This is a genomic window from Pseudomonas syringae group sp. J248-6 (assembly GCF_032586995.1).
Lineage (GTDB): Bacteria > Pseudomonadota > Gammaproteobacteria > Pseudomonadales > Pseudomonadaceae > Aquipseudomonas > Aquipseudomonas amygdali.
This window is the reverse complement of record NZ_JAWHOP010000019.1, coordinates 1-98070: the sequence shown is the minus strand read 5'-3', so window position 1 is coordinate 98070 and position 98070 is coordinate 1. Positions and strand designations below refer to the sequence as shown.

At 56.3% G+C, this 98070-nt stretch carries 78 protein-coding genes, 1 rRNA gene and 9 pseudogenes; 62 read left to right on the top strand and 26 right to left on the bottom strand.

The features are described 5' to 3' along the window. Positions 1-42: 42 nt before the first annotated feature. The gene (locus RYC17_RS21315; protein ID WP_316904397.1) at positions 43-780 is read left to right on the top strand and encodes a hypothetical protein; all 738 of its coding nucleotides are present in this window, start codon (positions 43-45) and stop codon (positions 778-780) included. Positions 781-790: 10 nt separating this feature from the next. Here RYC17_RS21315 and RYC17_RS21310 read toward each other — a convergent pair. The 7 genes and pseudogenes from RYC17_RS21310 to RYC17_RS21280 form a co-directional block, all read right to left on the bottom strand. Beyond that, a pseudogene (locus RYC17_RS21310) lies at positions 791-922 on the bottom strand (GNAT family N-acetyltransferase); the annotation flags it as partial. A gap of 74 nt (positions 923-996) precedes the next feature. Next, positions 997-1287 (bottom strand): type II toxin-antitoxin system RelE family toxin, encoded by a 291-nt coding sequence (locus tag RYC17_RS21305; RefSeq protein WP_010434526.1) that lies wholly within the window; start codon positions 1285-1287, stop codon positions 997-999. After that, positions 1277-1516 (bottom strand): type II toxin-antitoxin system RelB/DinJ family antitoxin, encoded by a 240-nt coding sequence (locus RYC17_RS21300; protein WP_058400041.1) that lies wholly within the window; start codon positions 1514-1516, stop codon positions 1277-1279. The genes RYC17_RS21305 and RYC17_RS21300 overlap by 11 nt, the downstream gene beginning before the upstream one ends. Positions 1517-1679: 163 nt before the next feature. Beyond that, positions 1680-2153, bottom strand: coding sequence for a GNAT family N-acetyltransferase (locus RYC17_RS21295; protein WP_058400040.1), 474 nt, complete (start codon positions 2151-2153; stop codon positions 1680-1682). 98 nt (positions 2154-2251) lie between these two features. Then, a complete protein-coding gene (locus tag RYC17_RS21290; RefSeq protein WP_316904394.1) occupies positions 2252-3691 on the bottom strand; it encodes an RNA-binding domain-containing protein in 1440 nt (479 codons plus the stop codon). Next, positions 3684-4316, bottom strand: a complete 633-nt coding sequence (locus RYC17_RS21285) for a DUF4062 domain-containing protein (RefSeq protein ID WP_316904396.1) — start codon at positions 4314-4316, stop codon at positions 3684-3686. The genes RYC17_RS21290 and RYC17_RS21285 overlap by 8 nt, the downstream gene beginning before the upstream one ends. 156 nt (positions 4317-4472) lie before the next feature. Continuing rightward, on the bottom strand, positions 4473-5021 hold the full coding sequence (locus tag RYC17_RS21280; protein WP_122259193.1) for a GNAT family N-acetyltransferase: 549 nt from the start codon (positions 5019-5021) through the stop codon (positions 4473-4475). A 159-nt stretch (positions 5022-5180) separates the two neighbouring features. Between RYC17_RS21280 and RYC17_RS21275 the strand changes: the two genes are divergently transcribed. Next, a complete protein-coding gene (locus RYC17_RS21275; protein ID WP_058400036.1) occupies positions 5181-5675 on the top strand; it encodes a hypothetical protein in 495 nt (164 codons plus the stop codon). A gap of 37 nt (positions 5676-5712) precedes the next feature. On the opposite strand, the gene RYC17_RS21270 is transcribed toward RYC17_RS21275, so the two are convergent. From RYC17_RS21270 to RYC17_RS21250, 5 genes are all read right to left on the bottom strand, one after another. Then, positions 5713-6987, bottom strand: coding sequence for an OprD family porin (locus RYC17_RS21270; protein ID WP_004667253.1), 1275 nt, complete (start codon positions 6985-6987; stop codon positions 5713-5715). Between the two features lie 214 nt (positions 6988-7201). Next, complete coding sequence (locus tag RYC17_RS21265) at positions 7202-7435, bottom strand: hypothetical protein (RefSeq protein WP_080394820.1); 234 nt, start codon at positions 7433-7435, stop codon at positions 7202-7204. 222 nt (positions 7436-7657) lie between these two features. Continuing rightward, positions 7658-8764 (bottom strand): agmatine deiminase, encoded by a 1107-nt coding sequence (gene aguA, locus RYC17_RS21260; protein ID WP_316904391.1) that lies wholly within the window; start codon positions 8762-8764, stop codon positions 7658-7660. A 5-nt stretch (positions 8765-8769) separates the two neighbouring features. Next, positions 8770-9648 carry an N-carbamoylputrescine amidase gene (aguB, locus tag RYC17_RS21255; RefSeq protein WP_057455964.1) on the bottom strand — a complete coding sequence of 293 codons (879 nt, stop codon included), beginning with the start codon at positions 9646-9648 and terminating at the stop codon, positions 8770-8772. Between the two features lie 425 nt (positions 9649-10073). Beyond that, a complete protein-coding gene (locus tag RYC17_RS21250; protein ID WP_316904388.1) occupies positions 10074-12986 on the bottom strand; it encodes an aminotransferase in 2913 nt (970 codons plus the stop codon). Positions 12987-13213: 227 nt separating this feature from the next. On the opposite strand from RYC17_RS21250, the gene rfbB reads away from it, so the two are divergent. The 5 genes from rfbB (at position 13214) to RYC17_RS21225 (ending at position 18752) form a co-directional block, all read left to right on the top strand. Next, positions 13214-14296 (top strand): dTDP-glucose 4,6-dehydratase, encoded by a 1083-nt coding sequence (gene rfbB / locus RYC17_RS21245; RefSeq protein WP_122259189.1) that lies wholly within the window; start codon positions 13214-13216, stop codon positions 14294-14296. An 80-nt stretch (positions 14297-14376) separates the two neighbouring features. After that, on the top strand, positions 14377-14922 hold the full coding sequence (gene rfbC, locus RYC17_RS21240; RefSeq protein WP_122259188.1) for a dTDP-4-dehydrorhamnose 3,5-epimerase: 546 nt from the start codon (positions 14377-14379) through the stop codon (positions 14920-14922). Positions 14923-15086: 164 nt separating this feature from the next. Next, a complete protein-coding gene (locus RYC17_RS21235; protein ID WP_122259187.1) occupies positions 15087-16904 on the top strand; it encodes an ATP-binding protein in 1818 nt (605 codons plus the stop codon). Next, the gene (locus RYC17_RS21230; RefSeq protein ID WP_316904386.1) at positions 16901-18286 is read left to right on the top strand and encodes a sigma-54 dependent transcriptional regulator; all 1386 of its coding nucleotides are present in this window, start codon (positions 16901-16903) and stop codon (positions 18284-18286) included. Before RYC17_RS21235 ends, RYC17_RS21230 begins: the two co-directional genes overlap by 4 nt. Further along, complete coding sequence (locus tag RYC17_RS21225; RefSeq protein WP_316904383.1) at positions 18273-18752, top strand: YiiD C-terminal domain-containing protein; 480 nt, start codon at positions 18273-18275, stop codon at positions 18750-18752. Before RYC17_RS21230 ends, RYC17_RS21225 begins: the two co-directional genes overlap by 14 nt. Before the next feature lie 741 nt (positions 18753-19493). Here RYC17_RS21225 and cysQ read toward each other — a convergent pair. Both cysQ and nudE read right to left on the bottom strand, forming a co-directional pair. Further along, positions 19494-20336, bottom strand: coding sequence for a 3'(2'),5'-bisphosphate nucleotidase CysQ (cysQ, locus tag RYC17_RS21220; RefSeq protein WP_316904381.1), 843 nt, complete (start codon positions 20334-20336; stop codon positions 19494-19496). Continuing rightward, entirely contained in the window at positions 20333-20899 is a 567-nt protein-coding gene (gene nudE, locus RYC17_RS21215) for an ADP compounds hydrolase NudE (RefSeq protein ID WP_058400028.1), read from the bottom strand. The genes cysQ and nudE overlap by 4 nt, the downstream gene beginning before the upstream one ends. A 96-nt stretch (positions 20900-20995) precedes the next feature. On the opposite strand from nudE, the gene yrfG reads away from it, so the two are divergent. The 5 genes from yrfG (at position 20996) to RYC17_RS21190 (ending at position 26540) form a co-directional block, all read left to right on the top strand. Further along, positions 20996-21673 carry a GMP/IMP nucleotidase gene (yrfG, locus tag RYC17_RS21210; protein ID WP_316889377.1) on the top strand — a complete coding sequence of 226 codons (678 nt, stop codon included), beginning with the start codon at positions 20996-20998 and terminating at the stop codon, positions 21671-21673. A 41-nt stretch (positions 21674-21714) separates the two neighbouring features. Then, positions 21715-22596 carry a LysR family transcriptional regulator gene (locus tag RYC17_RS21205; protein WP_002551430.1) on the top strand — a complete coding sequence of 294 codons (882 nt, stop codon included), beginning with the start codon at positions 21715-21717 and terminating at the stop codon, positions 22594-22596. A 103-nt stretch (positions 22597-22699) separates the two neighbouring features. Then, positions 22700-23536 carry a formate dehydrogenase accessory sulfurtransferase FdhD gene (gene fdhD / locus RYC17_RS21200; protein WP_316904380.1) on the top strand — a complete coding sequence of 279 codons (837 nt, stop codon included), beginning with the start codon at positions 22700-22702 and terminating at the stop codon, positions 23534-23536. Further along, entirely contained in the window at positions 23533-25869 is a 2337-nt protein-coding gene (locus tag RYC17_RS21195; RefSeq protein ID WP_005734100.1) for an FdhF/YdeP family oxidoreductase, read from the top strand. The genes fdhD and RYC17_RS21195 overlap by 4 nt, the downstream gene beginning before the upstream one ends. A 209-nt stretch (positions 25870-26078) precedes the next feature. Continuing rightward, positions 26079-26540 (top strand): glycine zipper domain-containing protein, encoded by a 462-nt coding sequence (locus RYC17_RS21190; RefSeq protein WP_002551428.1) that lies wholly within the window; start codon positions 26079-26081, stop codon positions 26538-26540. Positions 26541-26606: 66 nt separating this feature from the next. Here the strand turns inward: RYC17_RS21190 and RYC17_RS21185 are convergent, their stop codons facing one another. Next, complete coding sequence (locus tag RYC17_RS21185) at positions 26607-28535, bottom strand: ATP-dependent DNA helicase RecQ (RefSeq protein ID WP_058400026.1); 1929 nt, start codon at positions 28533-28535, stop codon at positions 26607-26609. 175 nt (positions 28536-28710) lie between these two features. On the opposite strand from RYC17_RS21185, the gene RYC17_RS21180 reads away from it, so the two are divergent. From RYC17_RS21180 to RYC17_RS21095, 18 genes are all read left to right on the top strand, one after another. Continuing rightward, positions 28711-29532: a hypothetical protein gene (locus tag RYC17_RS21180; protein ID WP_058400025.1), complete on the top strand. Its 822-nt coding sequence runs from the start codon at positions 28711-28713 to the stop codon at positions 29530-29532. Positions 29533-30032: 500 nt separating this feature from the next. Next, positions 30033-30272 carry a hypothetical protein gene (locus RYC17_RS21175; RefSeq protein WP_147468582.1) on the top strand — a complete coding sequence of 80 codons (240 nt, stop codon included), beginning with the start codon at positions 30033-30035 and terminating at the stop codon, positions 30270-30272. 423 nt (positions 30273-30695) lie between these two features. Beyond that, complete coding sequence (locus tag RYC17_RS21170; RefSeq protein ID WP_002551426.1) at positions 30696-31445, top strand: hypothetical protein; 750 nt, start codon at positions 30696-30698, stop codon at positions 31443-31445. Positions 31446-31513: 68 nt separating this feature from the next. Beyond that, the gene (tssB, locus tag RYC17_RS21165; protein WP_005734097.1) at positions 31514-32047 is read left to right on the top strand and encodes a type VI secretion system contractile sheath small subunit; all 534 of its coding nucleotides are present in this window, start codon (positions 31514-31516) and stop codon (positions 32045-32047) included. A 14-nt stretch (positions 32048-32061) separates the two neighbouring features. After that, on the top strand, positions 32062-33564 hold the full coding sequence (tssC, locus tag RYC17_RS21160; RefSeq protein WP_046720167.1) for a type VI secretion system contractile sheath large subunit: 1503 nt from the start codon (positions 32062-32064) through the stop codon (positions 33562-33564). A gap of 25 nt (positions 33565-33589) precedes the next feature. Further along, entirely contained in the window at positions 33590-34072 is a 483-nt protein-coding gene (tssE, locus tag RYC17_RS21155; RefSeq protein WP_058400024.1) for a type VI secretion system baseplate subunit TssE, read from the top strand. After that, on the top strand, positions 34072-35904 hold the full coding sequence (gene tssF, locus RYC17_RS21150) for a type VI secretion system baseplate subunit TssF (RefSeq protein ID WP_316904377.1): 1833 nt from the start codon (positions 34072-34074) through the stop codon (positions 35902-35904). Before tssE ends, tssF begins: the two co-directional genes overlap by 1 nt. Continuing rightward, a complete protein-coding gene (gene tssG, locus RYC17_RS21145; protein WP_058400023.1) occupies positions 35868-36938 on the top strand; it encodes a type VI secretion system baseplate subunit TssG in 1071 nt (356 codons plus the stop codon). The genes tssF and tssG overlap by 37 nt, the downstream gene beginning before the upstream one ends. Beyond that, positions 36935-39538: a type VI secretion system ATPase TssH gene (gene tssH, locus RYC17_RS21140; protein WP_057454584.1), complete on the top strand. Its 2604-nt coding sequence runs from the start codon at positions 36935-36937 to the stop codon at positions 39536-39538. The genes tssG and tssH overlap by 4 nt, the downstream gene beginning before the upstream one ends. A 25-nt stretch (positions 39539-39563) precedes the next feature. Beyond that, a complete protein-coding gene (tssJ, locus tag RYC17_RS21135; protein WP_080396181.1) occupies positions 39564-40319 on the top strand; it encodes a type VI secretion system lipoprotein TssJ in 756 nt (251 codons plus the stop codon). Continuing rightward, positions 40316-41659: a type VI secretion system baseplate subunit TssK gene (tssK, locus tag RYC17_RS21130; protein WP_057401781.1), complete on the top strand. Its 1344-nt coding sequence runs from the start codon at positions 40316-40318 to the stop codon at positions 41657-41659. The genes tssJ and tssK overlap by 4 nt, the downstream gene beginning before the upstream one ends. After that, complete coding sequence (icmH, locus tag RYC17_RS21125) at positions 41656-42369, top strand: type IVB secretion system protein IcmH/DotU (RefSeq protein WP_044321978.1); 714 nt, start codon at positions 41656-41658, stop codon at positions 42367-42369. Before tssK ends, icmH begins: the two co-directional genes overlap by 4 nt. 30 nt (positions 42370-42399) lie before the next feature. Continuing rightward, a complete protein-coding gene (locus RYC17_RS21120) occupies positions 42400-46320 on the top strand; it encodes a type VI secretion protein IcmF/TssM N-terminal domain-containing protein (protein ID WP_057401782.1) in 3921 nt (1306 codons plus the stop codon). Between the two features lie 31 nt (positions 46321-46351). Then, positions 46352-47275, top strand: coding sequence for a type VI secretion system-associated protein TagF (gene tagF, locus RYC17_RS21115; protein WP_057401783.1), 924 nt, complete (start codon positions 46352-46354; stop codon positions 47273-47275). Continuing rightward, positions 47272-49764, top strand: a complete 2493-nt coding sequence (tssM, locus tag RYC17_RS21110; protein ID WP_316904372.1) for a type VI secretion system membrane subunit TssM — start codon at positions 47272-47274, stop codon at positions 49762-49764. Before tagF ends, tssM begins: the two co-directional genes overlap by 4 nt. Before the next feature lie 155 nt (positions 49765-49919). Then, positions 49920-50438, top strand: a complete 519-nt coding sequence (locus RYC17_RS21105; protein WP_058400018.1) for an Hcp family type VI secretion system effector — start codon at positions 49920-49922, stop codon at positions 50436-50438. A 92-nt stretch (positions 50439-50530) separates the two neighbouring features. Continuing rightward, entirely contained in the window at positions 50531-51628 is a 1098-nt protein-coding gene (gene tssA, locus RYC17_RS21100) for a type VI secretion system protein TssA (protein WP_002551413.1), read from the top strand. 177 nt (positions 51629-51805) lie between these two features. Then, on the top strand, positions 51806-52231 hold the full coding sequence (locus tag RYC17_RS21095; RefSeq protein ID WP_058407938.1) for a DUF2628 domain-containing protein: 426 nt from the start codon (positions 51806-51808) through the stop codon (positions 52229-52231). A gap of 43 nt (positions 52232-52274) precedes the next feature. Here RYC17_RS21095 and RYC17_RS21090 read toward each other — a convergent pair whose 3' ends face one another. The 6 genes and pseudogenes from RYC17_RS21090 to RYC17_RS21065 form a co-directional block, all read right to left on the bottom strand. After that, positions 52275-52622 (bottom strand): hypothetical protein, encoded by a 348-nt coding sequence (locus tag RYC17_RS21090; protein WP_058407939.1) that lies wholly within the window; start codon positions 52620-52622, stop codon positions 52275-52277. Positions 52623-52625: 3 nt separating this feature from the next. Next, positions 52626-53180, bottom strand: coding sequence for an HD domain-containing protein (locus RYC17_RS21085; protein ID WP_316904368.1), 555 nt, complete (start codon positions 53178-53180; stop codon positions 52626-52628). A 78-nt stretch (positions 53181-53258) separates the two neighbouring features. Next, positions 53259-53588: pseudogene (locus tag RYC17_RS21080) on the bottom strand (ADP-ribosylglycohydrolase family protein); the annotation flags it as partial. 166 nt (positions 53589-53754) lie between these two features. Beyond that, on the bottom strand, positions 53755-54870 hold the full coding sequence (gene tri1 / locus RYC17_RS21075; RefSeq protein WP_316904366.1) for an ADP-ribosylarginine hydrolase Tri1: 1116 nt from the start codon (positions 54868-54870) through the stop codon (positions 53755-53757). A gap of 84 nt (positions 54871-54954) precedes the next feature. Beyond that, entirely contained in the window at positions 54955-55218 is a 264-nt protein-coding gene (locus RYC17_RS21070; protein ID WP_316904364.1) for a hypothetical protein, read from the bottom strand. Positions 55219-55273: 55 nt separating this feature from the next. Further along, positions 55274-55588: an immunity protein Tsi6 family protein gene (locus RYC17_RS21065; RefSeq protein WP_316904362.1), complete on the bottom strand. Its 315-nt coding sequence runs from the start codon at positions 55586-55588 to the stop codon at positions 55274-55276. A gap of 950 nt (positions 55589-56538) precedes the next feature. Between RYC17_RS21065 and RYC17_RS21060 the strand changes: the two genes are divergently transcribed. From RYC17_RS21060 to RYC17_RS20960, 21 genes and pseudogenes are all read left to right on the top strand, one after another. After that, positions 56539-57579: a hypothetical protein gene (locus RYC17_RS21060; protein ID WP_316904361.1), complete on the top strand. Its 1041-nt coding sequence runs from the start codon at positions 56539-56541 to the stop codon at positions 57577-57579. Then, on the top strand, positions 57579-58307 hold the full coding sequence (locus tag RYC17_RS21055) for a hypothetical protein (protein ID WP_316904359.1): 729 nt from the start codon (positions 57579-57581) through the stop codon (positions 58305-58307). Before RYC17_RS21060 ends, RYC17_RS21055 begins: the two co-directional genes overlap by 1 nt. Before the next feature lie 71 nt (positions 58308-58378). Then, on the top strand, positions 58379-60232 hold the full coding sequence (gene tssI / locus RYC17_RS21050; protein WP_316904357.1) for a type VI secretion system tip protein TssI/VgrG: 1854 nt from the start codon (positions 58379-58381) through the stop codon (positions 60230-60232). Between the two features lies 1 nt (position 60233). Then, on the top strand, positions 60234-60815 hold the full coding sequence (locus RYC17_RS21045) for a hypothetical protein (protein WP_316904355.1): 582 nt from the start codon (positions 60234-60236) through the stop codon (positions 60813-60815). A gap of 30 nt (positions 60816-60845) precedes the next feature. Then, a complete protein-coding gene (locus RYC17_RS21040; protein WP_002551405.1) occupies positions 60846-61310 on the top strand; it encodes a DcrB-related protein in 465 nt (154 codons plus the stop codon). A 4-nt stretch (positions 61311-61314) separates the two neighbouring features. Further along, positions 61315-65493: an RHS repeat-associated core domain-containing protein gene (locus RYC17_RS21035; protein ID WP_316904353.1), complete on the top strand. Its 4179-nt coding sequence runs from the start codon at positions 61315-61317 to the stop codon at positions 65491-65493. Next, on the top strand, positions 65481-65951 hold the full coding sequence (locus RYC17_RS21030; RefSeq protein ID WP_230017153.1) for a hypothetical protein: 471 nt from the start codon (positions 65481-65483) through the stop codon (positions 65949-65951). The genes RYC17_RS21035 and RYC17_RS21030 overlap by 13 nt, the downstream gene beginning before the upstream one ends. A gap of 240 nt (positions 65952-66191) precedes the next feature. Then, positions 66192-67625: pseudogene (locus RYC17_RS21025) on the top strand (RHS repeat domain-containing protein); the annotation flags it as partial. 11 nt (positions 67626-67636) lie between these two features. Beyond that, positions 67637-67981, top strand: coding sequence for a hypothetical protein (locus RYC17_RS21020; protein ID WP_230017157.1), 345 nt, complete (start codon positions 67637-67639; stop codon positions 67979-67981). 232 nt (positions 67982-68213) lie between these two features. Then, positions 68214-68918 (top strand): annotated as a pseudogene (locus tag RYC17_RS21015) (RHS repeat domain-containing protein); the annotation flags it as partial. 9 nt (positions 68919-68927) lie between these two features. After that, positions 68928-69254 (top strand): hypothetical protein, encoded by a 327-nt coding sequence (locus RYC17_RS21010; RefSeq protein ID WP_316904349.1) that lies wholly within the window; start codon positions 68928-68930, stop codon positions 69252-69254. A 388-nt stretch (positions 69255-69642) separates the two neighbouring features. Then, a pseudogene (locus RYC17_RS21005) lies at positions 69643-70372 on the top strand (RHS repeat domain-containing protein); the annotation flags it as partial. A gap of 35 nt (positions 70373-70407) precedes the next feature. After that, positions 70408-70713 (top strand): hypothetical protein, encoded by a 306-nt coding sequence (locus RYC17_RS21000; RefSeq protein WP_316904347.1) that lies wholly within the window; start codon positions 70408-70410, stop codon positions 70711-70713. Further along, positions 70713-71039, top strand: coding sequence for a hypothetical protein (locus tag RYC17_RS20995; protein WP_003434911.1), 327 nt, complete (start codon positions 70713-70715; stop codon positions 71037-71039). Before RYC17_RS21000 ends, RYC17_RS20995 begins: the two co-directional genes overlap by 1 nt. Before the next feature lie 115 nt (positions 71040-71154). Continuing rightward, a pseudogene (locus RYC17_RS20990) lies at positions 71155-73692 on the top strand (RHS repeat-associated core domain-containing protein); the annotation flags it as partial. A 344-nt stretch (positions 73693-74036) separates the two neighbouring features. After that, positions 74037-74882, top strand: coding sequence for a toxin (locus tag RYC17_RS20985; RefSeq protein ID WP_122281616.1), 846 nt, complete (start codon positions 74037-74039; stop codon positions 74880-74882). A gap of 76 nt (positions 74883-74958) precedes the next feature. Further along, positions 74959-75397, top strand: a pseudogene (locus RYC17_RS20980) (RHS repeat domain-containing protein); the annotation flags it as partial. 1011 nt (positions 75398-76408) lie between these two features. Beyond that, positions 76409-76957: a hypothetical protein gene (locus RYC17_RS20975; RefSeq protein WP_122281618.1), complete on the top strand. Its 549-nt coding sequence runs from the start codon at positions 76409-76411 to the stop codon at positions 76955-76957. 198 nt (positions 76958-77155) lie between these two features. Further along, entirely contained in the window at positions 77156-78211 is a 1056-nt protein-coding gene (locus RYC17_RS20970) for a hypothetical protein (RefSeq protein WP_316904341.1), read from the top strand. An 82-nt stretch (positions 78212-78293) separates the two neighbouring features. After that, complete coding sequence (locus RYC17_RS20965) at positions 78294-79004, top strand: hypothetical protein (protein ID WP_316904339.1); 711 nt, start codon at positions 78294-78296, stop codon at positions 79002-79004. Between the two features lie 63 nt (positions 79005-79067). Further along, complete coding sequence (locus RYC17_RS20960) at positions 79068-79619, top strand: hypothetical protein (protein ID WP_122281620.1); 552 nt, start codon at positions 79068-79070, stop codon at positions 79617-79619. A gap of 292 nt (positions 79620-79911) precedes the next feature. Here RYC17_RS20960 and RYC17_RS20955 read toward each other — a convergent pair whose 3' ends face one another. The 3 genes from RYC17_RS20955 to RYC17_RS20945 form a co-directional block, all read right to left on the bottom strand. Continuing rightward, positions 79912-82356 (bottom strand): PEP-utilizing enzyme, encoded by a 2445-nt coding sequence (locus tag RYC17_RS20955; RefSeq protein ID WP_316904336.1) that lies wholly within the window; start codon positions 82354-82356, stop codon positions 79912-79914. Then, positions 82349-82831, bottom strand: coding sequence for a hypothetical protein (locus RYC17_RS20950; protein ID WP_057401981.1), 483 nt, complete (start codon positions 82829-82831; stop codon positions 82349-82351). Before RYC17_RS20950 ends, RYC17_RS20955 begins: the two co-directional genes overlap by 8 nt. A gap of 182 nt (positions 82832-83013) precedes the next feature. After that, the gene (locus RYC17_RS20945) at positions 83014-83346 is read right to left on the bottom strand and encodes a hypothetical protein (protein WP_058400007.1); all 333 of its coding nucleotides are present in this window, start codon (positions 83344-83346) and stop codon (positions 83014-83016) included. 152 nt (positions 83347-83498) lie between these two features. Here RYC17_RS20945 and RYC17_RS20940 point away from each other — a divergent pair, with 152 nt between their 5' ends. From RYC17_RS20940 to RYC17_RS27085, 4 genes and pseudogenes are all read left to right on the top strand, one after another. Continuing rightward, on the top strand, positions 83499-83735 hold the full coding sequence (locus RYC17_RS20940; RefSeq protein WP_058400006.1) for an acyl carrier protein: 237 nt from the start codon (positions 83499-83501) through the stop codon (positions 83733-83735). A 172-nt stretch (positions 83736-83907) separates the two neighbouring features. Further along, entirely contained in the window at positions 83908-84708 is an 801-nt protein-coding gene (locus RYC17_RS20935) for a mechanosensitive ion channel family protein (protein WP_219170633.1), read from the top strand. Positions 84709-84823: 115 nt separating this feature from the next. Continuing rightward, a pseudogene (locus RYC17_RS27090) lies at positions 84824-85930 on the top strand (FIST signal transduction protein); the annotation flags it as partial. Positions 85931-86485: 555 nt separating this feature from the next. Beyond that, a pseudogene (locus RYC17_RS27085) lies at positions 86486-86842 on the top strand (methyl-accepting chemotaxis protein); the annotation flags it as partial. A gap of 63 nt (positions 86843-86905) precedes the next feature. Here the strand turns inward: RYC17_RS27085 and RYC17_RS20925 are convergent. Next, positions 86906-88387, bottom strand: coding sequence for a YdgA family protein (locus RYC17_RS20925; protein ID WP_058400003.1), 1482 nt, complete (start codon positions 88385-88387; stop codon positions 86906-86908). 153 nt (positions 88388-88540) lie between these two features. On the opposite strand from RYC17_RS20925, the gene RYC17_RS20920 reads away from it, so the two are divergent. The 7 genes from RYC17_RS20920 to RYC17_RS20890 all read left to right on the top strand — a co-directional run bounded on the left by RYC17_RS20920 (position 88541) and on the right by RYC17_RS20890 (position 97835). Then, positions 88541-89230 (top strand): HAD-IA family hydrolase, encoded by a 690-nt coding sequence (locus tag RYC17_RS20920; RefSeq protein WP_316904331.1) that lies wholly within the window; start codon positions 88541-88543, stop codon positions 89228-89230. 20 nt (positions 89231-89250) lie between these two features. Continuing rightward, positions 89251-90258, top strand: coding sequence for an aldo/keto reductase (locus tag RYC17_RS20915; RefSeq protein ID WP_316904329.1), 1008 nt, complete (start codon positions 89251-89253; stop codon positions 90256-90258). A gap of 318 nt (positions 90259-90576) precedes the next feature. After that, positions 90577-91314: a GntR family transcriptional regulator gene (locus RYC17_RS20910; RefSeq protein WP_005734793.1), complete on the top strand. Its 738-nt coding sequence runs from the start codon at positions 90577-90579 to the stop codon at positions 91312-91314. Between the two features lie 813 nt (positions 91315-92127). After that, positions 92128-92904: a DUF3050 domain-containing protein gene (locus tag RYC17_RS20905; RefSeq protein ID WP_316904327.1), complete on the top strand. Its 777-nt coding sequence runs from the start codon at positions 92128-92130 to the stop codon at positions 92902-92904. Between the two features lie 42 nt (positions 92905-92946). Further along, a complete protein-coding gene (locus tag RYC17_RS20900) occupies positions 92947-93894 on the top strand; it encodes a diiron oxygenase (protein ID WP_316904325.1) in 948 nt (315 codons plus the stop codon). Beyond that, positions 93891-97325, top strand: a complete 3435-nt coding sequence (locus RYC17_RS20895) for a non-ribosomal peptide synthetase (protein WP_316904323.1) — start codon at positions 93891-93893, stop codon at positions 97323-97325. Before RYC17_RS20900 ends, RYC17_RS20895 begins: the two co-directional genes overlap by 4 nt. A 33-nt stretch (positions 97326-97358) precedes the next feature. Continuing rightward, on the top strand, positions 97359-97835 hold the full coding sequence (locus RYC17_RS20890) for an SRPBCC family protein (protein WP_058400000.1): 477 nt from the start codon (positions 97359-97361) through the stop codon (positions 97833-97835). A 113-nt stretch (positions 97836-97948) separates the two neighbouring features. Here RYC17_RS20890 and rrf read toward each other — a convergent pair. Then, positions 97949-98064: ribosomal RNA gene (rrf, locus tag RYC17_RS20885) — 5S ribosomal RNA — on the bottom strand. Positions 98065-98070: the final 6 nt, after the last annotated feature.

Below are 98070 nucleotides of genomic sequence, written 5' to 3'. Positions count from 1 at the left end.
GTCGATACCCCCCATACAACCCCGCAATCATGGATCGATGAAATGGTTATCTCACTAACCCCCGGCAACAACACCTCTCCCACCATCACCCTGCCCAATTCCGGCATCACGCTCACGCCGCAGCCGCTCACCGATGCGCAGAAAGAAGCGCTGAAGAACGCTGCCGCCAACACGCCTGCCGTTGTTTACCACCCGAGTACCGAAGTGCCTGCAACCACTGAGCCGATGCAAGCAGTCGATACCTGGATAGGCCGTTCGCAGTCACCTGACTTCCCGCAGAAGGCGGCGCAACATACTAACTCTACGGAGGCGTTGAAGACTTCGTATGAAGCGTTCAAGTCGACGCTGGCGTCTGTCTATCCGGATCTGGCCAGCAAGAAGTTTGGCTTCACGATTGAGGCAAACGGCAATCTGAAGGCGACCAACAGTTCCGGTGAGTTGAGCGATGCGGACACACAGCAATTGAACACGCTGCTGAATGCGTCCAGTGGGCTGAAAGCTGCAGCCGCCACTTACCGGGAGACGGCTATTGATCTGGTCGATGCCGATTCACCGTGGAGCGGCAGTTATCTGGGACGGTACAACCTGACCAAGGAGAACTTCGCCAGCTCGCTGGATCTGGGCGCGTTGTTTATTCCCAAGACATCGACGCCATCGAAAGATCAGATCGACGGCATGTTCTTCAATCAACTGGCGTACAAAGGTGAGCTGCACACTCAGGAAACGGAAGCGGCGATGCTCGCTGCACGTGCGGCGGAGAAAGCTGCCTCGGCGGGTTGATCCCAACCCGTCAGCACATCGGCAGACGTTGCGGGCGGAGGTAGTAGTTGTCGAACTCGCCGCTCTCAACGAGCTGAAAACCGTGGCGGAGGTAGAAGCGGTTGGAGTCGCTTTCTTTCAGGGCGCTCAACCGTACTGTCGATGGTTTGGTACCAGAGCTGATGGCGGGCTAGGCAACTTATGTTTTCATTCAGTACGCAGTGGCCCGTTCCTCATTTACCCGCCCAACCGATCAGCAGCCTTACGGTAAACCTCCTCTCGCTCACGCTTGTCCACAGCAACCACGAAGACCACAACCTCTTGGTCAATAACCTGATAAACCAGCCGATAGCCGCTACTGCGCAGTTTGATTTTGTAGCAGTCAGGCAATGCATGCAGACGATTGGCTTCAACACGCGGAGCAACCAGAATCGTAGCCAGCTTTTTCTTGAGCTGCTGACGCACGGTATCCCCTAATTTGTGCCATTCCTTTAGAGCCCGCGCATCGAATTCGAGGTTATAGGTCATCCAGTGAAACCTTGACCCGCTGCGGAGCTGCAAGGCGCTCGCGCACAGTTGCCAACAGCGCTTCGTCTTCCTCTGTCAGCAGAACCGTCTTGAAGGGCAGCTGACCACGCTCAGCTACGTACTGCAGGGTTTGGCGCAGCAACTCCGAGGGGGTGACGCCAAGCTTTTCCAGCTCGAGGTAAGCACGCGCTTTGAGATCGTCGTCGATACGAACGTTGATAGACGCCATGTGGGCATCCTCCAGTGTAATGACATTTGTATTTACAGTGAGGCAAAGTGGCCATTTTTGCAAGCAGCTGTAAAGATCATTTAGGTCTCTACGCTCTCGCTGGTCAGCTCGAGCTGCGCGTACAGCCAAAAACGTGACAACTGCGGATTAATATCCCAACCCGTCAGCACATCGGCAGACGTTGCGGGCGGAGGTAGTAGTTGTCGAACTCGCCGCTCTCAACGAGCTGAAACCCGTGGCGGAGGTAGAAGCGGTTGGAGTCGCTTTCCTTCAGGGCGCCCACTCTTACTGTGGATGCGCTTGCGTCCGCTTGCGCGAACACCTGCCGAAGCACGGCAGAACCAATGCCCTGCCCTTGAACAGCCGGCTTGATATACAGGTGATCCAGCAGCAGGCCGTCGCTGCTCGGTTTGACGACCACGAAGCCGACCTTACTGCCGGCGAACTGAATGTAATGTGTGCATGACGCAGAAAACCCTTCACGAAAACGCTCTCGGGCGCGCACCGGGTCGAACCGACCAACGCGCTCGAGGCTTTCGCGCATGGCTTCGATACGTATGGCCACCAAGGTTTCGAAGTCTTCGGGCTGGACCGTTACCAGGGTGATGTCGGGGTCATTTTCTAGAATCTGTTTCAGTGTGTTTGCTCCCGTACCAAAAGCTCGCCGTCAGGTTCCCTATCCAGGAACCGCGACCACTTTAGCTTTTTTGTTGGCGGGCCTGATCGTCAAGGCACTCATTGCCCGTCGAGTCGCTTACGAACGATTTTCCCCAGGCTCGTCAGACGATATCGCTGATTGCTGCTGGTCGGTTTTTCCGGAATCGTCATGGCAAGAACGCCCTGCTCAAGCGCGGGCGAAAGGTAATGTTTACGGAAGTGTTCCGCGTCAGCCAGCTTCAACTGGTGCTGAAGCTCTATGCGTTTGATATCTCCATTTACGAGCACAATCAGCTTTTCGACTTCCGGGGTGACTTCCGGGGTGACTTCCGGGGTGACCTCCGGGGCGACTTCCGGGGTAAAGAACGTGAGGGTGACTCCAGAGTTTCCTTCGCTATACCAAACAGGAGGCGCAAGGCCGTTCTCTTCGCAGGCCTGACGAATAAGTACGCTGCCGCGACCCAGCTTTTCCATATAGCCCTGTAAATAAAGTGCGTGGGCAATATCAGGATTGCGCAGCACTGAAATATGGCCCTGTTGGAGCTTGTCCGCATCGACGCCGTCAGGAAGGCTGCCGGAGTTCCAGATCTGCAGTCGGACCGGACTGATTTCTACTTTGATGCCGCCGGAAAAGCTGCTGTAGTCTCGATGAGCGAAAGCGTTGACGATACCTTCACGTATAGCCATCTCCGGATACAACGGTAAGTCTTCACGCTGATTGCGGCCTTGGCTAAAGCGCGCCTTGACCGGGGTGTTACGCATGATGAATGCGGATAACTGTTCGATCACTTCTGTCATCGGGCCTGCAAAATGTTGCAGATCCTGATACTCATTGGCGGTTTTGCTGCTGTAACAAACTGCTCGCACTCGCGCCTGAGGATGACGACGCACAGGATCCTGAGCGAGTAAAACATCGGCCGCGTTGGTAAGGCGACCGTATTTTGCGAGTGAAAGTAGCTGCAACTGATGCAGTAATCCCTGCTCGGACTGCCTGACTTCCAATGGGATACGAGGTGCAGAAAGTAGTTTCTGACAGGCTGTGCGAGATAGCTGTTGCTCGTCCAGCTCAGAGGAAAACAGTCGCTCCCATCGCTCTGGCTCAATCTGCTTGCGCAGTACCATATCGCGAATGACATCGACGCTGGCCTTTACGGTACTTTCGCCCTGACGGATGTAGATATCATTTCGAAAGGCATAGGGGACATCTTTGCCTGAGGGCACTTCGATTACCAGCACTTGGCGATCATCGATCTCCTGCACTTCAACCGAAAATAATACTGGGGGCTGGATCTGGGCTTTGAGCTGGCTCTCCATTTTCTGCGCCACACGCTGAGCGTCATCCACACCGAGAACCTGGCCATCATCGTCGACGCCGCATAGCAGGTAGCCGCCTTGGGAGTTGAGAAAGGCGCAAACATGCGGCCCACATATCTGAGTGCTTGCGCGTGCCTTGAGCTCAAGGTTCTGGCTCTCGCCCAGCAGCAGCAGTTTCTTGAGTTGGGATGGGCTTCTACTCATGGTCTTCCTTCAAACGCTGGGCGACCATTTCACTGTCACCCAAATGATCTATGAGGCGCTGCTCAAGATCCTGGTAGCGCGAGAATTGAGCCACAACGAACAGACCGGCATCATCATCACGATCAAATTTCTGAACCCAGTTGCCTTGGCGATCGCTCAAGGGCAACTGCTCCATAGTGGCGTCTTCGTACATGTCGATGACTTTCAGATCAGTGATCGAAGTGGCCTTGGGCTTCAAAGTGAGGGTTTGCCTTAGCGCCTGATTTTTGTAACCCAGCTCCCTGAGCAAGGTCCGCGCAAATACAACGCGATCATGAGCCAGAAACCACCGAGGTTTCTTCAGTTCGATAGCGAGTTTCATTTCCTGATGGGTGATGGAAATGCCAGTGGTGTCCACACCGCTACCGTATTGAGGCGTGATGATACCCAGAAACAAATCACACTGTTGCACCGCTGCCAGGCAGTTTTCAAATGCGGTCTGTCCTGATGACACGGGAATGGTGCCCTTGTGAGACATCAACACTTCATAATCAAAGCTGGTCAGCAACGTGTAGACACGGTCCAGCAACTCTTCCACGCCGTAGACAGTCGAGGACACCATAATTTTGAGCTTCTTGCCTTCCATGCTTTGCAGAGCCACTCCGGTTTTCAGCTCGCGGCTCTCGCAGATGCGGCAGGCTCACAGCGCTGTATTGTCTTAAGCGAAGAAAGGTACAGGCCTGCGCCATGACTGCCTAGAGGGTTGAGGGACACATCACCAGGAAGGAAACAGAGGTAACTATTATTCGTGTAGGCGCAACCACTCCTCCCGCGTCATCTCCCAAACTTCCACTTCGAACCGCCCGCTGACGAACTCACCCTCGTGTGTGCTCACTATGCGCATGCCTTCGTTGATCGAAATACGCCGCGAGGCTTCATTCGGGGCGGCTTTGGGTACTTGCATCACGGGCATGCCCAGTGCTTCGAACCACTGTCGATTGACCACACGGCAGGCCTCTTTCATGTAGCCATTGCCTTGCCAGTCCGGGTGTAGCCAGAAGCCGCGGTTGTTGCCGTGGTGGGTCATGAGGGTAATGCTGCCGATGATCTCTTGGGGCGCGCTTTGCAGGCGGATCATCCAGTGCCATTCGGTACCGCTTGCGATGGCTGGCAGCGCAACATCCTGAATGTAGCGCAGCGCACCGTCCTCAGGGTAAGGCCAAGGGACGCGGTTGTTCAGGTATTGCACGATGTCCCATAGCGGGAAACGCTGCTGGATAGCTGGCGCATCCTCTAGCTGCAAGGGCGTCAGCAGCAGACGATCGGTATGTAGGGTGGGGGTGATGGTCATGACTATGTCCCTGATCGTCGAAACGTGCTCACAGGATGAACGGTCCCGTATGCGGGGATTTAAGCCGAACTGCTCGATGCACAAGGGAGTCTATCCAGCATCTTTTACAAATCGGTAACGCCAGTGCCCAGAATCATTACGGATCAGACACCCCAAAGCGTGGTGGATGAGCAGCAGGTCAAATTGTTTGGCTCGCCCAAGGAACGGCTGGATTTCTATCGACGCGAAATTCATTACGAAACCACCAACTTGTCCAACCGCACCAACGCCTATTTATCGGCGCAGTCGTTTCTGGTGATTGCTTACGCGTCGTCCATGGCGAACATGAACACTGAATGGGGCGCGATGTTCACGCTGGTGGTGCCGCCGATGCTGGCCTTGCTGGGGCTGCTCAGTACGCTGTTCGCCTGGCCGGGCATTCGGGCAGCGTGCGACATCATTCAGCACTGGCATCACAAACAGGCTCAGTTGCTGCTCAGCGAGCCGGTCATCGGGCTGACCTATGACGACTCGCCGCTGTTCAGCGATTGGGAATCCAGCGAAACCGGGCCGAAAAAGTCCTTGCTGTTCTCCAAGCGCAGTCCTTGGCTGTTCAGCTTTTTCTGGATATTCCTCGGCAGCTTCGCGGTGTTTGTTCAGTTGGTCGCGGACTGAGTCAGGCGACGGCCTTTACCAGGCCGCCGCCCTCGGATCAAAAAACGTTGATCGGGTAGTCGACGAAGATACGCGTCTCGTTGCCTTCGCTGTTGTACGCCAACGCATCATCCGAGACGCGCAGGAACGAGTTGCGCAGGCGGATCGAGAGGTCCTTGGCCGGACCGCTCTGAACCACGTAGGTCAGCTGGCTGAAGATCTCGCGTTCGGTGCCATCGCCGCTTCCAGGCGTGCCGTCGTCAATGTTGTCGCCGCGTACATAAGCAGCTTTGTAGCTCAGACCGGGCAGGACCAGACCGGACAGGTCGACGCCGTAGGCAGCCTGCCACGAGCGCTCGTCCTTGCCGTTGAAGTCGGACCAGTAGGAGTTGGCGAGGTAGATGGTGTTGCCGCCATCACCAAAGCCGCCATCGTTGCGGTAGCCGCCGTAGGCGTAGCCCATGTCGCCGGTGCTGCGCTGGTGTGCGAGGGTGAAGGAGTGGATGCCCACAGCCCAGGTCGCGGCCAGGCTCCAGATTTTGTTGTCACGCGCATCGCTGGTGGTGAAGTCCTTGTCCAGCTTGGTCTTGTAGCCGTTGAAGTCGAAGGTCAGCGACTGATCTTGCGGCAGCGCAAAGACGTAGTTCAGGTTGACGTACTGCTTCTTGAGCACGTCTTCGTTGTCGGAGGCGTAGAAAGCGGCACTGAATGCATCGGTGAACTTGTAGCTGGCACCGTAGACGTTGATGCTTTTCAGATCACCACTGTCGCGACCCTCAGCACTTTTACGCGCCTCCTGGGTGAAACGTCCGGCAACCACTTCAAGCCCGTCGATCTCTTTGGAGGTGATCATGGTGCCGGTGTAGCTTTCCGGCAGCAGACGGGAATTGTCGTAACTGAGCACCGGCAACTGAGGCATCTGGTCGCCATACTTGATGACGGTATTGGAGATACGGGCCTTTACCGCCGCGCCTGCACGGGACAGGTCATCGGCAGCAGCGCCGCTGTCACCCTGTTTGAAAAAGTCGATGCCGCCATTGCCGCTGCGACCCTTGCCACCATCCAGACGGATGCCGTACAGGGCAAAGGCATCAACGCCGACGCCCACAGTGCCCTGAGTGAAACCGGACGCGAAGTTGCCCATGAAAGCCTGGCCCCATTCGGACTTGTCTTCACGGTCGTTCTTGTAGTCGCGATTGATGTAGGCGTTACGCAGGTTGACGATCAGCCTGCTGTCTTCGACGAAACCCTTCGAGTCTGCCTGCCCTTCGGCCATGGCCTGACTGGCGCTGATGATGCCCAAAGCGAGCATGCCCATACGTTTGTTAAGCATCTTGTCTTCCTTTTCTGCGAATTGACACGCGCTGCAGCGACAGCCAATGGCTATCGGGGCCTCCAGCCTCTGAACAAGCAGTATAGAAGGCGACACGAATTCATCGCAGTGGACTGCTGATGCACGTACAGGATTGAGCCGCAGACGGTGGGACGCGAATCCTAGTCCCGACGCACGGGGGTGTCAAACACGCAGATGGCCGGCCTAGAGCGGCTCAGCCAAGGTTGCCGGAGCAATCAACACGCTCGGTCAACACGCGGAGCAACGCTTCGAGCTCGGCATCGTTGAACAGGCCTGCCGGGTAACGCTGTAACAACATTGCGCGAACATCCGGTCTGGATTTCGCGGGCTTGGTCGTCCTTAACCAATCCGCCACTAGCTGGCGGGCCTCGTTACTGAGAGAAGCAGAAAAACCACGAGCACGCTGCTGGTTCATACCTGCGTTCATAACGAAAACCTCTTGATTTCATGAGGGGCTAAATCTACTCACGCCATATGACAGTCAAGCTAAAAAAACGAAGGTTTACCAACCTGCTTCAGGAATAGCGCCCTGCGCATCTGTTACAGGATGTTACTCGACAGGTAAAAACAAAAAGCCCATCGGGTGATGGGCTTGGTACAGCAAGAACGGGACCAGTTGCGCCCATCCGATGTTACTAGTTATTTCTAACTAGGCGTTGTGAGGTGCCGGTTGCTGTTGCGTCAGGCAGTGGATATTGCCGCCACCCAGCAGTAATTCACGGCCAGGTGCCATCACCACTTCGTGCTCTGGAAACAGCGTTTGCAGTATTTCACGGGCCTTTTCGTCCATCGGATCGTCGAAGCTCGGCGCAATGATGCCGCCATTGACGATAAGGAAGTTCACATAGGACCCGGCCAAACGCACCGAAGGGTTGCGTTCCTGGCTGCCGTGCACCTGATCGACGCCTGCACATTCTTCTTCTGTGGCGAACAATGGGCCAGGAATCGGCATTTTATGAACGATAAACGCGCGCCCCTTTGCATCCAGTGTGTTTTCCAAAATACCCAGCGCCGCATGGCAACGTGAATAGTTGGGGTCTTCGGGATCATCGGTCCAGGCCAGTAACACCTCGCCCGGACGAATGTAGCAACAGAAGTTATCCACATGCCCGTCGGTTTCGTCGTTGAACAGACCATCCGGCAGCCAGACGACTTTATCCACAGCCAGATAATCACCGAGGATTGCTTCGATCTGTTCGCGGGTCAGGTGCGGGTTGCGGTTGCGATTGAGCAGGCACTCTTCGGTGGTAATCAGTGTGCCTTCGCCGTCAACGTGAATCGAGCCGCCTTCCAGCACGAAGCCTTCGGTGACGTAACGCGGGCAGCGCTCGATTTCCAGTACCTTGCTGCCCAGTTGAGAGTCCAGGTTCCACGGCGCATACAACCCGCCGTCGAAACCACCCCAGGCATTGAATTCCCAGTTCACACCGCGTACTTCGCCACGCTCGTTAATGACGAACGTCGGGCCGCTGTCGCGCACCCAGGCGTCGTTGCTGCTCATTTCCACGACCCGGATGTTCGGCATGTCCAACCGTGCGCGGGCGTTGTCGTACTGCGCGGCAGACACACCCACGGTAACCGGCTCAAAGCGGGCGATGGCCTTGGCGATGGCAACGTGGGCGGCCTGGGCGGGCTTGCCGCCCAGGCGCCAGTTGTCCGGGCGCTCGGGCCAGACCATCCAGATCTGGGTTTGCGGTGCCCATTCGGCAGGCATGTGGAAACCGTCGGCGCGTGGCGTGCTATTGAGCGTGGTCATGGCGATCAGGACTCCAGCGAACCGTCGAGGGTCTTCACCGCGCCGTACAGGTTCGGACGGCGATCACGGAACGTGCCCCACGCGCTGCGAATGTGCTCCAGCTCGTCAAGGTCGAAGCTGTGGACCAGTACGCCTTCTTCGGTTTCGTTGAGCTCGGCGACTTTTTCACCGAACTGGTTGGCAATGAACGACGAGCCATAGAAGGTGATGTCGTAGCCATCCTGCTCTTCGTTACCGATGCGGTTGCTGGCGATCAGTGGCATCAGGTTCGCGCCGGCATGGCCTTGTTGCACGCGCTGCCAGTGGTCGCGAGAGCTGATGGTTTTGTCGTGTGGCTCGCTGCCGATGGCGGTCGGGTAGAACAGAATTTCTGCGCCCTGCAACGCCATGCTGCGTGCGCACTCCGGGAACCACTGGTCCCAGCAGATGCCGACGCCGATTTTCGCGTAGCGGGTCTCCCAGACCTTGAAGCCGGTGTCGCCCGGGTTGAAGTAGTACTTTTCGTGGTAGCCGGGGCCGTCCGGGATGTGGCTCTTGCGGTAGATGCCCAGGTTGGTGCCGTCTGCGTCGATGATCGCAATGGTATTGAAACGTGCACGGCCGGCCAGCTCGAAGAAGCTGATCGGCAGAACAACCTGCAGCTCTTTGGCGAGCTTCTGGAAATGCTTGATTGCGACGTTGGATTCGATAGTAGTCGCCAACTGCAGATAGTCCGGGTTCGGCTTCTGGCAGAAGTACGGGGTTTCGAACAGTTCCTGAATCAGGATGATCTGTGCACCCTTGGCGGCAGCTTCACGCACCAGCTTTTCAGCGGTCTCGATGTTGGCTTCCAGATCCCAGGAACAGGCCATCTGGGTAGCAGCGACAGAAACGATACGGCTCATGAAAATATCTCCAGGGGCGGATGCAAAGGACTTATCACCATAGCAGACGAGCGATGACGATTATGAATGCCTTTATAGCGGATAAAAATCGGTATTAAAAGCTAAAATTTTGTTCAGAAAACGATATTTTGTTATTTTTGCCGATATTAATCGGCTTAAAATTCATGGCAGCGCCCATTACCGCAAGCTGGGTGTGACGCGGAGCGTCACGAACGGCATTCCCACGCTGGAGCGTGCGGAACGATGGCCCCCCGGGCACCACCTATCGTGCCCATTCCCTCGCTGGTGCATGCAGAACGGTGGTGCACGAGCGCCACCTATCGTACCCATTCCCTCGCTGGGGCGTGCGGAACGATGGGTGTCCAAGCGCCACCTATCGTGCCCATGCTCCGCGTGGGTATGCAGTTCTGGACGCTCTGCGTCCTCTATTCCAGCTCGAGGAGCACTTTCGATACGTTGTCGACGAAAAAATCCACGCTTTGCCGGGTGGTGCACATCGGGGGTTTGATTTTGAGGATGTTCAAGTGGTCGCCGGTCGGCTGCATGAAGATGCCCAGTTCACGCAGGCGTTCGCAAAGCTGCGCGGTTTCTTCTGTGGCGGGTTCCAGGGTCTGACGGTCGCGGACCAGCTCCATGCCCAGATAAAACCCCATGCCATGCACCGCGCCTACCAGCGGATGTTTATCGGCCAGTGCCTGCAGGCGCGCCTTGAAGTGATCGCCCACGAGCCGGGCGTTGTCCCAGAGTTTTTCTTCCTCCATGACGTCCAGCACCGCCATGCCGATACGGCAACTGACCGGGCTGCCACCGGATGAGGAGAAGAAATAGCCCTCGGCCTCCAGCGCCTCGGCGATCTCACGACGGGTGATGACCGCGCCCAACGGATGGCCGTTGCCCATACCCTTGGCCATGCTGATGATGTCCGGCACCACGCCCTGCTCTTCGAAGCCCCAGAAGTAATGCCCCAGACGGCCGTAACCCACCTGCACCTCATCGGCAATGCATACACCACCCGCAGCGCGAATCTTCCGATACACCTGTTGCAGATAACCGGCAGGCAAGGAAATCCCGCCCGCATTGCCGTACACCGGCTCGCAGATAAAGCCCGCCACCTGCCGTTGCTGCTCTGCCAGCGTGGCGAGTACCTGATCGACGCTGCGCACATACTCCGGCGCACTGTCGGCGCCACGAAACGGCCCGCGATAGGTGTTGGGTGCGGTGACCGGATGCACCCAGTCCGGGCGGGTGCTGAGTGCCTGCGGGTTGTCGGCAATCGAGGTGGAAATGGCGTCGGTCGCCACCGACCAGCCGTGATACGCCTCCAGCACACTCAGCATGTCGCGTCCGCCGCTGTAGGCCCAGGCCAGCCTGATTGCCAGATCGTTGGCCTCGGTGCCGCTGTTGACCAGAAACACGCGGTCCATGCCCTCGGGTGCCAGCTTGAGCAAACGCTCGGAGAACTCGGCAATTGCCGCGTAATGAAAGCGCGAGTTGGTGTTGAGCAGCGACCATTGACGAGCCGCCTCGTGGGCCATGCGCGGGTGGCCGTGGCCGAGGACCGCGACGTTATTGAGCATGTCCAGATAGGAACGGCCCTGCATGTCGATCAGGTGATTGCGCCAGCCACGCTCGATCTGCGGCGGAGCCTGGTAGTAGTGTTTTTGCGAGCGGGCGAAGCTGGCATCACGCCGCGCCAGCAATTGCGCGGCGTCTGCGAGCGCTGGTGCGTCACAATCAAAACCGAGCAAGGCCGATGGCGACGGGCACACGGTGCGCCAGGCTGCCGCCCAGGCAGGTGTGGTGAACAGCGGCGGGCTGAGGTCTGCCGCAGTGCACAGTTGCAGCAACAGCGAACCACCGCCCTGCCCGATCAGCGCGCCTGCTGATACTTGATCAGCCAGTGAAGCATCCGGTAGCACGCCCCACAGCTTCAAACTTATGCCTTCCCCGACCAGCAACAATGCAGCATCAGCGGTCAACCGCAGAGTGCCGTTGAACGGTGCATGCAGCGCCGTTTCCGCGGGCACATGCAATTCAACGTGCAGGGCGAAGGTTTCGGGCTCCTTCGCGCTGTCAGGCAAGGTGCGCGACAACCGGTATTCCCCAAAGCGGCTGGCAGACAGGCCATCGTCACCCGCAGCCTGGGAGAGCAGGTACTCATCAATGCCACTTTGTTCCCAGTTGCCTGCTACAAAGTGCTCACTGAGCACACCCAGATCCACCACTGTCGGCTTGAGCCCCTTTAGAGTGGGCAGCATAGGCTGGTAAGCGGGCTGACCGGCAGACGGAAATCCCACACCCACGGCCTGCAGAATCGCCGCTTCCATCAGCGCCATCGGCACCGAAGTGGCGACGTCGAAGATGTTCCATTCCCCGGCAAGGTTGGCCTGGATGTACGCGTTGTCCGGCTCGATGCTGGCCTGCTGTTCGCTGCTGAGTACCAGCACTGCGGATCGAGCGACGATCAGCGGCCAGAGCGCCTGCAATTCTTCGATCTTCAGCGGATTGAGCGCGTGGTAGGCGCGAATGGCTGGCAGGATGTACAGCGGGTCGCCGTCGGCATGGTGCAGCAGCGCCGCGCAGGTGACCGACAGGTCGGCCACTCGCCAGGTGCTGACCAGATCGCCGAAGTCGATCAACCCCTGCAATTGCCATTGGCGCTGTGCATCACGCAGCCAGACCACGTTGTGCTCGGTGATGTCCAGATGCACCGCCTGTATCGGCAGCGCTGCTATCAATGGCAACAAACGACGATGAGCCTGTTCAGCAGCCTCGATGACACAGGCGCGAGCGTCGGCGTCCTTGATTACCGGCAGCAGGTGCTTGATCAGCGCATGAGCGTGGCGCGGATCCCATTGCAGAATGCGCTCCAGGCCAGGATGCTCGAAGCCTGCCAGTGCCAGGTCTACACGGGCACACAGTTCGCCCAACCCGACCACCACTTCATGCCCCAGATGCCCGGCGTGCCCCAGTGACTGCCCATCAATGAATTCAAGCAAGCGCACGTGAACCACCTGCCCGTCGATCCTGATGGATAGCAGTTGCTCGCCGTCATTGGCGCCAATCACGCCGGGCACGCCAACGGCGCTGTGGCTGCTCAGGTGTTGCAGCGCCGCGTGCTGGGCGTTCAGTTCAGTGGTTGAATAGGCCCCGTGGCAGATTTTCAGCACATAACGCCGCGTGTCGGTTTCAAGTAGAAAGTTGCGATCCTGCTGGCTGCCCAGCGTTTTCAGCGTGCCGCTCAAGCCGTAATACTGCGCAAGCAATTGCAGCGCCTGATCCACGCTCACCTCGGGGCAAGGCAGACTGGACCGGCGGATGAGCGTGGCAAGCGGCATGGAGAACCTCGATCTTGTTGGAAGGCCCGGGCTCGTCGAGCAAGGCGTCATGGGCAGTCGCGCAACTATAAGGGCATTGCCGGGGGATTGCTCTGCACACCCCATCAGCTATCGGAAACCCGCCAGAGTTTTATTCAACCGCCTGCTCGGGTTTAATGGCCTTATCTCGCCATATGCGCTCAAGCGCTATGCTGCTATTACGTCAAAACACACAAGAAGGTCAGTTAATGCGAATACTCGTTACCGGGGGCGCAGGCTTCATTGGTTCTGCACTGATCCGCCACCTGATAAACAACACCGAACACGAAGTGCTGAACTTCGACAAACTGACCTACGCGGGCAATCTTGAATCGCTGCAGTCAATTGCGACCGACACGCGCTACGAGTTTGTTCAGGCCGATATCTGCGATCAGGCCAGCGTCAGCGCGGTGCTGGAACGGTTTGCACCACAGGCGATCATGCACCTGGCGGCCGAGTCCCACGTCGACCGTTCCATTGATGGCCCGGCCGAGTTCATCCAGACCAACATCGTCGGTACCTACAGCCTGCTGGAAGCCACGCGCGCTTACTGGCTGAAACTGCCGGAAGCTGAACGTCAGGCGTTCCGTTTTCACCATATCTCTACCGATGAGGTGTATGGCGACCTGCACGGCGTCGATGATCTGTTTACCGAAACCACGCCCTATGCGCCCAGCTCGCCCTACTCGGCGAGCAAGGCGGCGTCGGATCATCTGGTGCGCGCCTGGCATCGCACCTACGGCCTGCCTGTCGTGGTAACCAACTGTTCCAACAACTACGGGCCGTTCCACTTTCCCGAAAAGCTCATCCCGCTGGTGATTCTCAACGCCCTGGCGGACAAGCCGCTGCCGGTGTACGGCAATGGCCTGCAAGTGCGCGACTGGCTGTATGTCGAGGATCACGCACGAGCACTGCTCAAGGTCGTGACCGAAGGCAAAGTCGGCGAGACCTACAACATCGGCGGTCATAACGAGCAGAAAAACATCGACGTCGTCCGCGGTATCTGTGCGCTGCTCGATGAGCTGGCCCCGCAGCACCCGACGGGCGTCACGCAATACAGCGACCTGATCACCTACGTGGTTGACCGTCCGGGCCACGACCAGCGCTATGCCATCGATGCCAGCAAAATCGACAACGACCTGGGCTGGACGCCCGAAGAGACCTTCGAGTCCGGGCTGCGCAAGACGGTGCAGTGGTATCTGGACAACCTGGACTGGTGCCGCAGGGTTCAGGACGGCAGTTATCAGGGCGAACGACTGGGTTTCACCGACCCAAAGGACCTGATTGCCTGATCACCCTACTTTTCGGCAGACGCGCGTGAGTGCAGACTGTCGAGCTGCCACCATTTATTGAAGATTGCAGGGGAAGCCACGTGAACGTAGTAGCGACAAAATTACCGGAAGTCCTGATTCTGGAACCCAAGGTATTCGGTGATGAACGAGGCTTCTTCTATGAAAGCTTCAACGCCAGGGCTTTTCAGGCTGCTACTGGCCTGACCCGTGAGTTCGTGCAGGACAACCACTCGCGTTCGCAGCAAGGCGTGCTGCGCGGCCTGCATTACCAGATCGAAAACGCCCAGGGCAAACTGGTGCGCGTCACAGTCGGCAAGGTGCTGGATGTGGCCGTGGACATTCGTCGCAGTTCGCCGAACTTCGGCCAGTGGGTCGGCGTCGAGCTGTCTGCCGAGAACGCCCGTCAGTTGTGGGTTCCGGAAGGCTTTGCCCATGGCTTCGTGGTACTCAGCGAACACGCCGAGTTCCTGTACAAGACCACCGACTACTACACACCTTCGGCCGAACGCTGCATCGCCTGGAACGATGCGGATCTGGCCATCGACTGGCAGTTCGACGGCCAACCCAGCCTGTCGGCCAAGGATCAGCAAGGCAAGCGTCTGAAAGAAGCCGATCTGTTTGCCTGAGCCCGCGCCCCAAGGCCACCCGGCGCAATGTCCGGGTGCCTGACGAGTCGGCGGCGGGCATAATACGCGCCTGATGCCCACGTCAGGATCGACCGGGTGTTTCTGTTGCCTGTACCGGCCTTGTCGTCGGCAGGCATCGCCAACCCTTCGGCGACGGCCAATCCATGACCATGACTTCTGCTGCTCTGCCGCCTCGCCCTCGCTGGCGCAGCCTTGCCCTTCTGGCACTGTGCCTGGCGCCGCTGCTGTGGCCGCTGGAGCATCTGGCCGAACGTTATTACCGCAACGTGCTGGCCAACCAGAACCGCCAGACCCTGGACCTGTACGTCGCCAACCTGCTCGGCACTCTGCACCGTTACGAAACCCTGCCGCAGATTCTCGGCGACCTGCCCGCCTTGCGCGGCGCACTGGCCGCACCGAGCGATGTCACCACGCTGAAAAACGCCAATCGTCTGCTCAGCGAGATAACGCGCCAGACCGGTGCCGACGTCATGTACCTGATGGACGCCAACGGCTTGACCCTGGCCGCCTCGAACTCGGAACAGAAAGACAGCTTCATCGGCCGAAACTTTTCCTTCAGGCCCTATTTCATCGATGCTCTGGCGGGCAGAACCGGGCGCTTCTTCGGCCTTGGCACCACGTCGGCCAAGCGTGGTTACTTCTTCGCAGGCCCGGTGCGCGATGGTGATCGGGTGATCGGCGTGCTGGTGATCAAGGTCGACCTGGACCACACCGAAACCCTGTGGGGCAAGACGCCCGAGCAACTGCTGCTGACCGATCAGAACGGCGTGGTAATCCTGACCTCCAACCCTGAGTGGCGCTTTCGGGCGACCCGCGACCTGACCGATGACGAGAAAAAGGCCATCGTCGCGATTCAGTCCTACCCGACCCGCGATCCACGGCCGCTGAGGATTGATGAACATGCCTGGCTGACCCAGACCCAGGCCATCGAAGAAACCGGCTGGAACGTCAACATTCTCGCGCCTCGCGCCCTTGTTGACCGTCAGGTACGCACGGTGGTGGCGATTGGCGGCGCAGCGCTTCTGGTGCTGATGTTGTTGCTGGGCCTGATGATGCAGCGTCGCCGCCATTATCTGGACCGCATCGCCTTCGAGGCCAAGGCACGTCGCGAGCTGGAAATGCGAGTTATAGAACGCACCAGCGATCTGGAAGGGCTCAATAGTCGTCTGCGTCAGGAAGTGCTGGAGCGCGAACAGGCGCAGCAGGAACTGGTGCAGGCTCAGGACGAACTGGTGCAGACCAGCAAGCTGACCGCGCTGGGCACCATGTCAGCGAGCATCAGCCACGAATTGAATCAGCCCCTGGCCGCCATTCGCAGTTACGCCGAAAACGCCGAAGTGCTGCTCGATCATCAGCGCACCGAAGACGCACGCGGCAACCTCAAGCTGATCAGCGAGCTGACCGGGCGCATGGCCTCGATCATTGCTCACTTGCGCGCCTTCGCCCGCCGTGACCGGCACGCCCCTGAAAGCGTTGCACTGCAACCGGCGCTGGACGATGCGCTGGCGTTGCTGGCCAAGCGGCGGCGTGCCATGGAGGTCGAACTGATCCGGGACCTGCCGGACGCAACGCTGTGGGTGCAGGCCGGTGAAACCCGTCTGCGTCAGGTGCTCGGTAATCTGATCGCCAACGCGCTGGACGCCCTCACCGAAAAAGGCCCGCCGCGCAGGCTGTGGATAAGTGCCGAGCAAACTGCCGAGGGCGTCAATCTGTACATTCGTGACAACGGCCCCGGATTTTCTCAGGAAGCGATGGCAAGGGCCCGCGAGCCGTTCTTCACGACCAAGACCCGCACTCAGGGCCTTGGCCTGGGTCTGGCCATCTGCGATACGCTGATGCGCGCGCTGGGCGGCGAATTGCTGCTCGCCAACCATCCGAGCGGCGGCGCAGTGCTTACCCTGCGCCTGCGTGCCGGCGCTTCCGGGGCCAATCTTCAACCGCCAGAGGACCTTTCCGCATGAGTTCGGACACAGCCATCGACAGCCAGATTCAGGTGGTGCTGATCGACGACGACTCGCACCTGCGTCAGGCGCTTCGCCAGACCCTGGACCTGGCTGGACTGAACGTTCTGTCGCTGCCCGAGGCAACCGGGCTGGCCGAACGCATTGGCCGCGACTGGCCAGGCGTGGTGGTCAGCGATATCCGTATGCAGGGCATGGATGGCCTGGAACTGCTCGACCAGCTTCACGCGCAGGACCCCGACCTGCCGGTACTGCTGATCACCGGTCACGGCGATGTGCCGCTGGCGGTCAAAGCCATGCGCGCCGGAGCCTACGATTTTCTGGAAAAGCCCTTCGCCAGCGACGCCATGCTCGACAGCGTGCGCCGGGCTCTGGCGCTGCGCCGTCTGGTGCTGGATAACCGCAGCCTGCGCCTGGCCCTGAGCGATCGCCAGCAATTGAGCACTCGGCTGATCGGTCAGTCACCGCCAATCCTGCGTCTGCGCGAGCAGATCGGGGCGTTGGCCGGGACTCGCGCTGACGTGTTGATCCTCGGCGAAACCGGTGCGGGTAAAGAAGTGGTGGCGCGCGCACTGCACGACCTGTCCAACCGCCGCAGCGGCCCGTTCGTGGCGATCAACGCCGGGGCGCTGGCTGAATCGGTGGTGGAAAGCGAGCTGTTCGGCCATGAGCCCGGTGCCTTTACCGGCGCGCAGAAGCGACGTATCGGCAAGTTCGAGTTTGCCAACGGCGGCACGCTGTTCCTCGATGAAATCGAAAGCATGAGCCTGGATGTCCAGGTCAAACTGCTGCGCCTGTTGCAGGAGCGCGTGGTCGAGCGAATGGGCAGCAATCAGCAGATCCCGCTGGACATCCGCATCATTGCGGCGACCAAGGAGGACCTGCGGCAGGCGGCTGATCAGGGCCGCTTCCGGGCGGACTTGTATTACCGGCTGAACGTGGCCTCGCTGCGTATCCCGCCGTTGCGCGAACGTGGCGAAGACGCGCTGATGCTGTTCGAACACTACGCTGATGCTGCGAGCATGCGCCACGGCATTCCCAAGCACGAGCTCAAGCCCGGCCAGCGGGCGCTGTTGTTGCGTCATAACTGGCCGGGCAACGTCCGGGAACTGCAAAACGCCGCCGAACGCTTTGCGCTGGGTCTTGAGCTGGAGCTGGAAGGCAGTGATGCAGAGCAGGCACCACCGCCGGGCGGCGGCTTGAGTGATCAGGTGGAAAGCTTCGAACGGGCCTTGATCGCCGCCGAGCTGGCTCGTCCGCACAGTTCGGTTCGCAGCCTGGCGGAAGCGCTGGGTGTGCCGCGCAAAACCCTGCACGACAAACTGCGTAAACACGGCCTGACGTTTGGCGACAGCAGCGGAGCTTCCGATGACAACGATTGAGCCTGAGCATGACGCAGCCCGCGAGCTTGAGCAGGTGCTGCACCACGACATTCCGCTGACCCGCGAAATGGGCATGCGCGTGATTGACTGGCACAACCAGACTCTGCGCCTGCGCCTGCACCTGCCACTGGCACCTAACGTCAATCACAAGAACACGCTGTTCGGCGGCAGTCTGTATTGCGGCGCAGTGCTGGCGGGCTGGGGCTGGCTGCACCTGCGGCTACGCGAGGCCGGGATCAGCGATGGGCATATTGTGATTCAGGACGGGCAGATCAGTTATCCACTGCCGGTACGCAGTGACGCCATCGCCCGCTGTGATGCGCCAGAGCTGGTGCTGTGGGACAAGTTCATCACCACCTACCAACGCCGAGGCCGCGCCCGCATGACCCTGCACACCAGCATTACCGCGCAGGACAGCGAAGAACAGGCTGTTCGTTTTGTCGGGCAGTTTGTGTTGCACCGGTGAGTGAGGCTGCGCGCAGTTGATGCACTGGTGAAACTGTCTCACCCCCATATGCAGACCTGTGGGAGCGCGCTCGCCCCTGCATACTTGTATCAAGCGAAGAACAGGCCGTGCGCTTTGTCGAGCAGTTCGTGTTGCGCCAGTGAGGCTGCACGCATTGGATGCACTGTACGCAGACCTGTGGGAGCGAGCTTGCTCGCGAAGAGGCCAGTGCAATCTGCGAAAATTCATCGTCTGAACCATCACCTTCGCGAGCAAGCTCGCTCCCACAAGAGCGCGCTCGCCCCTGCATACCTGTATCAAGCGAAGAACACGCCGTGCGCTTTGTCGAGCAGTTTGTGTTGCACCGGTGAGGCTACACGCATTGGATGCACTGTACGCAGACCTGTGGGAGCGAGCTTGCTCGCGAAGAGGCCGGTGCAATCCGCAAAAATTCATCGTCTGAACCATCGCCTTCGCGAGCAAGCTAAGCGTCGCCCGGCTCGCTCCCACAAGAGCACGCTCGCCCCTGCATACCTGTTTCAAGCGAAGAAAAGGCCGTGCGCTTTGTCGGGCAGTTCGTGTTGCGCCAGTGAAGCTGCACGCATTGGATGCACTGTACGCAGACCTGTGGGAGCGAGCTTGCTCGCGAAGAGGCCAGTGCAATCTGCGAAAATTCATCGTTTGAACAATCACCTTCGCGAGCACGCGAAGCGTCGCCCGGCTCGCTCCCACGCTCGCCGGGCAGAGGCCTTGAAGCCGGCCTCAGGACTGCGCAAGCACCAGCAGTTTGTCACGCCATTCGGCGTTGGCAGGCAATGCCAGGAAGAACGGGTTGAGCAGCGATTCGCGTGCCGGGTAGCTGAACGGTTTGCCGTCCAGTTGCTGCACTTCGCCACCAGCGCCTTCAAGCACGCCTTGCGCCGCAGCGGTGTCCCACTGCGAAGTCGGGGCCAGTCGCGGGTAGCAATCGGCAGCACCTTCGGCCAGCAGGCAGAATTTCAATGAGCTGCCGATATTGGTCAGCTGCAAATGCCCAAGCCCGCTCGACAGGCCAGCCAGCAAATGCTCCTGCTCCGGACTGGAATGGCGGCGGCTGGCGACTACGGTAAAGGTCTGCCCTTCGCCCGGCTGAGTGCGCACGGCAATCGGCTGGAGGTGGTCGATGTCATCGCTGCGCCAGGCACCCAGCCCTGCACCGCCGAAGTAACAACGGTTGTTGGTGGGCATCGACACCACACCGAACACCACACGGCCGTGTTCAATCAGCGCGACGTTGACGGTGAACTCTTCACTGCCGGAGATGAACTCCTTGGTGCCGTCCAGTGGATCGACCAGCCACCAGCGCTCCCATTTCGCTCGCTCGCTGAGCGGGATGTCGGCATCTTCTTCAGAGAGCACATGAATGCTCGGATCAAGCGCCTGCAAACCCTCGACTAATACCTGATGGGCTGCCAGGTCGGCGGCGGTCACTGGCGAGTCGTCGGTCTTGGTGGTGACGGTGACATTGGCTCGCCAGAACGGCAGGATCACCTCGCCCGCCTGGCGGACCAGTTCAATCACCGGGGCGAGCAGCGGGTGCGGCAGGTTTTGTAACGAATCGGTCATGGCAGGAACAATCCACGCTGGGTTAGCAGGTCACGGGTCAGGTACAGCGCCGCAAGCGCCCTGCCTTCACTAAACTGAGCATTCTGCGCAAGACTCGACAGCTCGCGCAGGTTGATCCGGTCGACCCGAATCGGCTCGGGCTCGTCGCCTTCCAGCCGCTCTTCATAAAGGTCAGTGGCGAGGACCACCTGAATTTTCTGGCTCATGTAACCGGGGGACAGCGACAGTTCAGTCAACAATTCCAGTTGCCGGGCACCAAAACCGGCTTCTTCCTTGAGTTCGCGGTTGGCGGCTGCCAGCACGTCTTCGCCGGGCTCGATCAGCCCCTTGGGCAGGGACAGCTCGTAGGCATCGGTACCACCGCAATATTCTTCGATCAATACCGCGTGGTCGGCATCGAGCATGGCCACGATCATCACCGCGCCGGGCCCCGTCCCCCGGCTGGCCAGACGCTCGTAGGTCCGCTCGACGCCATTGGCAAAGCGCAGTTGCAGCTCTTCAACGCGGAACAGACGACTACTGGCGACAATTGCACGGGCAAGTACGGTAGGTTTCTGACGCATGACAGGCTCCTTTACATGAACGAGGTACTATACCGAGCTTTTCCCGATGTCTGTGTCGGATATGCTTACCCGCTCTCAACCCCTGACGAGGCCTGAATGCTTTCCATGCCCTGGAGCGAAATCGATACCGTCCTGCTGGATATGGACGGCACGTTGCTCGACCTGCATTACGACGAACACTTCTGGATGCAACACCTGCCGCAGCGTTATGCCGAGCTACACGGCGTCAGTTTCGCCATGGCCTGGCTGGAGTTAAAGCCGCTGTTCGAAAACAACGCGGGCACGCTCAATTGGTACTGCCTGGATTTCTGGAGCGCCGAGCTTAAACTGTCGGTTCGCGACCTGAAACGCGAAATTGCGCACATGATTGCACTGCGCCCGGACGCCGAGACCTTTCTCGCCGCCATCAAGCAAGCAGGCAAACGGGTGATCATGATCACCAACGCGCACCGTGATTCGTTGTCGCTGAAGATGGAGCGAATCGAGCTGGCGCCTTATTTCGAACGCCTGATCAGCTCTCACGATTACGGCTTTCCCAAGGAAAGCCAGCATTTCTGGGACGCCTTGAAGGCCGAAACAGCCTTCGACCCGGCACGCAGTCTGTTTATCGACGACACCTTGCCGATCCTGCGCAGCGCCCGCCACTTTGGTGTAGCCCATTTGCTGGCCGTCAGCCAGCCCAACAGCCAGAAAGGCCCGAAAGACACTGAAGAGTTCGCTGCGGTGGACGATTATCGGGAGCTGATCAAGGGCGTGCTCCATCCTTCAGCCTGAACGCGTAGAATCGGCTGTCTGGACGGCCCAGCGGAGTGAATATGGACATCAAGCAACTTAAGTTTCTGATCGCCCTCGATGAAACGAGGCACTTCGGCCATGCGGCTGCGCGTTGCAATATCACCCAGCCCACCTTGTCGATGCGCCTGCGCAATCTGGAAGAAGAGCTCGGTTTGCCCCTGGTCAATCGGGGCCAGCGTTTTGAAGGCTTTACTGCGCCTGGCGAACGCGTGTTGGCCTGGGCACGCACGGTACTGGCGGCCTACGACGGCCTGCAGGCGGAAGCGGCTGCCTGCCGGGGGCATCTGGTCGGCACATTGCGCTTGGGTGTAGTGCCGCTGTCGAGCTTCGATCCGCTGCCATTGCTGCACCGGCTGCACCAGATGCACCCCAATCTGCGCTTCGAGCTGTCGTCACTGAGTTCCGAGCAGGTGCTGGAACAACTGGCGAGCAATCGTATCGATCTGGGCGTTTCTTATCTGGAGCGGCTGGACACTGAACGCTTCGACTCGCTGACCCTGGACGACACGCGCATGGGGCTGCTGTATGACCGTCGGCACTTTACCTTCGGTGACGAACCGTTGAGCTGGGCCGATCTGGTCGAATTGCCGCTGGGCACTCTGACCAGCGGCATGCATTTTCGCCAATCGATCGATCACAACTTCCACAGCCGTGGCCTTCAGCCCAATCCGTTGATCCAGACCGATGCCGTTCATCAGTTGCTGCAGGCCGTCCATGGCGGTTTTTGCTGCGCGATCATGCCGCTGGATGGCGGTCTGGAAACGCTCACCGAACATTTGCGCCTGCACCCGATCGCCGACGCCCGTACGCTGGCCCGGCTGGGGTTGATCATGCGCCGCAGTGCACCGCGCTCGGCACTGGCTGAAGCCTGCTTTGCACTGGTAGCAGAAATGCCGCGCTAGAGCGTTGATCGACGTCATCTATCGGCACATCAGCACTAGCGATTAGACGATTTACCAGAACGGGCCTAGTCTTGCAGATGTCATTCTGCCGGTATTTCAGCCCATGCCCGTTACGCGCAAGGTCAGCTCGGCGTCCTTTGCTACGCCAGCCCCCGAAGCAAGCCAGTCTTACAGCTACTCGAACCTCGAGGGCACGGACTCTGCACGTAACGAACTTGCCGAAGAAGTGGCACTGGCGATTGCCTACAACGGCATCAGCCAGGCAGTCATGCTGGTCAGCCCCACCGATCTGGAAGACTTTATCGTCGGCTTCAGCCTGGGCAGCGGCATCATTGCCTCGCAGGACGAAATCTACGACTTCAAAATCAGCGGTTGCGGCTCGGCGATGCAGGCCGAAGTCGAAATCGCCAGCCGTGCCTTCTGGGAACTCAAGCAACAGCGTCGGCAACTGGCCGGCACCAGCGGTTGCGGGCTCTGTGGCGTTGAAGCGGTAGAGCAGGCACTGCCCGAGCTGAACGTGTTGCCCGGCGCAACCTTGCCGCCGATTGAGTGGCTGGAAGGCCTGCGTCAGCGCATCGGTGAGTTCCAGCCGCTTGGCCGCCATTGTGGCGCTGTGCATGCCGCGGTGTTCATGGACGGCAACGGCAAGTTGTTGCTGGGCCGCGAAGACATCGGCCGCCACAACGCGCTGGACAAGCTGATCGGCGCGCTGATCCGTCAGGACATCCCCATGACCGGTGGCGTTGCCATAGTGACCAGCCGCTGCAGTCTGGAACTGATTCAGAAAGTTTTGCGCGCCGGCATCCAGACCCTGGTCAGCCTGTCGTCGCCCACCGGCCTGGCCCTGCAATGGGCCCGCCGCCACAACCTCAATTTAATTCACCTGCCGCAGCACAGTGCGCCGCGGGTCTATAGCCCTGCGATGGAGATTCAAGCGTGAGCACTCATCATCAAGCCGACAAGACACCTATCCCCCGCTACAAGCCATACAAAGGTGCGGCAGGCGGCTGGGGCGCACTGATCAGCGTGACGCAACACTGGCTGGGCAGTGACAACGCGCTGAAGAACCTGCGCATGATGCTCAAGACCAACCAGAATGGCGGCTTCGACTGCCCTGGCTGCGCGTGGGGCGATTCGCCGGAAAGCGGCATGGTCAAGTTCTGCGAGAACGGCGCCAAGGCGGTCAACTGGGAAGCCACCAAACGCCGTGTCGATCCGGCCTTCTTCGCCCGCTACAGCGTCAGTGCATTGCTGGAGCAGAGCGACTACTGGCTTGAGTATCAGGGCCGCCTGACCGAGCCTCTGGCCTACGATGCCGAAACTGACCGTTACAAGCCGATCAGCTGGGACAACGCATTCGCGCTGATCGCCAAGCACCTGAAGAACCTGCCCAGCCCGAACATGGCCGAGTTCTACACCTCGGGTCGCGCCAGCAACGAAGCGGCGTACCTGTATCAGTTGTTCGTGCGCGCCTATGGCACCAACAACTTCCCGGACTGCTCGAACATGTGCCACGAAGCCAGTGGTGTAGCGCTGTCGCAAAGCGTCGGCGTGGGCAAGGGCACCGTGACGTTCGAAGACTTCGAACACGCCGACGCCATCTTCGTCCTCGGCCAGAACCCCGGCACCAACCACCCGCGCATGCTGGAACCCCTGCGTGAAGCGGTACAACGCGGCGCGCAGGTGGTGTGCGTCAACCCGTTGAAAGAGCGTGGTCTGGAGCGTTTCCAGCACCCTCAGCACCCGGTCGAAATGCTCACCAACGGTGACCGTCCGACCAACACCGCCTACTTCCGCCCTGCCCTGGGCGGCGACATGGCGCTGTTGCGCGGCATGGCCAAGTTCCTGCTGCAATGGGAGCGTGATGCACAGCTGGCGAATGAGCCGTCGGTCTTTGATCACGCGTTCCTCAACGAACACACCGAAGGCGTGCTTGAATACCTGGCCGCCATCGATGACACGTCCTGGGACGAGATTGTCGAGCAGTCCGGCCTGCCGCTTACTGACATCGAACAGTCAGCACGCATGTACGCCAAGGGCAAGAACGTCATCATGTGCTGGGCAATGGGTATCACCCAGCACCGCCATTCGGTTGCGACCATTCAGGAAATCGCCAACCTGATGCTGCTGCGCGGCAACATTGGCCGTCCAGGCGCAGGCCTGTGCCCGGTGCGCGGTCACAGTAACGTGCAGGGTGACCGCACCATGGGCATCAACGAGCGCCCACCGGTGTTCCTGCTCGATGCTCTGGAAAAACGCTTCCAGTTCAAAGTACCCCGCGAAAATGGCCACAACGTGGTCGAAGCCATTCACGCCATGGCCGAAGGTCGCGCCAAGGTGTTCATCGCGCTGGGCGGCAACTTCGCCCAGGCAACACCGGACAGCCATCGCACTGCAGAAGCCCTCAGCAACTGCGACCTGACCGTACAGATCAGCACCAAACTGAACCGCAGCCACCTGTTCCATGGTAAGGACGCGCTGATCCTGCCGTGCTTCGGCCGTACCGACATCGACATCCAGGCCAACGGCCCACAAGCCGTGACGGTGGAAGATTCGTTCAGCATGGTCCACGCGTCCAACGGACAGTTGAAGCCGTCGTCGAAGCAGATGCGTTCCGAGCCTGCGATCATCGCCGGTATCGCCAACGCAACACTGGGCAAGGCACCTGTGGACTGGTTGTGGCTGGTCGAAGACTATGACCGCATTCGCGACCTGATCGCCGATACCATCCCCGGTTTCAAGGACTTCAACGAGCGCGTAAAACATCCGGGTGGCTTCTACCTGGGCAACGCCGCCGGTGCACGCCGCTGGAACACAGCCTCGACGCGCGCCAACTTCAAATCCAACGCGTTGCCGCTGAGCCTGATCCATGAAGACATCAGCTCGACCGGGCAGATTCCGGACCTGATCATGCAATCGATGCGCTCGCACGATCAGTACAACACCACCATCTATGGCCTGGACGACCGTTATCGCGGCGTCAAAGGCCAGCGTGATGTGCTGTTCGTCAACGAAGCCGACATCATTCGTCTGGGCTTTCAGCCGGGTCAGAAAGCTGACGTGATCTCAATCTGGAGCGACAACCGCGAGCGCCGCGTCAAAGGCTTCACCCTGCTGGCGTTCGACATTCCGGCCGGTCAGGCTGCGGCCTACTACCCAGAGGTCAACCCGCTGGTACCGCTGGAAAGCGTTGGCGATGGCAGCAGCACGCCAACGTCGAAGTTCGTAGCCATCCGTCTTGAGCGATCGGCAGAGTCCGCCCGCATCATCTGACGTCCTTAAAAGACGCCCACAAAAAAGGCCCGTTTCGCTGGAAACGGGCCTTTCACAAGTAACCTCAGACTCTCTTTTCCGACTTAAGTTCCTTAGCCAAAACAATAACTTAGCAGTTTGTATGGCAATCGTGTTACTCGTCGGAATTGCATTGCTACATTCTTCACTTGACACCAAGATCGCGCCGTCATCCCTATGAGATTCCATACATGAAGTATTCCTCGATACTGTTGTTGTCTCTTGCCTTGATCAGCGGTGCAGCCTCTGCAGGCAACCTCGAATCAGGCGCAGGCGGAGCATTGGGTGGGGTACTCGGCTCGGTCGTCGGTCAACAGCTCGGCGGCAGCACCGGTTCAGCGATTGGCGCTGGCCTGGGTGGCGCAGCCGGCGGTGCGGTCGGTGCAGACCGTCGCAACCGTACAGAAGCAGCCATTGGCGGCGGTCTGGGCGCAGCAGGCGGTAACGTTGTAGGCCGCAGCGTTGGCGGCAGCACCGGCAGCCTGATCGGCTCGGCGGTGGGCGGCGGTGGTGGTGCCGCACTTGGCAACTACATGGGCAACGAAAGCCGCAGCGATGATCGTCGTTATCGAGGTGGCCGTGATGATCGTCGCTACTATCGCGATCATGACCGTCGCCCGAAGCACCACGGCCATCGTCGTCATCGTGACTGATACAGCCGCTATTTACTGATTTACTGATGAATCAAAACCGGCCGCTCTTGAGCGGCCGGTTTTGTTTTAGAGCATCGCCTGCACCCACGCCCTCACCTGCGCATACGGATAATCCTCCAGCAAGGCAAAACCGCCGGTGGCGCGAGCCTTGAGTTTGGTGAACAAAGGCACGCTGATGCCGCACAGAAAGCGCGTCAGGCATTCGGCGCTGGGCGGCTGGCCGGTGTAGTCCTGATGCTTGTGGATAAAATCGCCGCACACCTGCTGAAAATCCCGGCTCTCCAGAGGCTCCAACGCGGGAGGCTGTGGAAGATGGGCGATCTGACCGTGGCAGACCGAGCAATGGCCGCATTGCTCGGGCGCGTTGTGATCACCGAAGTAGCGTGCCAGCCGATGAGTCAGGCACTGATCACTGGAGAACACCTCAAGCATTGCATGAATGCGCGCAACTTCAGTGGCCTCGTGGTGGGCGAAATAATCGTGCAGCTCGACGCTCAGCGCCTGCGGGTCAAAGTCACTGCGCAACACGCTGTAGACCTCGGTCATCTGCTTGCTTTCGAGCTCGATCCAGCCCTTTTCCTGAAAGTAATCCAGCGCCTTGACCACCCGCCCACGCTCGGCACCGTATTGCTGGTACATCGCGTCAAAGTTGACCGTGGCCCAGGTACGCGCCCGGCTGGACGTATCGATCAACGCCTGAACGAATTCGCGCCGCTCACCCTCGAAACGCGTCATCAGGTCGTGCGGCTGAAGCAGAAACTTGAAGCGGTACTCGGCGAAGTAAGCGTAACGCGGTGCGATGATTCCGCGCAGTTCCAGCTGCACCAGCAGGGTCTTCAACGGTAGCTGACGGATATTGCTGAGATCCGCCAGCGGCCCGAGCAGAAACTCCCACTGCCCGTCATGGCGTGCATCGAGCAGATCCGCCAGCACACGGGCGATACCTTCGCGCTCCGGCGTGTCGCCATACACAAAGTTTTCCAGCACATTGAGGCTGTCGCGGTTGGCCAGCACCAGACAATCCGAGGCACCACCATCGCGCCCTGCCCGGCCGATTTCCTGGCTGTAGTTCTCGATGGATTTGGGCAGGTCGAAATGCACCACATTACGGATGTCGCTTTTGTCGATACCCATTCCGAACGCAATGGTCGCCACGATGCAGTTCAGGCTGCCGCCCATGAAACGCTTCTGAATCGACTCGCGCTGATCGTTGGGCAGCCCGGCATGGTAAGCACTGGCAGGCAGACCATTCTGCTCAAGGTGCACCGCGACATGCTCGGCGGTCTTTTGCAGCGTCACGTAAACGATTGTCGGTTGGCCGCGCCGCTCATTGAGCCACTCGACCAGCAGCCGCCTTTTGTCACGCCCGCTGACCGGCTTGACCCACAGGTGCAGGTTGGCGCGGTAGAAGCCGGTGGTGATGACATCCTCGGGGGCAATGGCGAATTTGTCCTGCATGTCGGTAATGACCTGCGGTGTCGCGGTCGCCGTCAGCAGCAGAGCCTGAGGGATGTTGAATTCGCGCTGGTAGTCCGGCAGCTTCAGATAATCAGGCCGAAAGTTATGCCCCCACTCCGAAATACAGTGCGCCTCGTCGACCACCAGCAAGGAAATCGGCATCTGGGCGATGAAGTTGCGGAAACGCTCGTTCTTGAGGCGCTCGACCGAGATCATCAGGATCTTCAGCTCTCCGGAACGCGCGCGAGCCATGACGTCGGCGACATCATCGCGGCTTTGTGCCGAATCAATGCTTGCCGCCGCAATGCCGTGGCGATGCAGGAAGGCAAGCTGATCCTGAATCAGCGCCAGCAACGGCGACACCACCAGCGTCAGATTGGGCAGCAGTAGCGCAGGCAATTGGTAACATAGCGACTTGCCTGAGCCCGTCGGGAAAATTGCCGCAGCCGAGCGTCCGGCCAGCACGGCGCTGATCGCTGCCTCCTGGCCTGGCCGGAACTGCGTGTAACCAAAAACCTGCTCAAGACGCTGGTGCATTCGCGGTTCATCCATCAGTCAAACAAAACGGTCCCAACCTTAGCGCGACAGGCCAAATGCATACACCACCAAAGCGTTACAGAAACACGGCGCGTGGCCGATAACGTTGAGATTTCATGCCTGCTGCGTCAGCAGGCGCGGCGCTCACCTTCATACCGCTTGATCTGGAGCAGGAATGGATTCCACACAGCAACCCGAAGACGACGGGATCATCCGCATTCAGCGCCTTGTGCCGGGCCAGGTCGATGTCGTTCTGGGCGCACATCCAAGCCGTAAACTCAGCGCTCGACCGGACAAGTCGCGGTCCTACTGGCTATGGCTGGCAGGCCTTATCGTTGCGGGTTGCCTGGCCGGGTTGCTTGTGTCTCATGCACGAAGCCCAAAGGTGGCACTGGCACCACCTGTCGAGCGACCTGCACCTGAACCAGAGACCACCATGATCGACAGCGAACCGACAATGGTGGCAAGCCCCGCGCCGGCGCCGTCGACCAAGGCACCCGACCTTTTACCTGTCGCCGCAACCAGGGAACAGCCCGCCGCCGTGCAGCCGCTGGATAACTGCATGAAAAGCGGCAATGTCATTGATGAGAGCGTGTTGAACTGTCGCTTTGGCCAGGTCCCTCGTCCCGCTCAGGCAGAACCGGCGAAAGGCATGGTGTCCGCAGACTACATGGCCGACTTCAAGGCCAACGCTGCACGCAACCCCGCTCGCCCGGCTCGGCCCTACAGCGTCGCAACGGCCTCCATCCGTGAATGGGACGGCAGAAACCGCTATCGGGCGCAGTGGCGGGTTTACGGCAACACCATCGACGGCGACAGCGTCTGCGAAAACTTCGCCATTCGCTCATTCGAACGGCGCGAGTGTCGCAAGGCTGCGCAGGTCAACTTCAAGGAGGAATGCCGGGAGTGGACCAAACGTGCTGCCCGAAATCGCGACGAGGACAGTAAAAATGCCGAGCAGCGTTATTGTGAAGTGGCGGCGACTTTCTCGCCTTAGCAACACCTTGAACCCCTCTGGACCAACAGTTTCGCCGCTAAAACCGTTTTTTTGATGCGTGCGTTCACGGTCATCCACATACAAAACCTTACACATGTATAGCCAAAGGCTTACACGCATTGGGGAAGGTTGGCTATTTTTCACTTGTCATCAGCGCCGTAAGATTGGATCCAACAACTGGCGAACAAGGAGTTCGCCAGGATCAGGGACGATCGACCATCGCCGGGAAGGCAGCCGACAGGGAGTTGGAATGGTCTTGGTACAAACCCGCTTCGGCGGGTTTTTTATTGCCTGCGATTTTTGCTGTCGGCAAACCTGCAGATGCAAAATCTTTCCTGACGCCAGCATCCCTGCCCCTCACCCCGCTGTTCGAGCATGAACACGTGAGGTATAGCGAAAGGCTTACACGCGGCGGGGGAACTTGGCTATTTCCGAACCTGCACGCGGCGCATAAGATTGGATCCATCAAGTGGTGAACAGGGAGTTCACCAGGATCAAGGATGATCGACCATCGCCTGGGAGGCGTCCGACAGGAAGTCGGGATGGTCTTGGAAAAACCCGCTTCGGCGGGTTTTTTATTTGCTGCAAGAAAATCCGGGGACGTTTATCAGCAAGCACCTTCCTCCTTGCGCTCGGCAACAATCGGCGTGCGCTCACTCACTCTCCTGCTGCCACCTGCACCACTGGCGGTGCCATCATCCCTCATCCTAGAAATATCAGCTCACAAGACGGCATCGTGATTTTATCGTCTCGACGGCGCAAACAGCGGGCAAATAAGTTTACCTTTTTAAGCTTAATTGCGTTCGAAATCGGATCCAGATAACGCTCCAAAGCCCTTATAAATCAAGGCTTACGGCTACATTACTGCTGCAATATTAACCAGTAGTGGCTCATAGCAATCATTGCTTACTGTAACAAAACCGAGAAAATATCCACCGTCTGTAGGAACTTTCCTACTGAAAATAGTGCCATAGACCACACTGCTGGCTAGACGACATCTATATGCCAGCACCAAATCCTTCCTCATAGTGGCGGTGCGTTTTGCTTTACGCACATGGCAAAACCACTTCATGAGCAGGTGTGCAGTCGAGAAATTCGCAACTCTTCCCCGTCCCCGGTCTGATCCGGGAAGCGGTCGTGAAGGGTTCAAGGACGATGTACCGATGACTCAGACGTTCGATATAGAAGCATTGATCAAGCTGCGCAAGCAGACGCGCGCTATTTCTGACGCGCTCAAGGTGCAGGCGTCCGACTATCTGTCGACCCTCGCGTTGCTGATACGCCCGCAGACATTCTTCGGTGAATACCTGCAGGGCGCGCAACGCAGCAGCGGTCGAGAAACTCAGCACCATTTCAAGGAGCTCAAGGAGCTCTATGACCGCATTGCATCGGCAGAGCCGTTCAAGCTGGTCAATGAACTGGAAGTGCCGCTCAACCTGATCAGTACGACGCCCGAGCTGTTCCCGCTCGAATACGACATGGTGCTGTCACAAAGCGGGCAGACCATACGCATCACCAGCCCGGTGCGCTGGGTGGTGGGCTTCAACTCGTTCGATCTGGCGCAGTTTCGCAAGGTAATCAAGGACCCGAATCGCAGTAGCGCCGAGCTGTATCGCTACGTTGTGCATTATCTGGTCCTGTTCTATTGCCTGAGCAAGTCACCGGGCATGAGCCGCCTTTTCGAAGGGTTGCGCTTCCCGGTCAGTTTCGAGCGCTTGAAAGACTTCGGCGATCTGCCGTTCTGCGTGATCAGCTCACCGGTGCGCTCCGAGCTGCCGGATGAGTCGGTCATTCGCAACAGCACGCAGATCGCAGGCAATACAAGCTTCGAAGAGTTGGTCGGGCACGAAAACATTCTGGAAATGAACGATGAAATCCGTCAGCGCCTTTTGCTGACGATTGAAGGACTCTAATCGCGCCTGGCCTGTCCAGGCCCGGTACGCAAACGACTTGCAGCGAGTTGCTCGCACAGGAGATGACGATGGCGAAGAAGGAAAGTACCCAGCACAAACTTGACCGCGTTCGCGCGCCTCGGGTTCATATCACTTACGACGTGGAAATTGGTGATGCTCAGGAAAAGAAAGAGCTGCCATTCGTTGTAGGCGTTATGGGCGATTTCTCCGGCAACCCGCTGGAGCCGCTGCCCAAACTCAAGGATCGCAAGTTCATCTTCATCGACCGCGACAACTTCAACGGCGTCCTGAAAGGCATCAAGCCGCGCCTGGCGTATCGCGTCGACAACACCCTGGCAAAAGACGGCACCCAACTCGGTGTCGAGCTGAACTTCAATGCGCTGGAAGACTTCGAGCCGCAAAACGTCGTGCGTCAGGTCGAACCGCTGCGCAAGCTGCTGGAAGTGCGCAACAAGCTGGCTGACCTGCGTAACAAGATGGGTGGCAACGACAAGCTTGAAGAACTGCTGATGGACGTGTTGCAGAACACTGAAAAGCTGAAAACCCTGGGCAAGGAGTTCGGCCGTGAAGCCGCCGTTCCTGCCACCGACAGCAAAGAGTAAGGAGGAGCCTGACGATGACCGATAAGCAACCCGTGACTCAGCAGGACAGCGCTCTGGTTGAAGTTGAAAACTTCGCCCCGCAATCCTCCCTGCTCGACAGCATCATTTCCGAAAGCCGCGTTGCACGCTCCGAAACCGAGCGCACCCGTACCCGCGATCTGATCGGCGAACTGGTGGCACAGGTACTTGAAGGCGAAATGACGCCAAGCAAGGACCTGATTGCCGTGCTCGACGCGCGCATCGCCGAGATCGATTCGATGCTCTCCGAGCAAATGAACGAAATCATGCACGCCAGTGAGTTTCAGCAACTGGAAGCGTCCTGGCGCGGTCTGAAGTATCAGGTTGACCAGACCGAGACGAGCACCACGCTAAAAATTCACCTGCTCAACGCGTCGAAAAAAGACCTTGTGCGAGACCTCAAGGCCTCGTCCGAATTCGACCAGAGCGCACTGTTCAAGAAGATCTACGAAGAAGAGTACGGCACCTTCGGTGGTGCGCCGTTCGGCATGTTGCTGGGTGACTACGAGTTCAACCGCAATCCGGAAGACATGTACCTGCTGGAAGAGATCTCCCACGTGGCAGCCGCCGCCCACGCACCATTCATCTCGGCTGCATCGCCTGAGCTGTTCGGTTGGGACTCGTTCACCGACATGGCCGGCCCTCGCGACCTGGCGAAGATCTTCGATACGGTCGAATACGCCAAGTGGAAGTCGTTCCGCGCCTCTGAAGACTCCCGCTATGTCGGCCTGACTCTGCCGCACGTGCTGGGTCGCCTGCCATATGGCCCGGATACCACGCCAGTCGAAGAATTCAACTTTGTCGAAAGCGTCGACGGCCGTGACCACAACAAATACTTGTGGATGAACGCTGCCTACGCACTGGGCACCCGGGTGACCGATGCGTTCTCCCGCTACGGCTGGTGTGTGGCGATCCGCGGCGTGGAAGGCGGCGGTCTGGTCGAAGGCCTGCCGACCCACACCTTCAAGACTGATGACGGCGAAATCGCGCTGAAATGCCCGACTGAAATTGCCATCACCGACCGTCGCGAAAAAGAGCTGTCGGACCTGGGGTTCATTCCTCTGGTGCACTGCAAAGGCACCGACTATGCCGCATTCTTCGGCACTCAGTCGACCCAGAAGCAGAAGCAGTACAACACCGACATTGCCAACGCCAACGCTCGTCTTTCGGCGCAACTGCAATACATCTTCGCGACCTCGCGTATCGCTCACTACATGAAAGCGATCATGCGCGACAAGATCGGCAGTTTTGCATCGCGCAAAGATGTCGAGTTGTTCCTCAACAAGTGGCTGTCCAGCTACGTGTTGCTGGATGACACCGCCAGTCAGGAAGCCAAGGCCAAGTTCCCGTTGCGCGAAGCGCGTGCCGAAGTGTTTGAAGTGCCTGGCAAGCCTGGCGTCTACAAGGCCGTGACTTACCTGCGTCCGCATTACCAACTGGATGAACTGACCGCATCGTTGCGTCTGGTCGCCGAATTGCCGCAATCGACTCGCGGCTGATCCATCACTTAGCCAGGGAGGCAACATGAGTAGTCAACACAAGCTGTTGCCTTCATTGCTGGATCGGTTGCTCGACGATCGTCCGCATCAGTCCGTGGAATCGTCATCGCAACGGTTGAGTTCGCTGGCCGATTACAAGGCCAGCATCGTTCGTGACCTGGAGATTCTGGTGAACACTCGCCAGTCTCTGGTCGCTAACGAGCTGGAGGGTTTCGCCAATCTGAGCGGCACCATCCTCGATTACGGTATGCCCGACTTCACCAGTAGAAGCGTGCTCGACCCACAGGACCGTCTTTTGATTCAGCGCCAGCTGGAGAAGGCAATTACTGTCGGTGACCGACGTTTCCGCAGCGTGAAAGTCCAGTTGCTTGCACAACAGACCGGCCAGCGCATGCTGACTTTTCGTGTGGACGCAGTACTGCGTCTGCAGGACATTTCGCGTCAGGTTTCCTTTGACGCCGTGCTGCAGGTCAACACTCAGGAATACAAAGTGCAGAACCTCAACTGATGCTCGACGATCTGCTGCCCTATTACGAGAAGGAACTCTCGCACCTGCGCTTTCTGGGCCAGGAATTTGCCGCTCAATATCCGAAGATCGCTTCGCGATTACTGATTGAGGGCGACAACTGCGAAGACCCGCATACCGAGCGCCTGATCGAGGCGTTCTCGTTCCTGTCGGCGCGCGTACACAAGAAACTCGACGATGAGTTTCCTGAAATCGTCGAGTCGTTTCTGGAGGTGCTGTACCCGCACTACCTGCGTCCTACCCCTTCGGTGTCCATCGTCGAGTTCAACATGGGCAAGCAGGAAAAGGTCACCGAATCCTATCGCGTAGCCCGGCACACCGAGCTGCATGCCACACCGATAGACGGAATAGTGTGCAAGTTTCGTACGTGCTACCCGGTCGAACTGTGGCCAGTGGCAGTGCAAAGTGCTTCGTTCATTGAAATGGAGCGTTCGGCGTTCAACGGCCACAGTGCAGACCTGATTGCACGCTTGCGCATCGGCCTGGGTGCGACCTCCGACGTCCTGTTCGGCAAGATGGAGCTGGACCGACTGCGCTTTTTCCTTGATGGCGAAAGCACGCTTATGCATCAACTGTATGAGCTGCTGTTCAACAACCTGGCCAAAGCGACCCTGTCGTTCGAAGACGAAGGGCGCATTCGTGAAGTGGTACTGCCCGCCGACGCCCTGAAGTCTGTCGGCTATGGTCTGGATGAAGGGCTGGTGGATTACTCGGAACGTTCGTTTCTGGGTTACCGCTTGCTGCACGAATACTTCACCTTCCCTGACAAGTTCATGTTCTTCGACCTGTCAGGCTTTGCCCGTATTCTGGCTGGCAAAGAGATCGCCAAAGTGGAAATCAATTTCTACTTTTCCGATTACGACCTGACGGATCGTCTGGCACGCCTGACCCAGAACATCGGCCGTAACAATTTCAAGCTCAACTGCACGCCCATCATCAACCTGTTCCGCCAGCAGGCCGAGCCGATCAAGCTGACTCACGTTCAGCATGAATATGCGGTAACGCCGGATGTGCGCCTGCAAAGCTCTGCCGAAGTGGTCTCGATCGATCGCGTACGCCGGGTGAAGAAGATCAACGGCAACGATCAGGTCGGCACCTGCCATCCGTTCTTTGAACCACGCGGTGATCAAGGCCCCGGTCAGAGTTTCTGGATAGCCCGGCGACGTCCGACGCAGAGCCGACAAAGCGATGGCTCGAACATGTTCATCCGCGTCGTGGATCGGGATCTGGAATTGATTGATTCCAACAACGACACACTCAGTATCCGCCTGACGTGCAGCAATCGCGATTTACCACTGATGCTGCCTTTTGGCGGCGAGCGCGGGGACTTCAACATTCCCTCCAATTCGGTGATCAAGGATATCCGCTGCCTGCGCAAACCGACGGCGACGGTGCGCGTGCCGCTGGGCAACGGCGTGATCTGGCGGCTCATCTCGCACCTGTCGCTGAACCACATGTCGCTGGTTTCGAAGGGTCGCGAAGTGCTGCTGGAACTGCTGTCGCTTTACAACTACCGCAACGTGTCGGCGATTCGCAAACAGATCAACGGGATCGTATCGGTGACCAGCGAACCGGTTGTGGCGCGCATCGGGCATCCGCGCCCCAACTTTGTACGCGGCGTCGGCATCACGCTGAAATTCGATGAAAGCCAGTACACCGGCAGCGGCGTGTTCCTGTTCGGCATGGTGCTGGACCACTTCTTTGGTCAGTACTGCTCGATGAACAGCTTTACCCAATTAACCCTTCGCACCGTGCAGCGCGAAAAGAGAGTGGTCCAATGGCCCCCGCGAACAGGCGATCAACCCCTGGTCTGATTGACCAGGCAAGGGCTGAGCCGCACCGATTCGAATTTTTTCAGTTGGTGCGTTTGCTTCGCCTGCATTACAGCAGGAATGGGCGCATGGACCTGGAAACCAGGCCGCATGAGGACCCTCTGCGCTTTCGTTCGCAGCTGTCGCTGAACTTTCCGGCCAGTGAAGTCAGCGACCTGCAGTTCGAACGCGAAGGCAAGCTCTCGGCGGCCGGTTTGCCGCTGTCCGAGGTGCAGGTCACGTTCATGGGCCTGGTCGGCCCTTCAGGCGTGCTGCCGAGCCCGTACACCGAGCTGCTCATCGATCGGCATATTCAGTACCGAGACGACGCTGCGCATGCGTTTCTGGATATTTTTTCGCATCGCATGACCACGCTGTTTTACGAGGCGTGGCAGAAGTACAAGTTTTACATCGAGTACGAGCGTAACGGCACGTCGAACTTTGATCGTTATTTGCTCAACCTGGTGGGTTTCGGCCCCGAAGCCTTGAAGCAAAAGTTCGACAAGGGCGAGTCGCCATTGCGTCGCGAACTGTTCAGCTACTTCTCGGGGATGTTCGCCCAGAAGCCGCGCAACGCCCTGAACCTTGAAGTCATGCTGAGTTTTTATTTCTCGCTGCCGTTCAAGATCCAGCAGTTCGCCGGGCGCTGGCTGAAGCTCGACAGCAGCCAGTGCACGCAGCTGGGCCGCAAGAACGCCGTGCTGGGGCAAAGCGCCGTGGCTGGCAATCGCGTCTGGGATTACCAGTCGTGCGTGCGTATCGAAATGGGGCCTCTGGAACTGGCTGACTACCAGCGCTTTCAGCCGGGCACCGAGGATTACCAGAAGCTTGTTGAACTGGTGCGTTTTTACATCGGCGCCGAACTGGACTTCCAGATTGCGCCGAAGCTCAAGCGCGAAGCTGTACCCGTGGCCCGCCTGGGTCGCCAAGGCAATGTATCGCTGGGCTGGCTTGGCTGGCTCAAACGCCCCGGTGTCGACGTGGAGCCCTCCCGTTGCGCTGTTTTCCATATTCCTTTTGATGGGGTCTCCCTGTGAACCTGAAGTCCCTGTTCGCCAAGCTGAACGAAACGAGCCGCACTGCCACTGAAAGCGCTGCTGCGCTGTGCCTGTCGGAGAACCACTACGACGTTGAAGTCGAGCACTTGCTGCTGCAATTGCTCGACAACAACGATAACGACCTGCCAGTGATCCTGCGCCACTACGACGTAGTGCCTGATCGCCTGCAAGCACAGCTGGTCACCGCGCTGGGGACGTTCAAGAAAGGCAACACACGGACGCCTGCGCTCTCGCCGCACATCACGCGCATGATCGAGCAGGCCTGGGTGCTGGCGTCGATCGAGTTCGGTCAGTCGCAGATCCGCACCGGGCACCTGATTCAGGCCTTGCTGGATGACGATGCCCTGCGCCGCGTGGTCATCGGTTCTGCACCGGAGCTGGAGAAGATCAACGCTGACGACCTGCGCCTGAACATGAGCGCGCTGGTCGAAGGCAGCCCAGAGACCAAACTGAGCAAGCCGCTGGCCAACGCCGACGCCAGCACGGGCGCAACCACCAAGGGCAACGGCAAGACCCCTGCCCTGGACCAATACACGGTCAACCTGACCCAGAGCGCCCGCGATGGTCGTATCGACCCGGTGCTGGGGCGCGAGTTCGAAGTGCGGCAGATGGTCGACATCCTGACCCGCCGCCGTCAGAACAACCCGATCCTGACCGGTGAAGCGGGTGTGGGTAAAACAGCCGTGGTTGAAGGTCTGGCGCTGCGCATCGTGCAGGGCGACGTGCCTTCGGTGCTCAAGGGCGTCGCCATTCACACCCTGGATCTGGGCCTGTTGCAGGCCGGTGCAGGGGTCAAAGGCGAGTTCGAAAACCGCCTCAAGTCGGTCATCGAAGAAACCAAGCGCAGCCTGCACCCGATCATCCTGTTCATTGACGAAGCCCACACGCTGATCGGCTCGGGTGGCCAGGCCGGGCAGAACGACGCAGCGAACCTGCTCAAGCCTGCCTTGGCGCGTGGCGAGCTGCGCACCATCGCCGCCACCACATGGGCAGAATACAAAAAGTATTTCGAAAAAGACGCAGCGTTGGCCCGTCGCTTCCAGGTCGTGAAAGTCGAAGAGCCTGACGAAGACAAGGCCATCCACATGCTTCGCGGGCTGCTGGCGAAGATGCAGGAGCACCACAAGGTTACGGTGATGGACGAAGCACTGGTGCAGGCCGTACGCCTGTCCAACCGCTACATCACCGGCCGCCAACTGCCGGACAAAGCCGTCAGCGTGCTCGACACTGCTTGCGCACGCGTCGCACTGGGCCAATCGGCACAGCCAGGCGCGCTGGAAGACTGTAAGCGCCACATCGACAACCTGAATGCAGAAATCACCGTGCTGGAGCAGGAAACCGCCAAGGGCAGCGACCACGCTCGCCGTTTGAAGGCCCTGCACGAAGAGCTGAAAGCCGAACAGGAAACCCGCGAGTCACTGGAACAACAGTGGAAACGCGAGCTGGAGCTGGTCGAAAAACTTGGCGCACTCAGCGTTCCGGAAGACGGCGCGCCTGATGCTGAGCAGATCGCTGCAGTGCGTGCCGAACTGGCCAGCGTGCAGGGCGAGCAACCGCTGGTCCATGCACTGGTAGACGGCGGCACCATCGGTGAAGTGATTTCCGGCTGGACCGGTATCCCGCTGGGCAAGATGCTGCGCGACGAAATAGACACCGTACAAAGCCTGCCAGCGCTGTTGGGTGAACGCGTGCTGGGTCAGGATCATGCGCTTGAAGAGATCGGCAAGCGCATCAAGATTTCCCGCGCACGCATGGAAGACCCGAACAAGCCAATCGGGGTGTTCCTGCTGCTCGGCCCGAGCGGTGTCGGCAAGACCGAAACTGCGCTGGCGCTGGCTGACACGCTGTATGGCGGCGAGCGTAACGTCATCACCATCAACATGTCCGAATACCAGGAAGCCCACACCGTCTCCAGCCTCAAAGGCTCTCCGCCGGGCTACGTCGGTTACGGCGAAGGTGGCGTGCTGACCGAAGCCGTGCGCCGCAAGCCTTACAGCGTGGTGCTGCTCGACGAGGTGGAGAAAGCCCACCCGGACGTGCTTGAGCTGTTTTTCCAGGTCTTCGACAAAGGCGTGCTGGACGATGGCGAAGGTCGCGAGATCAACTTCCGCAATACGGTGATCATTCTCACCTCCAACACCGGTACTGATCGCATCATGCAGTGGTGCCTGAACACCGAGCAGAAGCCGACCCCCGATGACATCGTGGAAGGCCTGCGCGACGAGCTGAATCAGGTGTTCAAACCGGCGTTCCTCGGTCGCTTGACCATCGTGCCGTACTACCCGGTTCAAGACGCGATTCTGGAACGCATCGTCGGCCTGAAACTGGAGCGCATCCGCAAGCGTTTCGAGCGCAATCACCAGGCGGTACTGCGTTACGACGAAGCGCTGATCAAGGCCATCGCTTCGCGTTGCACGGAAGTCGACAGCGGCGCACGCAACATCGACAACATCCTGTCCAAGACCCTCATGCCGGAACTCGCCCAGCGAGTGCTGGAGCGGATGGCGCAGGACAAGCCGATTCAGAGCCTGACCATCGATCTGGGCAGCGATGGCGACTTCGCTTACACACTGACCTGATCGATCACCCCATAGGTAAGACGTGATGAATAAAAGACTTCAAGGCAATTGTTCCTCGAAGCCAGCCTTGGCAAGGTGCCTGGCTGTTCTGGCAATGATGCTGGCTCTGTCCGCCTGTGGCGTGACGGACCGTGTCGCCAAGCGCATGGATGACACCTGGGCTGGCGACATGATGTTTGGTGACAACGAAAAAGTCATCCTGACGACTGACGGCGGTAATCAGCTCAACCCCGATGAATACGGCAAACCGCTCTCGGTGGTGGTGCGCGTTTATCAACTGGCCTCTCTGGAGCGCTTCGAGTCGATCAACGCCGACAGCCTCTGGGATGATCCGCAAAAGGCTCTGGGCAACACACTGGTTGATAGCAAGGAGCTGATTCTGTTGCCAGGCATAGGGCAAACCGATCAATGGCCGCTGAACCCGAATGCCTCGTATGTGGGCATCGCGGCGTTCTTCCGGACCGACGAAAACAGCCGCTGGAAGGTCGCGTTCGACGCCAACACGCTGCGCAAGGACGGTATCTGGTTCTCGTCCGACGGTGTGCGCGTGCTGGTGGACAACAACTACATCCTCGCCGTTCGTGGCGTGGATGTGTTGAACAAGCTCAAGACTGAAGAGCAGTTCGCCAAATCCAATTCGATGCCCGAACAACCCGCCGGCAAAGGTATTACCGAGCGAGTGCAGGACGCCGCTGTCCAGCAGGTTCAGGACTCGGCCGGCAGTGCTGCGAAAAAGGCAGCGGACTCACAATTCAATTCTCTGTTGGAAGGCGCCAAATGAGTAAACAAAGCCGCGTGATGTGGTCGGAAGGCATGTTCCTTTTGCCACAACATTTCCAATATCAGGATGAGTTTCACCAGCATCAGCTTGCTGAGTCGACACTGCGTTCCACGCCTTTCCATTGGGGCGTGCAAACGCTGGAAGTCGACGTCGAGGCATTGGCCACAGGCTCGTTGCAGCTGAAGCGCCTGAAGCTGGTGTTCCCTGACGGCAGCCTTTACGACGCGCCACAGCATGACCCGCTGCCCGCCGCCCGCGACCTGAAAAACCTGACCAAAGGCGGAGAAATCAAGGTCTATGCGGCGCTCAAGCTGCCCGAGCCCTTTGGCCTGAACTACGTTGAAGATGGCCAGGAACAGAAGAGCGCCCGGCGCTTTCGCAAACAGTTCGACACCCTGCCGGACCTCAACGAAGGCGATCTGGAAAACGAAATCACCAGCCTGCGTCTGAACGTCGTGATGCTGGTCGATGGCGACACTCTGGATGGCTACAGCTATTGCCCGATTGCCCGACTGGCACGCAACAGCATCGGCGGCTTCAACCTGGATGCGCATTTTGTGCACCCTACGTTGCACGTGGGCACCCACGAGACGCTGGTTGGCCTTGGCAGACGCCTGATCAGCGTGCTGCAAGCCAAGAGCAAGGCACTTTCTGGCCGCCGCCGCGAACGTGCCGACCAGATTGCCGAGTTCGGTTCCAGCGACGTTACGTTGTTCTGGCTGCTGAATACGGTCAACCGTGCCTACCCGCAACTGGCCCACCTGCTGGCGCACCCACGCCTGCACCCGGAGCGCCTGTATCTGTTTCTCGCGGAACTGGCGGGCGGTTTGCTGACGTTCTCGCTGGACACCCAGCTCACTGACATCCCCGATTACGATCATCAGGACCCGGCGGCCTCGCTGGTGAAGCTCGACGAACTGGTTCGTCTGCTGCTTGAGAACGTGATTCCGAACCAGTGCATCGTCATCAATCTGAGCCAGGTCCGGCCTTCGTACTGGCAGGGCCAATTGCTCGACCCACGCCTTACCGAAGCGGATTTCTATATTTCAGTGCATGCCGACATGCCCGGCTCCAGCCTGCTGGAACTTGTGCCGCGTGCGTTCAAGGTCGGCTCGCCGGAAGACATCGAGGTGGTCGTCAACAGCGCCATGCCGGGCGTCACCCTGAACCACTCGACACGCCTGCCAAACGCCATTCCGGTGCGCCTGGACAACCATTACTTCTCCATCGAGCCACATGGCCGGGTGTACGAACGCATGATGGAAGCCCAGGCCATTTCCTTCTACGCGCCCAGCGCGTTTACCAATCTCAAGCTTGAACTGTTGGCGGTGCTTAAATGACTGAAGCCGTGATGCAAGGTGCCGCTGCGGCTGCAACCGAAAAACCTACGCTCAAAGACCTGGTACGTGACTTCATCACCATGGCGCTGATTGTCCGTCGCGGCCGCCAGGCGATCTCGGTCACAGCATTCGAGGCCAGCGTCGATACTTTTTTCGCCAACCTGGAGCGTCAGGCGCGCAGCGCCAATTACAGTGTCGACCAGGTGAAAGACGCGCAGTACGCACTGTGCGCATTCCTTGATGAGAGCGTGCTGCGTTCGGGCGACAACGATATGCGTCGCCACTTCGAAATGGAGCCGCTGCAGTTCCGTTATTTCGGCGTTCACCTGGCGGGCGAAGGCTTCTTCGAGAAAATCGAACTGCTGCGCGCCGACGTGAAAAAGAACCTGGATGTGCTTGAGGTGTATCACCTGTGCCTGGCGCTGGGTTTCGAAGGCAAGTTCGGCCTCGGCCAGAAAGACCAGTTGCGCTATCTGGCCAACACGCTGGGCCAGGACATCGCACGCTACCGCAAGACGCCAAAGGCGCTGTCGCCTGACTGGGCATTGCCTGACCAGGTGTCGCAGATGCTTCGCCATGAAGTTCCGGTATGGCTTTACCTGGTGCTCATCGCCCTCGTGTGCCTGGGTGTCTATCTGACGCTTGACTGGTTGCTGGGCAAAGACGTGGCCGCGTTGGCCGAACAAATCAGCCAACTGTTCAATGCTTGAGTCCCGATCAGGTAACCGAGTCAGGAAGACATGAAGACATTACTGCGCCTGTTAAAAAGTTTCTGGTTCCTGGTCCCGATACTGTGGCTGATCAGCCTGGCTGTCTGCTGGTTTTTCGCCCCCAGGATCAGTTGGCTGCAAGGCTATACGCTCGAAGCGATGGCGATCATCAGCGCCTTCTATCTGCTGTTGATCGTACTGCGCCAATACCGACGGATTCGTACCGAACACAACCTCGAAAATCTGGTTCAGATCGAAGTTGACCGCTCGCTGAAATCCACCGGTGAGTTCCGTGATCAGCAAGTGCTGCGCGACCGCCTCAAGCATGCCATTGCCATGCTGCGCACCGATCGCTCGGCAGGCGGTGGCGGCTCCTCGGCGCTCTACGATCTGCCCTGGTATCTGGTCATCGGCATGTCGGCGGCAGGCAAGACCTCGTTGCTGACCCGTTCCGGCCTGTCGGCCAGCATTGCCAGTAGCGCCAATGACACGGAAAGCGGCACCCAGCACTGCGATTGGTACTTCAGCCCTGAAGCCGTGATGATCGACACCGCGGGTCGCTACCTGCGTGACGATCAGTCTGCCAGCGAATTCGCTGCGTTCCTGCGTATGCTCAAAAAGCAGCGCAGCAAGGCCGCCGTCAATGGTCTGGTGCTGGTGGTCAGCCTGCCAGAGCTATTGGCCGCCTCTGCCGCCGAGCGCAACGAGATGGGTGCGCGCCTGGTAACGCGCATCGAGGAATATACCGATTGCCTGGACGCCAACCCGCCTATTTATCTGATGCTGACCAAGACCGACCAACTGCCCGGCTTCAACCAGGCTTTCGACGGTATGGACCTGCATGAGCGCCAGCAGCCGCTGGGCATGACGTTCGGTCTGACAGAGATCACCACAGAAAGCCTGCGTTCGGTGCTCGATCGCAAACTGGCGAACCTGCAGGCGCATGTCAGCCGTCACGTCGATGCACAGATGATCGCGCTGGGTGCCGACGCCAACAGCGCCCTGCTCAACTTCCCCAACTACTTTGCCGAGCTGTCGGCGATACTCGAACAGTTTCTGCAGCATTTCGCGCGCAGTAACGTCAACGGTACCCAGTTGTTGCTGCGCGGCCTGTATTTCACCAGTGCCCTGCAAACCGACAAGCAGCTGACACCGGTGTATGAAGACGAGCTTTCAGAGTCGTTCGTCTTGCGGCCAGCGACCGCACCCGATGCGCTGGAAGAGGGCGAACAACGGAAAATCAGTGATCGCAGTTACTTCATCACCGATACCTTCCGCCGCGTCATTTTCCCTGACCGTGACCTGACCCTGTACCAGTCACGTCATGGCCGCGACAAATCACTGGGGCCGATTGTCATCGCTCTGGCGCTGTTCGCCGGGCTGGCCTTCATCGGCTGGCAGGCCCTGTCGTTCCAGAAAAACCGCGAGTGGCTGGCCGCGATCAGCCAACAGTTGACCGAACTGGAACAGTCCCCGGACCGTGCCCAGCGCCTCGCCTCCGGCCAAGGCCTGGAATTGCTGCGCAACCAGCTGGCTGCCATCGAGAAATACCGCACCAAGGGCGTGCCTCTTCAGCTCAGTGGCGGCCTGTACCGTGGCGACGATATCTACTTCGCCACCCAGACTGCCTACCTGCAGCAACTGCGTACCCAGGCGCTGGAACCGATCACGCTGAAACTGCAATTGCAGATGCGTGAATTCAACGAGTTCGCCAAAACCATGGACCCGCAGTATGGCTTCGGGGCTACACCCGCAGGGTCGGAAACCAAAACGGGCAAGGTACGCGCTCAAGGTCAGAAACTGCTGGACCGCGGCGCGCGCAACGTCGCTGCGGGCCGTCCGACCAGCCTGAGCAGCATCCCGCGCAGCACCGGCGAGGTTGCCAATCGACTGACCGGCGCAGCAAGAGGCACAGCCAGCCAGACGCGCAGCGAAGCGATTGCCGCGCTACGCAACCCGGCCACTGCCAACGATGCTGCCGAGCTTTCAGCCACAACAGGCGGCTTGTCGTTGTCGGAAGAGATGCTCGGGCGACTCGATGAACGGCAAGTGGCGTCCATCATCGAGTCATACAACGCCCTCAAGCTCTATCTGATACTGACTCAGCCGACCACGCATCCGGAAACCGAGTTCGTCAACGCAGCGTTGCCGGTGGCCTGGACGGGCATTTCCAGCGAGACCAATCCGATCAGCGACGACGTCATCGAGGACAACTCGCCGGTCTACGTACAGCTGCTCAAGAATGGTGACGCGCCGGCCATGCCACGCAATGAGCAACTGATCGACGAGACCCGCAAGAGCCTGAAGTTTTTCATGATCTCCAGCTCGCTGGTGGACCGTGAATACCTGCGCCTGCAACTGGAATCCAGCCGTCAGTTCCCGGCAATCGGCCTGAATGATCTGGTACCTATGCCGGGTCGCCAGTTGCTCTACGGTTCGGAGGCTGTACCTGCGATTTTCACCCGTCAGGGCTGGGAAGAGTTCGTGAAACCCGAGCTGATCAAGCTGGTGTCCGGCAACCTGCGTAACGAGTCGGACTGGGTTCTGGATGGCGAAGGCGGCGACAGCGTGGTGCAGAAAGCCAACTTCGTCCGTGAATTCATGGCCCGTTACAAGCGCGATTACACGCAGGTCTGGTACACCATGATCGACAGCGTCGGTGTGCGCCGCTTCAGCGACATGGCCAACGCCACACAGCAGTTGTCATTGCTCAGCGACGTACGCAATTCGCCGGTCAAACTGCTGCTGTCTGCCGTCAACGACAACACGCAATGGGACGTGCCTGCACCTCGCGAAGCGCAACAGACCGGAGTCAAACGCGACGATGGCTTCTGGGGCAAGGTCAGCGGTATCTTCGACAACAAGGAAGCTGCGGCCAGCGTACTGATCTCGCCATTGCCTGCGGTGGATGACGGCAGTCTGGCCAAACGCTTCGAACCTGTATCAAGGGTTTTCGCAGCGCAGAATGCCGAAGGCGCTGACAGCACCATCATGGATCGCTACCTGGCAGCGCTGCGTAAACTCAAAGTGCGGATGAACAACATCCAGCGCTCGCAGGATGTCGGCAAGAGCAGCAAGCAGTTGATCAGCGAAACCCTTGAAGGGCAGCCGAGCGAAGTCACTAACGTGCGTAACTACGTTGAAACCACGGTCGATACCAGCCAGGGCGGGCTTTCCACTTCGCTGCAAAGCCTGTTCAGCCTGCCGATTCAGTTCGCCTGGGAAACGCTGCGTGATCCGGCTGGCGAACAGATCGCCAAAGCCTGGGCCAAACAGGTCGCCAAGCCTTGGGAACAGGTCATGGCTCACCGGTACCCGATTGCTGCGGACAGCCGCAACGAGGCCTCGGTGAAAGACCTGCAGCGTTTCGTCGACCCGGAATCCGGCCTGCTACCGAACTTCAAGCGCAACGAAATCGGCAACCTGTCCGATGGCGAAGGCCTGGGTATGGGCAGCGGGTCCAAGGCTGCGCCGCTGGTCAATCCGAAAATGGTCAGCAACATTGACAAGGCCAGTTCGCTGGGCGAGGTCATCGCCAGCCTCTCGGATCGCGACAATGGTTTCGAGATCATGCTGGAGCCGTCGGCCTACTTCACTGACATCATCTTCACGCTGGATGGCCAGGAGCAGCATTACCGCAACGGCAAGACCAGCTGGAGCCGCTTCTCATGGCCGGGTACCACGACAGCACCGGGCGCACGCCTGGATGTGGTCACGCTGACCGGCGAGCGCATCACCGTGTTCGACTACACCGGGCGCTGGGGCCTGCTGCGCATGAACGACAGCGCACGGGTCGCCGACCTGGACGGCATTCAGCAGCGTTTCAGCTGGAACACGGCAAAGGGGCCGGTCAGTCTGGTGGTGCGCAACTATGGTGGCGTGAAGCTGACCGACCTGGCGAACGTCAAGGCGCTGAGCGCGCTTAACGCAACAGATGGGCGGACCAAGTGAGGATGCACATGCTCGATCTGGAGGGCGGTCGATGATTGGCTGCTTCGGAAAAGTGCCCGCGAGCGCAGATTTCGTCAGCCTGCATGGCGCCAGCGACGATGTCTGCGAGTTCGATGCATGGCTGCAGGGCGCTCTCGCCGACATGCAGCACCGCGAAGACTGGCGCACGCTGTTCGATCGATTGCCGGTGTGCTTTTTCAGCTACCGGGCACGCAGCGGCAACTGGCTGGTGGGCGGTTTGATCAGTTCCAGGGACTCAAGCGCTCGGCGTTATCCGTTCTTCATCTTTCAAACGGTGAAGTCCAGTGACGCCGGGCTGTTTGTGAACCCGTTCACCCTGAGCGAACTGTTCGCCGGGCAGATCAAACCGCTGCTGCACATGGCCGCACAGGGCGAAGGCACCTCAGTGCTGTTCGAACGCATCAGGGCCTTGCGCCCGTTGCAAGGACAGGACTTTGAACTGTTCCGGCGTGTGCATGAGAAGTTTCTGGTGAACTTCACCCTGCGTGACATTGCGACTTCGCTGGAGAGCTCATACCCCGAGTTCATCAGCAATGCCGTGCTCACCCGACTGCAAGCGCTGGGTCGCCCGTCGTACAGGGCACCGATCGGTATTTCGCTGCCACTGCCTGCCGAGCGAGGCTTGAAGAACCCGACAGCAGATCTGTGGGTCAATTGGCTGACACGCATTGACCCGAACAAGGCAGTGCCGCAAATCAGCATTCTGGCGGACGACTTCATGCGCCCCCGACTGTTCTGCTTCCCGTCGCGCAACACCTCAGGCGTGTACCGCGTGGTGACGGGCGTGGGCGAGCATTCGGAGAACTATGACGTGCTGGCACCCTTTGACGCGTTCGACGAACACCACCGAGGCCATGTGTTTCCAGACATTGACCGCCCTCTTTATGACGTTATCGACCGCTTTGTCGATGTGCTGGATTTGAAGTCCGTATGAACAAGATCAAATACTACTTTTTGCGCTACCAGCCCTATGTTCTCGGGGTCTGCTTTTTTCTGTCGATCTTCATCATCTGGAGCATCGGCCGTGCCCTGGGCTTCAGTTCGATGAACAGCCTGCTGACGGGAATAGGCCTGTTCCTGCTGCTGTCGGCGGCGTATGTGCTGTTGCTGTATCGGGGCGTATCACAGCATCAGAACCTGGAGGGTCTGCTGCGTGATGACGCCGATCAGGCCGTGCTCAACGCCAGCCCGGCGGATCGCGAAGAGGTCAGCCTGCTGCGTGAGCGCTTGCTGCAAAGCATCGAACGGTTGCAGAGCAACAAGCCGAACGGCAGCAACGCCAAGGACGCGCTTTACGCCCTGCCCTGGTATCTGGTGGTGGGTCAGCCCGCAGCGGGCAAAAGCACCATGCTGTATCAGTCGGGCCTCAACTTCCCCTACGCCGAGCGCGAAGGCGCACGCGTCGCCGGGCTGGGCGGCACGCGCAATTGCGACTGGTTCTTCAGCTCGGAAGCCGTGCTGCTGGATACCGCTGGCCGCTACATGAATGATCAGCAGGAAGCCGGCAAATGGCGCGCCTTTCTGCAATTGCTGCGTCAGCATCGCCAGCGCAGACCGCTAAACGGCCTGATTGTCACGGTCAGCATTCATGACATTCTGCAATCCTCGGTGGAGGATCAGGAGCGCATCGCCAAACGTCTGCGCGAGCGAATCCAGGAAACCCACGCGCTGCTGGAAGTGCGTCTGCCGGTGTATCTGGTGTTCACCAAGTGTGACCTGGTACCGGGCTTTGTCCCCTTCTACCGCCAGCTGGATGATGTGGCGCGTGGCGAAGTGATGGGCAAGACCTTCCCGCACAAGGGCTTCGAGCAAGCTGACTGGGGCCAGCGCTTCGGTGTGGCGATGGACGAGCTGATCAATTACTGGAAAGAGATCGCCAACCAACAGCTGGTGCTTCAGGACATCCAGATCACGCGTCAGGACACCGCGGTGTATCGCTTCCCGCTGGAGCTGGAAGCCTTGAAACCGCGCCTGCTGATGTTCGTCGATGCCCTGCTGCGCGCCAACCCGTATCAGAGCGCCGAGATGCTGCGCGGTTTCTACTTCACCAGCGCACTGGACGCCGACCAGCCCGAGATGGGCGGACACACCCGTCAGGTGACCGAGCGCTTCCAGCTGGAAAGCGAGCAGAACCTGGTCGACGGCAATGCGCAGCCGCACCCGCTGTTCATCAACAGCCTGTTCCGCAAGGTGATCATTCCCGATCAGCATCTGGTGGCGCTGTACACCACCAACCATCGCGAGCGTCGCCGCAAGGCTGCGTGGATTGGCGGTGCCAGTCTTGTTGCCCTGTTGATCTGCAGCCTGTGGGGCTGGTCGTACTGGAACAACAAGGACAACATCCAGTCCATTTCCACCGAACTCGCCCAGGCTGCAGCCGATGACAGCAAAGCCACCGGTCAGTACACCGAGTGGCAAACGCTGGATCGCATGCGCTTCTGGACTTCGCTTTACTACGATCGTCATCACGACGAAGGCGTACCGCTGCGCCTTCGCCTGGGTCTTTACCGGGGCTATGACGTCGAACCGTTGCTGCGCACGCGCTACTTCAACCGTCTGGAAACGGTGATGCTCAAGCCGACCGCAGACAACCTGACGCGCTCGCTTTACCTGCTGACCACTATCAAGGTCTACCAGCGCAATGCCAAAGACCTGATGCCGGTCACCGGAGTCGACAGCGTCGAACCCAAGGCACTGCCGCCGGATAACCGCGCGCAGTCCATCGCGGCCTTCGGCAAGGCGACGCTGGATACTTACGTCATGTTGTCGCGAGCGCAGCGCGAGAAGGCTGACCCGGCCTTCCTGAAAGCGAAGATGCCTGATTACTGGTACCCGGCCATCGCGCGCCAGACCGGCAAGACCATCACTGCGAACGCCGAGGCAGGCTCCAATCAGGATTACGAGTACGCCAGCCGCCAGATCAACTTCTACAGCGATCAGATTCACGAACTGGACGTGCCGAGAATTCTCGACAACGCATTCCTGACATCCAGTTCGCGTAATTACATCAACAGCCTGTTGACGCAGTCGTTGAAGGCTATCGAAACCATCACGCTGGAATCGGACACCCTTTTTGCCTTTGGTCGTGCCGACTTCCAGAGCCTGAAAACCGAAGGTCAAAACCAGTTGAGTGCGATCGCCGGCAAGCTGTTGAGCACACCGAACATCGGCAAGATCGTGATTGCAGGCCACGCCGACCAGCTGGGCGACCCGCAAAGCAACATGCAGGTGTCCAAGCAGCGTGCGCAGACCATCAAGACTTACCTGGTCGGCAAGGGCGTGCCCGCCGAGCTGGTGGACGCGGTCGGCGAAGGCAGCGAGAAACCCTTGGTCAAATGCGATATGCAGCAGCCGAGGGCTCAGTTGATTCAGTGCCTTGAGCCGAATCGACGCGTAGAGATCGAAGTGCGCGCGCTCAATTGATCGCGCAGTGCAAGCAAACCGAAGCCCGGGTTGTCCACATGAGACCAGGGCCGTGGCAAGAGAACCTTTCTTGATCGTTTCAAGAAGGTTAATCAAAAGGGTCGTGTTCTGTCTTTAGACACCACAACCTTAAATGAAGAAAGGAGACGCAGAAAATGGCATTTGACGCATACATCCAAATCGACGGCATCCCGGGCGAAGTTCTGGACGACAAGTTCAAAGACTGGATCGAAGTGCTCGGCTACGAGTTCGGCGCTACCCAGGCCACCTCCGCCACCGCCAGCTCGTCGGGCGGTGCTTCGTCCGAGCGCGTTGCACTGAGCGACTTCAGCATCCGCAAATCTGTGGACAAGGCTTCTGCCAAGCTGTTCGAAGCGTGCTGCAAAGGCACTCACATCGCCAAGATCCAGCTGAACGTCAACCGTGCTGGCGGCGACAAGCTGACCTACCTGACCATCAACCTGGAAGAAGTCGTTGTGTCTTCCGTGAAGGCTGTAGCAGGCGGCAACCAGAAAGGCGAAGACAACGCCGTCAGCGATCTGCCGATTGAAGAAATCAGCTTCAACTTCGCTCGCATCAAGACTACCTACACCCAACAGAGCCGTTCCGATGGCCAGGGTGGCGGTAACGTTACTGGCGGCTGGGACCGCACTGCGAACAAAGTATTCGCATAAGTCTGTGACACCTCGGGTCGCGCAAGCGGCCCGTCTTCAGCACCGTGTCTGCCCAGGCACGGTGTTCTTTTATCCTCTGATCAGAGTTGACTATGTCTGAATTTCTCAACGACCTTTCGCTTGCCGATCTGACGGCGCCCATCAACGGGGGCAGCGGCGAAGACCTGAGCTTTTCCACCCTGTTCGATCAGGTCAAGGAAGCTCGTCGAGCAGACCCCGATTACCTCACCCAAGGTGACTGGCAAACCGATCTGAAGTCCTCGGACTGGGATCAGACCATCACGTTGGCCGCACAGGGCCTTGCTGAACAAAGCAAGGACCTGATGCTCGTCGCCTGGCTCAGTGAAGCCCTGGCGCACAAATACCACTTTGTCGGCATTACCTTCGGCCTGACCGTGGCCGAGCGGATCCTGCAAAATTTCTGGGACGATCTGTACCCGTCGCTGGAAGACGGCGTAGAAGAACGCGCTGCCCGCCTGGCCTGGCTGAAAACCACGCTGACCGAAGTCGTCGGCGGGCTGCCAATCACCCAGGGGCAGAACTTTGGTCTGTTGCGCTACGACGAGTCGCGCCACGTGGAAAACCTTGCGCTGCAAAACCCCAAGGCCATGCAGGCTGCTGTTGACGAAGGCAAGATCAACGCCGAAATCTTCCAGCGCTCCGTGGTACTGACCGACTCGGACCACCTGCGCCTCAAGGCCAGCGAAATCGCTGCCAGCCTGTACGCCTGCCAGCAGCTCCAGGCCACTGCCGACACCCTGTTCGGCCGCGACGCGCCCAGCCTCGTCACCCTGAGCGACATCCTGCAACGCGCCGGGCAACTGACCGAAAAGCTGCTCAAGGACCGAGGAATAGAACTGAGCCCTGCCCCGGCAGCCGCCGCTCAGACCGCACCCGAAATCGCCATCGACCAACCCGCAGGTGCCGCGATGACCCAGACCACCCAGGACAGCGCATCCGCACCACTGCGCACCACCCCGGCCACTCGCGACGAAGCCTTCACCATGCTCGCCGGCATTGCACAGTTCTTCAAAAACACCGAGCCGCAAAGCCCCGTCCCGTACCTCATCGAGCGCGCCATCAAGTGGGGCAACATGCCGCTGGAAGGCTGGCTGAACGACGTCATCAAAGACAGCAACGTCGTGGACAGCATTCGCGATGTGTTGGGCACGAAAGAGCCTAAGCAGTAAGGGCGATCTGGTGGATCGGTCTGTATGAAGGTGCGTACAGACCGTCAGGAAATGCACTACAGGATGAGTCCGTCTGTATGACTGACTTGCCCTCGATTTACCCGTATTTTGCGTCTTACCCAGCGCAACAACAGGGAAAGACCATTCACATGATTCACACACATCAGGGATTAGAGAATGAACACGTCAGACCCGGTAAACGCATCAGGCCACTACAGCGACAAATGGAAAGAACGCTTCGCCTTTTTTGAAGCGCATGGCGGCCCGAACGCACCAGGGTTCAGACCCGCGCTCAAGCAACTGCCATTTCTGAAAAAAGTGAAAGTCAACTTCAACTTCTTCGCGTTCTTTTTTGGGCCGGTTTACCTGTTCATCCTGGGGCTGTGGAAGAAGAACCTGTCCTTTATCGCAATGATAGTAGTGGTCTCTATCGTGCTGGACATGGTGATGGAAATGTTTGAGTTCCGCTATGCCAAGGAGGCCAGTTCTGCGGTCGGTTTTGTGTTTAATGCGTTGTATGGGCAACTGACTAATTACGCGTATTACCTCAAGGAAGTGAAAGGCGAGCAGAGCTGGAATCCATTTGAGGGGTTGCGTTGGTGAGGCGCGAAGCGTGTCTGCTGAAGGTTAAACGCTGGAAGCTCGGCTATTTGTGGAACTGGATAACTTGAATCTTCCCGTTCTCCACATTCACCGAGTAGGTCACACCATTCCAGCAATCTGCGATGACCTGAGCGTTGTCATCGCAGTGAAGACTCATAAACGGCTTGTCCGCCTGCGTACCGTGCGGGCCTTCCTCGATCTGCCAGAGCACTTCGCCAGCCATCGAGAAAGCGAAGATGTTCCGGTTGAAGCCCTCGCCCGGCGGGGATTCAAGCCTGATTAGCACTATCCCCTTAAACAGCAGAAACGTGTCCGCCGGGTAAGGAAGGCAGACTCGCTGACTTTCTATCCAGAGACTCCCGTTCTCGATCCGACAATGATGAGAGCTCATTACTCAGCCTTCAAAGCCATCAACATAAAGCGCCTCATAACGCGCCATCGTATCAATGAGCCGCTGCCGCAGATACCCGTTCGCATGCCCCAAGGCAGCCAGGATCTGCGCCGACTCCACCAGATAAGACGCTCGCTTTGCCTTCTTCCAGGTGGACGGCGCTGACTGGAGATTGGTGATGCGATCACACAGTTTGACCGACGCAGCTTCTTTGGAATGACTGGCGATCCCAGCGAAATAAAGTGCTTCGGAAAACGGCACGATCAGGTTCTTGCTCAGGCACGCCACCGTTGAAGCCACCTCGGCACCAAATGCTTCAGCCAACTCATCCTGAGTTACCGGCGTATCCTCAAGCACGTCGTGCAGTAACGCTGTGGGCAAGGCGATTTCAAGCGCGCCCACGGATTCTTCGCGATGGACGAAGATCAACTCGTTGGCAACCATCGCCACGTGGGTGATGTAAGGAAGGTCCGAGCCTGTCATTTTTTGGCCGACGTGGGCTTGGGATGCGAATAGCCAGGCTTTGTTGAAGAGGTGTTGCGGGCATGATTTGGGCATTTGGGTCAGATTCCTTGTGACGCTATAAAAATCCAGGGATCGCGGGCTGATCTCAAATAAAGTACGCGCGTTTCCCTATCAGCCGCCGATAGACTCGTCCAAAGGGTTCTGCAGCGGCGCACGCTCGAACAACTGTTGGGCCAGCCCCTGAATATGCTCGGACCATGCAACGTTCTTGACCCATTCCTCCGGCATGCCTGACACCCCATAAAGCGCGCCTGCGATTTGTCCGGCGGTAGCGGCCACGCTGTCGGCATCATCAGCCAGGTTGGCGGCCAGCAGGATCGCGTCTTTGAAATTGTCGGTATTCCATACAGCCCAAAGCGCTGCTTCGAGTGTGTCGATGACATAGCCTGAAGAGCGGATCTGGTCGCGGTTTTTTTCTTTGTATTCGCCTGCGTTGATGATCCATTAAAGCCCTTGGCAGTCAATATATTTTCTTGATCCTGTGTTCGCAAAATGTATCGTATGAATTAAATTCAAAAACTCGTCGTCGAGCTTGATGACTGTATTACGACATTATTCGATACAGCACCTGATTCTGAATTTTATTTCAACTTAAATTAGCACTGTGTCAGCAGCGATCATAAATAATCTCATCCATTTCATAGTACAGTGGTGCACGCTCAAACAACTGCTGAGCCAGACCTTGAATGTGCTCGGACCATGCGACGTTCTTGACCCATTCCTCCGGCATGCCGGACACCCCATAAAGTGCGCCAGCAATCTGTCCGGCGGTGGCGGCTACGCTGTCGGCATCATCAGCCAGGTTGGAAGCCAGCAGGATCGCGTCTTTGAAATTGTCGGTATTCCATACAGCCCAAAGCGCTGCTTCCAGTGTGTCGATGACATAACCTGAGGAGCGGATCTGGTCGCGGGTTTTTTCTTTGTATTCGCCTGCGTTGATGATCAATGCTCGCGGTCGTAACGGGCGAATCATCGGAGAAAGGGTTTCTTCTTTGTCTGCGCCGTTAAGGGCGAGATGCAGCTGTGCGCCAAGCAGCTCGCAGCAACTTATAGCCTCCATTGCTCTGTGTGTGCATCTGCTTTGTGCGGCGCTTTGCCGCCACGTAGCGAATAGCGAGTGCCTGCGAAATATTGCAGTGGGTGCCAATCTTATTATCGACCCGTTACCGGCAGTAGTTGGATCGTCGTTGCCATACCAGCCATCTTTGCTTGCCAAGTGTCCTTCCAGAGCAGCACGAGTAGCGTTTCCGATATCGAAGCACTTACCGTTATGACTGTTCTCGCCGTTCTTATACCAACGACATAGCCTATCGGCGTAATCAAAAAAATCGAAATCACCTTTAGCAAGGTAAGTGTCCGTAAGGCACAGCGCCATGCTGGTGTCATCGGTCCACTCCCCAGGATTAAGCTTGAAAGGACCTCCACCCACCATGTCATGGACGTGACTACGATCACGAGGCAGAAACTCCAGCGTTGTACCTACAGCATCACCTATGGCCAGCCCAAGCAGGCACCCCTTTGCACGGTCCAGCGCCTGTGCTTCGGTGAGGTTACACGTCCGTGACGCTATCCAGCCGGGCTTCTCTACAGGCAACCTTGGTGCGTCAGCCTGCAGCATATAATCCATACGTTGGAGCAACTGCGCAGATGGCGGAGGCAGCAGGTGATCGTAGCGCTCAACATATCGATCGAGGGTTTCGTTGGAGCTTCTCAAGTCAATCATGGGTCCTTCCAGAATAATTTCTCAAGGTGTAGAGCAGTATGGAAGCTGCTACCGGATGCCCGAGTCTATACCGCTTGTTAGCGGCTAAATAGCCGTTCCCCGCTTTACTCCTGGCTTCTGGATCAAAAGATCATCCCGCTCTCTCCTGCGGCATGTCTTGGCGAAAGCATCCGCAACCTTCAGGTCTGTCTGGAAGAGATCGAAGCTGGCTTTGTCGATTTCGTAGTACTCCTCGTAATCGATCAAGCCATTATTCACCGGAAATGACAAATAAAAACGTCCTGAGGTTTCCTCGATACCCAAGGAGAGCATGAGGTCGCGATTAAAAAACGTGTCGTTAAATTTCATATTCCCTCTTTAGATTTCACTTCCCGAGCTATCTCTACATGAACCACGCGCTACCTTAGTCATGGTATAGAATGCCGGTGGGCAGTTTAACTTTCAGTCCGTTTGCTGACTGATTCGCGATATAAAAAACATCCATCAGGGCTCGTGCCAGTTCGTAATCTGTTTCTTCAAACTCCTTGGCCGCAAGGGCACCGATGGAAAGCTTGTGAAGTCTGGACTTGTCTTTCTCAACACCCTCAAAAACGGATTTCACATAGAGAAGCTGATTTAGAACTGACGCGTATATCGGAAACGCAGGATGGCGACTTATACGCACTCCGGTGAGTAAAATAGCATGATCTATAAATTCCATGGCGGATTCAAACTTCATTACCGGCCTCCCCCTAACACATAACATGCTTCATCACTGCGGCACACACGAGCTATTTTCGGTTTCGTTCTGCACGAAGTATTTTTAAGAGCGGAGGTTCTCCGCCCGTAATCTCAATTGAAAATACAGCATATGCACGCTCCAAGTCACCGTATTGTTGAAGTCTATTCTCGGCAAAGCGACAACGTCCCGGAACGGCTCCCACCTCTATAGGGATTAAAATCCGTCTCGACTTTGCCAGTTCAAGCAATGGACTCAGGTCATTATAGAGATGTAACGCCTGAAGGTCTTTCGATGACTACCCCTCTAATTCTTCTAACTTTTTTGCTCAGAACTCAATTTTATCCATAGCCATTTTAATCTCCTGTAACCTGAGCTTTCACGCAGGGGCCACTCAGCTTTGACTGCGTGCTACATGGGCCCCTCGCGGACCATGTGCATGGGTGCCGTAACAAGGGCTGCCGCGTCATTCCCTTCGCATGACTGGAACCGTACAGCGGCCAGGTTTTTTCCCTCAAGGGTTGTAAGACCGAAAAGGCTCTAAGAAAAGTGCTGGCTTTCTGGTCAGTCTGCGGCACTTTCACATTTTCCGGCTGTCACAACGCATGGTTTAGTAGGAGCAGAAAGTCTTTGGAACAGGCTGAGGTAGTACGGCTCCTACGATTTTTTCGGAAATGTTGCACTTTTTTGATGGACATGAAGCGTAGAAAAATCCTGAATAAAGGAATACTTTGCTATCTGAAGGCTTCAGCTCCCAAACCCTCACTCGCGTTCAGTTGCGGGGACAGACGTACGTTCAAGGATATGTACATGACCATGGATCAGGCCGGACCGTCGCCGCTGCGGCGATGGCATCAGAAATCTTGTTCGTCAATTTTGGTAGATTTGGTTTTTTGGGCAGATCATCTTGATAAGTGCCGACGTCATGCGGCAATCAACGAGGCACGCGCATGAGTAAATTCTTGACCCCTCCTACCTCCGCAGCTCTGACCTGTGAGCGCAAGCAGACTGGCTTGCTGGGTAGTGGTCAGCAGGGGTTTGCAGGCGGATCGGCCATGGACTTCTACATGCAGCCTGGGCGCTTTGCCGGATTGTACGCAACAGATGATTACACGGCTGCCGTGTATCTGGTGCATCAGCTCTCATCTCGCGATGAGCAAATGAGTCCTAATGAGTTCAAAAGTGCTGCTCTTCTGCTCCGCAAGCTTTTGCAGAAACTGAAGTCCGCAGCCAATGTATCGGTTGAAGCGCTGCAATCCTTGCAGCAGGCCGCTGAAAAGATCCCGCTAATTGGCCCTCTCATGTTCTCACAAGGGAATTTGCCAGGGACTATAGCGACTGCCGCAGGCGGCGTTATGGCAGCCGCCCAGAGCAGAAAGGTGACTGATTTCCTAGATATTACATCCGAGCAGAAAGCCAAACTTAACGCCTGGGCCAACAGCCGGGGCACCCCCGGCGCACAGTCGGCCAGAAAAACATTTAAAGGCAGTATTAAAATTATTGCTAAAGAAGGTCAGCTATTTTTTGAAATACCTGTAACAGCCGTTGCAAAACACTACAAGATACTAGATGCGATTGGTCCTTCAGTTGCCCATGTCCCAGTGAAAAACACGAGTGCAGCCTTAAGTCAACGCGCACACTTACATGCGAACGGTGCTACTGGAGTTCTGAAATATTTGGGTGGCAACACCGTCGGTGCTGCTCTGGCAGTAGGTCCCCAGGCATATCTTGATTATTCAAGCTCAACCACAAACCTGGAATTTTATAATAAGTCTGTTTATAGTCAGCCCACTAACATTGTATCGGCTGGTTTTGGCATGGGCACAGGTTACGCCATGGCGGCAGGGGCCGCCTTTCTTGCAGTACCAGCGGCGCCTTTGGTTGTTGTCGTAGCCGTTAGCTTCGGCGTGGGTCTAGTGGTGCAGTGGGCGATGGTTGAATTTGGAGTTGACAAGAAGATCGGGAAACTTCTCGAAATTGAGAAACCATAATGATTGACTCAGACAAACTTAAAAAAGTTACTTGGTTTCTATTTGTTTTTTTGGTTTCTATACTGGCCTTGGGACTTTCAAGCGTTACGTATTTTGGGCCTGTATATTTCACCATTTCCCTGTGCGCACTAATGTGGACTTTATATCTTGTCTATGTGTGTGAAAAATTTACTGTATATATGTTTTCGGTATTGATCGCGATAGCAAGCATTTTCTGTTTTTTTGCTTCCCTTGCCGCATATTTGGTTGCCGCAAAATTCTGGGGCAAAGCAAGCGTTCCTGCACTCATGGCGGGATTTGTTCCAGTGGGGATTACATCGTTGACGTATCTGCTCTTGGTCAATGGCAAGCCATCATTTCATCCATTTGAATACGATGGAATCAAGGTCCAGCCACGTCCAGAAAAAAAGCAAAAAAAATCGACTGCTTACAATCCTCTTTTGATAGCTGGCGCAACCACCTTGGCAGCAAGCATTTTTATCAAAGCCGCGGGGACCCTTACCGCCGGGATGGTTGCAATGTTTGGGTTAACGACTTTCTCGATAGCGTTATTATTCCACGCACGTCACATAATCAGAGGCCTGCGTGCCCTGAGCCTCCAACAAAAAACGATGCCGACGCCCTATACATTCATGCAGATCGATGAAATTCGCAAAGCTCGCAGACACTGGTGGCTGAGCAGGTTATTCCAGTGGATCGCTTCCCGGCGCAGGTCGCCGGGAGCCTGATTTTCGATGATAATTGCGCGCGGGCTGATAAGCCCCCTAGCGTTGTACCGGCTTAAGGAGTAGTGGAAGCGATGGATCTATCATCACTGTTTACGGCGCAGAACAGACGACTGTTCAAGCTGACGATGGCCCTCAAGGGTGGCCAGGAGCTGTTGCTTGATTCCTTTGCCGGTAGTGAAGGTTTATCGGCTGATTTCGGGTTTCAACTCGATCTGATTTCTGATGATGCGAGCGTAAAGCTAAAGTCCGCTATAGGGCAGTCCGCGACCATTGAAATCGAACTCGCCACCGGAGGCAGCCGTTACATTAACGGTCATGTATTGAGCTTCGGTAACAATGGCAGCGACGGTGGCATGTCGCGCTATTCAGCCTACATAGGCTCGTGGTTGAGCCTGATTGCGCAGAGGTACGATTCTCAGATCTATCAGGATCAGACAGTGGAGCAGGTGATCAGGAAGGTATTTGGTCGCTACGAAGGGCTTGCGAAGTACGAGTTCCGCGTCAATCGCACGCTCAAGCAATACAGCTACATTACCCAATACCGCGAAAGCGATAGTCACTTCGTCATGCGCCTGCTGGAGCAGGAGGGTTTATTCTTCTATTTTGAGCATACGGCGGACAGCCATACGCTGATCATCATGGACGACTCGACTGTACTCACACCGCTTCCAGAGCAGCCCCAGGTTCGCTTCCATACAGCTTCTGTAACCGAAACCTCTGACTCCATCACCCACTGGAGTTCAGCCCGGGAATTCCAGGCTGGCAAGATTTCGGTACAAACCTTCGATTACCGGCAGCCAGGAAATCGTATTCCCGTCACGATGAACAGCCTTAATCAGCAAGGCGATGTTCCATCGTATGAAATCTTCGATTACATGGGGCAGTACACGCATGGCACGCCCGAAGATGGTGAGCTCCTGGTGCGTAATCGTATCGAGGCACTGGAGCTAAAAGGTAAGACATTCGTAGGCTCGAGCAACTGTCGGGCGATGCGTCCAGGTTACACATTTGAACTGACGCAACATTACGAGCATGACACGGGCTCTCCCGATGATCGGCAGTTCCTGTTAATGAATATCGAGCATCGCGGCAGCAACAATTACACCTCGGGCAGTCAGGCGGGCTACGCTAATAAAATTTATTGCGTACGCAAAAAAATCAAATTCCGCCCTCAGATGGATCTACTCAAGCCAGGCATTTCCGGCCCCCAAACCGCCATCGTCGTCGGCCCCCCAGGCGAAGAAATCTACACCGACGAAATGGGCAGGGTAAAAGTGCAGTTCCACTGGGACCGCTACGGCAAGTTTGACGACAAAAGCTCCTGCTGGGTCCGCGTCGCTCAATCCGGCGCAAGTGGCGGTTTTGGTAGCATCCAGATCCCGCGCGTCGGTGACGAGGTGGTGGTCGTTTTCCTGGATGGCAACCCTGACCGTCCGCTCGTCATGGGCAGTCTGTACAACAGCCAGAACACGCCGCCGTGGTCGTTGCCTGCCAACAAGACCCAAAGCGGTTTCCTGACGCGTTCGGCCAAGGGTGATGGCGGTACAGCCAACTTCTTCCGCTTCGAAGACAAGGCCGGTGCCGAACAGGTGATCATGCATGCCGAGCGCAACATGGACACCGAGATCGAGCTGGATGAGACGCATGACGTGGGTAATAACCGCAGTGTGACTGTCGGCGGTAAGAATACGGAAATTATTCAGAACGACACTTTGCTCAAGGTAGAGCAAGGCTCATTGACGATTACCGTGGACAAACAGTCTATCGACATTACGGCCATGACGGAGATCACCCTCACTGTAGGTACCAGTAGCATTACCCTCAAGCCGAGCAGCATCGAAATCAAGGGCGACGAAATAAAGGTTCTCGGCAAAAACACCTTTGTCGAAGGTGACCGTGTCGATATCAATATCGAGAAATCCTGAGATGGTCAGAACCAGCCTTTATGACCGTATTTCGGAAAAGCGTATAGCCGATGAGGCTTTGGCGCGTGAGAAAGCATTACACGCAGCAAGTGCTCCGCCGACCGTTCCCGAGCCTGAGCCAGTGCCGGTTTTACCGCTTGAATTGACACGCAATGAGATTACGGTTGCCGGGCTGAAACTGGTCATGCCGCAGCGAGTGAACTTTCAGGAGATCAGCATCACTCTTGAAAAGGATGGACACCCCATCACGCTCACCATCACACGTCGGCCGGTTCGGGATGATCTGACGCTGAACCGCTATACAGATCTCTACTTGGCAAACCTGCGTGAGAGACACCCTGATATCGATACTGTGCGGCAGCGAGATTGCTTGCTGGCGGGAAATGCAGCGGTGGCTCTCGACTACGTACTCACCTCCAGGCAAGGGCTTAGTCACGGCAGAGCTATTAACGCTATCACCACTGCAGAGAATGGAGATAAGCAATGGCTTTGCATCTCTACAATGATTGATCCTGACACGGCTGCGCTGGCAGACTGGTTGATCGATTTCGACGCAGTGCTTGAAGCAATTGTCGCTCATTGATTTTTTATTTTCGAGTTCAGGACATTCACAATGGACTATCAGCTTCACGAAGGATCAATCGCATTACCAGATGGTTTCAAGGACCGGACGGTGAACATGTTCACCTTGGGCGACAGCGTTCCAGCGCCCCTCAATATCACGATTTCACGTGATGACATGCTGCCCGCTGAGGACATGAGCACCTACATAAGCCGGCAGATAAAGCTCATCGCCAATAAGCTTCGGGGCTACACGCTGCTTGGTAAGAAGTCTGCCTTGTTGTCTACTGGGCACACCCTCCCCGGCATACAAGTAGATGCCTACTACATGCATGAAGGCAGACCGATTTACCAGCGCCAAGCGGCCTTTGAAGTCATACCGGGACGTATTCTGGTGTTTTCGGCAACAAGTCAGACTGACTTTAGCTCCACGCAGGACGAGGACTGGTTGCAATTGCTGGCCAGTTTTCAGCCACATCCGGATAACGCTGGGCCAATAAACACCGAACAGGAATAAAACCATGTTCGAAGCAGCGCGTTTGCACGATGGAATTGAGCACAATAGCGCACTGGGCGGGCTTCTGGCGGGTGCTGTGATCGGCATCGCAATGGCCGTTGCTGGCGCGGCCCTGATTGTCTGCACCGCCGGGTTGGGGGCTGTTCTTCTGGGTGTTGTTTTGTCAGTCGGCGCAGGCGCAGCCCCGGCGGTGGGTGAAAGCTGGGGCGCGGCACGAAGTTCTCCCGCGGGAGATATTACGCAAACAGGGTGTTCGCCCAACGTTTTTATCAACGGCCGCAATGCTGCTCTTACCACACAAAGTATCGCCAAGTGCGAGAATCACCCCGCACCGGTACAGATTGCAGATGGCTCTGCCAGCGTTTTCATCAATGGCTACCCGGCCGCCCGCAAGGGCGACAAGCTCACCTGTGACTCGAAAATCGCTACAGGTTCCAATAACGTCTTTATTGGCGGCGGGACAAAACGCTATCTGAAAGTGAACGAAGAGATATCCGAGTCGCTTCGTGTCGGTATTGATATCGCAATCATCATTGCCTCGATGGGGCGCGGTGGACTGCCCATGTTAGCCAAGGGACTCGGTGGCGGCCTGAAGGCGGTCGCACCTTGCGCCCTGAAATTCGCTGCCACGGTAGGCGTGTCCTATTTATTTGGACGTTTTGTTGCGGGGCCTGCAATAAGCGGGGTGATAGGCGGCTTCAGCGGCAACCCCGTTGACCTCACCAGCGGGCGAAAATTACTGCTTGAAGAAGGCGAAACAGACTTTGCGCTGCCGGGGCTGATGCCTATCGAGTGGTCGCGCTTTTACGCCAGCGACCTCAACGTCGACAGCGTTCTGGGCAAGGGCTGGGTGCTGCCGTGGGAGCAAAACCTGCGCCGAAATGGCAGTTTCGTTTACCTCATCGACAATCAGGGGCGCAGCGTACCCTTCGTCAACGTCGAGCCCGGGGAAAGCATTTACAACCCTTACGAGCAGATGCATCTGGTCCGCACGCAAGGCGGCCATTACATGCTCCAAACCCAGGACAACATCTTCTTCTACTTCGGCGAAGTGCCGAATAACAACAAACCCGTTCCGCTGCAGCGTATTGAAAACGCGCTCGGCCACTACCTGCATTTCAGCCGTACCGATGAAGGTACTCTCACCGACATCAGCGCACCCGGCAACGTACATGTGCATTTGCAGTATGAGCACCCGCTGGGCCGGCTGACGTCGGTGAAGCGGATCGTCAATAAGGAAGCTGTTGAAACCCTCGTTCGTTACCACTACGACGACAACGGCCAGCTCAGTGACGTTTATAACCGTAATGGCGATTCCACTCGCAGCTTTTCCTACACCGACGGCGTGATGACCCGCCACAGCAACGCCTTGGGCCTGAACTGTTACTACCGCTGGGAAACCATTGATGACCAGCCTCGCGTGGTCGAGCACTGGACCAGCGATGGTGAACATTTCGATTACCGTTATGACTTTAAGCAGCGTACGTCGTGGGCCGTCGATGTGCTCGGGCGTGAACTGGAAATTCATTACAACGAAGACCGGCGCGTCACGTCCGGCCGTGATTACGGCGGAGAGCGCTACACCATCGAGATAGACGAAAGCGGCAATATAACGGGGCTGGTATTGCCCGATGACAACACGCTGGCCTTCAAATACGACCACCTCTCGCGACTGGTTGAAGAAACCGACCCGCTAGGGCGCAAGATCACCTACAAGCATCATCTGGCGACCACGCTGGTGACCCAGACGACTTTCTCTGATGGCAGCACGTGGAAGGCCCGTTACGATTCCAGAGGCAATCTTCTGGTCGAAACCGACGCACTCGGGAACAAGACCGAGTACCTCAACAGTGAAGATGGCCTGCCACACACCATCATTGATGCGACCTATAAATCCAAATACCTGTGGTGGAACAGCCTCGCTCAGGTTGAGCACTTCCAGGACTGTTCAGGCAAAGACACTTATTACCGCTATGACGATCGCGGTCATCTGATCGCCGTCACCGATGCCCTGAACAACACCACCACGCTGGAACGCAAACCCGACGGCGAAGTGCTGCGCATCAACCATCCCGATGGCAGCGTTGAGTCCTTCACCTACAACGCGCTCGGCCAGGTGCTTTCGCACACCGACGGCAAAGGCCAGATAACGCGGTTGTCCCGCAACGCCCGTGGCCTGCCAACCCGACGCGAGGACGCCAAGGGCAAAGCCGTTGCCTACCAGTACGACAAGGCCATTCGCTTAACCGCACTGGTCAACGAAAACAACGCCACCTACAACTTCGTGTACGACAACGCAGACCGTCTGATCGAAGAAAAGCGCATCGACAACCTGACTCGCCGCTTCAGCTACAACCTCGGCGGGCACCTGACACAGGTCGAGGAAATCGGCTACGGCGAGAAAGGCGAACAGCCACGGCGCAGCACCCATCTGGAGCGCGACCCGATTGGTCGCCTGTTGGCCAAACTCAACGATGACGCGCGTCAGGACTACACCTACGACGACGGTGACCGGTTGCTGTCAATCGAGCGCAAGCCGACGGACACCGGCAGAAAACTGGGCGTCACCGCCGAAAAACTGGAATTTGCCTACGACCTGCTGGGGCGACTGACCACAGAGACCACGCCGCAAGGCGCACTGGCCTACGACTACGATCAACTCAGCAACCTGACCACGCTGACCCTTCCTACCGGCCAGCACCTGAACCACCTGTACTACGGCAGCGGTCATCTGCATCAGCTCAACCTCGATGGCCAGTTGATCAGCGATATGGAGCGCGACGATCTCCATCGCGAGATCTACCGCACCCAAGGCAAGCTGACCAGCTGCTTCGGCTACGACAGCATGGGCCGCAAGGCCTGGCAGTACGCAACCACCCTGCCTGCAGAGAAACTGTCGCAGATTCAGAACCCGCTCATAAAGCCAGAGCGTTACGTCGAGCACGCCTACAACCCTGTCCACCGCCGCTACGAATACGACCCGGCCGGTGAACTGAGCCGCACCCTCGACAAACTGCGCGGCGAAACCCAGTACGAGTACGAAGCCAACGGCCAGTTGCTGGCGCGTAACACCGGTCGAGTAGTCGACGGCGAAGAATTCCGCTACGACGCCGCCGCCAACCGACTGAACTTCAACACCAGCCGCTTCGACCACGTCAAAGACAACCGCCTCAAACAGTGGGCGAACCACGAATACAAATACGACGCCTGGGGCAACCTGATCGAAAAAGTCGTCGGTATCGTACGCTGGCAGACCTTCACCTACGACTGCGAAAACCGCCTGGTCAAAACCGAGACCATGGCTGACACGCAGGTGGAAAGCACCAGCAGCTATCAGTACGACAGCCTGGGCCGAAGAGTCGCCAAACAGTCCGAAATCAAAGGCCAGACCGACCACAAGCGCTTCCTCTGGCAAGGCCTGCGGATGCTGCGCGAAGAAAGTCCCGGCCAGAGCAGCCTGTACCTTTACGAGCCCGGCAGCTATGCACCGTTGGCGCGTGTGGATGAAAAAGAAGGCGAGATAGAAAACAAGGTTTACTACTTCCACACCGACCAGATCGGTACACCGCTGGAAATGACCGATGCCGAAGGTCAGATCGTCTGGCAGGCCAAGTACCGGGCCTGGGGTGCGGTTGAGAAGCTGGTGGTGAACGAGGTTGAGCAGAACCTGCGGTTTCAGGGGCAGTATTTTGATGTCGAGACGGGGCTGCATTACAACACGTTTCGGTACTATGACCCGGAGATTGGGCGGTTTACTACGCAGGATCCGATTGGGCTGTTGGGTGGGGAAAATCTTTACAAATATGTACCAAACCCAACAACATGGGTAGATCCATGGGGATGGGAATGTTGGAGCACGGCTCGTAAAAACTACTGGAAAGCCGAAGCAAAGAATCCAACTCAAACATACTCACCAGCTAACATGGCGCGAATGACAAAAGGTCAAGCGCCAAGAATGAAGGTTGAGGTTATAAATAGAAAAACCGGCAAACCTGAAATTAAAGACGTTTCTATGGAACTGCATCATAGAGATATACCTCAGCGAGTCGGAGGGGACGGAGTACATCAGGCAGGAAATCTTGATGCTTTAACTCCATGGGCACACGAGTCAGTAGATACATTTAGGCATACGGGATATAGGTTCGTAGATATGATTAAGGGGCTAGACACATGGGTCAAATGATAAGCTTGCAGGAGGTCCGGGATTGGGTCGAGGGAGAAACTTATTCGAGTCTTCTTTCTCACATTGCTCTTAAGCTAGGGCTGGCCGTGAATGAGAAGAGAGTGTCTGATATACTCCTGGAGTATGATATTGAAAATATAAATGCCGCAAATGCAACTATAGAAGATCTAAAAAAAATAGCTAACGACAAGCATTTATGTGAACTATACATACTTACTAAACTGAAAGAAATCGAAGGCACTGAGAATCAGCAGGAGGGTAAACATGAGGAAGATGAAGAAGATACTCTAGTAGAAACCCTTCCATTTTATAGAAATTTTCTGAACATATATCTTCTTGAGCTATTCATCCTTAAAGAAAATCCAGAAGCACTCGACTCTTACTTAAAAAAAATCAGAATACCCAAATCTAAACTTTATGCCAAGCAACTAAGATCTATCTATGAATTGATAACTTAAAAATGCTCAACAAAACCTTGTCGAGCCCAGTAATTTAATATTACACGGGTGTTGCCATGTATTATTAAAAACGTGATGACACCTTGTTTTTACAACGCGCTGCACGACAATCAAGCAGGCAGGGGCCCGCAAATATATATTGCATATTTAAAGCCTCTCTTAAAATCTTACGCAAATTAGTTATACGCTATTTAAAAATCTAGATTATCGGAGAGTGCTGATATTTTCAGCACCTTTCCTGTTGCGTTGCCCGACGATAATTGGCTGGCACTCAAGTACGACCACCTCTCGCGACTAGTTGAAGAAACCGACCCGCTAGGGCGCAAGATCACCTACAAGCATCATCTGGCGACCACGCTGGTGACCCAGACGACTTTCCGTGATGGCAGCACGTGGAAGGCCCGTTACGATTCCAGAGGCAATCTTCTGGTCGAAACCGACGCACTCGGGAACAAGACCGAATACCTCAACAGTGAAGATGGCCTGCCATACACCATCATTGATGCGACCTATAAATCCAAATACCTGTGGTGGAACAGCCTCGCTCAGGTTGAGCACTTTCAGGACTGTTCAGGCAAAGACACTTATTACCGCTACGACGCCGCCGCCAATCGCCTCAACTTCAACACCAGCCGCTTCGACCACGTCAAAGACAACCGCCTAAAACAATGGGCGAACCACGAGTACAAATACGACGCCTGGGGCAACCTGATCGAAAAAGTCGTCGGCATCGTGCGCTGGCAGACCTTCACCTACGACTGCGAAAACCGCTTGGTCAAAACCGAAACCATGGCCGACACGCAGGTCGAAAGCACCAGCAGCTATCAGTACGACAGCCTGGGCCGACGCGTTGCCAAACAGTCCGAGATCAAAGGCCAGACCGCTCACAAACGCTTCCTCTGGCAAGGCCTGCGCATGCTGCGCGAAGAAAGCCCCGGCCAGAGCAGCCTGTACCTTTACGAGCCCGGCAGCTATGCACCGTTGGCGCGTGTTGATGAGAAAGAAGGCGAGGTAGAAAACAAGGTTTACTACTTCCACACCGACCAGATCGGTACACCGCTGGAAATGACCGATGCCGAAGGGCAGATCGTCTGGCAGGCGAAGTACCGGGCCTGAGGGGCGGTTGAGAAGCTGGTGGTGAACGAGGTTGAGCAGAACCTAAGATTTCAAGGGCAGTATTTTGATGTCGAGACGGGGCTGCATTACAACACGTTTCGGTATTATGACCCGGAGATTGGGCGGTTTATTACGCAGGATCCGATTGGGTTGTTGGGTGGGGAGAATCTTTACCAATATGCGCCTAACTCTACTGGATGGATTGATTCGTGGGGACTCAGTTGCGAGCCAACAAAAAAATACGAAGTAGGCCCATTCGATAAGTTACAGAAAAAATCTTCGGTAGGTGATGGGTTAGATATTCACCATGCCGCACAAAAGCATCCGGCAGGTCAAGTGATTCCAGGCTACAATCCGAAAACAGCTCCATCGATAGCTTTGCCTAGAGCAGAGCATAAACTAATCCCAACTATTAAAGGAGAGTTTACAGGCACACCAAGAAGTTTGTTGGCAAAAGACGTTCAAGACCTTAGAAACTATACCAACACGCCTCCATCAGCAATTAGAAAACTCATTGATCTGAATAAAGAGATGTTCCCAGAAGCCTTTCTGAAGTAGGACTGATAAAAATGACCCCTCAAGAATTTGTTGACGCTATTAGACTGGTTGTCAGTGATGCTGCTATATCTGACACTATAGATGTAATATCTTCTCCTCCAGGAAGGAAGCCAAGTAAAAAGCTCGTAGAAATCTCCGAATTTTACAATCAACAAGGCGCAACTGAAAAAAAACACATTGAAGAAATAATAAGAAAATCAGTAGAGGAAGCTGTTTTCGGTTTTTTTTGCGTATTAGATGGAGTACGCGCAATTGAAGATCCGGAAAATAAAGGGACCTTATCCCTTCTCTACGAAGGAAACATGACGACAGAGCTGAATGCCAATGCCGACCTTCATGATCGCTACAACAATTAATACCGAGCTTGGCATATAAACTAAAAACTCAGCGCCCCTCAATATACTGTTATTGGGGGACAGGAGACAGAAGCTTCGAACTTTTACTACCGTAATGGAACATCAAGACGAGAGATTGGCCAAAATCATTTAGATCCGGCAACGCTGTGACTGACGTGAATGCGTTGAATTCCCAACCGGGTAATAAATTATGCTTTAAATAAATCAGCAACTTTTTAAAGTTTTCACCTCTTTAATGATTGTTGATGAGAAAGAAGGCGAGGTAGAGAACAAGGTTTACTATCTCCATACCGACCAGATCGGCACACCGCTGGAAATGACTGATGCCGAAGGGCAGATTGTCTGGCAGGCGAAGTACCGGGCCTGGGGGGCGGTTGAGAAGCTGGTGGTGAACGAGGTTGAGCAGAACCTGCGGTTTCAGGGGCAGTATTTTGATGTCGAGACGGGGCTACACTACAACACGTTTAGGTATTATGACCCGGAGATTGGGCGGTTTACTACGCAGGATCCGATTGGGTTGTTGGGTGGTTTTAATCTTTATCAGTATTCGCCCAGTCCTATCGGTTGGATTGACCCGTGGGGTTGGAACTGCATTCCTAATAAGGTTGCAGGGATGGCGAGAGAAGCTAGAGCTAAAGAGTTGTATGGAAAAAGATACGGCAAGGAAAATGTCTTAAGCGAACGATATCTTCGCAATGCCGATGGGAAAATTGCCAAAGACCCCCTAACAGGCGAGGCGCGGCGGGTAGATTTTGTGATTAAGAATTCAGACGGGAGTGGCACTGCCAAAGAAATTACTAGCCTGACAGCTGACAAAACCGGTCAACTTTCAAAAGAAACTAGAATTAGAGAGGTGGGCGGTACATTTGTTAGAGACCCCAAAACCAAAAAGCTTATCGAAGTAAGAGACGTATCCACAGTAGTTAGGGCCAGGTAAGGATTATTTATGAATGATATAGACTTCACATTATGCAGCGTGCCTATGCTTTACTCGCGCAACAAAAGCAAGGAGTATCAAGAGCGGATAATCAAAAAGCTTACTGTGCTGCTGGCTTTTATGAAGGCCAACGACCTACTTAAGACAAATCCTTTTAATTCCGACGGGAGTCTAAACAAAGAGTTTATTCTAAAAAAATCTGATGCCACAGCAGACGGAGTTGAGATGTTTAAAAAAGTCATCCCTGGCTGGTTCTCTTATTTGGATAAAGGGGGAAATATCGATAACATTACCAGGCTTGAAAAAGGTCTGGAAAAAATCAGAAAGCCGGCATGATATTTGATAAACCCTAAAGCTTTTATTAGAAAGCCTAGTGCCAGAGAGCATATTGAGCTCTCTGGCCTGATCTTGACTTTTGTAGATAAGTTAAAGCTACTATGGGATTTTAAAAACTCTTTAAAAACCAAGCTGGTAGGAGGCTACTGACATTTCGTTCTTCTGCTTCATCGACGCGACCTGCAGGTCCAAGTAAATGTGGTGAAACAGCCTCGTGCAGGTCGTGCGCTTCCAGGACTGCTCAGGCAACGACACTCACTACCGCTATGATTATCGCGGCCATCTGATCGCCTTGACCGATGCTCTGAACAATACCACCACGCTGGAACGCAAACCCCACGGCGAAGTGCTGCGCATCAACCATCCGGATGGCAGCGTTGAACCTATCAACTACAATACACTCGGCCAGCCGCTTCGACCACGTCAAAGACAACCGCCTAAAACAATGGGCGAACCACGAATACAAATACGACGCCTGGGGCAACCTGATCGAAAAAGTCGTCGGTATCGTGCGCTGGCAGACCTTCACCTACGACTGCGAAAACCGCCTGGTCAAAACCGAAACCATGGCTGGCACGCAGGTGGAAAGCACCAGTAGCTACCAATACGACAGCCTGGGCCGACGCGTTGCCAAACAGTCCGAGATCAAAGGCCACACCGACCACAAGCGCTTCCTCTGGCAAGGCCTGCGGATGCTGCGCGAAGAAAGTCCGGGCCAGAGCAGCCTGTATCTTTACGAGCCCGGCAGCTATGCGCCACTGGCCCGTGTGGATGAGAAAGAAGGCGAGGTAGAGAACAAGGTTTACTACTTCCACACCGACCAGATCGGTACACCGCTGGAAATGACCGATGCCGAAGGGCAGATCGTCTGGCAGGCGAAGTACCGGGCGTGGGGGGCGGTGGAAAAGCTGGTTGTGAACGAGGTTGAGCAGAACCTGCGGTTTCAGGGGCAGTATTTTGATGTCGAGACGGGACTGCACTACAACACGTTTAGGTATTATGACCCGGAGAGTGGGCGGTTTATTACGCAGGATCCGATTGGGTTGGACGGGGGGCTTAATCTTTATCAATATGCGCCGAGTGCTATTGGTTGGATTGATCCCTGGGGCTGGACCTGTATTCCGAATAAAGTTGCCGGGACAGCAAGGGAAGTTTGAGTCGGGAAAAATTAGACTCGCAATTTGGCAAAGAAAACGTACTTCGAGAGCGCTACCTAAGAGGAGCAGATGGAAAAATCGTCAAAGGTCCAGATGGTACTGCACGCCGTGTAGATTTTGTAGTTAAACGCAAAGATGGGAGTTGGTCGCCAGTTAAAGTAACCAGTAAGACAGCAGACAAAACTAGCCAAATTACGAAAGAGTCCGAGATCCGGCAAATGGGCGGTACTTTCGTAAGAGATCCTGAAACAAAACAGCTCGTTGAGCTTTCGGACATTTCACGTATTGTGAGGGTAAAATAATGGTAGATCTCGTCAAATTTAGCGTACCTCTTTTATACAGCAGGAATAAAAACCTACAATACAAAGAAAATATAATCCAGATGTCGACTGCGCTTTTAAAATTCTTGAAAGATGAGAATCTGATATGCACTACACCTTTCACCGAAAGTGGAGAGCTTAAGAAGGATTTTGAAATTCGCGAGTCTGATTTGACTGAGGAAGGAGTGGAGCTATTTAAAAGCGCCATTCATAAATGGTGGAAAAAAATAGACGCCGGGCTCGATAGATCAGATGTTAGCTTTCTTAAGTCTGAGCTTGAAAAAATAAAAAACTCTAAGCAACATTGATATTTCTATAGAGCCTAAATCCAGACTATCTTGGAAACTTTAAAGCTCTTTAAAAAATTAATCTGAAAGAGAGGCTGCTAACACTAGCTCAGCCTCCTTTCTATTGCATCAACACAATGGCGACTCCATTCGCGACTTCTCCTAAACCGACGGCGTCATGACCCGCCACAGCAACGCACTGGGCCTGACCTGCGAGTACCGCTGGGAAATCATCGACGGCCAGCCGCGTGTCGTCGAACACCAGACCAGCGATGGTGAGCATTTCCACTTCCGCTACGACCGCGAGGCCCGCACCACCTGGGTCACCGACGTACTGGGGCGCGAGCTGGAAATTCATTACAACAAGGACCATCGCGTCACCTCGAGCCGCGACTACAGTGGCGATCACTACGTCATCGAGATCGACGACACCGGCAACATGACCGGGCTGACCCTGCCCGATGGCAACCAGTTGGCGTTCGAGTACGACGAGTTTGCTCGGTTGCTCAAGGAGACCGATCCGCTGGGCCGCAGTATTCGCTACCAGTACCACCACCTGACGACGCTGATCACTCAGGTCGACTACCCGGATGGCAGTGCCTGGAAGGCAAACTACGATGCCAAAGGCAACCTCGTTGCCGAGATCGATGCGCTGGGCCACAAGACCGAATACCTCAACAGTGAAGATGGCCTGCCACACACCATCATTGATGCGACCTATAAATCCAAATACCTGTGGTGGAACACCCTGGCCCAGGTCCAGCGCTTTCAGGACTGCTCGGGCAAAAGCACGCACTACCGTTATGACGAGCGCCACCATCTGATCGCCGTCACCGATGCCCTGAACAACACCACCACGCTGGAACGCAAGCCCGACGGCGAAGTGCTGCGCATCAACCACCCGGATGGCACCAGCGAGACCTTTACCTACAACGAACTGGGCCAGGTCCTGACCCACACCGATGGCAAAGGCCAGACCACCCAGCTGCTGCGCAACGGTCGTGGCCTGCCCAAATGGCGACAGGATGCCAAAGGGCAAACCATCACCTACGAATACGACAAGGCCATTCGCCTCGTCGCCCTGACCAACGAAAACGATGCGACCTACCGCTTTGCCTACGACGACGCAGACCGTCTGATCGAAGAAAAACGCATCGACAACCTGACTCGCCGCTTCAGCTACAACCTCGGCGGGCACCTGACACAGGTCGAGGAAATCGGCTACGGCGAGAAAGGCGAACAGCCGCGGCGCAGCACACATCTGGAGCGCGACCCGATAGGCCGTTTGCTGGCCAAACTCAACGACGACGCGCGTCAGGACTACACCTACGACGACGGTGACCGGTTGCTGTCAATCGAGCGCAAGCCGACGGACACCGGCAGAAAACTGGGCGTCACCGCCGAAAAACTGGAATTTGCCTACGACCTGCTGGGGCGACTGACCACAGAGACCACGCCGCAAGGCGCACTGGCCTACGACTACGATCAACTCAGCAACCTGACCACGCTGACCCTTCCTACCGGCCAGCACCTGAACCACCTGTACTACGGCAGCGGTCATCTGCATCAGCTCAACCTCGATGGCCAGTTGATCAGCGATATGGAGCGCGACGATCTCCATCGCGAGATCTACCGCACCCAAGGCAAGCTGACCAGCTGCTTCGGCTACGACAGCATGGGCCGCAAGGCCTGGCAGTACGCCACAACCCTGCCTGCAGAAAAACTGTCGCAGATTCAGAACCCGCTCATAAAGCCAGAGCGTTATGTCGAACACGCCTACAACCCGATTCACCGCCGTTACGAATATGACCCGGCCGGTGAACTGAGCCGCACCCTCGACAAACTGCGCGGCGAAACCCAGTACGAATACGAAGCCAACGGCCAGCTGCTGGCGCGCAATACCGGCCGCGTGGTCGACGGCGAAGAATTCCGCTACGACGCCGCCGCCAACCGCCTGAACTTCAACACCAGCCGCTTCGACCACGTCAAAGACAACCGCCTAAAACAATGGGCGAACCACGAATACAAATACGACGCCTGGGGCAACCTGATCGAAAAAGTCGTCGGTATCGTGCGCTGGCAGACCTTCACCTACGACTGCGAAAACCGCCTGGTCAAAACCGAAACCATGGCTGGCACGCAGGTGGAAAGCACCAGCAGCTACCAATATGACAGCCTGGGCCGAAGAGTCGCCAAACAGTCCGAAATCAAAGGCCAGACCGACCACAAACGCTTCCTCTGGCAAGGCCTGCGCATGCTGCGCGAAGAAAGCCCCGGCCAGAGCAGCTTGTACCTTTACGAACCCGGCAGCTATGCGCCGCTGGCCCGTGTTGACGAGAAAGAAGGCGAGGTAGAGAACGAGGTTTACTACTTCCACACCGACCAGATTGGCACACCGCTGGAAATGACCGATGCCGAAGGTCAGATCGTCTGGCAGGCGAAGTACCGGGCGTGGGGAGCGGTTGAGAAGCTGGTGGTGAACGAGGTTGAGCAGAACCTGCGGTTTCAGGGGCAGTATTTTGATGTCGAGACGGGGCTGCATTACAACACGTTTCGGTATTATGACCCGGAGATTGGGCGGTTTATTACGCAGGATCCGATTGGGTTGGCAGGTGGGTTAAATTTCTACACTTACGGGCCTAACCCTCTCACATATATTGACCCGTGGGGGTGGACTGGAACTTACATATTTACGGACGGAACAACATCCTATATTGGGAAAGGCCCCATAGTAAGGGCGAATAGGTCTATGGCAGCACGAATCAATGGAAGTGCGAACGCGACCCAGTTTGCCCATGCTGATTTTGGAGATAGCAAACTAGGGTTTATGGTGGAGCATCGATTGATGGAAAAATATGATGCGCGTGCATCAAATGCGTTTGCCAATGACCCAGTAAGAAACTCGCCTGGCAAAAAACTTTATGAAGCAGCCGACATTAAAACGCAACGAAAAGTAAACAGACTTGCCAATAGTTTAGACAAGAAATTTAAAGCCTCTGTAGGGTGCGGGTAAATAAAATGAAAAAATTCTCCTATAACGAAAATATTGATGCATTTGAAATATCGGAACATTTCTTCTTAGAGGGTTTAAAGCATGCACAAAAAAAAGACTATAAAAATATCAGAATCATGAGAGATAACTCTGTAGCCAGTTCAACCGTACTGGACCTGAGCCCACTCGCGTCTAGTGAGTCAGTAGAAACTCTCAATATCTCGCAAGACATCAACCTTAAAAAGGTTGATTTTTCACCACTTTATACATGCTCCTCTTTAAAAGCGTTAACAATTCCTTATCTGAAAGATGCGTTAGATTTTTCAAAGATTACTTCGCTGAAAACGCTATACATTATGAAAGCACACGACAAAATAGAAAGCTTACCCATTGGCAATGTCAGTGACTTATTACTCGCCGGTATAAAAAACAAGGATCTGAGCTTTCTTTTGGCGCCCAAACTCGAAACGCTAAGGGTGAGTGGAGGCAATCTGGAGTCATTCGAAGGTTTACAAGCAAGTAAAACTCTTGCCGATGTTGAGATAAGTCACTGCGCCAAACTTATTGACATCAGCCAACTAAGCAAACTCACAGAACTAAAAAAACTCTCCATAGAAAAATGCAAACACATCAGGGATTATTCGTTTCTCTCTGGCAATAATACGCTGGAAACGTTTTTTGCATCAGAATTAGACTCACTCAATTTCATCCCAAGCCTTAAGAATATTCAGTTCGTAAAGTTCTGGGAAGTAAAAGATGGTGATTTACAGCCATTGCTAGATTCAAAGACACTAAAGCGTGTTGATTTCTTCCCACAGAAGAAAAATTATACGCATACCAAAGAAGAAATTAACAATCTACTTCAACGCTAGACCCAAACGTGCATACTACTATTTCTATAGGCAAGAAGCGTCGGATTTGCTTCTTCGCACTGTTAGAGATCAAACCAACACAACCATACATCAGTACGACAGTCTGGGCAGGCGAGTCGCCAAACAGTCCCGAGATCAAAGGCCACACCGACCACAAAAGCTTCCTCTGGCAAGGCCTGCCCATGCTGCGCGAAGAAAACCCCGGCCAGAGCAGCCTGTACCTTTACGAGCCCGGCAGCTATGCGCCGCGGGCCCGTGTGGACGAAAAAGAGGGCGAAGCAGAGAACAAGGTCTACTACTTCCACACCGACCAGATCGGTACACCGCTGGAAATCACCGATGCCGAAGCACAGATCGTCTGGCAGGCGAAGTACCGAGCTTGGGGTTCGGTGGAAAAGCTGGTGGTGAACGAGGTTGAGCAGAACCTGAGATTTCAGGGCCAGTATTTTGATGTCGAGACGGGGCTGCACTACAACACGTTTCGGTACTATGATCCGGAGATTGGGAAATCCGTTTGTTGTTAAGAATGGCAACTACTCCCAGCTTAATCTTCATCACTCCAAAAAAGATAGACTAGGTTCTCTCTTCGAATTGTCTGCCGATAGACATAAAAACCTGGTAACACTAAAGCGTTGTATCCTCACCTACCTGCACAGCATCCGATCCCCCTGTTAATAGAGACCTATTCAACGGTGATCGCGGCGCTTACTGGAAAGGGCGTGCGCAAATAGAAATTAACAGAAGAGCCGGGAGCGCTAAGTTTTCGGAAAACTGCGGATAGAAACCAGGATATCGAAAAAGCTGGTAGACTTTTTTAAGCAACAAGGTTGGTGGTATGAAAATGCAAGCGCAGATTATGAAGTGGAACTCGGAAAACTGGGTATTGACTTATCATCTGATTTCGCTCAGTTCTACTTACACGTAGAAGACGGCCCAACATTCATGCAGCATGGAAAGGAAATATATCAGGTATGTTGGTTCTCCAAACATACTCATTTTGATCTGGACTTGAAGAACACACATGAAACATTGCAGCTCCCACTAAAGTATATTCCACTAGATAGCTTTGAAGGCGAAAGTGGCTATTTCTATAATAAAGACACTGGAGAGGTACTTAGTGTATCTTTGGGAGATGAGCTCTTGGATTTCAAACAAGGAAGATTGAGACCGCAATGGGCAAACTTTAACGATTTTTTGGAGTACTATTTTGAATAGACCTGATCGCTTAATGATTAATGCTGCATAAATAAAATATTTTTGCGATATTAGCTTAGGCTCATATCATTCATATTAAATACAGCTATAGATGGCATTAAAAAAACAGAATAGGCAATTTTATATTTTCGATAGGGCATCTGGCTTTTTTGCTGCTAGCATTTGCCCTAATAAAATAAGGTTGATTGAGGATGCAAAACTATAATTAGCCTACAAAGGAATGAAAAGCCCGAACAGAAACAATTACTTGACTGCAGCGAATGAGTTCGTGCAAAAGCAGCAGGTGCAAAACTTAAAACCGGAGCATCGGGATGTTGAAAAGCATAAAGTGGTCAGAAGACGCAGTACTCGTTGTCAAGGTCGACGATGTTACATATACATTAGCCCAAATGAGAAAAAATGGACTGATGGAGTTTTTTGATGTGTTTAGGTCAAATGACAACTGGGAAGACGTTGACCTTAACAAGTGCAAGTTACTATTTTGTATTTTTGTAGCTGAGAAACGTATAAAGAACATATTCGTAAGGACCCTCAATGATAATGAGGTTATAAAAAACTCTAGACCTATAATAAAAGAAATGCTTTCTTTTGAGTGGGTCTCAGAAAATGTTTACACATCAAATCTTATAGAGTTGAGTGATAGTTATTCCAGCGTTGGCGGACGAGTGATCAAGACTGCTCTTTCAGACAAAAGCGATATTGAAACTATTAACGCACATGAATTTTGTGGCGTTTTCGGGGATCCTAAAAAGCTCCTAGATAGGATTAAGTTTTTTAAGGATACGGGGATAAACTGGGATGAACAAAAAAAGTTTATTTATCCGTCCATAGAAAGACCCACTGGATTCCCTATAGAGTAGCTTCTAGGACTAAATATGAATTCACTTCAGCTGGAATCTTTAAGACTGAAGCTTTCAGACACGCTCCCATTCACCGCCGCTACGAATACGACCCGGCTGGCGAACTAAGCCGCACCCTTCACAAACTGAGCGGCTATGCCAGCTTTTTCCTATCTGTTGGACCCGGAAAAGTCTGGAGATTATTAGTAGAGGTACGTGATGTCTACACTAACGATAGTTATTGAAGAACAGCCAATCAGACCTGCCACGCTTGTCAAGCTTCATAGATTCTTATCACTGCCTGTGCAGACCATTAAAAGCTTTTGCGACTGCGTTCATCCAGTTCTAGAAATTGAGCTCTTCGACGGGGACCTTCAAGAAACGTCAAAACTCGTACGTGTTGTGTTAAAAATAATTTATGAAGAACAAGTGCCAGCAAAATTTTATGAAATACCTTATGATGAACACTATACGAGCTACAAACACCTTGAAAACTGTGAGGTGACTGCTGATCTCGTCAGTAGTATTCTTGATGTTGCGGGTGAAGAGTTCGAGCGACAACGTAGTAGTCAAATCCAAGAGGGATACTGGGTGATAAACGCCACTGCAATCATTGAAGCAACGAAGGCAGCGTTCGCAGGAAGAGATATTTACTTCTCACCTGTTCAACTGCCGCCTGGCATGGAGATTCGTAGTGAGTGGCAAAATTTTGGAATCGCTTCATCAATAACGCCCTCATTTCCTCTTGCCTGGCAAACATTTTCTGATGAGTTACCGTGGGTAACGTCATTACTGGACAAGTGTTTGCTTGGCACCGCTATTCTGGTCGGCTCATCCATAGAGCTGTTATATATATTTCATGACAATAATGGCCTCTACTATTACATAGGAGGCGCGCCGTTGAGCAGGTCTGACAATGCGTTGATCTTTGGAGGGCGCATAGCGGATTTTTATTACACTATTCATAACGGCTTCACTTTTTACCCTGCTCAATCGATGGGCCCACAAAAAATAGAGGATTGTGTATTTGTCTCTGATTTGATAGACGAGCACGACACTGATTTCGCGGCAAAATGGCTGGCAGTATTTTCAAATGGCGGCAGTGACTATCTTGCTGTAGATACAATTAATGCAGCTAATGACAACGGCTTGATATGGTGGCATGAGCAGCCGCTGGAGCCTGAATCAGGTGTGGTTTTTTTCGAAATAATGGATACGTGGATGTCTATATTTCTTGAAGATACCAAACAGCGTGGCGACATATTTGAAATATGACTTTTTCATCTCAAGCTAGTAATTTTGATTATACCTCAGCCTGCACAATAAAATTTCCGCCTTGAAAATCCGAGTTAATCATATGATCGAACCACAACCCATCGCAATAAAAAAGGGACTTTACGGGTCTTTCTTCCTGATTGCCTTATTTGGCACAATGTCGACGTTTAAATCTGATTTTTTCTGGCTGGTATGCCTCGGCCTCTTTACCCTGCTCATGAGAGCAATATATTTGATTTACCTGAGCGAAAGCTTCACTGCAATCGCAGTTCATTCTTTCGCAGGCCTTTTCTCTTCATTTCTACTCATGAATGCAAGCGTTATTTATCTTATAGCAAAATCTGAATACGGCACTTCAACGACAGATGCTTTATCGTGGGCGATGATTCCGGTCTTACTGATGCTCGTTTCTTTTTTATTTATTTACTTCACAAAACCGAGATCAGGTCAGCTGTCTTTTGAGACCAGGGATAACAAGGTCTATATGGTGCACGGTTATGTCAGCACGAGAAACGGAAACTTACTGAGCGGAGGCGTCATTGTGGCCGGAATCGCTGCAATGATCGTGTGGCATATACAACTGATCATTATGGTCAGTATCTGGATAGCACTGATCAATCTTTACCTTCTTTACTGGAACAGGGACGCCATCCGACTACTGAAAAAAATCCTGGCGCTGGAAAAGAAGCACAATCGGTCTTACACGTTCGAGTACATCGAACAGCTTCGTGAAGCACGCAGTCGCTGGTGGCTGGGTAGGTTTTTGAAATGGGTAATATCACTCAGTAAATGAAGTCAGGTAGCAGACCATCAGCGAAGAAGGCAACTAACCGCAACACACAACCAAGGAAGAAAAATGGGTAAACAATCTCGCAGCAAGCGGGCCTCGCCGGAGCCTATGGTGATTTACCGCAGCCACGTTGCCGCTTTCCGCTCTCGTTATCTGCTGTCCTTTCTGACTCCGATCTTCATGGGCATATTTTCCCTCGCCATTACCGCAGGCACGGTGGTCGATGCGTACTTTCCAAATGAGCCGGAGAGAACCGGCCAGTCGATGATGCTCATGATGGGCGTATCACTGGTTTTGAGTTTCGGCGGCATCATGATGAGTCGCGGGCATGCCTGTGGAATGTGGATATTGTCGGCCATTCTGGTGAGCTGCTTTTTCGCGGTGCTGCCCACTGCCCCTGCGCACTGGCGGCGTTTTGAATTGATGTTTTACATGCTGGGGCTGCTTTTCCCGTTGCTGGGCCTTTTATCGCTCAACAGCAAGCGCGGCCGGGAGTTGCGCATGCAATGGAGGATTATTCGATCCGAACGCAAGGAGACGCGTCAGGAGATGCGGCGGCGCAGGGATCTCGAGGTGCATCGTGAAAGCCTGCGCAAGAGAAAAGCACTGCGCAAATAGCCCAGGCTCAACGAGGACTTTCTCGCGCCCAACAAAAAACCCGCCGAAGCGGGTTTTTCCAAGACCATCCCGACTCCCTGTCGGCTGCCTCCTAGGCGATGGTCGATCATCCTTGATCCTGGTGAACTCCTGCTCACCACTTGATGGATCCAATCTTACGGAGGACGGACCAGGTCGGAAATGGCCAAACCCCTCCACCGCGTGTAAGCCTTTCGCTATACCTCGGCGAAGCACAACCTTACCTTTCAATGAGCGTGCGGGTTCGCTGTGGATAAGTCACCCTCAGGCTTTATCACTGCCCCTCAACCAGCAGCAATTCCCCATCCCTATACCGCACCTCCTTGCCCAGCCACGCCATATCAACATTCGGCAGCACCGCCGAAGGCTTGCGCAGTTCGCGCAGCAACGTAGACCCGTGGGAAAGACGCCCGCCCATGCGCGCGATCACGGCGCGGGCGTTCTGGTAGTGCGCGTGGCGTCCGGGGTCGAGGGTGTCTTCCAGCAGGATGTCGTCGCCCAGAATGCCTTGAACCTGCCCCGGATAGATCATGAAACCGGTGGCCTGCTCGGTGCCTTCTCGACCGTCCTGCCAGAAGCTGCCTGCGCGGCTGCGAATGTCTGGATGAGGCGCAAACCAGTGTGCCCTGTCGGCGCTGGGCATGGCGTGATGCAGGCGGAAGAACAGGCGCATCAGGTTGTCGCGATACCACTCGCGCACTTGCAGGTAGTAGCCGCGCATGCCCGGCAGGCCCGCGCGGTGAGCGACGCGAATGATACCCGGCCAGGTCGGAAAGGCCTGTAGCGGCAGGTCGGTCTGTGCTGGGCGTGGCGTAGCGGGGTCGGTTTCCCAGGGTAGCCGGTGCGGGCAGTGTTCAAGGTCGTCGTAAGCGGTTGGCGGACGTCCCAGCAGATCACCGCCGCTGCTGGCCAGCGAGGTGGCGATGCACAGGTTACCTTGCACGACGAACACGTAGAAACGCGTGAACCAATCAGCCGATTGCTGGCCGTCAGCCCCTTGGGCCGTCAAGGCATGCAGCTCTCGGTCGAAACGGTGCAGTTGCTTTTCCAGGGTCAGCAGGTGGCCGCGCGCGATACGCTGCATGCGCAGGAATACCGGTAATGAGCGCAGCAGACGCAGCGGTCGCCAGGGCAGATGCGGGGTCGCGCCACCGACCTCATCGGCGTAACTGCTGGAGGCGATGCCCCAATCAGCCAGGCGTGCGAGAAACAGGTCGTTGTTGATGTAGGAAGCTGCGCCAAACAGTGCGGTAAATGGCTCGTTGTCCTGCAACACGCGTGAATCCCAACGCGCCATGATCGCCGGGATGCTGCCTGCGGCGCGGCGTTGTGCGTACTCGACCAGCCTGCTGGGCTGCGGCGGCAGGATCTCGGCGATGTTGGCCGCGGTCAGGTGTCGGCGCCAGCCGTAATCACTGATCGGGCGGTACTGCAAGAGCCACAGCTGGCGGCCATCCCACGCCCACTCGACATCGCCCGGCACGTAATGGAAAACGCGCAGCACGCCTTGCAGGAAGTCCCAGAGCATTTCTTGTGTCAAACCGTGGGATGGCGTGAAGCTGCCGCTGTTCCAGGCATCGCCGAGGCGGGAAATGATTGCTCGCTCCGGGCTTGCCTGACCGTCGGCCAGCGATTCCAGGTGCCCTTCGACCCACTCCAGCTCGACCGACAGGTGACGCGCAAACGCGATGCCGGAAAGCACCGGCGTGATGAACCGCTGCACCACGACTTCTTCGACGCCAGCGCCGTGCAGTTCTGCGATACGTGCAGGTACGTTTTGGGTGGGCTCGCGAAGGAAAGTGGTGCTCAGGCCAGCGTTGGCCGCATCGGCCTGATCCTCTCCGAAGCTGGACGAGCGCACCGCCCAGATAGCCTCCGGCTGGCTGGCCAGAAACGCGGGCAAGGCCGAGTCATCGCCCTGCGCCAACGACAGTGCTGCGGGCACCGGTTGCCCGGCGATGGCCGCCAGACGCAGACGGCCGCCTTTGGTGTGCGCAACGAAGCCGCGCTCGCCCGACTCCAGCCACTGCGCAAATTCGGCCGGCGCGTCGATCCACGGGTAGTGACCCCATCCCGGTTTCAGGCTGATGCTCAGGTCGGCACGCGCCAGAATGGCCGACCACGCTGCCGCCTGCTCGATACCCAGGACCTCGTCCTGATCGCCCCAGACCAGCTCTATCGGGTCTTGCACCCATTCCAGCAGCGGCAGCGCGGTGTCGGCGCGCACCAGATCCCAATACGGAACAAAGGCGCGGCAGCGGGCGTAGCCGGCCCCCATACGCTGGTAATGCGAGGCTGGCCAGGTCTGCCTGGAAAATTTGTGCGCAAACAGCGTGGGCTTGTTGGCCAGCAGCCAGTGAATGGTCTTGCGAATGGGCAGCGGCGACATCAGCGCAGGCAAACGCCGCTGCCACAGAAAAGCCCCCACCGGTGCCAGCAGCACGCTTCTGCAGAAGTGTCCGGGCTGGCGCTGCAAGGCATGCATGACCAGCAATGCATTGACGCCCACGGCGACGATGGCACTGCCCCTGACCGTCGCTGCCAATAGCGCATCGGCATAGGCGGCGAGGTCTTCGCAGGGTGGCTGGGGATTGTTGCCGAAGCCTGGCAGTTCCAGCGGTACAACCCGATGCTGCTGAAAATGCGGCAGCACATCATCCCACCATTCGGCACTGCTGCCGTTGCCCGCCAGCAGGTACAGAAGGGGCAAGTCAGACATCACGGGGCTCCTTCAACGCGCTGGCAGCAGAAGTACGGCGATCATGGCGATACAGCCAGAATAACGGCGGCAGCAATGCCAGCAGCGCCGCCAGATCAAGCCACACATGCGACCAGACACCCCCGCGCACGGAAATCGCTATGTCCTGAGGAGCCCAAAGCAGCAGGCCTGCAATCAGCCAGCCCCAAGGCATGGCGCTTTTCAGACGATTGCCCAAATGCACAAGCGCCAGCATGTATACGGAATAGGTTTGCAAGGTGGCGCCAAACAGCGCCATCCACCAGACCTGTTGCGCGCGAGCAGCGGCGGGAACCGCATCGGTCCAGAAGGCCTGCTCAAGCGTAGTCAGGTAGCCGTCGAGCAAGCCGGAAAAACCCGCCCAGGTGAACACGATACTGCCCAGCACGTGCGCGACTGCGACGGCATACAACCAGATCACCAGCGTGCGGCGCAGCGTGGTAGAAGGGAGCGGCATTGCAGGTCCTTGGTTCGTCCTCGTGAGGTGGCGAGTGTAGCGATTTCGGGAGGGGCTTAATACTGACCGCCTTACCGCTTTTCCCGTTTTAGATTGAAGGGTTGCATGCCTATGCAGTACAAGGGCTGATCGTCAGCTGGAATGGCGTAACAGTAAGAACATCGTAAATAGTCATGCCCTTTTCAACCATGGACAACCCGATATTGGCCCGGCGCTGTCCAGACGACTGTCAAGAAAGGTCCGCTCAGCAGTCCCTTGTCCCTCATGTATTCAAATACCTGCGCAGGGCACCACTCTCGACCGCCAGAAAAGGCGATACCTTCCAGGCGCAATGCATCGAATACTCTTGCCTTGTGCTGCTCGTCCATGACACCCAGCACATGGATACCCGGCTCACCGGCGGCCACAAATCCAAGCCTGAGCAGCGTCTGGTAATGGCTCTGGTCGACCGACTCAAGACGGACCAGGTCGGCGTCAGCGCTGCTCACATACCCCTTGAGTTCTTTAAACGTCACGAGTCACCCTCTTTCGGCGTTTGGCTATTGAGGTTCAAGCCTATGCTGAATTAATCCCGAATACCTGCTATTTCTGACAGTAGACAGCGTTTTTGAGGTGGACTAACGTTCTTTTAAATGGCTGTAAATCTACATGCAAGGAGCGCGTGATCATGAGCGACACTGAAGCAAAAGTGATAGCAATTTTGTCCGAGAAACTTGGCCTATCAGAATCAAGAATAAAACCGACAGACAGGTTAGTCGAAGACTTAAATTCGGACGACTTGGATTCCGCAGAAGCCGTTATGGCTATACAAGACGAGTTTGGGTTCATGATTCTGGACAAAGACTTTCTCGAACTGAAAACTGTACAAGACATCGTTGACTACGTATCAAAAAACAAAAAATAAACTCAACGTACGCTGGTTACTGCCTATCACCGAGTCGGCGACCAGCGCCACTTGAAGGCTCTTTGCCTCCAGTCAAAACTACCAGTAGCCACCGCCCTGCTTTGCCCTTCAATGTACGGCTCCGCCCCGCAGGCCATCTGCCGGGCGAGCCCTGCGGTCGGGAGTTGCGGTGATGGATGCGCTGAATGTCATCAATATCGGCACTGACGGAATCAACTCGTTGTTCAATATCGTTCTGCAGTACGGAACAACTGTCGTTTTGAGGCTGGTGATCGCAGCCTTGTTGTGGATAGTGGGTCGCTGGCTGATCGGCGTGCTGGTGAGGATGGCGCAGCGTTCGCTGACGCGGCAGCGGTTTGATCCGACGGTTCTGCGCTATGTCGGCTCGTTCATCACGGTGACGCTGAATATCATTCTGGTGATCGCCATCTTGAGCTATTGCGGCATCGAGACCACCAGCTTTGCGGCATTGCTGGCGGCCGTGGCGCTGGCGATCGGCATGGCGTGGTCGGGTTTGCTGGCCAATCTGGCGGCAGGTGGTTTCATCATCGTGCTGCGGCCCTTCAAGGTCGGCGATATGACTTCGGCTGCGGGTGTGACCGGGACAGTGGTCGAGATCGGACTGTTCGTCACGTCGATCAACACCTCGGAAAACGTGTTGAATCTGGTGGGCAACAACAAGATCTTCTCTGACACGATCATCAATTTTTCCAGCAATGATTTCCGCAGCGTCGAACTGACCGCAATATTGCCAGGCACTGCCGACGAGCAGGCGATCATTCCGCGCCTCAAGGATCAAATCGCCCGCCTCCCCAATGTACTGAGCAGCCCCGCGGTCGATGTGCATCTGTCCTCTACGACAGCCGATTCCATCACCCTGTCAGTACGGCCCTATTGCCACAATAATCACTATGATTCGGTGCATCGCCAGACGCTTGCCCTGATCAGAGCGTTGATGCTGAACATGTCCTGAGCGGCACGCATAGGCAAAATTCATCGCCCACCGGCTAACCTGAACCCGTCAGCAGCCGATTAAAAGACCTCGGCCTTTTTTACGGCCCCTGCCTTTTACTCTTACGGATTCAACCATGAGCTTTCTATCTCGTTTTCGGGCCGGCACTTCGCGGACCGGAGGCGTACTCAGTGTCATTACGTCCGCGCGGGAATTGAACGACACGCTGTTGGCGTTAAGTTTTGACCCGGTCTACCTGACAGGCTTCGTTTCACCTCACGTCGACTTCGGTCAGGTTGCCCAGTCTGTCGCGGCACGCTTTCCCAACGCCAAGATCAGCCTGTGCACAACATCCGGCGAACTGTGCTCCAGCAATGATTCGCTGTATTGCGCGGCGGGTAATCAGTGGGACCGGATCGTGCTGGCGCTGTTCGACTCAAGCGTTATCCAGAGTGCCGAGGTGGTGCATATTCCCCTGCACAGCGAAGATATTCGCGGCACGGGCAAGCGACTGTCCATGCGTGAGCGCATTGCGCGGCTAACCGACTCGATCAAGCGCACTCAGGTCAGCACGCCTATCGACCACAGGGATACGCTGGCCTACGTCACCTTTGACGGCCTTTCGGCCTCGGAGTCGTTTTTCATGGAAGCGCTCTACGAGTCAGGGCGTTTCCCATGCCTGTTCGTGGGTGGCTCTGCAGGCGGCAAAAGCGACTTCAAAAAGACGCTGATTCACGACGGTAAACGCAGCTACGAGAACCATGCTCAGGTCGTGTTCCTCAAGAGCGCAAAGAATGTGCGCTTTGGCGTCTTCAAGAGCCAGAACTTCGAGCCAACGCCACTGAGCCTGAGTGTCCTGACCGCCTCGCTGGAAGAGCGCTACATCAGCCAGGTGGTCAATTCCAGAGGCGAGATTGCCACGATGGTTGCAGCGCTGTGTGATGCGCTGAAGTGCGAGCGGCATGAGCTGGAAGGCAAGCTGGCGCAGTACTCGTTCGCCATCCGGGTAGGCGAAGAGCTGTTCGTGCGCTCGATTGCGCGCATCGATTATGAAAGCGAGCGGGTTCATCTGTTCTGCGACGTGGCACCCGGCGAAGAACTGGTGATGGTCAAACGGACGTCGATGATCGACACCACGCGCAAGGACTTCACGCGCTTTCTACAGGGCAAGTCCGGCAAGCCGCTGCTCGGTCTGTTGAGCGACTGCATTCTGCGTCGTCTGAACAACGGCAGTGAATTGGGCCGCATGAATGATGTGTTCGGCGAGACGCCAGTGGTGGGCTTCTCGACCTTCGGCGAGATTCTGGGTTTGAACCTCAACCAGACCCTCACCGCAGTGTTCTTTTTCAAGGTGCCGGAAGGTCAGCCGTTCCGCGACGATTACATCGATAACTTCATTGCCTATTACGGCGAATTCAAGGCGTTCTTCCTGCGTCGGCAGATCAAGAAGCTGGCCGGTTTGAGCCATGTGGTGGTCAAGCAGATCGACCAGTTCAAGCAGCGTAACTTTGTGCAAACCATTGACCCGAGTGGTCTGGACGAGCAGATCCGCCCGGTGTTCGGCGGCCTGAGCGATCTGGGCGATGTACTGGTCAAGGCTCATCAGGATCAGGAAGAAATCGCCGATCAGTTGCGCCACTACTCAGGCGAGCTGCATGTTTCGATGGATGAACTGTCCCAGACCATCACGCAGCAGGAAACGGTCATCGACAAGGCGGGTAATACCGTCAAGAGCCTGGTCAGCCAGGCCGACGAGGTAGTGCTTGGCTCTCGGGAGCTGGCCAAGTCCAGCCTGCGCATCCAGTCAGTCGTGCAGATGATTCAGCAGATCGCCGGGCAGACCAATCTGTTGGCGCTGAACGCCGCCATCGAGGCAGCTCGGGCCGGCGAAATGGGCCGTGGCTTTGCAGTGGTCGCCGATGAAGTGCGTCAGCTGGCGCAGAAAACCACGCAAAACGCGAATGACATCGGCACGGATATCGAGCGTCTGGCCGAGGAGATTCGCAAGGTTGCGCAGCATATCGAAGAGCAATCCCTGGAAGTCGGCACGCTCACCAGCCTGCTGGCGGAGCTGGAAGGCTCCAGCGACATGACGGCGGGCACCTCGCAACGTACCCGGCAACTGGCGGATACCCTGCGCGGGCTGACTCGGTAGCAGGGCCTCTGCTGTCAGGACGGTAGATTGCCCGCCCTGACAGCAGACCGTGTTGCAGGCGGCTTACTGGTTGCCCAGCACGCCGACCTTGCCCATCACGTTGCTCATGAATTGCTGCACGGTCATTTTCTGGCCATTGAAGTCGACCATCTGGTTGGCATAACGCAGGTCGGAAACGATGTTGTCACCATCGACCTTGGCCAGTTGCATCATCTCCGCCATGGCGCTGGCCATGTCGCCAGCGGCCTTGGCCTGCTCGGCGATGACCTTGAGGTCGGTCTGGCCTTCACGAATGGCTTGCTGGGTAGCGAGATCGCGGATCATCGGCTTGGACAGGACAACCCTGGCGTTGACTTCGCCGAGGCCTTTCAAGAGCAGCGAATCGGAAGGCTGATCGAGCGGGCCTGGATCGGCCAGGTCCACCGCGATGCGCATGTGGCTTTCGCCGTTGCTGGTCTTGAGCGAGAGTTTTTCCAGTTCGATATGCGGCTTGGCGATCAGCAGCTTTTTCATCTGGGTGTTCATCAGCTCTTGATCAGCCGGGTTCAGCTCAAGACGAAACGGACGTTTCTCCAGCGCGGCCTGCTGCTGTTGAGGCAGGATCTTATCCTGATACAACTGATACAGCGCCTGAGTGGCCACCACATCGAAGTTGGCTATTTTGAAGCCCATGTGCGCTGAACCAACGTCCTTGCCTGCGTAGGAAATCATGCCGGCATCGTAGTTGATCTGGGCAGCCAGGTTACCGGCATCTTCCTGCGCCAGGTTGGTGTTGGTGAAGTCCTTGATCTGCACCGGCGGCTTGCCCACCACCTGAAAGCCCGCGCTCTGGATTTTCATGTTGGTGTGGCCCAGATAGAAACCGGACTTGCCTTTGGTGCCGCCCGTGTCAAAGGTCATGCCTTTGACGTCGATGCTGACCGGGCCGTCAGGTGACGCAACGTTGAGCTGCAGGTTTTCCATGTTGCCAGCCAGGCTGAATTTTTCGGCATCGGCGGACGACTCGGCATTCAGGTCGAGCCCGGAAAACCTGAACGTACCGTCGACGTCGGTCATTTCCAGCGGGGCCATCTGCAGCGTGCCTTTGGTGGCGCGGTCATAGCCGATGCTGGCCTGCCCCTTGAGCGGTGGAACGTCCTTGCTCATGGCGAACCACTTTTCGGCGCTAGGGCTTTTCTCCATCTGAAAATTGCTCAGGGCCATGACGGGCAGCAGGTTCAGGGTCTTGAGGTGCGACAACGGAATGGGCCCGTGCTCGATCTGGTCGACAAACAGGAACTGGCCGCCCTGGGTGCTATCGGACAGGTTCTGGATGTCCACGCGATAGTGCGCCGTGCTGCTGAAGAAGTGCTTTTCCAGCGAGAGCATTTCCAGTTTGACGCTGGTGTCGGTGCCCTTGAACGACTTCACGAGTTCCTGGTTGGCCTTGCTGATGGAGTCGGTCAGCGCGCCTTCCAGTTGATTGCCCGTGTACCAGGCACCCGCCGTAACCAGTGCGCCCGCTACGACGATGACGCCAATCGCTATACCTGCTGATTTATTCATAGTGACGTGAAGATATCCGTTCTGATGATGGGAAAGTCGTACCGGGACTGGCAGCACAGTTGAAAACCGCGAAAGATTATCAGAAACACAGGGTAGCCACGGTATTCACGGAAACGTTAGGCTGAAACGAATTTGAGAACGGGATGTGATCACATGAGCGAGCAACACACCGAACGAGGCCCGATCAAGGCCGTCATTTTCGACATGGATGGCCTGTTGCTGGACACCGAGGGGGTTTATACCGAAGTCACCCACTTGATCGCCAGCCGCCACGGGCGCACCTTCGACTGGTCCATCAAACAGCACACCATTGGCCGCGGTGCCCGGGATTTCTCGGATTACGTGATCAAGACGCTTGAATTGCCGATGTCGATCGACGAGTTTCTCGAAACCCGTGAACCGATGCTCGAAGAGCGTTTTCCCAAAGCGCCGGCAATGCCCGGAGCCGAGGCGCTGGTCAGGCATCTGGCAGCCCACAATATTCCCATCGCCGTGGGCACCAGCTCGTCGGTGCATTACTTCGAGGCCAAGACAACGCTGCACCGCGCGTGGTTCGAGCTGTTCGATACCGTCGTGACCGCAGACGACCCGGAAGTCGGCGCTGCCAAACCGGCCCCGGACATCTTTCTGGTCGCCGCCCGCCGCCTTGGCGTCTCGCCAAGTGATTGCCTGGTCTTCGAAGACTCGCCGTTCGGTGTGACGGCCGCCAAGGCCGCGGGCATGTACGCTGTTGCCGTACCGGACTCGCATATGCCGGTCGAGCAATACGAGCATGCAGACCTGCTGCTTGCCTCGCTGGCCGACTTCCCGCTCAAGGCGTGGGGGCTGCCTGAACTCTTCTGAATGACATGGAGATGTTGAGCATGAATTATCGAACCCTCGGCCAGTCCGGCCTCAAGGTTTCCACCCTGACACTCGGCTCGATGATGTTCGGCGAGCAGACCGGTGCCGAAGAGTCCCTGCGCATCATCGACAAGGCCAGGGATCAGGGCATCAATTTCATCGACACGGCGGATGTCTACAACGGTGGGCGCTCGGAAGAAATCGTTGGCCGGGCCATCGCCGCCCAACGCAGTGACTGGGTGCTGGCCACCAAGGTCGCCATCGGGCCAGCCGACGGCGTGCCCAATCGCGCCGGTCTGAACCGCAAGCACCTCTTCAATGCCATCGAGAACAGCCTGCGGCGTCTGGACACCGACTATGTGGATATCTACTACCTGCACAAGGAAGATCAGGACACACCACTTGAAGTGACCGTCTCGGCCATTGGTGATCTGATCCGTCAGGGCAAGATCCGCTACTGGGGTGTGTCGAACTTTCGCGGCTGGCGAATCGCTGAAATCGTCAACGTCGCGCAGCGCCTGGGCGTAGACAAGCCGGTCATCAGCCAGCCGCTGTACAACATCGTCAACCGTCAGGCCGAAGTCGAGCAGATCACCGCAGCGGCGTATCACGGCTTGGGTGTGGTGCCTTTCAGCCCGCTCGCACGCGGGGTGCTCAGCGGTAAATACGCCCCGGACATCGCCCCCGACAGTGAAAGCCGGGCCGGGCGTCAGGACAAGCGGCTGCTGGAAACCGAATGGCGCGTGGAGTCGCTGCGTATTGCGCAGCGAATTCAAGAGTACGTGCAGGACAAGGGTGTAGGTATTGTCGAGTTCGCCATTGCCTGGGTGCTCAACAACCGCGCCGTGACCTCGGCAATCGTTGGTCCGAGGACCGAGCAGCAGTGGGACGGTTACACCAAGGCACTAACGGTTGATATTACCGCCGAGGATGAGGCATTTATCGATTCGCTGGTAACACCTGGGCATGCATCGACGCCCGGTTTCAATGATGTTCAGCACTTTGTGTCTGGCCGCCTGACTCGCTGAAGCGATTCCGCCTGCGGCTTTATGCCGCGAACGCCACTCTACTGCGCTCTGAAACGCCCGTTTCAGAGCGTTATTTCATAAAAACATAACGTGAAACTCCTGTTACCTACGAATGCCCACTCGGTACACGGAGCGAATGAGCGCTAAGATAGGCGCGTACTCATTGAGGCTCGCAGGGCTGAACCGCAACCCGGCACTTGCAGCAAAACATGATGATGCTTCTATTTTCGCGACTTACTGGCAAGTCTTGGCTAGTCTGTCGGCAATCCAGCGATTAATTGGACTTTATCCAGCCAAGGTTGATGAAGAAGTAGACCGATGCGCAAATCAGATAGAGAAGCCTTTCTAAGCTCCGTACTGGGCAACGAGCAGCCTCCGGCGCACCTTGCCAGAACCGTGATTGAAGAAAAGCTGCGAAATGCCATTATCGATGGCAGTCTTCCCAGTGGCACGGCCCTGCGCCAACAGGAGCTGGCCACACTGTTTGGCGTCAGCCGCATGCCTGTGCGCGAAGCACTGCGCCAGCTCGAGGCGCAGTCGCTGTTGCGGGTCGAAACGCACAAGGGCGCAGTAGTCGCACCGTTGATTACCGAAGACGCCGTGGACGCTTATGCCTTGCGGATCCTTCTGGAGTCCGAGGCGTTGCGCTTGTCCATTCCGTTGCTGGACGCGGACGATCTGGCAGCGGCTGCAGGCTATATCGAGCAGCTTGAAGTCGAGACGGACTTCGGTCAGATCGGCAGGCTCAACCGGATGTTCCACTTGTCGTTGTATGCCAAGACTCACAACAAGCGCCTGATGCGCCTGGTTGAAGAAGGTCTGAACGAGGAAGAGCGCTTCTTGCGTTTCAATCTTTCCGCCATGGGGCTGGGCAAGCTTTCTCAGGATGACCATTGGCATCTGCTGCGGCTCGCCGAACAGAAAGCGGTCGAGCCATGTGTCGAAGCGCTGCAGCACCACCTCAACCGCGGCGTGCAGGCCGTCACCCAGTACCTGAGCAGCAACAAGGCCATCAACGCCAAACCGGCCCGTACAGCAAAGAAAACCCCCGCCTGAATCATTGAGACGGCTAATCCACCAGGCAATGGCATGACGCCTGCAGATTAGCCGCTCGCATTTCCCCCGCGCTTTCCCAACCTGCCTTCAACACCGGTCAGGCCCGACGCCTGGCATGGCGTTTTTATAGCTATTTTCCTGATCTGCCGGGTGGCCCGACACAGGAATCAGGCAAACTCGGGTGAGGCCCAGAGGACTCAACCTGAGGGTGTTCTCTGGCTACGGCTGAACTGTCCACGCAGCACCGGAGCAGTTCTGTGTTCATTTGAACCCAATGAACAAGGAGTTGTTGAACGGGGCAAACCGACATTGGAAGTCATTTCCAACATTGCCCATTAAAAAACCCAGGCACCTGATTATTCAGCATAACGGCAACGCTGAGTGAGGCATTCACTCATTATTGATAATTCTGACTCAATCAGTCGGAAGGGTTGCCTGCGTCCCTATAAAACATATTCCACGTGTTTTATATGGCAACTTACACGCCGCAAAAACAACAACTTAAATATTATTAAAAAAGAATTGCGCACTGCATTAAATTTGTTTTAAGTTTTCTTCGCCGTCAGCGTAATTGACGGCAGCCGGACGCAAAGCCGCAATCCATAAGGGCTACAGACCGGCAAGTTGAAGTTATGGACGCTCTTGAATGGCTATAACCGACGTGCAGTTGCGGCTAATTATCGCCCCTGCCTTCAGGCCTTTGTTCGCCTTGCATTCAGGTCTTTCATCACATTCATCCTGCACGGACGACACGTTAAAACTTCGAATAACTGTACTGCCACCTACCGCTACCATGACCATAGGGACATCACCATGCATTGTGAGAAAACGCTGCTCGACCAAAAGAAAGTTGAACTTAGCCGTCACCCGATTTTTGCCGAAATCACGACGTTGGGCGTATTGCGACGCTTTATGGAAACCCATGTATTCGCCGTCTGGGATTTCATGTCTCTGACCAAACGTCTGCAACAGGAACTGACCTGCACGCAACTGCCATGGCTGCCACCGGCCGATGCCTGCGCCGCCCGCCTGATCAACGAGATCGTGCTGGGGGAAGAGTCCGACGACCGATTGGATTCAGGTCATTACAGCCACTTCGAGCTGTACCTGGACGCCATGCGCGAGATTGGCGCGAGCACGTTACAGATCGAGCGTTTCATCCAGCTGCAGCAGCAGGGCCTGCATTACACAACGGCCCTGCAACGGGTCAACGCAGGCCAGGCCGCATCAGCATTCGTGACGCACACCCTCGACACCGCCCTTCATGCCCCCGCACACAGCGTTGCTGCGGCGTTTCTGCACGGGCGCGAAAGCGTCATCCCACAGATGTTCCAGAGCATCCTCGACGACTGGGGCATCACCGTCGAACAGGCACCCACCTTCCGTTACTACCTGGAGCGCCACATCGAAGTGGACTCCGAGGACCACGGCCCGGCAGCGGAGCAGTTGCTGGCCCGTCTGATTGGCGGCGACGCGCAGCGTGAACGAGAGGTGTATCAGGCGGCCATCGCAGCGGTGGAAAGCAGGGTCCGGCTATGGGACACGCTGCGCATGAGCATGCGCGCGCCATTGATGCAGGCCAGTGCGTAACACCCGCTCGCAACACCCTGAAGCCTTTACAAGGAAGACATCATGAAAGCAGAAGACTACACGTCGTTCATCGATGCGTGGGAAGGCCGCGCCACCATTCGTACTCGTCCGCGCAGAATGGTCGAGAACGATGAAAAACTGATCTACCCCCTCAGCCGTCAGCCGCTGGTGCTCAGTGACACGTTTACCCGCGAGTGCGCGCATTTGCGCGATTACGCACTGGTGCAGAGCCTCTATAAGTTCATCAACGATGTGGTGATCTTTGAAACCGAGATCGTCGACAAGACCGCACGCAGTATCGCCAAGGACAACTTCACGATTCGCTTCCCGTTTGCCTGCCGCTATGACGCGATGACGGTGGTGGTCGACGAGGACTATCACGCGCTGGTGGCGATGGACTTCATGCAACAGACCATCGCGCTGACGGGCATAGAGCCGATTCAGCTGCCTGACGAAATCGAACTCAGCCGGGCCATACCCGCCGCGCTGGCTCTGGCTCCGGAGCATCTGCGCAGTGCAGTTGAGCTCATCTGCGTGGCTATCGCGGAAAACACCGTGACCAATGACGTAGCGGCGTTCGCCAAGGACGACTCGGTCAAGCAATCGGTCAAGGGACTGATGGCAGACCATCTGCTGGATGAGGGACGTCATTCAGGATTCTGGGCGCGGCTGGTACGAATCTACTGGCACACCGCAGACGAGCAGGATCGGGAATCCATCGCGCGCATCCTGCCGGTGTTTATCGCTCAGTATTTGACCAATGACATACAGAACGGCTTCGATTTCACCCTGATCGAGCACTTGCAGGTGCCGGACACCATCAAGCAGGCGCTCAAGGATGAAACCAGGGCCGTGAGTTTCCCAGTCAACCGCCACCACCCACTGGTCGCCAATATCATGCGCTTCTTCAAGAGCAGCTTGATGCTGGACGACCCCTGTGTGCAGCGTGCGCTGGCGGACTACCTACCGGCTCAGGGGACGCTGCAATGAAGCGCCTGGAGATTGTGCTCATCGGTCACAGCCTGACCCTGAGCGATCTGAATGCCGAGCTGCTGGACCACGGCCATGGCGTGCGGCATCTGTCTGACCAGCAGGCGCTGTATGCGTTGACGATGCCTGACGGTTGCGTCCTGATCGAGGACGGCAGTCTGGACCTTCGCGGGGTACGAGGCCACGGCACTCATCTGGGCCTGCGGGTCGGCTTCAGCGCGGAGCTGGCGCACGGTCTGCCTCGCCTGGAGCTGCTCTGCTGGCATGGGCCGGCCAATGCTCGACGCCTGATAGCTCATGAGTGGCTGCCGGCCGAGGAGTCAGGCAACGGCCGGGTACTGCGAGATGCGGCTGTCGCAGGCATGGTGGAGCTGGTGGCGTTGCAGGTCAGTCGGTTGTCCAGGGACGATGATTATTTCAACAGTCTGCCTACTGCAACACCCGCTCAGAGTGACCGGCAGGATGGCTTGCAGGCGATGGATGATTTGCTCTTCGAGCATCGCCTGAATCAGACAGAACAACCACACCTGCTGAAGCGGGCTGAAACCTCGATCACCGAGCGGCTGGAACAGGCGCTGCTGATGTTTGCCGAACGCCCGGCACTGTCGGTTCGTAATCAGACGCTCAGCTATCGAGAACTGCACGCGCACAGCACCGCCATTCAGCGCCTGTTGGTGCCTTTGCTGGCGTCTGCGAAAGCTGACACGCCTCCGGTGATCGGCATCTGCCTGCCCAAGTCACCCGAGTTGTATGCGGGCATTCTGGCGATTCTGGGCTGCGGTGCGGTTTATCTGCCGCTTGATCCTGGCCAGCCTTTGCAGCGTCAGCAGTACATTCTGGAAAACTCGGGAGCGATGCTGTTGCTTCACGACGGCTCGCACCCACTGGCCGCTGCGGAGTTTCCGGCACTGGATATTGCTGCGGTGCCTATGGGGGATGCCGTTTCAGCCCGCATGCGCGTTCATGCCGCGCAGAACGCGCCCTGCATGGCGCTGTATACGTCAGGCACCACCGGGCAGCCGAAAGGCGTACTGCTCAGCCAGCACAACCTCAGCCATTTCACTGCCTGGTACGCCGAGTATGTGAGCCTGCGCGAGCAGAGCCGGGTGCTGCAGTTTTCTACGTTGAGCTTTGATTCGTCGATCATCGACATTTTTCCCACCTGGCTCAGTGGTGCCGAACTGGTGGTGCCTGATGAAGACCAGCGGCGTGATCCATTGCAACTGGTCAGCGTGCTGCAACAAGGCATCACTCACGCGTTTCTGCCACCGGCACTGTTGAGCATTCTGCCGCTGGATCAGCCTTTGGGGCTGGAGCATGTCATGACCGGGGGCGACGTCTGTGAGCCGCATGTGATTACGCAACTCACCAGGCAGTGTCATTTCCACAACCTGTATGGCCCTACCGAAGCCACCGTATTGGTCACAGCCTGTGAGTTCGGGCCGTCCAGTAGCAATCGGCATCTGGGACGACCGATTGCCAACAGCCAGGCTTGGATTCTCGACGAGCAATTGCAACCCGTAGCGGAGCAAACGCCGGGTGAGCTGTATATCGTCGGTCCTGGTGTTTGCCTGGGCTACGTAAACAATCCCCCGCTTACCGCCGAGCGCTATGTGTGGCTGACCAAGCCGGACGGGCAGCAACTGCGGGCCTATCGCACCGGCGATATCGCCAAGTGGACGGCTGATGGCATCCTACTGAGCGGACGCCGCGATAATCAGGTAAAGATTCGCGGCTTTCGGGTCGAGCCGGAAGAGATCGAGCATTGTTTGCGCGACAGCGGGCTGTATCGACAGGTGGCTGTGGTGATCGACGGGCAGCGACGCATTCTGGCGTTTCTCGCTCAACCGTATCGGGAGCATGACGAACAGGCGTTGAGAGCGCATGTGCAACGTCTGCTGCCTGACTACATGCATCCTGCTGTGTACACGACGCTGCCCAGTCTGCCGTTTGCCAGCAACGGCAAGGTCGATCGCAAGGCACTTCTGGAAATACCGCTGAGCTTCAGCGGGCAACGCATTGGTCGTCTGCCGCAGACCGAGCAGGAGCAAGCGCTGCTGGCGTTATGGGCCGAACTGCTGGGACTGCCGTCAGAAGATATCTCTACGGACGAAAGCTTTTTCAATCTGGGCGGTCATTCGATTCTGCTGTCACGTCTGTTGCTGGGGGTTCGTGAGCGGTTTGGGCGCAGCATTCCAATCAACCGTTTTATAGAAGCACCTACCGTCCTGACACTGGCCAGCCTGATCGACAGCGATGGTGCTTCGGCTTACACCATCAGTGCGCAGGCTCTATTGGATGCCGACGCGAATACCCCGCTGACGACTTTGCCCATCAGCCAGCTGGGTGATGTTCATAAAGTGATTGTTACCGGTGCCAACGGTTTTCTCGGTGTGCATATCGTTGAAGCGCTGTTGAACTGGGGGGCGACAGAGATCGCCTGCCTGGTTCGTGAAGCTGCGGGGCAAAGCGCACAACAGCGTTTCGAGCATTCACTGCGGGAAAACCGTCTGGATCATCTGGACCTGAGTCGCGTGAAAGTCTACGCCGCTGACGTGACCAGGCCCAGGCTGGGTCTCACTGAAGCGGTATATGAACGACTGGATAGCGAGTTCGGTGCGCTGGTGCATAACGCTGCCAATGTGAACCATGTGCAGGACTATGAAACCCTCGTCAAAGACAATGTTGCGCCGGTCTTTGAATGCCTGAAGCTGTGTGAGGGGCGCAGCAAAAAGATCTTCAACTTCGTCTCGACCCTTTCCGCCTGCAGTGCAGTCGATGCAGCCGGTAACGTGCTTGAACAGCCCGCTGCCGCTACCCCGCCGATCTACATCAAGAACGGTTACAACCTGTCCAAATGGGTAGCTGAGCGTGTTCTGCAGCGCGCGCGAGAGCAAGGTGCCTGGGTGAACATCTATCGGCCCGGCAACATCGCGTTCAACAGCGTCACCGGCGTGTGCCAGCCGCAAAAAAACCGCCTGATGCTGATGCTCAAAGGCTCGCTGCAACTGGGTCAGGTTCCGGCGTTCGCCATCAACTTCGACCTGATGCCGGTGGACTTCCTGGCACGCTTCATCGGCTTCCATGCCAGTCGTTATCAACCGGAACACGCCGTGTTCAACCTGCATAACCCCGAGCCCTTGAGCTGGAATAACTATGTGGACGCCTTCCGCGGGGCAGGCCGTCAGTTCGAGCTGGTCAGCGTCGAGCAATGGCAGGCCCAACTCGGCCGTGTTGACAGTCAGAACGCTTTGTTTGGTGTGCTGGGTTTCTATCTCGACGGGTTTGAAGAAGACATCGGCGACATCTCGATGATCGAGTACCGCAACACCCTCAGCGGCATTCACCGTATGGGCGAGCAATACCCGCAGAAAACCCCTGTGCTGTTGCACAAGGGCTGCGATTACCTGAAAGAAATCGGCTTCATCTGAATTGATACCCCACTGACGTAAATGGAGAAAGACATGAGCACACTTCACAGTAATCTGAAGCCCGACACCCTTATCCAGAATCCGGTGTCGTGCCGAGTGGCTTCAGCCGTGGAAGTACCCGGTAACGCAGCCAGCGTATGGGCTGTGGTGGGGAATTTTGGCGGTTTCCAAGCCTTCATACCCGCGCTGGACAGCATTGAAGTCACCGGGGAAGGGCCTGGCTCGGTTCGAAGGAAATTGTTCAAGGACGGTAACGTGGCCATCGAACAACTGAACTCCCGGGATGATCAGGCGCTGTACATGACCTGGTCACTGATCCACACCAGCTTACCGGTGAGTAACCTATGGGCGGCAATGACTGTTGAAGCTACCGGGGAAGGTGCGTGTGTGGCCCGTTGGACGATTGTTGCCGACCCTGTTCAGGGAGGTCCTGAAGGGGATGCATTTGAGGCGTTTCTTCAGGGGTTTGCTGACGGCGCGATGAGTAACGTACGCAGCCTTTTTGGCTGATTCACGCACCATCACTGAAGCCCGCTCAGCGCGAAAGCCTGCGCGGGCTTTTTTCGGGCTCCATAACGACAAAACCCCTCATCGCAAGAGCGATGAGGGGTTTCGGAATTCAATCTTGACGATGACCTACTCTCACATGGGGAAACCCCACACTACCTTCGGCGATACATCGTTTCACTACTGAGTTCGGGATGGGATCAGGTGGTTCCAATGTTCTATGGTCGTCAAGAAATTC

Coding starts and splice junctions, on each gene's coding strand:
- RYC17_RS21180 (WP_058400025.1), top strand. CDS start 28,711: ATGGATTCCACACAGCAACCCGAAGACGACGGGATCATCCGCATTCAG.
- RYC17_RS21225 (WP_316904383.1), top strand. CDS start 18,273: ATGACAACGATTGAGCCTGAGCATGACGCAGCCCGCGAGCTTGAGCAG.
- RYC17_RS20970 (WP_316904341.1), top strand. CDS start 77,156: ATGTCTACACTAACGATAGTTATTGAAGAACAGCCAATCAGACCTGCC.
- icmH (WP_044321978.1), top strand. CDS start 41,656: ATGACTGAAGCCGTGATGCAAGGTGCCGCTGCGGCTGCAACCGAAAAA.
- RYC17_RS21235 (WP_122259187.1), top strand. CDS start 15,087: ATGACCATGACTTCTGCTGCTCTGCCGCCTCGCCCTCGCTGGCGCAGC.
- RYC17_RS21065 (WP_316904362.1), bottom strand. CDS start 55,588: ATGAAGTTTGAATCCGCCATGGAATTTATAGATCATGCTATTTTACTC.
- RYC17_RS20940 (WP_058400006.1), top strand. CDS start 83,499: ATGAGCGACACTGAAGCAAAAGTGATAGCAATTTTGTCCGAGAAACTT.
- tri1 (WP_316904366.1), bottom strand. CDS start 54,870: ATGATTGACTTGAGAAGCTCCAACGAAACCCTCGATCGATATGTTGAG.
- RYC17_RS21305 (WP_010434526.1), bottom strand. CDS start 1,287: ATGACCTATAACCTCGAATTCGATGCGCGGGCTCTAAAGGAATGGCAC.
- tssA (WP_002551413.1), top strand. CDS start 50,531: ATGTCTGAATTTCTCAACGACCTTTCGCTTGCCGATCTGACGGCGCCC.
- tssG (WP_058400023.1), top strand. CDS start 35,868: ATGGCCCCCGCGAACAGGCGATCAACCCCTGGTCTGATTGACCAGGCA.
- RYC17_RS20910 (WP_005734793.1), top strand. CDS start 90,577: ATGCGCAAATCAGATAGAGAAGCCTTTCTAAGCTCCGTACTGGGCAAC.
- RYC17_RS21035 (WP_316904353.1), top strand. CDS start 61,315: ATGTTCGAAGCAGCGCGTTTGCACGATGGAATTGAGCACAATAGCGCA.
- RYC17_RS21045 (WP_316904355.1), top strand. CDS start 60,234: ATGGTCAGAACCAGCCTTTATGACCGTATTTCGGAAAAGCGTATAGCC.
- RYC17_RS20965 (WP_316904339.1), top strand. CDS start 78,294: ATGATCGAACCACAACCCATCGCAATAAAAAAGGGACTTTACGGGTCT.
- RYC17_RS21170 (WP_002551426.1), top strand. CDS start 30,696: ATGACTCAGACGTTCGATATAGAAGCATTGATCAAGCTGCGCAAGCAG.
- tssF (WP_316904377.1), top strand. CDS start 34,072: ATGCTCGACGATCTGCTGCCCTATTACGAGAAGGAACTCTCGCACCTG.
- RYC17_RS21190 (WP_002551428.1), top strand. CDS start 26,079: ATGAAGTATTCCTCGATACTGTTGTTGTCTCTTGCCTTGATCAGCGGT.
- RYC17_RS20975 (WP_122281618.1), top strand. CDS start 76,409: ATGTTGAAAAGCATAAAGTGGTCAGAAGACGCAGTACTCGTTGTCAAG.
- RYC17_RS21300 (WP_058400041.1), bottom strand. CDS start 1,516: ATGGCGTCTATCAACGTTCGTATCGACGACGATCTCAAAGCGCGTGCT.
- RYC17_RS21205 (WP_002551430.1), top strand. CDS start 21,715: ATGGACATCAAGCAACTTAAGTTTCTGATCGCCCTCGATGAAACGAGG.
- RYC17_RS20985 (WP_122281616.1), top strand. CDS start 74,037: ATGAAAAAATTCTCCTATAACGAAAATATTGATGCATTTGAAATATCG.
- RYC17_RS20935 (WP_219170633.1), top strand. CDS start 83,908: ATGGATGCGCTGAATGTCATCAATATCGGCACTGACGGAATCAACTCG.
- RYC17_RS21280 (WP_122259193.1), bottom strand. CDS start 5,021: ATGACCATCACCCCCACCCTACATACCGATCGTCTGCTGCTGACGCCC.
- RYC17_RS20900 (WP_316904325.1), top strand. CDS start 92,947: ATGAAAGCAGAAGACTACACGTCGTTCATCGATGCGTGGGAAGGCCGC.
- nudE (WP_058400028.1), bottom strand. CDS start 20,899: ATGCGTCAGAAACCTACCGTACTTGCCCGTGCAATTGTCGCCAGTAGT.
- fdhD (WP_316904380.1), top strand. CDS start 22,700: ATGCCCGTTACGCGCAAGGTCAGCTCGGCGTCCTTTGCTACGCCAGCC.
- RYC17_RS21120 (WP_057401782.1), top strand. CDS start 42,400: ATGAAGACATTACTGCGCCTGTTAAAAAGTTTCTGGTTCCTGGTCCCG.
- tssE (WP_058400024.1), top strand. CDS start 33,590: ATGAGTAGTCAACACAAGCTGTTGCCTTCATTGCTGGATCGGTTGCTC.
- RYC17_RS21070 (WP_316904364.1), bottom strand. CDS start 55,218: ATGAAATTTAACGACACGTTTTTTAATCGCGACCTCATGCTCTCCTTG.
- RYC17_RS21290 (WP_316904394.1), bottom strand. CDS start 3,691: ATGAGTAGAAGCCCATCCCAACTCAAGAAACTGCTGCTGCTGGGCGAG.
- RYC17_RS21090 (WP_058407939.1), bottom strand. CDS start 52,622: ATGAGCTCTCATCATTGTCGGATCGAGAACGGGAGTCTCTGGATAGAA.
- rfbB (WP_122259189.1), top strand. CDS start 13,214: ATGCGAATACTCGTTACCGGGGGCGCAGGCTTCATTGGTTCTGCACTG.
- RYC17_RS21315 (WP_316904397.1), top strand. CDS start 43: ATGGTTATCTCACTAACCCCCGGCAACAACACCTCTCCCACCATCACC.
- RYC17_RS20925 (WP_058400003.1), bottom strand. CDS start 88,387: ATGAATAAATCAGCAGGTATAGCGATTGGCGTCATCGTCGTAGCGGGC.
- RYC17_RS20995 (WP_003434911.1), top strand. CDS start 70,713: ATGGTAGATCTCGTCAAATTTAGCGTACCTCTTTTATACAGCAGGAAT.
- RYC17_RS21030 (WP_230017153.1), top strand. CDS start 65,481: ATGGGTCAAATGATAAGCTTGCAGGAGGTCCGGGATTGGGTCGAGGGA.
- cysQ (WP_316904381.1), bottom strand. CDS start 20,336: ATGACCGATTCGTTACAAAACCTGCCGCACCCGCTGCTCGCCCCGGTG.
- RYC17_RS21185 (WP_058400026.1), bottom strand. CDS start 28,535: ATGCACCAGCGTCTTGAGCAGGTTTTTGGTTACACGCAGTTCCGGCCA.
- RYC17_RS21085 (WP_316904368.1), bottom strand. CDS start 53,180: ATGCCCAAATCATGCCCGCAACACCTCTTCAACAAAGCCTGGCTATTC.
- RYC17_RS20905 (WP_316904327.1), top strand. CDS start 92,128: ATGCATTGTGAGAAAACGCTGCTCGACCAAAAGAAAGTTGAACTTAGC.
- RYC17_RS20950 (WP_057401981.1), bottom strand. CDS start 82,831: ATGCCGCTCCCTTCTACCACGCTGCGCCGCACGCTGGTGATCTGGTTG.
- RYC17_RS21105 (WP_058400018.1), top strand. CDS start 49,920: ATGGCATTTGACGCATACATCCAAATCGACGGCATCCCGGGCGAAGTT.
- RYC17_RS20915 (WP_316904329.1), top strand. CDS start 89,251: ATGAATTATCGAACCCTCGGCCAGTCCGGCCTCAAGGTTTCCACCCTG.
- RYC17_RS20955 (WP_316904336.1), bottom strand. CDS start 82,356: ATGTCTGACTTGCCCCTTCTGTACCTGCTGGCGGGCAACGGCAGCAGT.
- RYC17_RS21010 (WP_316904349.1), top strand. CDS start 68,928: ATGAATGATATAGACTTCACATTATGCAGCGTGCCTATGCTTTACTCG.
- RYC17_RS21020 (WP_230017157.1), top strand. CDS start 67,637: ATGACCCCTCAAGAATTTGTTGACGCTATTAGACTGGTTGTCAGTGAT.
- RYC17_RS21265 (WP_080394820.1), bottom strand. CDS start 7,435: ATGAACGCAGGTATGAACCAGCAGCGTGCTCGTGGTTTTTCTGCTTCT.
- RYC17_RS21230 (WP_316904386.1), top strand. CDS start 16,901: ATGAGTTCGGACACAGCCATCGACAGCCAGATTCAGGTGGTGCTGATC.
- yrfG (WP_316889377.1), top strand. CDS start 20,996: ATGCTTTCCATGCCCTGGAGCGAAATCGATACCGTCCTGCTGGATATG.
- RYC17_RS21055 (WP_316904359.1), top strand. CDS start 57,579: ATGATTGACTCAGACAAACTTAAAAAAGTTACTTGGTTTCTATTTGTT.
- RYC17_RS21270 (WP_004667253.1), bottom strand. CDS start 6,987: ATGCTTAACAAACGTATGGGCATGCTCGCTTTGGGCATCATCAGCGCC.
- tssK (WP_057401781.1), top strand. CDS start 40,316: ATGAGTAAACAAAGCCGCGTGATGTGGTCGGAAGGCATGTTCCTTTTG.
- tssJ (WP_080396181.1), top strand. CDS start 39,564: ATGAATAAAAGACTTCAAGGCAATTGTTCCTCGAAGCCAGCCTTGGCA.
- aguA (WP_316904391.1), bottom strand. CDS start 8,764: ATGACCACGCTCAATAGCACGCCACGCGCCGACGGTTTCCACATGCCT.
- aguB (WP_057455964.1), bottom strand. CDS start 9,648: ATGAGCCGTATCGTTTCTGTCGCTGCTACCCAGATGGCCTGTTCCTGG.
- RYC17_RS21285 (WP_316904396.1), bottom strand. CDS start 4,316: ATGGAAGGCAAGAAGCTCAAAATTATGGTGTCCTCGACTGTCTACGGC.
- RYC17_RS20890 (WP_058400000.1), top strand. CDS start 97,359: ATGAGCACACTTCACAGTAATCTGAAGCCCGACACCCTTATCCAGAAT.
- RYC17_RS21175 (WP_147468582.1), top strand. CDS start 30,033: ATGATCGACCATCGCCTGGGAGGCGTCCGACAGGAAGTCGGGATGGTC.
- tssM (WP_316904372.1), top strand. CDS start 47,272: ATGAACAAGATCAAATACTACTTTTTGCGCTACCAGCCCTATGTTCTC.
- RYC17_RS20960 (WP_122281620.1), top strand. CDS start 79,068: ATGGGTAAACAATCTCGCAGCAAGCGGGCCTCGCCGGAGCCTATGGTG.
- tssI (WP_316904357.1), top strand. CDS start 58,379: ATGGATCTATCATCACTGTTTACGGCGCAGAACAGACGACTGTTCAAG.
- tssB (WP_005734097.1), top strand. CDS start 31,514: ATGGCGAAGAAGGAAAGTACCCAGCACAAACTTGACCGCGTTCGCGCG.
- RYC17_RS21095 (WP_058407938.1), top strand. CDS start 51,806: ATGAACACGTCAGACCCGGTAAACGCATCAGGCCACTACAGCGACAAA.
- RYC17_RS21060 (WP_316904361.1), top strand. CDS start 56,539: ATGAGTAAATTCTTGACCCCTCCTACCTCCGCAGCTCTGACCTGTGAG.
- tssC (WP_046720167.1), top strand. CDS start 32,062: ATGACCGATAAGCAACCCGTGACTCAGCAGGACAGCGCTCTGGTTGAA.
- tagF (WP_057401783.1), top strand. CDS start 46,352: ATGATTGGCTGCTTCGGAAAAGTGCCCGCGAGCGCAGATTTCGTCAGC.
- RYC17_RS20920 (WP_316904331.1), top strand. CDS start 88,541: ATGAGCGAGCAACACACCGAACGAGGCCCGATCAAGGCCGTCATTTTC.
- RYC17_RS20895 (WP_316904323.1), top strand. CDS start 93,891: ATGAAGCGCCTGGAGATTGTGCTCATCGGTCACAGCCTGACCCTGAGC.
- RYC17_RS21250 (WP_316904388.1), bottom strand. CDS start 12,986: ATGCCGCTTGCCACGCTCATCCGCCGGTCCAGTCTGCCTTGCCCCGAG.
- RYC17_RS21040 (WP_002551405.1), top strand. CDS start 60,846: ATGGACTATCAGCTTCACGAAGGATCAATCGCATTACCAGATGGTTTC.